We start from the raw sequence: 114,475 nt of genomic DNA on the forward strand, positions 1-114,475 counted from the left end.
ATGTAATTGAGTTCGACCCGGTTGAAATCGTCCTCGGCCTGGGCGTAGATCATGCCGAACACGGCGTCGGCGTCGGTCTTGCCGAACACGTGGGGGATGCCCCACTTGTCGCGCAAGATGGTGACCTGGCGCGCCGCCTTCTTCCAGCGCGCCACCTCGGCGCCGCTCGCGGCGGGGCGGACCGCAGGCTCGCGCGGCGGGGTCTCGGCCTGGGCCGGTAGTCCGGCGCCAAGGAAGGCGCAGCCGAGCACGGCGGGCGCGAGGAAGCGGGGTCTGAGCATGCGGGGGTCTCCTGGTGGGATGGGGTCAGGCGTCCTGGGCGCCGCTCGCGGCCAGGCGCTGCTTCAGCACTTCGTTTTCGGTGAGCAAGCTCGCCACCCGGTCCTTGAGCGCGGCCACCTGGGCCCGCAGGGCCGTGACTTCGTCGACACCCTCCTCCGGCGGCGGCGCTTCCTTGCGCGGGCGGCTGGCCATCTTCTGCTCGCGCACCTGGCGCGCGGCCTGCTGCAATTCCTTGCGCCCGCCCGCCACCGCGGCGATCTGCACGGATTCGGGCAGCTGGGCGACGTTGGCGGCGGCGTTGATCGAGATCGTGCCCTGGCGCACCGCTTCGCGCAGTTGGGGCGTGGCGGTCTTCTGGATGCGTTCGATCTGGCTGATGGTGTTGCTCGACACGCGGGCCGCGCGTGCGACCTCTTCGCGCGTGTTCCAGGGCGGAGAGCCGTCGTCGGCCGGGGCGTTCTTGTCGCCCTCCTCCACCGCCGGCGCGTCGGTCTTGCGGGCGGCCACGATCTCCTTCTTGCGCAGCGCCAGAACGCCGCGCTGGAAATCGGACACGCTGCGGCGCGCCAGGTGGTTGTCGATCATCCACAGCATGACGTCCTCCAGCGACTTGAAGCTCTGGTTCTGGACGGTGCGGAATTCGATGCCGTGCTTGCGGCAGATCTCGTAGCGGTTATGGCCGTCGATCAGGACGTCGCCCCACAGCACCAGGGCGTCACGGCAGCCCTCGGCCAGCAGGCTGCGTTCCAGGGCGGCGTATTCGATGTCGGTCAGGGGGTCGACGAAGGATCGCAGTTCGTCGTTGATCGTGATGTTCAAATGGGGTCCTCGTGCTTCGGTGGTGCTCCCAGGCACCGCCGTGCATGCTACACCATCCTTGCTTCCCTTCCAAAGTTTCGGCAGAGCTTGTCCATACATCCCCGCTTTGCGAAGACCGAAAGCTTGTCAAAACGACCCGACCGAAGATTGCCTGTGCTAGAATGCGGCCCGCCGCCCGGATGGTGAAACTGGTAGACACCGGGGACTTAAAATCCCCTGCCAGAAATGGCGTGCCGGTTCGATTCCGGCTCCGGGCACCACCTCATGCTAATGCTGACAAGTCTCAGCATCATCTGTCTACATTGTTCGCTATATCCCAGTAGTTTGTATTCCTATACAAATTGACTTGGGAACCGGTCACTACCGGCAACACTACCGCAGCTTTGCGCTCCCTAAGGCCTGCCATCAGCGTTTTTTGCCCCGCTCGCCCTATCTGCGCCGCTTGACGCCTTATCTCCTTGAAACAGCGCCTCTGCCCCTTAAGCACGCCGGGCAAAAAAAGGCCGCTGCCAGTCGAAGCCGACAGCGGCTGAATCCTCAGCCATGCTGAGATGGAGACACAAAGAGAACCGACCACTCGCGCCGGTACGTTTCCAACATGGGGCTGGGGAAGCACTGCACAAGGGCAGAATCTGGTAATCCATGCCCCGTCAGCATGTAAGTCTCGTCGGACATTGCATGGGAAATTCTCGCGACTTTTCCCCTCCATCTCAGCAAATATCCGCATGCTCTTTGATCTAAATCAAACGGTCTCCTGACACAGATCAGACAAAGGAATAAATTAAGAGTAAGGGCGATCCAAGCAAGATCGGGTCCCCGCCGGCTTCCTCGACCGGCCCCGCCGGTCCGCTCACTGACACGAAAGGGAACGACCATGTACAAGACCATCGTGGTGCACGTCGACGGCAGCGAAGAGCAGGAGGCCCGGCTGCGCGCCGCCGCGCGCCTGGCGGCGGACTTCGGAGCCCACCTCGTCGGCAGCGCCTCCACCGGCATTTCCTGGATCGACTACGCGCTGCTGACCGGCTCGATGGGAGCGCCGATGATGCCGGAATCCGATTTCAACGGCGTGCGCGAAACCGTGCAGGAGCGCCTGCGCCAGTTCGAGGCCGCGCTCGAACGCCTGGGGGTGGAGTCGCGCGAGACCCGCATGATCGAGGACGACGTGCGCTACGCCCTGCTGCTCGAAAGCCGCTACGCCGACCTGGTCGTGGTCAGCCGCGACGCCGAATCGGTGCCCGTGCCCGGCCTGCCGGCCCGGGTGCGCGGCCTGCCCGAATACGTCGCCCTGCACGGCGCCCGTCCGGTGCTGGTGATCCCGCCCGCCTGGCCCGACCAGCCCTTCACCCGCAACGCCGTGGTCGGCTGGGACGGCAGCGTGCAGGCGATCCGCGCGCTGACCGGCGCCCTGCCCCTGCTGGCCCAGGCCGCCTCGGTCAAGCTGGTGCTGGTCAATCCCGACACCATGGCCGACCTGCATGGCGAAGAACCGGGCGCCGACATGGCCCTGCACCTGGCCCGCCACGGCCTGAAGGTCGAGGTGGTGCTGGAGCGCACCCGCGAGAGCACCGGCGACGCCCTGCTGCGCCTGGCCCGCGAGCACGACGCCTGCCTCATGGTCACCGGGGCTTTCGGCCACAGCCGCTACCGCGAGCTGGTGCTGGGCGGCGTCACCCGCGCCCTGCTGGCGCGCTGTCCCGTCCCGCTCCTGACCGCGCACTGACATGGCGCCCGACACCCGTCTCGACACGGCCGCCGCGCCCAAGCTGGAAGGCAGTTCCTGGCAGGGCGTGCGGCCGCGCTACCCCGAGGCCGAGGTCGGGCACGCCTGGGCCGACCTGGCGCTGTCAGCCTGGCTCGGTCGCCTCACCGGCAATATCTCGCCGGCGGCGCTGGGCGCCGCCTGGTTCGACTGGGCTTGCCACCTGATGCTCTCGCCCGACAAGCAGGCCGAACTGCTGACCCAGGGGCTGTCGAACGTCCAGCGCTGGCTGGTCTATGCGAGCGGCTCGAACCCCGACCTGGTGCGGCCGCTGGCCCAGGACAAGCGCTTTTCCGAGCCGCCCTGGCAGCAATGGCCCTGGCACCAGCTGAGCCAGGGCTTCCTGCTCAACCAGCAGTGGTGGCACCGGGCCACCGCCGGGGTGCGCGGGATGTCGCCCCACCACGCCGACGTGGTCACCTTCGTCGCCCGCCAGTTGCTCGACTGCGTGGCGCCTTCGAATTTCGTCAGCACCAATCCCGTGGTCCTGCACGCCTGCTTCGAGAGCGGCGGCATGAACCTGCTCAACGGCTTCCTGCGCGCAGCGCGCGACACGCGCGAGGCCCTGTCCGGCCAGCGCCGTCCTCCCACCTACCGGCCCGGGCGCGAAGTCGCGGTCACGCCGGGCAAGGTGGTCATGTCGAACGGCCTGATCGAACTGCTGCGCTACGACCCCGTCACGCCCACCGTGCACGCGGTCCCGCTCCTGATCGTGCCGGCCTGGATCATGAAGTACTACATCCTCGACCTCTCGCCCCACAATTCGCTGGTGCGCTACCTGGTCGAGCACGGGCATACCGTCTACATGGTGTCCTGGAAGAATCCCCAGGCCGGCGACCGGGAACTTTCCATGGAGGACTACCGGCGCCTGGGCGTGATGGCCGCCATCGACGCCGTGAGCGAGCAGACCGGGGCCGAGCACATCAATGCAGCCGGCTATTGCCTCGGCGGCACCCTGCTCGCGATCGCCGCCGCGGCGATGGCGCGCGACCACGACCGGCGCCTGTCCAGCATGACCCTGCTGGCGGCCCAGGTCGACTTCACCGAACCGGGCGAGCTCTCGCTCTTCATCGACGACAGCCAGGTCGCCTTCCTCGAGGCCAGCATGTGGCAGCAGGGCTACCTCGACACCCGCCAGATGGCCGGCGCCTTCCAGTTGCTGCGCTCGAACGACCTGATCTGGTCGCGCCGCCTGCGCCACTACCTGCTCGACCTGCCGGACCGCGAGAACGACCTGATGTCCTGGAACGCCGACGCCACCCGCATGCCCTACCGCATGCATTCCGAGTACCTGCACAAGCTATTCCTGCGCAACAGCCTGGCCAGCGCGCGCTACCTGGTCGGCGGCCGGCCGGTGGCCCTGACCGACATCTCGGCCCCCATCTTCGCGGTGGGCACCCTGACCGACCACGTGGCGCCCTGGCGCTCGGTCTACAAGATCATTCCGTTGAGCGACACCGAGGTCACCTTCGCCCTCACCTCCGGCGGCCACAATGCGGGCGTGGTCTCGCCGCCCGGCACCGAACACCGCAGCTACCAGATGAGCGTGCACGCCCACGCCGACCCCTATATCGATCCGGGGCGCTGGCAGGCGGACACCGAGCAGGTCGAAGGCAGCTGGTGGCCGGCCTGGGAAGCCTGGCTGGCGCGCCATGCCGGCGGGCAGGTGGACCCGCCGCCGCCCATGCCGGACGCGCCGCCCGCGCCCGGCCGCTACGTCCTCCAGCCCTAGCGCACCCGCGCCCCGAAGGCGCCGCCGGCCGCCTCCACCAGGGCGGGCCGCTCTTCCTTATTCCATAGAAAAGTTGCCGTATCCAACCGTGCATACCTCACGGGCACGGCTGACTTAGAATCATTTTGATAAGGTTTTCCAGCCTCTCGCCCTCGCGGCGCCTCCCTGCCGACCGTCGCGAGATTCCACCACCTTTGCCAAGGATTCGGGAGCATGCACCACTTACACTATGTAAAACTCAGCCGCCGCAAGCTGCTGCTGGCCGGCGCGGCATCGGCCTCCAGCGCGGCCCTGCCGGCCGCCGCCGCCCAGGCCGCCCTCCCCTCGGAACGCACACCGGTCAGCGCCGCCGTCAGCATGAAGGTCAACGGCAAGCCGGTCACCCTCCAGCTCGACACCCGCACCTCGCTGCTGGACGCGCTACGCGAGCACCTGCGCCTGACCGGCACCAAGAAGGGCTGCGACCAGGGCCAGTGCGGCGCCTGCACCGTCATCGTCGACGGACGGCGCATCAATTCCTGCCTGAGCCTGGCCGTGATGCACGAAGGCGCCGAGATCACCACCATCGAAGGCCTGGGCAGCGCCGAGCGCATGCACCCGATGCAGGCCGCATTCGTCAAGCACGACGGCTACCAGTGCGGCTACTGTACCCCCGGGCAGATCTGTTCGGCGGTCGCGGTGCTGGACGAGATCCGCCAGGGCCTGCCCAGCCACGTCAGCGCCGACCTCAACGCCCGGCCCCTGCTGTCGGCCGAGGAGATCCGCGAACGCATGAGCGGCAACATCTGCCGCTGCGGCGCCTATTCGAACATCCTGGATGCGATCGGCGAAGTCGCGGGGGTGAAAGCATGAAGGCCTTCACCTACCAGCGCGCGGCCAGCGCCGGCGAAGCCGCCGCCGCGGCCGCCAAGACCCCGAACGCCCGCTTCATCGCCGGCGGCACCAACCTGCTCGACCTGATGAAGCTCGAGATCGAGACCCCGGCCCACCTGATCGACGTCAACGGCCTGGGCCTGGACAAGATCGAAGCCACGCCCGACGGCGGCCTGCGCGTGGGCGCCCTGGTGCGCAACACCGACCTGGCGGCCGACGCCCGCGTGCGGCGCGACTATGCGGTGCTCTCGCGCGCCCTGCTGGCGGGCGCTTCCGGCCAGCTGCGCAACAAGGCGACCACCGCCGGCAACCTGCTGCAGCGCACCCGCTGCTACTACTTCTACGACACCAACATGCCCTGCAACAAGCGCCAGCCCGGCAGCGGCTGCGGCGCCCTGCAGGGCTTCAGCCGCCACCACGCTATCGTCGGCGCCAGCGAGGCCTGCATCGCCACCCACCCGAGCGACATGGCGGTGGCCATGCGGGTGCTCGACGCCGAGGTCGAGACCGTGCGCGCCGACGGCAAGACCCGCGTCATCCCGATCGCCGACTTCCACCGCCTGCCCGGGACCACGCCCCACATCGAGCACGTGCTCGAGCCGGGCGAGCTGATCACCTCGGTCAAGCTGCCCAAGCCGCTGGGCGGCGTGCAGGTCTACCGCAAGGTGCGCGACCGCTCCTCCTACGCCTTCGCCCTGGTGGCGGTGGCCGCCGTGATCCAGCCGGACGGTAGCGGCCGCGTGGCCCTGGGCGGCGTCGCCCACAAGCCCTGGCGCGTCGAAGCCGCCGAAGCGCGCATGTCCGCCGGCGCCGCCGCCGTCTCCGACCTGCTGCTGGCCGGCGCCCGCACCACCGAGCACAACGCGTTCAAGGTGCCGCTGGTCCAGCGCACCCTCGCCTCCGTGCTGCTCGAAACGAAGAAAGCCTGAGCCATGAAATTCACGACTCCTGCCACCACCAATCCGATCGACCAGGGCAAGGTCGTCGGCCGCCCGCTGGACCGCATCGACGGTCCGCTCAAGTGCACCGGCGCCGCGCCCTACGCCTACGAACGCCACGACGTCGTGGCCAATCCCGCGGTCGGCTACATCGTCGCCTCCAGCATTCCCAAGGGCCGCATCCAGTCCATCGACACCGCGGCCGCGCGCCGCGCCCCGGGCGTGATCGCGGTCGTCACCGCGGCCAGCGCCGGCAAGCTCGCCAAGGGCAAGTTCAACACCGCCCACCTGCTGGGCGGGCCCGAGATCGAGCACTACCACCAGGCCGTCGCGGTGGTGGTCGCCGAGACCTTCGAGCAGGCGCGGGCCGCCGCCTCGCTGGTCAAGGTGCGCTACCAGAGCCAGCCCGGCCGCTACAGCCTGGCCAAGGCCAAGGACGGCGCCGCACATCCCAAGAAGGAGGAGAAGCCCGAGACCAAGGTGGGCGACTTCGCGCGCGCCTTCGAGCAGGCCCCGGTGCGCCTGGACGCCACCTACACCACGCCCGACCAGTCGCACTGCATGATGGAGCCGCATGCGACCCTGGCCATGTGGGAAGGCAAAAAGCTGACTGTCTACACCTCCAACCAGATGATCGACTGGGGCCGCAAGGACCTGGCGCGCACCCTGGGCATCCCGCCCGCGGACGTGCGCCTGGTCTCGCCCTTCATCGGCGGCGGCTTCGGCGGCAAGCTGTTCGTGCGCGCCGAGGCGCTGTGCGCGGCCCTGGGCGCGCGCGCGGCCAAGCGTCCGGTCAAGGTGGCGCTGCCGCGCGCCCTGATCCCCAACAACACCACCCACCGCCCGGCCACCATCCAGCGCATCCGCATCGGCGCCGGGCGCGACGGCAAGATCACCGCCATCGCCCACGAGAGCTGGTCGGGCGACCTGCCCGACGGCCAGCCCGAGACCGCCGTCCAGCAGACCCGCCTGCTGTACGCCGGCGCCAACCGCTACACCGCGCTGCGCCTGGCCACCCTCGACCTGCCCGAAGGGAACGCGATGCGCGCCCCGGGCGAGGCGCCGGGCATGATGGCGCTCGAGATCGCGATCGACGAGATGGCCGAAAAGCTGGGCATGGACCCGGTCGCCTTTCGCATCCTGAACGACACCAAGGTCGACCCGGAAAAGCCGAGCCGGCCATTTTCCGAGCGGCGCCTGGTCGAATGCCTGCGCCAGGGGGCCGAGCGCTTCGGCTGGAGCAAGCGCAACCCCAAGCCGGGCCAGGTGCGCGACGGCCGCTGGCTGGTCGGCATGGGCGTGGCCGCGGCCTTCCGCAACAACCTGGTGATGAAGTCGGGGGCGCGCGTGCGCCTCGAGCCTTCCGGCAATGTCGTCGTCGAGACCGACATGACCGACATCGGCACCGGCACCTATACCATCATCGCCCAGACCGCGGCCGAGATGATGGGCGTGCCGATCGAGCGCGTCACGGTGCGCCTGGGCGACTCGCGCTTTCCGGTCTCGGCCGGATCGGGCGGCCAGTGGGGCGGCAACAGCTCCACCGCCGGCGTCTACGCCGCCTGCGTCAAGCTGCGCGAAGCCGTGGCGGCGCGCCTGGGCGTGGCGGCCGACGGCATCGAATTCGCCGACGGCGCGGTGCGCGCGGGCGGACGCACGGTGCCGCTGGCCCAGGTCGGCGGCGGCCAGGAGCTGGTGGGCGAAGACACCATCGAATACGGCGACCTCGACAAGAAGTACCAGCAGTCGACCTTCGGCGGCCATTTCGTCGAGGTCGGCGTGGACGCGGCCACCGGCGAAACCCGGGTGCGGCGCATGCTGGCGGTGTGCTCGGCCGGCCGCATCCTGAACCCGAAGTCGGCGCGCAGCCAGGTGATCGGGGCCATGACTATGGGGGTGGGGGCGGCGCTGATGGAGGAACTGGTGGTGGACGAGCGCCACGGCTTCTTCGTCAACCACGACCTGGCCAGCTACGAAGTGCCGGTGCACGCCGACATTCCGCACCAGGACGTGGTCTTCCTCGAAGAGACCGACCCGATGTCCTCGCCCATGAAGGCCAAGGGCGTGGGCGAACTGGGCATCTGCGGGGTGGCCGCGGCGGTGGCCAACGCCATCTACAACGCCACGGGGGTGCGGGTGCGTGAGTACCCGATCACGCTCGACAAGCTGATCGCGAAGATGCCGATCAGCGTCTGAGCGGGAGCGGGCGTTTCACACCGGGTCGCCGTCCGCCACCACCCGGTTGCGCCCGCCGCGCTTGGCCGCGTACAAGGCCTTGTCGGCGGCCTCGATCAGGGCCGCCGGCTGGTTCAGGCGCTCGCGGTCGATGCTGGCCACCCCGATGCTGAGCGTGACGCGCGGATGCGCGGCGCCTGGCGCATGCGCCAGTTCCAGCCCCGCCACGTGCTCGCGGATCGCATCGGCATGGGCGCGCGCCTGCTCGAGCGAGGTGTCGGGCAGGATGGCCGCGAATTCCTCGCCACCGTAACGCGCCGCCACGTCCGCCGGGCGCTTGAGCATGGACGCCAGCGCCTGGGCCACCGTGGTCAGGCAGGCGTCGCCCTGCTGGTGGCCGAAGTGGTCGTTGTACGCCTTGAAGGAATCGATGTCGACCAGCAGCAGCGACAGCTCGCCGCCGGCGCGCAGCGCGCGCCGCAGTTCGCGGTCCAGGGCCACGTCGAAGTGGCGGCGGTTGGCGATGCCGGTCAGGCCGTCCACATAGGAGCGGGCGCGCAGCGATTCCGCATGGTCCAGCAGGCGCCGCTCGCGCACCGCCGAGCCGCTCACGTCGCGGATCTGGATCATGCAATAGCGCTCGCCGTCTTCGCTGAAGGGCGTCACCGTCACCGCCTGTTCGATCAGGGCGCCATCGAAGCTGCCCGCCTCGCGCAGGGGAAAGGGCGTGCGTTCCTGGGTCTGGGACAGGCTGGCGGCCTGGCCCTCGCCCAGCGCCGCCAGCACGGCGCCTTCCACCCGGGTGCCGGACAGGCCTGGGAAGACGTCGAGCAGCAGCTGGCCCTGGACCCGCGCGGCCGAGCGGCCCGAGCGCGGCACCATCCAGCCGTTCCAGAAGGTGATGGCCAGGCTGGCGTCGACCACGATCAGGCCGCAGTCGACCAGGTTGAGGACCCGCAGCAGCAGTCCGGCATCGGTATCAGGCTTGGTATTGAGCACGAATAGTTAACGAACAGGAATTAATCCGAGGGATGATACCGGAAATTCCCGCCGCTGCGCAGGCCGCCATGCGGCGCACGGTGGGCACATGGCGCCTGTGGTATGGTTGGCACAAGTACAAGTCATCCAGGACTCCATGAGCCCAGACAATATCGTTCCTTTCGAACGGCGCGCCCCGCCCTCCCCGCCGCCGGACTTCGATCCGGTCCACGCCTTGCGCACCTGCCGCTCACTGATGCAGGCGCTCGGGCAGTACGAGCTGACCGAGGTCGCCTACGAAGCCTGCATCACCATGTTGATGATCAACCTGCACGACCTGCTCCAGGCCGCGCGCACGCTCGGCAAGCCGCTGGTGTTCGACGAGCACATCGACGCCGGCGAGGACGCGGCCAACATCACGGAACTGGTGGCCCGCTGCCGCAACGCGGCCTGCCACGTGTGGGTGCGGCCGGCGACCTTGCCGGCCAGCGCCTACCGCTTCCGGCGCGTGCGCGGGGGCGCCCCGGCGACGCCGCAGGCGGGCGACGGATACCCGGCATGCGCGTTCGAGGACGACGTGGCGCTCTATTACGGCCGCTACCGGCTGTACCTGAAGCGCCACGTGCGGCGCGCGATCGAGGAACTGGCGCCGCTGTTCGCCCCGGCCTCGCCGGCCTGAGCGGCGGCGCCCTCAGGGGGCGCTGTGGAACATCTGCCAGGCCAGGGCCAGGCACACGACGCCGACGAAGAACAGCAGGCCGTAGACGAACCAGCGCATGGAATTGGCCAGTCCGCCGACGGCGCGGTTGGCTTGCTCGTTGAGCTTGCCGCGCCGGCGCGCCCCGTTCATCAGGAGGTAGATGAAGACGAAGCTGCTGGCGAGAATCAGGAAAACCTTCATGCGGGTGAATCAGGTGCGCGCCGCCACCAGGGCCAGCGCCACCAGGGCCAGCAGGCCGGACACGCCGCTCGCCACGCTCAGCCACAACATGCGCGAGCGCACCGCGTCGAGCTTGGCGATCAGCTGGGCGTTCTGGTCGGCCAGGTTGGCGATGAGCTCGGAGGCCGCGAGCATCTGCCCGCGCAGTTCGCCGACCGTGGCCTCGTTCTTGTCGATGCGGGTCATGATGACGTCGAACACGTCGTCCTCGGGCGGCAGGTCGTGCACGCTCGGCCCCATGTCCGGCCCCGGGGCGGCGCCGGACCGGCGCGCCACCGTGTCCCACAGGCGGCGTGCGCCCGTCGCCACCTGGGGCGCCGCATGCAGCACCTCGCTCCAGGGAACCGTCTTCAATACTTTCCACCATCCTGCCGCCATGCCTGCTCCTCGTTATGGTTCTCCCCCTGAGCATACCATCGCCGGCCGGGGCGGCCAAACGGCGCGCGCGGGCGTGCGCGGCGGCCCGGGGGCGTGGGGTACCATGGGGCCATGTGTGGACGATTTGACCAGAGCCAGACGGCGCGCAACTACGCCAACGCCTTCGGCTGGACGGACGCCGTGTTCGACAGCGAATCCGAGCCGGCCTATAACGTCGCGCCCGGCACCTACCGGCCGGTGATGCACGTCCAGGACGGCGAACGCCGGGTCGACGACGTGTTCTGGAGCTACCAGGCGCGGTGGGCCCAGGGCAAGGTGCCGGTGTGCATCAATGCGCGCATGGAAAAGCTCACCAACCGGTATTGGCGCGCCCTGCTCAAGAAGGGGCGCGGCGTGGTGGCGGCCGAGGGCTGGTACGAATGGACCGGAGAAAAAGGCCACAAGCAGCCCTGGCACATCCACCGCAAGGACGGCAAACCCATCTACATGCTGGCCCTGGCCAACTTCGGCGGCTTCGAGCAGAACCGCGCCGAGGCCGGGTTCGTCCTGATCACCGACGACGCGTCCGGCGGCATGCTCGACATCCACGACCGCCGTCCGGTGGTGCTGGACGCCGCCGACGCCGCGCTCTGGCTCGATCCGGCGCTCTCGCCCGAGGAGGCGGCCGAACTGGCGCGCCGCGCGGCCCTGCCGCCCGAGGCCTTCGCATGGCACATGGTCAGCACGGCGGTGAACCGGGCCAGTGCGGACGGACCGCAGATCGTCGCCCCGGTGCCGGAACCGGACCGCCAATGAAAAATGCCGGGACAGGTCAGTACGACCGGTCCCGGCATGGGGGGAAAGCGCGGAGCGGGTCGGCTGCGAAGCCCTCCCGTCCGCGCCGTGCTGGGGGTGCTTAACGCTGGTAGGCGCCCAGGTCCAGGCCAGCGCTCGCGTTGCGCGCCTTGCCGTCGATGTCGGTCGCCGGCGCATAGGTGGCGATGCCGCGGCCGATCGCCGGCGAGCTTGCGCTCAGGCGATAGTCCGGGGTCGCCGCCGTGCGCGAGTAAGCGGCGAACAGCGGGTTCGAGCTGATCGTGTTGGTATGGCTCAGGCCATTACGCAGCTGGAAGTTGTAGGTCTTGTTCTGGAACACCAGGTTGTTGCGGTAGGTGTTCGACGCGCCGGTCTTGCCCTGCTCCGAAATGCCGTAGGTGTTGTCGTACACGATGTTGTTGTGGACGTGAACATTGTTCGCGCCGGCGGAGGTGAAGTAGTAATCGCCACCGCCCACGATGATGCCGAACACCGAGGAAGTCACCGTGTTGTTGATGATCTTCACGTCGTTCGCGTCATGCCACAGGTGGATCGCGGCCGAGCCCACGCGGTAGACGATGTTGTTCACGATCGTGCCCGAGGTGCTGACATAGATGCCCTGCACATAGGTGCAGCCGGCCGGGCCGATGTCGTGCACCACGTTGCCGATCACGTCGCCCTTGACGCCCTTGTAATAGCTGTCCACGCCGATCGCCGAACCACCCGCGCTGTTGCACGGGATGGTGGTGGCCAGGTGGTGCACGCGGTTGGCCTGGATCACGTTGTAGGAGCCGCGGGTATAGATGCCGTGGACCCACTTGGTGCCGCTGCCCAGCTTGCTGCCATCGACGTCGAAGCCGATGATGCTCACGTAGTGGCCACGGTTATCCCAGGCGCTGTTGTTGCTCGAGCTGGCCGGCGGCACGATCCTGGCGCCCCACTTGGTGGTCGAGACCCAGTAGATGCGGGCCGCGGCGGTGCCGTTGGCGGTGGTCTTGAAACCGCCCGCATAGGTGCCCGGAGCGACCCAGACCGTGGTGCCTGCCTTGGTCGCGGCCTTGGCGGCGCGCGCCAGGGTCTTGAACGGGGCGGCCTTGGTGCCGGCGGCGGTGTCCGAGCCGGTCGGCGAAACGTAGAAATTGTTCGGCGTGGCCGGAATCGCCGGCAAGCCGCCGGCGCCGGGCGTCGGCGTCACGCCACCCTGGCGCTGCTGGTATTCGGCGCTGGACTTGATCTGGCTTTCCAATTGGCCGGCGCTGACGCCGCTGGCCAGGGCCTGCGACCAGAATTGCAGGCCGGCGGCGTCCGGTTCGCGGCCCAGCATGCCCAGGTAGAGCTGGCGAACCTGTTCCTGGGCGGCCGTCAGCGCGGAAGCGGCTGGAGCGACGGTGGCGACGGTGGCCGCATGGGCCGGGGTGGCGACCTGGAAGGCGCCCGCCAGCATCATTGCGGCGCATGCCGACAGCTTCAGCGTGGTCTTGACATTATTCGTAAAAACGGCGGTTTGTTTCATCTGTGTTTTCCTGTATTCCGGCGAACCGGGTGCCCTCGGTAATCGGGCGCTGGAGAGACGGCAAGCGGCCGGCGCGCCGCCAGGCGGCGCGCCTTCCCCACGCGTGGCGTGGCCTCTCCCGTTCTACGGGTGGGCGCGCGCGACATGCGCGGCCCGCTGGATGGCGCATGCGGGGCCGGCCCGCATGCGCGTGCTCGTCATCAGTGCTGGTAGGCGCCGATGTCGTAGCCGGTGGTGGCGTTGCGCGGCTTGCCCTCGATGTCCATCGCGCTGGCGTAGGTCGCGACGCCGCGGCCGATGGCCGGCGAGCTGGTGGTCAGCTTGTAGTTCGGCGTGGCGGCGGTGCGCGAGTAGCCGACGAACAGCGGATTCGAGGCGACGGTGTTGACCGCCTTCAGGCCATTGCGCAAGGAGATGTTGTAGGTCTTGTTTTGGAAGATCAGGTTGTTGCGGTAGGTGTTGCTGCTACCGGTCTTGCCCTGCTCCGAAATGCCATAGGTGTTGTCGTACACGATGTTGTTGTGGACGTGAACATTGTTCGCGCCGGCGGAGGTGAAGTAGTAATCGCCGCCGCCCACGATGATGCCGAACACCGAGGAAGTCACCGTGTTGTTGATGATCTTCACGTCGGTGGCGTCGTGCCACAGGTGGATCGCGGCCGAACCCACGCGGTAAACCACGTTGTCCATGATCGTGCCCGAGGTGCTGACATAGATGCCCTGCACGTAGGTGCAGCCGGCCGGGCCGATGTCGTGCACGGTGTTGCCGATCACGTCGCCCTTGACGCCCTTGTAGTAGCTGTCCACGCCGATCGCCGAGCCGCCCGCGCTGTTGCACGGGATGGTGGTGGCCAGGTGGTGCACGTGGTTGGCCTTGATCTGGTTGTAGGAGCCGCCGGTGTAGATGCCGTGCACCCACTTGGTGCCGCTGCCCAGCTTGCTGCCATCGACGTCGAAGCCGATGATGCTCACGTAGTGGCCACGGTTATCCCAGGCGCTGTTGTTGCTCGAGCTGGCCGGCGGCACGATCCTGGCGCCCCACTTGGTGGTCGAGACCCAGTAGATGCGGGCCGCGGCGGTGCCGCTGGCGGTGGTCTTGATGCCGCCGGCGTAGGTGCCCGGCGCGACCCAGACGGTGGTGCCTGCCTTGGTCGCGGCCTTGGCGGCGCGCGCCAGGGTCTTGAACGGGGCGGCCTTGGTGCCGGCGGCGGTGTCCGAGCCGGTCGGCGACACATAATAGTTCGTGGTGGTCGCCGGAGTCGCGATCACGCTCGCCAGCAGGCGGGTGGAGCCGTCGGCCGGGGCGGTGGCGCCCTCGGCGCCGGCGCCTGGTGCGCGCGTCGATTCCAGGGGGTGGCTGGCGTAGCCGCTCAGTTCGAAGCTGTGCGCGGCCTGGGCAGCGCCCTGGTCCGCCGCAGCTGGCGTGGCGGTGGCGTCAAGGGCCTGGGCCGGTGTCGCTTGCGCCGTCGCGTCAGCTGCCTCGACCGTTGCGGCGGAAGCTGCGGTCGATGCGAGCTGGGCGGCGGTCTGGGATTGCTGGCCCATGTCGGTGTCGCCACCGCATGCGGTCAACAATACGGCAGCGCTGCAGCACAGCAGGGCATGGACGCGAAACTCCGAGGCAAAAGTGACGAGCTGTTTCATGTATGGGGTTTCCTCTAAAAAAGAATGTACCCCTTTGAGCGGCGGAAACTTCCCAAGTTCAACGTTTTTAAAGAAAAATTTTCTACGAGTATCAAAGAATCAAAAACGATTTCCTGATGGAAATCAAACCTTCACATGATCCAGATCGTAAGTACTACGCAACTAAGTGGCGGGGCCGACGGTCATACCGGACTGCTATCTATCACGAGGGATCTTCCATGGGCGAGTACATGCAAATCCGGGGATTGTTGCGGGAAGGCGAGCACTATGCGGGCCTGATCCTGGGCAAGGAGGACCCCGACTACCATCTGGTGCTGCTGCCGGGCGAGGCGGTGGACGTGAGCTGGCCCTCGGCCAGCGACTGGGCCGGCGAGCATGGCGGCGCGCTGCCCACGCGGCGCGAACTGGCTTTGCTGTTCGCTAACCTGCGCGAAGACTTCGACCGCAACTGGTACTGGTCCAGCGAGCCGCACGAAACGCGGGCCCAGCTGGTCTGGGGACAAAACTTCGCCAGCGGCATCCAGACCATCTATGGACGGCCCTACCGCGGGCATGCGCGCGCGGTCAGGCGGATACCGATAGGCTGAGAGGCGCCGGCGCCGCGCGCTCAGCGCTCCGGCACCACGGCGCGGCCGATCGGCTGCTCCAGATTGGCCAGGAACCAGGCGGTCGCGGTCATCACCGCCACGTGGCGGCGCAAGTGGTCCGGGTCCACCTTGTCCAGGGTGTCGGCTGGGGTGTGGTGATAGTCGAAATAGCTCGAGGTATCGATCAGCGGAGCGAAGCTCGGCACGCCGGCGCGTTCCAGGCCCGACAGGTCGCCCGTCTGCAGGGCGTCCTGGCGCTGGATCACGCCCGCGCCGAGCGGTTGCAGCGCGGCCTGCAGCGGCGTGAACAGCTTCATGGCCTGCGGCCCCACGCTGGTGCGCATCCCGAAGGGGCGGCCGGCGCCGTTGTCGCTTTCGATCGCCCCGAAGTGCTTCTCGACATTGCCCTGCTCGGCCGCGAGGTAGCCGCGCGCGCCACGGGTGCCGTTCTCTTCGTTCATCCAGGCGATCATGCGGATGGTGCGGCGCGGACGGTAGTCGAGGCGCTTGAGGGTTTCCAGCACCGCCATCGCGCTCGCCACGCCGACCGCGTCGTCATGGGCGCCGGTGGCCAGGTCCCAGGAGTCCAGGTGGCCCGAGACGATCACGATCTCGTCCGCCTTGTCGGTGCCCGGCAGGTCGGCGATGACGTTGTAGCTGTCGGCGTCCGGCAAGGTGCGCGGAGTCAGCACCAGGCGCATGCTCAGCGGGCCGCGCCTGGCCAGGCGCGCCATCAGCATCGCGTCCTCGGCGCTCACCGCCGCGGCCGGGATGCGTGCGCCATCGGCCAGGCCCGAGGAGCCGGTGTGCGGCAGCCGGTAGGCGGCGCCGCCGACCGAGCGCACCAGCGCCGCCACCGCGCCCAGCTCGGCCGCCAGGCGCGGACCGTCGCGGCGGTAGGCCGAACCCTGGCCGTAGGCCGAGCCGGCCAGGCCGCGTTCGGCCATGTGCTGGTCGAAGGGCACGTCGAACAGGACGATCTTGCCCTTGACCTCGCTCGCGCGGGCCTTCAGCTCGTCGAAGTGCTTGAGCACCAGCACGGGCGCAACGAGGCCGGTGTCGGGCGTGGCGCCGGAGCCGCCCAGGGCGGTCAGCACCACCCGCTGGGTGATGCCTTCGGGGCGGCCGGCGTAGTCCACCAGTTCGCCGGTCTCGACACCCCGCACCCAGTGCGGCACCTTGACCGGCTGCAGGCTCACTTTCGCGCCCAGCTTGCGCATCGCTTCCGCCACCTGGGTCACCGCGGCGGCCGCGCCGCGCGAGCCCGACAGGCGCGGGCCGATCAGGTCGGTCATGTCGGCCGTGCGTTCCCAGGCGTAGTCGCTCTGCATCGCCGCATCGCGGATCCGCGCCAGCGCGGCCGGGTCGTTGCCGGGGCTGGCGGCCAGCACGCCGGCACTGGTCAAGCTGGCGGCGAGGAAGCTCAGGACAGGGAGAGGCGCGAAGCGGCGATCCGGGGTGCGGCGGTCCATGCGTGGTTCCTGGGTAAGTTCAAGGGATTCCCACGATAGCGCATCCGGCAAGTTTTTGCTGTATTGACAATCCCTCAGGCCGGGACCAGGCGCAGCAGGGTGATTTCGGAGGGCGCGCCGAAGCGCTTCGGCGGTCCCCAATAGCCGGTGCCGCGGCTGGTATACACCCACATTTCGCGCACCCGCTTGAGGCCGGCGACGAAAGGCTGCTGCAGTGGCACGAACAGGTTCCAGGGGAAGAACTGGCCGCCGTGGGTGTGGCCCGACAATTGCAGGTGGTAGCCGGCCTCGGCGGCGGCCTGGGCGCTGCGCGGCTGGTGGGCCAGCAGCACGCGCACGGCGACGTCGGGCGGCGCGCCGGCGGCGGCCGCGCGCGGATCGCTCCGGTGCGCCGGGTTGAACAGATGGGCGGTGTAATCGGCCACGCCGGCGATCATCAGCTGCGCCTGGCCGCGCCGGCGCAACACGTGCTGGTTCAGCAGCACGGTCAGGCCCAGGCGCTTGAGCTCGGCGATCCATTCCTCGGCGCCGGAATAGTATTCATGGTTGCCGGTGACGAAGAACACCCCGTCGCGCGCCGCCAGCCGCGCCAGCGGCTGGGTATGCGGCGCCAGCCGGTGCACGCTGCCGTCGACCAGGTCGCCGGTGATCGCGATCGCGTCCGCGCCCAGGGTATTGACCTTGTTGACGATGGCGTTGAGGAAAGGCCGCTTGATGGTCGGCCCCACGTGGATGTCCGAGATCTGGGCGATCGCATAGCCGTGCAGCTCGGCGGGCAGGTTGGCGATCGGCACCTCGACCTTGACCACCCGCGCGACCCGGCGCGCATTGACCAGGCCGATCAGGCTCACCGCCAGCGCCACCAGGGGCACGGCCGCCGCGCTGGCGCGCAGCGCCGCCGGGCCCACCACCCCGAAGGGCATCAGGACCAGCAGGACCAGGTCGCGCAGCAGGGTCGTGACCAGCAGCGAGGAAAAAAATCCCATCGCCAACAGGCCGGCCCAGGACAGGAGTTCGGACCAGCGGCGCCGGCGCAGCGAGGCCGACATCAGGCCGACCGGCACCAGCACGGTCAGGAGGGCCAGGCCCAAGATGGCCAGGGTGGTGCCCGGCGTCCCCAGCGCCAGGTCCGGCAGCACGCGCATGCCGATATATACCTGAAGCAAGACCAGGAGGGAGAGCAGGATCAGGAAGCTGGGGCTGGGTCGCATGGGAGTGGCAATGGCAATCTGTTACGGCGAAGAGTCTCCTAGATGGGGCGGCTGCGCCGATCCGCAAGACGGCCGCCCGGCTGTTACAAAGGAGCCGGGTTTGTAAAAATCTGTATTAACGGATGGCACGTTTGCAGCGCGGGCCTATAGTGTGTCCATGCCCGGCGTTGCAGCGATCATCCGATCTCCGCTGGGGCAAGAGGACAATGCCATGTTGACATCGAAAACCTTTGGTGCGGTACTGCTGGCGGCGGCTGCCGCCTCGCCTGCGGCAATGGCCGGTGACCGCGGAGTGAACACCGCCGTCGGCGCCGTGCTCGGCGCCGCAATCGGCCACAGCGCCGGCGGCACCGAGGGCGCGGTGGTGGGCGGCGTGCTCGGCGCCGCCGTGGGCAATGCCATCAGCACCCGCGACGACCGTCGCTACCATGACAACCGCGCCTATTACGACAACCGCGGCTACTACTACCAGCAGCCGCGCCCGGTGTACGTGCAGCCGCGCCCGGTCTACGTCCAGCCGCGACCGGTGTACGTGGAGCCGCGTCCGGTCTACGTCCAGCCGCGCCCGGTCTATGTCGAATCGCGTCCGGTCTACGTGCACCCGGGCCGCGGCCATGGTCACGGACATGGCCATGGCCGCTGGGACCGCGATGATCGCCGCGACCACGGCGACCGCTGGGACCGCGGCGATCGCTGGGACCGCGGCGACCGGGGCGACCGCTACTACGGCCGCTGATCCGCCAGGAACTGCCGCGCGAGGGCCGGTACCGGGATCGGGACACGCATGACGCGGTCCCGGTCCCGGTACCGGCCCTCGCCGCTTTCCGCTTCCCCCCGCTTCGCTCCCGCAAGGGCGCAGGGCGCCATCGGGGGACAGCATGGTCGAAGCAGGGAACATCCTTACGCTCGCGGGCGGCCGCTACCGGCTGAGCGGGAGCGCGCCGCTGGCGGGTTCCGCCTACGGCCTGGTATGGCGCGCCGAGGCCCTGGAGCGCGGCGAGGCGGTCGCGATCAAGCTGGTCAACCATGAACAGATGGCGCGCGCCCCGCAGGCCTTGCGCGCGCGCTGGATCGAAAGCGCACGCACCGAGATCGCCTTCCTGCGCACGCTCGCCCCCTGGGACGGCCGCCACATCGTGCGCCTGCTCGACAGCGGCGAACACGAGGACCTGCCCGCGATGGCGCTCGAACTGCTGGACGGCGACCTGGCCGCCTACCTGAAGGCGGAGCAGGCGGCCGGGCGCCAGATCGCGCCCGCCCAGGCCCTGGACTGGATCGCCCAGGTCAACCAGGCCCTGGCCAAGGTCCACGCGGCCGGCTGGCGCTACCTCGACCTCAAGCCCGCCAATCTGCTGATCGACCGGCGCACCCTGCAACTGCGGCTGGCCGACTTCGGCACCAACCGGCGTCTCGACGACCTCGCCGCCCACTCCTACGCCGGCACCGCCAACTGGCAGGCCCCGGAACAGTTCTTCCCCGACGCGTCCGGATACCGGACCGGCGCCAGCGCCGATTATTTCGCCCTCGGCGCCCTGCTCTACTACCTGGTCAGCGGCCGCCTGCTGCGCTACGGCGCCGCCTGCGGGGAAGCCTACCGCCTGCACGGCCGCGACGCCGCCGGCCTGCTGGACGCGGCCGGCGCGCGCCCCGCCATCCTGGAGCAGGATGAGGCCGCGCTGTTCGCGCGCCAGGCCGGGGCCGCCGCCGCGCCCGCGCTGCGCCTGCTGCGCGCCCTGCTGGCCCCGCAGCCGGCGGCGCGCCCGCGCCACGCGCTCGACATCAGCCGCCTTCTCATGGAGGCCGGCGCGGCGCTGCGCGCCCAAGCGCCCCATCCGGCGCTGCGGAGCGCGGCATGAGCGCCCTGCTGCTGCGCATCGGCCCCGCCTGGGCCATGTTCGCCCTGCTGTGCGGGCTCCAGCTGTTCACCCTGCTGCGCGCGCCCCAGGCCTGGCTGCCCGAAGAGATCACGCTGCGCCTGCGCCCCGGCCAGGCGCTCGAACTGGGCGCGGCGACGCTGGGCGCGCCGCGCGCCGCCGAGAGGCAGCTGGCGCTGGCGCGCGACGCCGAGGGGCGCTGGTGGCTGCGCAACCTGGCGCCGGCCCAGCCGCTGGTGCTGCTGGACGGCGAAGTGCGCCGGCGCAGCGGCGAACTGCCCTTGAGCGCCGGCCAGCGCCTGCATCTCGGCGCCGCGCTGCTGCATGTCGCGGCCAGCAGCCCGGGGCGGGTGCAGCTCGGCGACGGCCGCCACACCTGGCGCTACGACGGCGCGACCCTGCTGCGCGACGGCGCGCCCCAGCCGGCCTGCCCGGAGACGCCGCTGGCGGCGCGCCTGGGCGCCTGGTGGAACCGGCTCGCGCCGCACGCCCTGACCCTGGCCCGCCCGCTGGTCCTGGGCGGCAATCTCCACTGCGGCAACCGCATCGCGATCCCCGCGCTCGAGTCCGGCAATGCCCTGGTCACGCGCGCCGCCGACGGGGTCCTGAGCCTGGCGGTGCGCGGCGTGCAGCCGGTCCTGGCGGCGCGCGCGTCCGGATGGGAAGACCTGGCCCTGCGCGCGCTGCCGCTGGCCGGCGCCGACGCCTTCGCGCTCGGCCGCACCCGTTTCGACCTGCGCGCCGAGGGCGACACGCTGCGCCTGGCGCCGCGCGGCCAGGTGAGCCTCTATGCGGCGCCCACGAACCACCTGCCGCCGGAACTCGCCTGGCGCTGGCGCCAGCGCGCGCACTGGAGCTTGCCCCCGGCGCCGACGCTGGCCTGGGCCGGCGCGCTCGCGGTCCTGCTGGCCGGCCTGCTGGCCGCCAGGGCGGACCGGCAGCGGCGCTGGCGCGTGGCGGCCGCCGGCCTGCTGGCCGCCGCCGCGCTGCTGGTGCTGCTCACCCAGCGCACGGTGGGCGCGCCGGGTGCAGGCATCTCCCTGCTGCTGGCCTGGGGCGCGCTCGCCCTGCTGCTGGCCTGGGCCCGCCGTCCCCGGCTGCTGGCCACCAGCGCGGTGGCCCTGCTCGGGGCCGGCCTGCTGGTGCAGCTCGACATGGGCCTGGGCGCGCAGGACAGCGCCTGGCTGCGCCACTTCCAGAACAGCGCCGCCCTGCTGGCCCTGGGCCTGCCGGCCAGCCTGCTGGCCTTGTCCGGCGTGGCGCGCGGCGCGCTCGCGCGCCAGCTCGCCGAGCGGGTGCTGCTGGCGCTGGCCGGCCTGGCCCTCTTCCTGCTGCTGCTCCAGGTCTGGTTCGGCGGCGAGACCGGCGTGTTCGAGATCCAGCCGGTGGAGTTCGCCAAGCTGGCGCTTGCGGCGCTCAGCGCCCACTGCCTGGCGCTGGCCGCCGCCCGCCTCGATGCGCCGCCCGGAACCGTCGCGCGCGACTGGCGCTTCTGGCTGCGCATGGCGGCACCGGCGCTGCTGTTCACGGGCCTGCTGGCGGCGGCCCTGGTGCGGGTGGACGATTATTCCCCGCTGGTACTGCTGCTGGTCTGGGCCGGCACCATGAGCCTGGCCTGGTGCTGGGCCACCGGCCGGCGTGCCGCCGCCGGCCTGCTGGCGGGCGCGGCCTGCGTCCTGCTGGCCGGCAGCGCGGCCTTGCAGGGCTCGGGCAATGCGCTGGGCGGCATGGAGTTCTACGCCGAGCGCTTCCAGGTGTGGCAGGATCCCGGCCGCCACCCGCACACCGGCCAGCAGGTGCTCCTGGGCGCGCGCGCGCTCGGCCAGGGCGGCTGGCTGGGCGCCGACGGCCTGCTCGGGCTCGCGGCCCTGGGCCGGTCCGCCGGCGAGGCGCTCGCCATTCCGGCGGTGCAGGACGATTTCGCCCCGTCCTGGCTGCTGCACCGCCACGGCCTGGCCGGCGGCCTGGCGCTGTGGAGCGTGCAGGCCCTGTTCCTGGCCGCCCTGCTGGGCGCGGCGGCGCAAGCCTGGCGCGCCGCGCTGGCGGCCGGCGACTACCGGCGCGCCTGGCTCGGGCGCTTCCAGTGCTTCGCCCTGTGCGGCGGCGCCGCCTTCGTCATGGGCCACCTGCTGCTGTCCTGGGGCACCAACCTCGCCATGTTCCCGGTGATGGGGCAGCCGATGAGCTTCCTGTCCTCGGGCGGCTCGCACCTGCTGTTTTTCATCTGCCCCCTGCTAGGTTTCGCCATGGCGACCCTTCACCAACACGAGGAGATGTGATCATGCCGGTCTATGTCCAACACGAGGTCCTGGCCAAGGTCAGCGACGTCTTCAATGCCGAAGCCCTGTGGCAGGCGCCCGGGCTGTCCCTGTTCGCGCGCCGTCCGCTGCTGCGCGACCTGCTGGAACGCAGCCCGCGCGAGCAGCGCGGCCGCGCCGCCACCCGATGTTTCTCGCACGTGACCCTGATGCTGCCCCAGGACGAGGTCGACGACGACCGCCACCTGACCCGCGGCGCGCGCGTGCGCGACCTGGCCCAGTCCCTGGCCGCCCTGCACCAGAAGGACTTCGCCGACCTGCTGGGCGGCGACGAGGTGCGCTACCACGTGGTCGGCAACGAGGCGGTTGCGCCGGGCGAGGTCAAGGTCAAGTTCGGCCACGCGGTCTACCTGCCGGCGCCGGGCGAACAGGTGCTGTACACCGTGACGGCCTCGCTCGATTCCGCGATCTGGAAGCCGGTGTGCGCGGTCTATCCCAACCAGCGCCTGACCCTGGTCGGCCACGACGCCGCCGGCGCCACCTTCGCGGCGCCCGGCTGGCCCTTCGGCGTCGACGCCGCCCTGCTGCTGGTGAACGACGGGCCGGACGCCCCGGTCGAGCTCCAGGTGCGCCCCAAGGACGCCTTCGAATGCCGCTACGACGCCGCCGCCGGCTATTACGTCCTGCGCGGCAAGGGCCAGGCGCCGGCGCGCCTGCTGCTGAAGATCGCGCGCGCGGCGTCGTCCCAGGCAGCGCCCCGGCCGCGCGTGGACCCGGCCACGCCGGCATCCCCCAGCGCGCCGCCCCAGCGCCCGCCGGCGGTCTGGAAGACGCGCGGCGCGGCGCCGGAACTCGAGATGACGGTGATGCCGCTGGCCGCGCCACGGCCCGCCCCTGCCGCCGCTGCGGCTGCGGCCCCGGCCGAGATGGACGCCACCTACGCCCCGGTCGCGCGCCACCGCATCACCCTGGCCGCGCTGGCCCTGCCGCGCCTGAGCCGCTTCCGCGAGACCGGCGCCCAGGCGCTGGAAGTGGGCCTCGACGCCCGCCTGCTGCCCGGCGCGCCCGCCAGCGACAACCTGATCCGCTTCGCGGTCGACGAAGCCGACGGGCTGCACGCGATCACCAGGGCCGGCCGCCAGCGCGTGGCCGTGCCCTCCAGCTTCGCGCCGCTCGACGAGGCCAGCCTGCGCCTGCTGCCCGCGCCCGGTCCGCTGGCCGAACGCTACGCGGCCCTGCTGGTGCTGCCCCAGGGTCCGAGCCAGCCGGCCCTGCCCGGCGCGCGCCAGCAGTTCGGGCGCGGCATGCCGGCGCTGGCCGCGCTGCGCGTGCTCGACACGCCCCAATGCCTGCGCCTGGCCGAGGGCGCGGCGACGGGCAGCGCCGACCGCCTGGGCCTGTCGCGCGAGGCCTTCAGCTGGGAAGCCAGTGCCGACGGCCTGCGCGTGGCCCGCCTGTCCGCCACCCAGGCCTTGTTCCACCTCGATGAAGAACTGCGCCCGGTGGCCCAGATCGCCGAAGCCACGCCGGACCAGCCCTACCTGCTGCCGCCCGGCCACCACCTGGTCGCCGGCCACTACGTGCTGCGCTTCGAGGCCTGAGGACTGCGATGCCCTCCGCCACCGAATTCGCCGCCTTCGGCGCCGGCCTGCTGCTGAGCCTGATCGCCTGCGCCTACCTGACCCCGCGCAGCTGGTGGCGGCGCCCCAACCTGCGCGCGCTCGGCCTGCTCGCGGGCGGCGCCGTGGTGCTGGGCTGGTCGCTGGCGACGCTGCTCGAACAGCCCGACCAGGCGCCGGCCGGCGGACCGGCGCTGGCGCTGGCGCCGGCCGCCGCCGTCGCGCCGCCTTCGGCCGGCGCGCGCTACCGCACCCACGATGCGGTCAACCTGCGCTCGGGAACCGGGACCGGGTCGACGCGCCTGGCGGTGCTGCCGGCCGGGAGCCCGGTGACCGTCACCGGCCGCCGCGAAGGCGACTGGTGGCAGGTGCGCGCCGAGATCGGAGGGCGGGAGTGGGAGGGATGGGCGAGCAGCCTCTGGCTGCGCCGCGCCGACGAAGGCCGGCATTGAATAGAGCCTAGGCGGCCGCCAGTGCCGCCGCCACCTGCCTGTTGAGGCGCGCCGTTCGCAGGATGTGCAGGACCGCCGCACCGGTGACCAGCGCCAGCACCGCCAGCGCCAGCACCGGACCGCCGAACAGCAGGGCGGCCACGATGAAGGCGATGCCGATCATGTAGATATCGTCGAAGGCCTCGAAACAGGCGGACCAGGTCGGATAGCGCAGCATCACGCCCGGCGTGCCGAGCTCGCGCCAGCCCAGCACCGTGGACCAGTCGCCGGCGCGTCCGAAGGCGATCGCATAGGTCGAGCCCTGCCGGGGAATCAGGCCCTTGCGCAGCCTGACGCCGTAGTGGCTGCGCTGCCTGCCGCGAAAACTGAAGTTGCCGCCAAAGGTGTCGACGTCGAATACCTCCTCGAAGTGCACCCGCTCGATCTGCATACGCTCGCTCCCGGCCTGCTGTTCATGGAGCGTCAGCTTAGCAAGAAACGCGCGCGCGAAATCCGCGCATTGTCACATCATCAAGGAGAAGGAATTGACAATCGGCCGCCGGCCGCCTCAGTCCCCGTCCGGGGCCGGATAGCGCATGGGATTGAAGTAGAGGCCCTTCACGCACTGCATCGGGGCCACCCGCACGAAGCCGAAGGCCTCGTAGACCGGCACCGCGTAGTTCGAGGAGTTGACGGTGAAGCTGCCCTCGCCGCCCTCCGCCACGGCGGCGTCGCGCGCCGCTTCCCACAGGCGGCGGGCGATCCCGCGCCGGTGCCAGCGCTTGTCGACGAAGAGATGGAACACATGGCTGCGGTCGCGCACCGCGACGAAACCGGCCAGCTCGCCATCCACCAGCGCCACATGGTAGACGTGGCCGCGCGCGAGGAAACCGCGTACGCCCATTTCGTCGTTCTCGGCGAGGAAGCTGGCTGCCCCGTCGGGGGACGATTCGTGGACGATGTATTCCTTCGCCAGGCCGCGCAACAGCGCGGACACGGCCGGGATGTCGGCGTTGACGAGCGGTCGGATTTCCATGATCGAGTGTCGGTCAGCAATGTGCTGGAACCGCCAACATACCACAGTTTTGAGTTGCCGCATGGCAATTTCGTTGACCGTTGCTGGCAAGCACATTTACACTGGATCGACCATGTCCCACGCCAGCCTGAGCCCTCCCGCAAGCAGCGCCGCGCCCCGCCGCAAAGTGCCCCTGACCAGGCCGCTGCGCCACGCGCGCTACCGCAGCATCTGGCTGGCCAACCTGGTGTCCAACCTCGGCACCTGGACCCAGACCTTCGCCTCGGCCTGGCTGGTGGCCTCGCTGTCGCAATCGGCGGCCATCACCTCGCTGGTCCAGACCGCAACCTACGTCCCGATCTTCCTGTTCGCCCTCCTCGCGGGCGTGGTCGCCGATGGCGTGCATCGCCCCAAGTTCCTGTTCTTCTGCAACCTGTTCATGGCCTGCTGCGCGGGCGCGATGGCCCTGCTGGTATGGTCGGGCCAGGTCAGCAGCGGGCCCGTGCTGGCGATTACCTGTTGCCTGGGCATCGGCACCGCCTTCATCTGGCCGGCCTGGCAGGCCGCGCTGTCCGGGCTGGTCGAGCCGGACGAGGTCGAGGCGGCGGCCACCCTCAACAATCTCTCCTACAACCTGTCGGCCGTGATCGGCCCGGCCCTGGGCGGGGCGCTGTTCGGCTGGATCGGTCCGGGCGCGCTGTTCCTGGCCAATGCCCTGTCCTTCACCGGCCTGCTGGCCGTGTACTGGCTGTGGTGGCGCGAGCGTGCGCCCCAGCGTGCGCCGCGCCAGGACTTCCGCGCCCGCTTCAGCGAAGGCCTGCGCTGCGCGGTCGGCTGCGCGCGCTACCGCCGCATCCTGCGCAACGTGTGCTCGGTGTTCTTCGCCACCATCGCCTTCGCCAGCCTGCTGCCGGTGTTCGTGCGCGACGTGCTGCATATGCGCTCCGGCGTCTACGGCACCCTGATGGGCTGCCTGGGCGCGGGCGCGGTGGCGGCCGCCTTCTTCCTGCCCCAGGTGCGCGCCCGCGTCGACAAGACCGGGGTGCTGGCCGGGGCCCTGCTGGTGTATGGCGCGATGCTGCTGGCCATGTCCTTCACCCGCTCGCTGGCGCTGCTGGTGCCGCTGATCCTGTGCGGCGGCATGGCCTGGTCGGCCACGGTCTCGACCCTGAACGCGGCGGCCCAGCTGTCCTTTCCGGCCGAGGTGCGGGCCCGCACCCTGTCGATCTACCTGTTCGTGATGTCCGGCGGCTACGTGGCCGGCAGCCTGTTCTGGGGCCGGGTGGCCGACGCCTGGGGCGTGCGCGCGGCCCTGGCCTGCGCCGGCGCCTGCGTGCTGGTCAACGCCGTGGTGCTGTTTACTGGAAGCCGCAAAAACCCCATCTGATCGCGGCTTCGCCCGGCGCCGTTTGCTAGTACAGTAGCAAGCTTGATACTACGACCATGCCCATGCAGCCGATCGCCGACTTCCGCTTCGCCCCCGTCTACGACCTCGCCGTGGCCAGCCTCACCGGCTGCGGGCCCGTCACCCGCGCCGAAAACCAGGACAACTTCGTGGTCATCGACTTCGAGGGCCAGGCTTGCCGCCTGGAGGGCGGCGCGCCGCGCCGCAGCCGGGTGGCCGGCTGGCCGCGCGGGCACGGCCGGGTCGCCGTGCTGGACGGGATGGGCGGCCATGGCCACGGACGCGAGGCGGCCGAGGCCGTCGCCGCCGGCCTGCTGGCGATCCCGCCCTGTACCGGCGTCGACGAGCTGGCGCGCCGCCTGGACGCGCTGCACGCCGAGCTGCAGGAACGCTTCGCCCAAGCCGCCGAGGGCGCCAGCGGCTCCGCGGCGGTGCGGCCCGGCACCACCCTCACCCTGCTCGAACTGCCGGCCGGCGGCGCGCCCCTGCTCTACCACGTGGGCGATTCCCGACTCTACGAACTGCGTCCCGACCAGGCCGTGCCGCTGACGGTCGACCATGTGCCGGCCACCGGGGCCGCCCTCGCCGGTCGCCTGGACGAGGCCGGCTGGTGGCGCCAGGTGCACGGCCAGCACACGCCCCAGATTGCCCAGGCTTTCATTCTTGGCAACACCTTCGCCGACCCGGCCGGGCTGGCCGACTCCCTGTATCCGCTCGGCGCCGCCAAGCTGCCGCCCTGGCTCGCGCAATGGCCGGACCGCCGGGTGCTGGCCCTGCGCGCCGACTGCGCCTACCTGCTCGCGACCGACGGCTTCTGGTCCTGCGTGCGGCCGGACGCCTTCGTCTGCCACTGGCCGCTCCTGTTCGCCGGGGCCGCCGACGCGGCCGCCATCCTGGACCGCCTGTTCGGCGCCCTCGAGCACGATCCGCCGCCCGGCCTGCACCCGGACAACCTGACCGCCCTGGTGCTGCGCCCCCTCCCTCAGCAGAGCGATGAAACGGCCCTGCCGACCGATACGCCGAAATAGTTACTGTGAGAAAATAATGTTGCTTATCAACGAAACCGGCGCGCCCAACACGGCAAAAACAGCGTAAGCTAACAATGTTGCCGTTCCGCCCGGCTTACCTTTTCGCGCGACCCCGAACCCGTCGATGAACCGCTGCCGCAACCCCGAGCATCCACACTGCACCGTCTGGGTCATGCCAGGCGAGCGCGTGTGCGCGCACGGGCATCCGCAGCCCGAGGACCAGCCCGTCGCGGCTGCGCCGGCGGCCGGCCTGCCGTCCAGTTTCGACGCCATCAGCGCGCTGCGCAGCCGGCGCCAGGCCGGACAGGCCATCGCGCCGGCCGCCGCGGCCGCGCCCGCGCCGCTCCAGCGCGCCCAATTGCACATCAGTGGCTTCGATCCGCGCGCGGCGGGCGGCCGCCAGGCGATCCGCCTGGAGCTGCGCGGCATGCCCATGGATTGCGCGGCCGAGGTGCGCATGCTGGTGCGCTCCGCCCTGCGCCTGTCGGGCGGGGAAAGCTATTCCTTCCTGCGCACCTCGCGCGGCGACTGGCGCCCGCTCTTCCTCGAGTTTTCCTCGCGCGGCCTGGAGCACGGCCAGTACCGCATCGAGATCGAACTGCACAGCCGCCACCCGCATGCGCCCGAGAGCGCCCGCACCTGGATCTGCTCGCCGGTGATCCTGGTGCCGCGCCAGGACGCCAGCCTGGGCGAGATCCACCAGACCTTCCTCGCCACCCACAAGAACGTGCGCGTCAGCGCCGACGATGCCGGCATCGCGCGCGTGCACGCGCCGGGCGGCGGCCGGGTCGACATCGACGTCACCGCGCGCAATGCCTCGATCGCCCAGGTCAACCTGGACCACCAGGGCGGCAAGGTCGACCTGGGCTTTTCCACCATCGCCTGGGACGAGGACCTGATCGAGATCGACCTGCCCGAGGAACACGCGCCCCATCCCTGCCCGGCCAGCAGCGCCTGCCTGGTGCATGCGGAGGCCGATTCGGCCACCCAGCGCCACGTCCGCCTGTTCGCCCTCGACGAATGCGTGCTCGGCCGCTTCGAGGCCACCGATCCCGAGGCCAAGGCCGAGGCCGACCTGCTGCTCGCCCACCACGGCGAGCACGGCCTGGACGAGGGCGGCCTGACCCGGCGCATCTCGGGGCGCCACGCCCTGATCCGGCGCGGCCGCGCGGGCTTCGAGATCGAGGACGTGTCGCGCTACGGCCTGCTGGTCGACGGCGTCTGGCCCGGCAAGCACACGCCGGTCCTGCTGCGTCCCGGCATGCGCCTCGAGCTGACGGCCAGCATCAAGGGCATCGTCACGCTGGAGGTGACGGCCCTGCTGCCGCACGCCGTGGTGCTGCACCGGCTGGACGCCGGCGCCGCCGCTGAATGCTTTTACCTGATGGCGCCTGATTGCGCGCCGGGCACGGCGGCGCCCGCGGTCTGCCTGCCGCGCGCTGCCGCGCTGCCGCTGCTGTTCCACCGCGACGGCGGCTTCTGGCAGCTCGACCGCGCCAGTGGCCGCGAGACGCCGCTCGCGCCGGGCGCCGCCACGGAGCGCCTGGGCGGCCCCGGCCAGCGCGTCCGCTTCACGGCCGATGCCTATCCCGAAACGCGCGCACGCCACCGCGGCCCGGGAGAGCGCCCGGGCCGGGCGGCTATTCCCCTCTACAACGCCTGACGACTCAGGCGGAAGCGGGTCGCAGCACCAGGAAGACCAGCGAGGTGCCGATCAGCAGCGCCATTTGCAGCGCAAAGACGATGGCCGGAGCCCGAAGGTGTTCTGGAATTTTCATGGCGCATCCTTTATGTTGAGCGTGACAGGAAAACCCGTTCAGGGATAACCAGCATACTCCTGCCAGCGCCGGATGTGCGCGCGCCATGCGCGCTTTTGCGCCCGCTCTGCTTTACTTCCCCTGCACTTGACGGTAGGATTTTCGCCAAGATTTGGCAACGTTTCCAGTTCCAGTCCCATGCAGCTTCTTCGCCCGGCGTTTTGCGGCCCCAGGGTTAGCAAAACGTTTTCGCTCGCCCTTGCCATTCAGACCTCAAAAGGACCAGCCATCCCGATCACCTCCCTCTGATAAACCCGATGAAACCCTTGCGCAACGCTTAGTTAAGCGTTTTCCTAAATTTGTTGACAGCCCCTGACCTTGTAGTTAGGATCTGATCAACAAGAAAAATATTGGAGACTCACCACCATGCCGATTCTTTCGCACGCCCTGCCGGTCCGCACTGCGAAAACGTTTATCCGCGACCTGAGCCTGGGCTTGGGCCTTGGCCTCGCCCTAGCCGGCGGCGCCGCGCAGGCCGCGCCCGCCGACGAGCCGCTGGCCGACATGATCGACCGTGACCTGAAGGTGGCCGCCGCCCAGTACGGCGCGATGCTGGCCAAGGTCCAGGACAAACCCGGCTTCCCGCGCACCCTCGAGAACGGCCAGGTCAAGCTGGTGCCGTGGCGCGACTGGACTTCCGGCTTCTTCCCCGGCTCGCTGTGGTACCTGTACGAGGCGACCAACGACGCCAAGTGGCGCGCCGCCGCGGTCGACTACACCGCGCGCATGGCGCCCGTGAAGTTCGACAAGACCCAGCACGACCTCGGCTTCATGCTCGGCGCCAGCTACGGCCACGGCTACCGGCTGACCAGGGACCCGTCCTACCGCGACGCCCTGCTGGCCGGCGCCACTACCCTGGTCACCCGCTTCAACCCCAAGGTCGCCAGCATCCAGTCCTGGGACCTGTGGCCCAACTCCACCTGGCAGTTCCCTGTCATCGTCGACAACATGATGAACCTGGAGCTGCTGACCTGGGCCGCGCGCACGGCCGGCGAACCCTATTACCGCGAAGTCGCCCTGACCCACGCCGACACCACGCTCAAGAACCACTTCCGTCCGGACGGCTCGAGCTACCACCTGGTCGACTACGATCCCAAAACCGGCGCCATCCGCGGCCGCGTCACCGTGCAGGGCAATGCCGACGCCTCGGCCTGGGCGCGCGGCCAGTCCTGGGGCCTGTACGGCTTCACCATGATGTACCGCGAGACGAAGAAGCCGGAATACCTGGCGCAGGCGCAGCGCATCGCCGCTTTCTACATGCAGCATCCGCGCCTGCCGGCCGACAAGATCCCCTACTGGGACTTCGACGACCCGGCCATCCCGAACGCCCCGCGCGACAGTTCCTCGGCCGCCATCACCGCCTCGGCCCTGCTCGAACTGGCCAATTTCTCGGACCCGGAGCGCGCCAGGGCCTACCGCGATTTCGCGACCGCCCAGCTGCGCAGCCTGTCCTCGCCGGCCTACCTTGCCGCCCCCGGCGAGAACGGCAACTTCCTGCTCAAGCACGCGACCGGCCACAAGCCGGCCAAGTCGGAGATCGACGTGCCGATCAACTATGCGGATTACTACTTTCTCGAGGCGCTGCTGCGCCTGAAGGCCACGCTGCCGGGAAGGTAGAACGGATTCGGCCGGAGCGTGGGATCGGCCGCGCGGCGTGTACTTCCGCCGCGCGCCGCTACCCGGGCCTGGCCATTTTCAGTGAAACCGGAGGAGACAGAGTTGGACAAGAACAGAATCGAAGGCTTCGACATCGCCGTGAAACCCGTGGCGGCGGTGGTGGCGCTGGCCGTCGCGCAATGGGCCCTGCCCGTGCACGCCCAGGAGGGACAGGAGACCGCCCAGGATCCGAACCGGCTGCAGACCGTGCTGGTCACGGCCAACAAGCGCGTCGAGAAGCTGGAGAACGTGCCGATGGCCATCTCGGTGCTTTCCGAAGCCGAAATCCAGCGCAACAACGTGCGCGAGATCGAGGACCTGGTCGCCCTCACGCCTTCGCTCACCCAGGCATCCGGCACCACGGCCGCCAACAACGCCCTGTTCATGCGCGGCATCGGCACCGTCTCGGTGGGCATCGGCGTCGAGTCGGACGTGGCGGTGATCATCGACGACATCCCGATCGCGGTCCAGTTCCAGGCCTTCCGCGACCTGGCCGACGTGGCCCGCATCGAGGTGCTGAAGGGTCCGCAATCGACCCTGTTCGGCAAGTCGGCCGTGGCCGGCGCCATCAACATCGTCACCAAGCCGATCACCGGCCCGGTGATCTACCGCGGCAGCGCCTACTACAGCGACGACAAGGAATGGCGCGTGGCGGCCTCGGTCGGCGGCCGTTTCACCGAGACCTTCGGCATGCGCCTGGCCGTGAACAAGAGCGACATGCCGGGCAACTTCACCAACCTCACCACCGGCGAGAAGGTCAACGGCTCCTCGGGCAAGACCATGATGGCCAAGTTCTCGTGGACGCCGATCCGCAACCTGGACATCGACTTCATGCCGCAGTATAACGAGCAGACCAACAGCCGGGGCGTGACGGCGGTGAACGGCTTCTACCGCACCACGGGCTCGGCGGCCGCGGGCAACCTGGTCCAGACCCCGGCCGACCTGTCGACCGCCTACATGAACGGCAACCCGCAGCTGCCCGCCTCGCTCACCCTGGCCGGGATCGATCCCTACAACCCGCGCAACCGCAACGTGCGGCGCGACTTTCCGACCGGGATCAACTCGCGCACCTCGGGCGCTGGCCTGAAGTTCTCGTACACGCTGCCGAACGATGCGATCCTGATGTCGATCACCTCCTACGGCCGCTACAAGGCCAACGACTACCGCGACCAGGACTTCGTCGACGTGCCGACCCTGGCGCGGCCGGGAGAGACCCGGCTCACGGTCGGCAACAACCAGTTCGGCACCTACGACATCCGCACCAAGACCCAGGAGTTCCGCCTGATCTCGCCGGACAACCGCAGCCTGCGCTACGTGGCCGGCCTGTGGTGGGCGCGCAATGAGATCGAGCGCCACTTCATCCGCGGCTTCTGCGTCAAGCCGGCCAACTGCACCGCCAGCTCGCCCTCCAGCCCGACCAACTACTACACCGACATCTACAACGTGAACAAGGCCGTGTTCGGCCAGGCCACCTGGGACTTCGCGCCCACCTGGACCCTGGTGGCCGGCATCCGCCGCAACCTCGAGGAATCGGGCTTCAATTACGAGCGCAACTTCTACACCGACCAGCTGGACCGCTCGACCTTCGTGCCGGGACCGGTGGGCGTGGACGTGTTTTCCAGCAGCGGCAACGAGGACTGGGCCACCACGGGCAAGCTGAGCATCCAGAAGCAGCTGAGCAGCGAATGGATGGTGTACGCCATGACCGCCACCGGCCACAAGGGCAAGGCCTATGACGTGACCAGCGGCCTGCGCGCCTCGGCCGCCTTCCCGGTGGACCCGGAAACCTCCCGCACCTACGAGCTGGGCACCAAGGGCAACCTCTTCAACAACCGCATGTCGGTCGCGGCCACGGTCTACAAGACCGACTTCAAGCACTACCAGCAGAACACCTCCTTCGTGCTGCCGAACGACCCGACCATCTATACCCAGCTCAACTCGATTCCGAAGATCCGCACCAAGGGTTTCGAGATCGACGCCAACATGCTGCTCACCACGAACTGGTCGATGAACGCCTCGCTGGCCTATACCCGGCCGACCATCGAGGACTGGAAAAACGGCCCCTGCTACCAGGACAACACCAACCCGCCGATCGCGGGCGGCCTGGGCGAAGGCGGCTCGCTGGGCGGCTGGAACCGCGCCTGCTTCCCGATCCGCCAGGGCGCGACCACCGGCGTGCAGGACCTGTCGGGCGGCATCTTCCCGGGCACGCCCAAGGTGAAGGTCAACATCGGCAGCAACTACGACTTCCGGGTCGGCTCCATGCCCTTCTGGGGCTTCATCAACGGCAACGTGCGCTACCAGAGCGACTACCAGACCAACATCAACAACGACCCGCGCTCGGTGAACGAGTCCTACACGATCGCCGACCTGGGCTTCGGGATCCGCGACGAGAAGGACCGCTATCGCCTGAGCTTCCGCGTGAACAACCTGTTCGACCGCTTCTACATCGGCAATGCGAACGCGAGCGGGCCCTCCTACCGCGCAGGACCGACCCCGACTTCGCCGGCGATCACGGTCAACAGCTGGGTGCCGCCGCGCGACGTGTTCCGCTACTTCAGCGTCAAGCTCGATGTGAAGTTCTAAGCCGCTCCAGCAGTATCGCTAACGCCACCCCGTCGTCCCCGCGAAGGCGGGGACCCAAGTTTCACGCGTGACCACGACGCATGACATGTATCGCTAACGCCACCCCGTCGTCCCCGCGAAGGCGGGTACCCAAGTTTTACGCGTGACCACGACGGATGACATGTATCGCTAACCCCACCCCGTCGTCCCCGCGAAGGCGGGGACCCAAGTTTCACGCGTGACCACGACGCAGGACATGTATCGCTAACGCGACCCCGTCGTCCCCGCGAAGGCGGGGACCCAAGTTTTACATGTGACCACGGCGCATGACATGTATCGCTAACGCCACCCCGTCGTCCCCGCGAAGGCGGGGTCCCAAGTTTCAAGGGTGACCACGACGCATGACATGAATCCCCGCCTCCGCAGGACGTCCTTTCCGGAATTGCCGGGAACGACCTTGTATGTCGACGAGCCTTGCGACAGTTGGGGCGCACTCACGACAAACAAAAACGGCGTCCCGCAGGACGCCGCCCCCTCAGCGAAAAATGCTCCGCTCAATCCTCGTACATCGGCCCCGCCGTCACGAAGGGCCCGCCCTGGAAGGTCGCCGTCGCATCTTCCGGCGCCGGCCACGCCCCGGTCTGCGGGAAGCGCTCCGCGAACTCGCGCGAACTGTGCTTGGGCACATAGCCCAGGTGCGCCGCCTCGCGGTTGTCCCACCAGCGCACCGCGTTGTCGGAGGTGCCGAAAGTGATCGTATGCCCCACGCGCGGCGCGAACAGCGCGCAGCGGATCAGCTCCACCAGGTCGTCGTAGGCCAGGTAGGTCACCATCATGCGCGCCGTGCGCGGCTCGGCGAAGGAAGAGCCGATGCGCAGGCACACGGTCTCGATCCCGAAGCGGTCGTAGTAGTAGCGCGAGAGCGCCTCGCCGAAGCACTTCGACACGCCATACAGCCCGTCCGGACGCAGCGGCGCCCTGGCGTCGATCACCTCGGTCGTGCGGTAATAGCCGACCACGTGGCTGGAGCTGGCGTAGATCACCCGCTTGACGCCCTGCTTGTACACCGCCTCGTACAAGTGGTGCAGCCCGAGGATATTGGCCTGCATGATGGGCTCGAACTTGTCCTCGACCGAGACGCCGCCGAAATGCAGCACGGCGTCCACACCCTCGAGCAGCGCCAGCACGGCGTCGCGGTCCGCCAGATCGCACTGGACGACCTCCTCGCCCGGCCCCGCCGCCGGAATGGCGCGCACATCGCTCAGGCGCAGCACCTCGGCCCAGGGCTTGATGCGCTCGCGCAGCATGGTGCCGAGGCCGCCGCCGGCGCCGGTCAGGAGCAATCGTTGGAAGGGCTTGCGCGCGGTCGCGTCGTTCATGGGCTGTCTCCAGATGGGGTTAAACGTTTAACCAGCATATATCCGAACCTGTTGCCGCGTCAACCACGCATGTTAAGATGTTCATTCGAGTAACGATTAACCGACCATGAAGAACCCTGCCCCGACCATCCGCGATGTCGCCGCCGCCGCCCAGGTGTCCACCGCCACGGTGTCCAAGTACATCAACGGGGCCCAGCGTTTCTCGCCCAAGGTCGAAGCGGCCCTGGACGCGGCCATCGCCAGCCTGGGCTACAGGTCGAATCCGCTGGCCAAGTCCATGATCACCGGCCGCACCAACACCATCGGCCTGTCGGTGCTGGACATCACCAACCCGCACTTCTCCAGCATCCTCAAGGGCGCCAACCGGGTCGCGCACGACCAGGGCTATTCGGTGCTGCTGGTCGACACCGAGGAGACGCCCAGCCGCGAGCGGCGCGTGCTGGAAGAACTGAGCCGCCGGGTGGATGGCATGATCGTGTTCTCGCGCATGCGCGAACACGAGATGGGCTGGATGGCGGAGATCGACAAGCCGCTGGTGTTCTTCGGCTCCCTGGCCGAACTGCCCTTGCCGACCGTGGCCAGCGACGACCATGGCGGCGCCTTCATGCTGGCCCAGCATCTGCGCATGCTGGGGCACCGGCGCATCGCCTACCTGGGCTTCTCGAAATCGCGCCGCGACGAGGAGCGCCTGGGCGGGATCCGCGAATGCCTGGACGCGGCCGGGCTGGAATTGCGCATCTTCGATGGCGAAAGCCCCTCGCTGGGAGAGGGCGAACGCCTGTGCTCCAGCATCGTGCTGGGGGCGGACCGCCCGGACGCGGTCATCTGCTACAACGACCTGATGGCGCTCGGCTTCATGAAGGAGGCGGCCAACCTGGGCGTCTCGATTCCGCGCGACCTCTCCGTGGTCGGCTTCGACAATATCGCCTACGGCAAGTACGTCACGCCCGGCCTGACCACCGTCGACCTGCAGAGCGAACGCATGGGCGCCAGCGCGATGGAAAAGCTGCTGGCGGTGATCCGCGGCGAGCCGGTGGAAAAACTCACCAAGATCGCTCCCCAGCTGATCCTGCGCGCCTCGACCCTGGCGCGCTCCAGCTAGACAGCCTCCGCCCCGGCGCCCCGCGCGGCGCCACAGCTGCGCTTTACATTCCGGAATACTTCCCCTATGCTTTAGGAAAACGTTTAACAAAACCGGAGACTTCATGCGTCACGCCCTTCCCTACCTGGCGGCGAGCGCGCTGCTGGCCGCGCCGGCCCACGCCACGCCCCCATTGCAGCGCAGCGTCGAGCAAGCCTATCCGCAGCTCGACTACTTTTTCCAGAAGCTGGTCAAGGAAAGGGAGAACCTGACGATCGACGGCCGCCAGGCCTTCAAGAGCAAGGACAAGTTCCTGCCCGGGAAAATCGCCACCGGCCTGGCCGACCTGCTGCTGCACCTGCCGCCCGAGGATCCGCGCCTGCCGGGCATGCTGCGCGACTATGCGGACCTCGCCGAGCTCACCATCGGCATGGACAACGACACCTGGGGCATCTACTACTACATCGGCGCCCTGCACCGCCTCAAGCAGGCCGGCCTGCTGGAGCGCGCGGTGCGCCCGGCGACCCTGGAGACCTTGCGCAAGCGCCTCGACTGGCGCAGCTTCGTGCGCCTGCCCAGCTACGAGCTGATCGACCTGCCGACCAACTACTACGGCGTCGCCTTCAGCATCGCGCGCCTGCGCATGCTGATGGGCTGGGAGGACGGCAGCGGCAGCGAGGTCCTGCTCGACAAGATGCTCAAGCACTACGCAAAGTACTCGGGCGAGTACGGCTTCAGCGACGAGACCGACGGCGAAGGCCGCTTCGACCGGTACAGCATCCTGCTGGCGGCCGAGATCTGCGAGCGCTTCATCGAAACCGGCTTGAGCGTGACGCCCGAACTCAAGGCCCTGCTGCGCAAGTCGGCGGAAGTCGCCCTCAACAGCGCCACCGCCGAGGGCACCGGCTTCACCATGGGCCGCAGCCTCGGCCCCTATGGCGAAACCGCGATGCTCGAAATCCTCTCGACCGCCGCCTACCTCGGAGTGCTGTCGCCGGAGGAGAAGGAATACGCCTATGCCTACTCGGCCCGCATCGCCGAGCGCTACATGCGCTTCTGGTACAACCCGGAGCTGCGTTCGGTCGACATGTGGAACGGGGGCCGCCGCACCGACGCCTATCGCGGCAAGCACCGCATCCTGGGCGAGAACTTCTCTTTGCTGCACCAGCTCATCGCCACCAACGAGATGTGGAACAAGGCCGGCATGAAGGACGCCGCGCCGCGCCAGGATCTGGCGGCCTGGCTGGAGCGCAGCCGGCCGAAGTTCTCGCTGACCCGCTTCGCGCGCGGCGAGCACGATCGCGCGCTGGCGATCTGGCGCGACAAGGGACACGTGTTCAGCCTCTCGATCATCAACGGCGGCCAGGGCCAGCATGCCAACAGCCCCTACTATCCGCTGCCCTTTGCCCACGGCGTGGTGGCGGGCGTGGCCGACAGCGGCCCCGCCCATCCCCAGTTGCTGCCGAAGTTCACGCTGGCCGATGGCAGCGAACTGATCGCCACCGCCTTCATGAAGGACATCCAGTCCCAGGCGCGCGGGGCCGGCCAGGTGCTGAGCTACCGCCAGGACGCGCTGACGAAACTCGGCGGCCGGACGCCGGCGCCCGACGCACGCATCCGCGTCGAGACCGAATACCTGCTGCAGCCCGGCGCGATCACGCGCACCGACCGCTACCTGGCCAGCGCGCCGCTCGAGGTCGCGAAACTCAGCCTCGAATTCGGTTCCTTCTCGCAGGGCGCCACGGTCGAGGGAAATACCGTGCGCTTCAAGCAAGGCGCGGTCCAGTCCTTCCGGGTGCATGGCATGGCCTCGTGCAAGGCCGAGCCGGCGGCCGGCAGCGAGGCGTGGCGCGCGCCCTACGGCCAGATGAACACGGTGGTGAGCTGCACCAGCGGCCCCTTCGCCATGCGCCAGCCGCTCACGATCAGCTGGACCATGCGCTACCAGTAGACCGGACGGCGACAGTTCGTCTCTTCGCGCCCGCTCCTCCCTTCATGCGCCGGACCGGGCGCGTTTTTTCGTCCAGCCGTCAGCCGGCGCGCGGGTGCTCGAGGGGATTCGGGAGATTGCGATCGCCGCCCATGCGCGCGTCCCAGTTGTTCGGTGGCGGAGGCGCGGCGGACAGCGGCTTGTCCGCGTGACGCTCGTAGATGGCGATCCAGCCCGGCGCCCGCGCCGGCCGTTCCTGGGCCACGCCGCTCATGCGCTCGAAGGGCGTGGGGTCGGCCACGCCGTCCACCGCGAAACGCACCAGGCGATCCAGCGCCGGATCGCGCCGGTCCAGGATCGAGGCCATCATCACCAGCGGGGCCGCCGCGTACAGGTGGTAATGCAGGGCCTTGGACGCGCGCGCCATCTCGTGGGGCAGCGAGCCGTCCGGCTGGATCTGTCCCATCGCATGCTCGAACACCTTGCGTCCCCAGTCGGTATAGCGCGCATCGCGCGTGACCGCGCCGACCGCCGTCACCGCCAGGCCTTCCCAGTAGTAGTGGTTGTTGCGGATACCCTTGCCGGCGTCGGCATGCGCCATGGTCGCATCGGCCAGGCGCTTGAACCAGGCCTCGATCGCCGCGCGCTGCGCAGCCGGGGCCGCGGCCTGCACGCGCGCGTAGTTCAGCGCCAGTCCGCCCAGGGTCCATTTGCGGGTGTAGTAGGACTGGTTGCTGCTCATCCTGCCGAGCAGCGCATCCTGGCGCGCCCAGGCTTGGAGCCAGGCCAGCGCGCAGCGGGCGTCCTCCTGCCCGCCTCCGACCTGGAAGCGGTTGGCCGCGCGCGCCACCACGTCGAGATAGTCGTTGACCGGCTTGACGGCCGCCTCGTTGCGCGCCTTGAGCACGGGGTCGACGATCGAGCTCCGATCGTCCGTGTAGTAGCGGTTGGCGTCGATGTCGCGCACCGCCGGCGGCGGCGTGGGGCAGGCCCAGGCTGCGCCCTGTCCAGCCAGCGCGAATGCGAATGCGAACGCGAATGCGAACGCGGACGCCACCGTGTGGGCAATCAGTCTCGACGCCATGGGCAAGCCTCCTAGTAATCGTTTACCCGATTCTAGTGCGGCTTGCCCATGCTGGCAAACAGCGCGGCGTTGTTAACCGCTTACACCGCTCAATCCCTGCGCCAAGCCGGCGGCCATTGCGGCAGCGGAATGCGTTCGCTGTCGTTGGGCACCGCCACGAAGCGCTCGGCCTCCCAATCACGCGCCGCCTGCTCGATGCGCTCGCGGCTGGTCGACACGAAATTCCAGAAGATGAAGCGGCGGCCGTCGAGCGGCTCGCCACCGATCACCACGAAGCGCGCGCCTTCGGCCGAGCTGACCCGGACCGCTGCGCCGGGCTCCACCATGGCCATGGTGTTGTGTCCCACCGGCTCGCCGTCGATCTCGATGCTGCCGAAGGGCGCGTAGAACGCGGCCTCTTCCGGCAGGCGGTCGAGTTCGATCGATGCGCCGGGGGCGAGGTGCACGTCGAGGTAGAGGGTCTGGCTGAAGGTCGGCACCGGCGAGGTATGGCCGAAGGCGCTCCCCACCAGCACCCTGACCTTGCCGCCTTCGAATCCGATCTCGGGGATCTGGTCGGCCGGGGTATGGCTGAACGAGGGCGGCACTTCCTCGTGCTCGCGCGGCAGCGCGGCCCATAGCTGCAGGCCGTGGGTGCGGCGCGGCTTGTCCAGCAGGTCCTCGGGGGTGCGCTCGGAGTGGGCGATGCCGCTGCCCGCGGTCATCCAGTTGATCGCGCCCGGCTCGATGCGCTGCTCGGTGCCCAGGCTGTCGCGGTGCATGATCGCGCCCTCGAACAGGTAGGTCACGGTGGCCAGGCCGATATGCGGATGCGGGCGCACGTCGTGGCGCGAGCCCGGCTGGGCCTCCACCGGCCCCATGTGGTCGAAGAACAGGAAGGGACCAACCGACTGGCGCGCGGCCGCGGGCAGGATGCGCCGCACGGTGAAGCCGCCGCCGAGGTCTTTGTCGTGCGATTTGAACAGGTGTGCGATGGCCATCTCGGATCCCATGGAGAAAAAGTCGATGCCTTACTCTACCCCAGAACGGCGTCGTGGTCTCCCTGCCATTGGGAAGCCTCGAATTCGGTCACATCAGCTCGCGCACGACCCGCAAGCCCACGATGTCGTTCGACAGCGCCGCCGAGAATCCGTTGCGCAGCGCCGAGCGCAGGTAGCGCGGGTTGTACAGCCAGGAGCCGCCGCGCAGGATGCGCCTTGCCTGGTCGCCGCCCAGTTCCCAGGCGCTGCCGTCCAGCGGCGCGCCTTCGTAGTTCTCGTGCACCACGTCCTGAACCCATTCCCACACGTTGCCGTGCATGTCGTACAGGCCCCAGGGGTTGGGCGGGAACATGCCGGCCGGCGTGGTGCCGCGCCGGTATTCGCCGCGCGGACCGCCGTTGTAGGTGAAGGTGCCGTCGTAGTTGGCCTGCTCGGTCGAGATCGTGTCGCCGAAGCTGAAGGCGGTGTGGGTCCCGGCGCGGCAGGCGTATTCCCATTCCGCCTCGCTGGGCAGCCGATAGCGCTTGCCGGTGGCCTCGCTCAGCCATTGCACGTACCTGAGGGCGTCGAACCAGGTCACGCCCACCACCGGATGCTCGTCGGTTTGCGGGAAGCCCGGGGCCGCCCAGTCGACTTCCCCGCCCGGCTGCCAGCCGGTGGCCAGCACGAAGGCGCGCCACTCGCCCACCGTGACCGGGTAGCGGCCCATGGCGAAGGGGCGCTCGATGCCGACCCAGTGCTGGGGCGTCTCGCGCGCCAGCCAGTTCTTTTGCGCGCCGGCCGCCATCGCGATGCGGCGCTCGTGCTCCGGGGAGCCCATCTGGAAACGCCCGGTCGGAATCAGGACCAGGGCCGGGCCCTGGCCGGCGCCGTCCAGGAAGGCGTCGCGCAGCACGCCGTTCTGGTCGGCCACCGGGCTCGATGGCGTCGGCAGCATCACCTCGAGTTCTGCGGCGGCGCGCGCGGCCTGCTCCTCGCGCACGCGCTTCTGCTCGGCCAGGTAGGCGGCGGCCGCCTTGGCCTGGGCCGCCTTGCGCTGGGCTTCCTCCTGCGCCGCCCTGGCCTTGGCCGCCTCCTCGTCGCGCCGGGCCAGCAGCTGCTGGCGCAGGGTCTCCTTGCGCGCGGCGCGGGCCTCCTCGGCGGCGGCGCGCTCGCGCCGCTGCTGCTCGCGCAGCTGTTCGCGGCGCTGGCGTTCGATCAGGGCCTGGGCCGCGGCCGCCGCCTGGGCTTGCGCCTCGCGCCGTGCGGCCAGCTCGCGCGCGGCCTGTTCCTCGGCCGCGCGGCGCACCGCCTCGCGCGCCGCTTCTTCCTCGGGCGTCGGTCCCGCGCCCTGCTCGATCAGCTCCAGCAGCGCGCGCACCGTGGCCGGGCGGGCGGCCGGATCGCGCGCCAGGCCGGCCTGCAGCGCGGCCCACTGGCGCGGGCGCAGCGCGCCGGGTGCGGGCGCGGCGCCGGCCGGCGGCAGCTCACCCTCCAGCAACTGGTAGACCATGGCCGACACCGCGTAGACGTCGAGCGCGGGGCCGGGCTGGCGCTCGGCGTCGGCCACTTCGGGCGCGCGGTAGCCGGCGGTGCCCGACATCCGGGGCGCGTCGAGCGGCGCCATGCCGCCGGTGGCGCGGGCGCGCGCGGCGATGCCGAAGTCGAGCAGCTTGACCTCGCCCTTGGCGGTCACGAAGACGTTGCCGGGCTTGATGTCGCGGTGCACCAGGCGGTGCCGCTCCCAGGCGTAGTCCAGGGCGTCGGCCACCGGCCGCAGCAGGGCCAGCACGCGCTCCAGCGCCAGTCGCCCTTCGCGCGCCAGCATGCTGTCGAGGTCTTCGCCCTCGAGGTATTCCATGATGATGAAGTAGCTGGCCGTGGCCGGATCCTGGGCCCACTCGTAGACGCGCACGATGTGCTCGTGCGCCAGCCTGCGCGCGCGCGTGGCTTCCTGCACCAGGAGTTTGGCGTGGCTGGCGGCCTGGGTCGCCTGCGGCGGCAGGATCTTGAGCGCCACCTGGGCGCTGTGTCCCAGCTCGGCGTGGGTGGCGAGGTCGGTGGCCTGCCACACCTGGCCCATGCCGCCATGGGCGATCAGGCGCTCGAGCCGGTAGCGGCGGTTGGGTGGGCCGACTTCCTGTCCCGCCATCAGGCCGATCTCGGTGCCCGGGCGCGCCGGTGCGGGCGCCTGCGGCGCCGGGTCGTCCGCCAGATTATCGGGGGGATAAGCGGCGTCCAGGATCGCGTTCTTGCGCAGGTCGAACTCGTGACGGCTCAGCAGGCCGTCCTCGTGGAGGGCGCGCAGTTCGCGGATCTTGTCGATGGCGGTTTGCATCGTCCTGCAGGCGCCTCCGTCAGCCCGGCAAGGCCGCGCCGCAGGCGGCGCAGAAGCGGTCTTCAGGCCGCGCCGGATGGCCGTGCACGCACTGGCGCGCCGCCGCGCTGGCGGCGAGGCCGGCGCCCAGGGTGGCCTGCGAAGCCAGGGCTGTCTTGTTCACGTCGTTCTGCATGGCCAGCAGGTCGAGCTGGTGGCGGCGGTCCTTGTCGACCTCGTGCTCGCGCCGCGCCTGCTCGGCGCGCACGGCGTCCTGGGCGGCGCGCGCCGCCTCGTCGGCCGTCATGCGGCCCGCGCCGGCCACGGCGGCCAGCGCTGTGAGCTGGCCCGCGTCCATGCCCGCGTGCACCCGCGTCTTCATGAAGTCGCCCAGCACCTGGGCGTTGGGCGCGGCGGCCAGCGCCAGCTTGGCGGTGTCGTCCATCGCGCCCAGCGATTCGGCGCGCGCGATCTCCAGGCGCGCCAGCTCCAGCGCGTGGGCGCGTTCGGCCGCGCGCCGCGCTTCCTCGATGTCGGCGCGGCGCGCCTCGGCGTCCAGGCCGACTTCCTGCATGCTGCGCGCGTGCCGGGCGTCGGCCTCGATGGTGCGCAGCAGTTTTTCGTGCTGGGCCAGGGCCTCGGCCTGGCCGTTGCCGCGCCGCGCCGCCTCGATGCGCAGGCGCGCCTGTTCGTCGTCCCACTCGATCTGGCGCTCGGCTTCGCGCCGGCGCGCCAGGTGCTGGGCCTCGTCGATCTCGCGCACGCGGCGCGCGGCGTCGGCCTCGGCCTCGCGCAGGCGCACCAGCTCGGCGCGCTGGCGCACGGCGTCCTCGATCTGGGCCGCCTGCTCGATCTTGTTGCGGATCTGCTGCTGCAGCAGTTGCTGGGAAAAGCGCTGCTGGGCCAGGCGCGCCGCCTGGGTGGCGTCCTGGCGCGCCGCTTCGAGCTCGGCGCGCATGCGCACCTGGGCCAGCGCGCGCAGGTGGGCCCACTCGGCCGCTTCGTCGGCGCGGGCCGCGCCCTTCTTGGCCATCTCGTGTTCCAGTTCCGCCAGCACCTCGCCGGCGCCGCGCTCGATCGCCTGCTTGCGCGACTGCGCTTCGAGGATGCGGCCGTACAGCTCGATCTGGCGGGAGCGCACGCCGTGGGCGCGGTCCGCGCCCTGCAGCGAGAGCTCGGCGCGCGCGATCGCATCGTCCTGGCGCAGCTCGGCGCGGCGCTGGCGCAGTTTCAGCTCCGCTTCCTCGCGCGCGATGCGTTGCCATTCCTCGGCGGTGTACAGCTCGTCCAGCTGGCGCGCGTGCTCGATCTGCACGTGCTTCTCGTCCGCCGCCAGCCACAGGCTGCCGACCCGGGCGCGGTTGGCGTCGAATTTGTCATGGCGCAGCTCCAGCGTGTCGACCTGGGTGGCGGCCAGCCCGTACTCGGCGAGCAGCAGCCTGAGACCGCCGTGCAGACGCTCGGCGAACTGCTCGCGCAGCTCGCGGTTGCCGGCCATCTCGCGGATCGAACGGGCGCCGATGAAATCCGCCGCGAGCTGGCGCAGCGGGTGGGCCAGCAGCTCGCGCAGCTGGGCGCCGCCGATGGTGCCGGGCATGGTCATGAAGTGGCGCGCGAACGCGGGCACGTTCTCGATCCTGATGCTGACGGTGAGGCGCGCGCTGACCGGAAGATGCTCGCAGGTGTGGACGTCCTCGAAGCTGAAGTCGACCGCGAGGGCGGCGCTGCGGGTGACCAGGATTTCGGCGTGCTGGTCGCGCAGCAGGTGGTTCAGGCGCGTGAAGAAGCCTTCGATCTCGTACTCGCCCTGGGGCACCTCGGTCGCCTTGTCGCCCTGCAGGATGTAGGCGCGCGCCGTGGCCGGCACGCGCAGGGTTTTCACGAACACGCCGGACAGCTCGCGCACGCCGAAGAACACGGCCAGTTCGTCCGGGCCGGCCACCCAGCGGTTCTCGCGCAGCACCGGCGCGTTGCGCGGCGCGCCAGGAATGAGGCCGCAGGCGGCGCAATAGCGGTCCTCGCTGCCGACCTTGCGCTCGCAACGCGGGCAGCTGGCGCTTTTCACACCGAACATCTGGAACATATGCGACTCCGTTTATCTCTTTACAACAAGCGCTTCAGGGATTCTAGCAGGGCAAGCGGATCAGCGCCGTGACGCCACGCATCAGATGATGCCGATCCGCTCGACGCAGGCCAGGCTGGCGCCGCGCGCACGCAGTTCTTCGCGCAGCCCGGCCGGCAGGCCGGCTTCCCACTCTTTCGGCAGCAGCACCCGGTCGCCGGCCTGGGCCTCGCGCAGGATCAGCGCGCACTTCGGCCCCAGCGCCTCGACCGATTCGACCTTGCCCGCATGCCAGCTCGACGAGCGGCCGGTGGCGATCACCCGTCCGCGCGCCAAGAATTCGCGGCCGCGCGCCATGCGGTCGGCCATGACCAGGGCCAGCTCGTAGGAGTCGCCCTGGAAGCGCGCTTCGCCGAAACGCACCGTGGTGCGCCAGCCGCCCTGGCCGCGCCCGTCGAAGTGGCGGCTCCCGGCCAGCACCGCGCGCACCTGCGCCTGGCCGGCCGCGTCGAGCTCGGGCACGGCGATGGGGTCCTCGCCGGCGGCCTCGCCCTCCCCGCCTTGCGCCAGCGGCCGCACGCTGACCTCGACCCAGCCCAGGCTGTCGTGGGCGCCCCCGCTGTGCAGCGGGAACCAGGCGCGCGCGCTCGCCACACCGGCGCCCGGATCGGGCTGGCCCGTCAAGAGGCCGAGGTGGGTCAGGTCCTGTGCGCCGCCGTCGATCCGCCCCAGGTGCCAGGCGTCCGACCAGCCGTTGGCGACCTCGGTGCGCGCCGGCAGCACGCCGCGCACCATGCGGTCGGCCAGCACCGCCGCCAGCTCCCAGTCGCGGTCGCCCTCGGCCGGGGCCCGGTCCAGGCTCAGCACCACCTGGTCGCGGCTGTCGTGACGCGCCTCGGTATGGCGCGCCAGGCGCACCACCTGCTGCATGCGTTCGGCCACCTCGGGCGCGCCGGGCACGCTGCATTTCACGTCGGCGCGGCCGGCGCGCGGGCGGCGCGTGGCGGTCACCGTCAGGTAGCCGCCGCGCGGGTCGCGGCTGCGGCAGCTCGCGCTGTCCGGCGCGGCGTTCATGCGGCCACCTCGTCCAGCTCGGGCGCGCGCAGCGCGCGCCGCGCGCCGGCTTCGAGTTCGAGATTGCTGACGATGCGGTCGGCCTCGTCGAACAGCGCAGCCGGCGTCGCGCCCGTGGCCTGCTTGATGCGCGCCAGCAGGGCCCAGGCTTCGTCCAGCGCCAGTGCGGCGCGGCGGCTGTGGCGCGCGCGGCGCATCTGCTCGCCGGCGGGAAGCGGGGTGTTGGGCGCGCTCAGCTCCAGCGCCGGCATGGTGCCGACCGACAGGCTGACCAGGTCGAGGCGGCGCAGCAGTTCCTGCAACTGGCGGAACTGGGCCTGCCCCTCGGGCGTGACCGCCATGCGCAGCGCGCACATTACGCAGGGCAGTTCCAGGAACAGGCGGCGCAGGGCGCGTGCGTCCTCGCGGGCCGCGCAGAACGCCTCCTGGGTTCCCGGTGCCAGTTCCGATACCGGTTCAGGCGCCAACGCGGCGGCTGGAAGCGCCGCCTGGGCTGCCAGGCGCGCCTCCAGCATGCGGGCGTAGTCGCGGCTGGCGCCCAGGTCGACCGGCACGCAGTCGTCCACGGTGACGCCGAAACGGGTGTACATCAGCTGGTTGATGCCGGCGCGGAAGGCGTTCCACTCCTCCAGCGTGGTGCAGGGCGGCAGGTCGAGGTTGCCCTGCGCCAGCTCGTGCTGCAGGGCCGCCTCCAGCACCTGGGCGAAGGCCTCGACGCCGACCGCGTCCTCGGCTTCGCTGGCCAGGTAGAGGTCGAAGCGCTGCTGGCTGGCGCGCGGGTCGGGATCGATCGCGAAACTCAGGCGCAGGCCGATCTCGGGGCTGGCCGCGAAGGGCGTCAGGTCGCAGCTGTAGGGCCCCGGATGCACGCCCCAGGCGCGCTCGCCGTCCAGCACCGCGATGCGGGCGCCTTCGCCCAGGCGGCGGGTGCGTCCGCCCCGGTCCACCAGCACGGCGGCGCAACCGGGCGGCACGGTGCAGTTGGCCGGCGCCGGCAGAGCGATCGCGCTGCGCCCCAGGCTGGAACAGGAGAATTCGACGGGCCGCAGCGGGCGCTTGAACAAGGATCCGAACATCGTTTACCTTCCCGGGACCGGCTCGACCTTGAAGACCGCCCCATGTCGCTGGAAATGCTCGGCCGGCGGCGCCGCGAAAGGCCATGCGCCCTCGCATTCGCCGTCGCCGTCGAGGCGGCCTTCCAGCACGACCGCCCCCTCGCCATCCGTGACCCGCAGCAGCGGGCGTGCCGCCAGCAGCGCGGGCGCGCGCGCTGCCTGGGCATCGAGTTGCAGGATCACCTGGCCCTGGGTGAAATGCAGGCGCCACATGCCGTCGTCCGTCACCAGCACACTGAGCGCGGCGCCGCTGTCGGCGGCGCGCAGCAGGCCGCGGCTTTCGCGCCAGCCCTCCCCGGCCTCGGCGCGCGCCTGTTCGGCCAGGCGGCGCAGGCGCCTCAGGGTCAGCGGCGAGCCCTCCAGGGCGGCGCGTTCGCCGCCGGTCAGGGGCCGGCTGCCGTCGAGCGCGGCGCGCAGCACGGCGTCGTCCAGCACCAGCCGGTCGCCCTCCACGCGCCGGCCGGCCAGCAGTTGCGCCGCCAGCTTGCGATCCAGTTCCGTCATTCTCATCGATCATCCTCCCTTGGCGTCGCCTCCCGCAGGCGCGCGATCGTGGCGTCGCGGCGCTTGCGCAGGGTCGGCAACGAGATGCCGTCCAGGCCCGCGAGCTGCTGCATGGTGGGCAGCTCGCCGGTGGCCGGGTCGAGCCACTCGGCCGGATACGTGTCGTCGAAGGGGCCCAGCAGTTTCAGATACACCGCCAGGCGCACCGGCAGCGTGTCGCCTTCCATCCGGCGCGCCGCCCAGCCAACGCCAGGTAGCGCGCCCGCCGCCGACTGCAGGTAGCTGGGGGGAAGAGAAACCTCGCTAGCCCGTGCGGCCAGGCGCGCACGCTCCGCTTCGTCCACGGCCTCGTCCTGCGGCGGTGTTTCACCATCGTCGCCGTCCTCGCCGTCGTCGCCGGCGTCCAGCGCGTCCTGGCGCGCTTCCAGGATCTGGTCCGGGCCGGGCGTGCCGCCCTGCTCCGACTCGCCCAGCACGCGCCAGTAATCGTCCAGCCAGGCCTCGGCCGTGCCGAGGTCCTGGGCCCAGTCGCGGTCGGCGTTACTGGACAGCTGTTCATACTCGCCGATCTCGCGCAGCATGGCCGCGATCTTGTCCGGGCTGGTCTTGAGGCTGGCGAAGCGCTTGGAACGGGTGTGCAGCGGGCCCGGCGCGCCGCCGTGCTCTTCCAGGCTTTCGCTCCAGCGCAGCACCCATTCGGCGCGGCAGTCGGCGATCGAGCGCATTTGGCGCACCTCGATCGGCATCGCCTCGACCGGGCGCCCGAGAATGGCGCCGACCTGGCCGGCGTGCTCGCGCCAGCCGTCGAACAGGCGCGCGATCTCGTGGTAGGCGGTGTCCAGCATGCGATAAGCATACATGCGGTTCGGGCTGCACGGGCGTCCGCAAGCGACCTCGTAGTTGTTGCTGTCGACCTTGTCGCGCAGGACGGCGTACATGTCATTGCATTTCTTGCGCAGCAAGGCGTCGCCGCCGGGCTGCTCCCAGAAGCGCCCCAGGCGCGCATGCTCGCCGGCGAGCGCCGCGCACAGCGCGTCCCAGTCGGCCGGCCTGGCCTGGAGTTCATAGACCAGGGCCAGCGCCAGCTCGGCCACGGTGTCGCCATAGCTGTTGCCGCTCGCCTCGCCCCGGCCGCCGCAGGCGCGCAGGGCGCGCGCCACGGCGTCGACGTAGAGGGCGAGCGCGGCGTCCCGGTCCGGCTCCAGCAGCAGGGCTGGGTCGACGCGGGCGAACGCCTGCAGGGAACAGTGTCCCAGCAGTTTGCGGACCTGCTCCCAACCATGCTCCTGATACCGGGTCCCCGGCAAACGCATACCTACCTCGTCCTCGATGGCCTCCGCATATGGCGGATTGAAACAAATAATGCCATACAAACACAAATTCGAGGCGCTCAGGAAGCGGCTATTTCCCCTTCTGTTCCCCGGACTGTTGTTCCATGTGCTGCAGCAGCGCGGCCACCAGCGGGGCCGCGTGCGCACCGCCGGTCGCCGCCGAATGGCTGACGAAGCTAGCGAAGGCCAGGCGCCGGGTCTGGCCGGGCAGGCTGCCGGGCTCCAGCCAGCCCATGAACCAGACCGTGGCCAGGCCGTCCGCGCCGGTGGGCGCGGTGCCGGTCTTGCCGAACAGGCCGGGGCGCAGCCGATCGAAGGCGGGGGCGCGGAACACCCCGGCGGCGGTGCCACGCTCGATCACGCCCTTCATGCCGGCCCGCACCCGGTCCAGGCGCACCCCGAGCGCTTCCCCGCGCCCTTCCCTAGCGGCGCGTCCGTCGAGTTCCAGCAGAAGGCGGGGCGCGACCGCGCGGCCCTGTCCGACCGCGCCCGCCACCATGGCCATCTGCAGGGGCGTGGCCTGCATGCGCAGGCCGATCGCCATCTGGCGCAGCTCGTGGCGGGTGAGCACGGGGTCGAGCTGGGAGGCGCTGGCCTGGAGCGCATCCCACTCGGCCCAGCGGTAGTCGGCGGGCAGCAGCCCACCGTCCAGGCGCAGCGCGCTGCCGAAGCCGAGCCGTCTTGCCATTGCGTCAACGGGACGCAGACTGGCGAAGGCGCCCGCTTCCAGTTCGCGCGCGCCGGGCACGCCGCCTTCCGGCTGGCCCAGCAGGGTGCGGTCGCTCAGCTCCGCGCTCCAGGCGAACCAGGTGTTGACGCTGTAGGCGAGCGCCTGGCCGAGCCCCAGCCGGCCGGCGTCGGCGCGGCTGGCGGCTTGCTGCTCGCGGAAATTCGTGACATGGGCGCCGGCGCCGCCCTCGGGATAGCGCGCGCTGGCGCTGCGGAAGGCATAGCCGCCCGTTTGCGCCAGTCGGTCGATCTCGGCCAGCGGCATGCCGGACAGCAGCGCGTCCAAGCGCGGATCGCGCCGCGCCGCCGCCTCCAGGCCGAGCGCGGTCACCACCTTGAAGGTCGAGCCGGGGGCGCGCCAGGCGCCGCCGTCATGCTGGAAAGCCGGGATGCGCAGCGGGCTGCGGGCCGGGTCGGCGCGGTCGAAGTCGCGCAGCTCCGGCCAGCGCGCCGGATCGGCTTCGCCCTGGGCGCTGGAGGCGGCCGCCAGGATGTCGCCCTGCTCGGCATCCAGCAGCACCAGGCCGGCCTGGCGCCCTGCCGGAGGCGCGCGCCCGCCGGCGCAGGCGCGGCCGTCCCACCTGCCCTCGCGCAGGCCGATGCAGTCCAGCACCGCCTGGGCCTGGCCTTGCAGCGCCAGGTCCAGGCTCAGGCGCGCCTCGTGCGCCGAGCCGCCCAGGCGCGCCAGCATGCCGGCGACGCTGCCGGCGTGGGCCCGATGCACGCCCAGCAGCGGCCCCAGGCCGGCCTCCAGCGCGGCGGACGCCGGCTGGCCGTCGCCCCACAGCGGCTTGCCTTCCCGGTCGAGCAGGCGTACCGGGGCGCGGCCGGGCGCGGCGCCGCCAGCGGCGGCCGGCACCGGATACCAGGCGAGGCGCCCTCCGTCCAGGCGCAGGTGGCGGTAGGCCGCATCGCTGCCGCCGGACAGCGCGGCCAGGTCGAGCGGCGCCACCTCCAGCCCGATCCGGGCGGCGCCCGGCTCGGGCGTGAGGATCAGGTGCTGGACCGCGCCGGCGTCAGGGCAGGCGCGCCCTTCGCAGGCGCCGGCGATGCTGGCGCGCGCTCCCTCGACCGCCAGCACGCGGCCGGCCAGCAGCAGCTCGACCGGCGCGCCGCCGGCCGGGGCGCTCAGGCGCACGCGCTGGCCGCCACGCCCGGCGTCCCAGTCGGCGACCCGGTTCCAGGGCGCCCAGCCTTCCGGCAGGCGCGCGAACAGGCGCATCGCCGCCACCGGCAAGCCTTCCGCGACCCCGGCCGGCGCGCCGGACAGCAGCGCCTGGAAGGGTATCGGGTTGGACGGACGCAGGCGCCAGGCCAGCAAGCGCCGTTCGCTATTGAAGATACGTACCTGTTCGCGCAGGTAGGCGCCGTCGGCGCGGTAATACAGGCGTTCGAGCAGGCGGCGGTCGCCCTGGTCCAGGTGCAGGTGCTCCCAGCCCGGCAGCGGCGCACGGGCGCCGGGGTCGGCCGCATGCCAGGCGACCAGGTCGCGCGGGGCCAGCTCGGCCAGGCCGTCGCGGTTCAGGCGCAGCAGCCCGCGTGCGCGCAACTGCTCGAACAGGGCCTGGTCTTCCATGCCCGGCGCGGGCGTGGCGGGCACCCGGTAGCTGCCGGGCGCGAGGCGCAGCGCCACCGGTTCGGCGCCCGGCGCGAAGGCCTGCAGCAGCGCCGGCGCCAGGCTGGCGGGATCGGGAAGGTAGCGCTGGACCAGCAGCTCGCCCGCCTCGGGGCAGGCGCGGCTGGGACGGCGCAGGAAGCGCAGCGCCTCGCCCTGCCACGCCAGCCAGCCGCTGCGGCCCAGCGGGGCCGCGCCCTCGGCGGCGCGCACCACCCGTCCGCCGGTGGCGTCGCTGACCCAGGCGGTCCCCGCGCTCCCTTTCCACGCGATCGAGAGTCCCGGGTCGGCGCCCGCCGCCGCCTTGCCGCTCAGGGTCACGCGCGGCATGGACGATCCGGGCGCGCCCAGAAGCACGGTGCGCGGCGCGCTGCCGCTTGCGCGGGCCAGCGCGGCCGCCTCCTCCAGCGGGAAGCCGATGCGCAGCGGCAGCAGGGTCGGCTGCTTCGGATCGAGGACCTGGCTGCACAGGTCGACGCGCACCGCCGGCTCGGCCTTCGCGCCGGCGGCGATCAGGAGCGCGGTGTCGCCGAACTGGCGCAGGCCGACGCCGCCCCCGACCGGCACCTCGATGTGCATGCCGCCCAGCCAGGGCTGGAGGGCGGACAGGGCCGGCGTGTGCGAGGCGTCGGCGGCCAGCGCCAGGCGGCGCGCGTGCAGGCTCAGTGCCAGCGCGCCGAGCCCGATGAGCGCGGCCAGGGCGAGCGCCGCCCAGGGCAGGCGCAGGCGCAGCGCGGCGCCCTGCCCGACTTGCCGCGCAAGCCGCGGCGCAGCCAGCCGGGTTCCGGCGCGCAGATTGCGCGCGCGGCGCCGGGCGGTGCGTCGCGCGGCGAGCTGGTCGAGCATGGAGATGAGGATGCCTGTCATGCGCCTGTCCGGTAAGGGCGGCCCGGGCGGCCGCTCATGCGGACTTAGCGGAGGGCGGGCGAAAACACGCGTTCGCGCGGGCTTTTCGACAGGTCATTCCGTGTTTTTCGCGTCTCGTCGCAATCCGATGGAGCTTGCCGCGCGGCTCGCCTACAGTACACACATCGACAACCCGCCAACGCAAGGAGCCACATCATGAACATCCTCAAGAACATGGAAGCCGTCTTCCTCACCGCCGCCGTGCTCGCCGTCTCGGTCAGCCAGTTCGGCGGCCCGATCTCCGAAGCGCATGCCCGCAGCTACACCCCGGACGCTGCCGCCATCGCCACCTCGGGCAAGGTCGCCGTGGTGAACGTCACCGCCAAGCGCCTGAGCGCCGAAGAAAAGGCCGAGCTGCTGGCCGACGCCGCCGGGAGCCGCGGATGATGGCCCAGGGTCGCCGCGACCGCCTCGTGCGGCAAGCGGCGGCCCCTCAGCGCGTGTCCTTCCCCGCTGCCCCGCGCCAGCCCTGCTGAACTGTTTCAGTTGTAAGCATCTGCTTCAAAGCCCCCCGATCCACATCCCTCGGCGATATAGTGAGTCATCCGCTTTTGGATCTGGAGACCGAACATGAAAGCCACCCTCGCCCTTGCCGCCCTGATCGCCGCCGGCGCCGCCTTCGCCCCGCTGCCGTCGATGGCGCAAGCCCGTGTCGACGTCTACATCGGTTCGCCCCCGCCGGCGCCGATCTACGAACGCATCCCCGGCCCGCGCCACGGCTATGTCTGGGCGCCGGGCTACTGGGAATGGCGCGGCCATCGCCATGACTGGGTGCCGGGCCGCTACCTCGCCGCCCGCCCGGGTTACGTCTACGCCCCGCCGGCCTGGCGCCGTGGCCAAGGCGGCTGGTACATGGAGCCGGCGCGCTGGAACCGCCATGACCGCGACCGCGACGGCATTCCGGACCGCTACGAGCGCCACGGCTACGCCTCGCCCTACGCCGGCTCGGGCTACGAGCGCTGGGATCGTCCGCGCTACGACCGCGACCGCGACGGCATCCCCGATCGCTACGAGCGCCGTCACCGCGACACCGACCGCGACGGCGTGCCGAACCGCTATGACCGCGACCTCGACAACGACGGCGTGCGCAACGAATACGACCGCGACCGCGACGGCGACCGCGTGCCCAACCGCTACGACCAGCGTCCGAACAATCCCTACCGCTACTGATCGTCGCGGCGCATGAAACGACACAGGCCGCCCGGGCAACCGGGCGGCCTGTGCGTCTTCAGGAGACGGTGCGGCTCAGTGCTTCAGGTATTTGTCGAGGAAGGCCAGGATCTTCGCGCTGGCCTCGGCCTGGTTCTTCTTCTTCGAGAAACCGTGACCCTCGTCCGGGAACACGATGTACTCCACCGGCACCTGGCGCTTGCGCACCGCCTCCACGATCTCGTCGCTCTCGACCTTGATCACGCGCGGGTCGTTGGCGCCCTGGATCACCAGCAGCGGCTTGCGGATCTTATCGGCGTGGAACAGCGGCGAGGTCGCGGTCAGGAAGTCCTTGTCCTTCACCGGGTCGCCGATCTCGTCGTACAGGGCCTTGCGCTGGGCTTCCCAATACGGAGGGATGCTCTCCAGCGTGCGGATCCAGTTGCTGACCCCGAAGATGTCGATGCCGACCTTGAAGGCCTCGGGCCGGAAGGCCAGCGCCGCCAGCGTCATGTAGCCGCCATAGCTGCCGCCCATGATGCCGATCCGTTCCGGATCGATGTAGCCCTGGCTGGCCAGCCAGGTCTTGGCCTCGACGCAGTCCCACAGCGGTTCCAGGCCGTGCTTGCGGTCGTCGGCGCGGAAGAAGGTCTTGCCATAGCCCGAGCTGCCGCGGTTGTTGATGCCCAGGACCGCGTAGCCGTGGTTGACCAGGTACTGGATCTGGGCGTTATAGCCGCGCATGGTCTGTCCGCCCGGCCCTCCGTGCACGAAGACCACGGCCGGCACCTTGGCCGAGGGCGAGGCGCCCTTCGGCTTGTAGTAGATCGAGGGGATGACCATGCCGTCGAAGGAGCGGAAGCGCACCACTTCGGCCTCGACCAGGTCGTCCGGGTCGATGTCCTTGCTCAGGCTGCGCGTGAGCTGGGTGGTCTTGCCGTTCCTGAAGTCGTGCACGTAGAGATTGTTGGGCGAGCGGTCGCCGTTCAGGTAGAAGGCCATCAGCTTGCCGCTCGCGGAGAAGCTCACCTGGCGCAGCTCGCCGCCCGGCAGCCTGGGCATGGCCACCGGCTTGCCGTCCTCATGGACGCGCACGTCGATGCTGCCGTCGCGGTTCACCACGCTGACCCGGTGCCGGCCGTTGCGGGAATAATCGGTGCCCAGCAGGTCCCAGTCCGCCTTCGCGACTTCCTCCACCTTCCCGCTGGCCAGGTCGTAGGCCAGGATGCGCGCGAACTCGCCCTCGGCGTTGCTGGTGTAGAGCAGGCGCTTCGATTCGGGGTCGAAGCTCGCCGCCGAGTGGCTGGCCGGCCCGGTGTGCGGCGTGACATGGCGCATCTCGCGCGTCTTCAGGTTGACCACGTAGACGTCGCTGTCCGAGGTGGTGTTCGGCTTGTCCAGCGCCAGCCACTGGCCGTCGCGGCTGATGGCGGAGACCTGCATGCCGCTCTCGTTGCGGTAGACCATCTGGCGCGCGTAGGTGCCGGCGTCATAGAGGTAGACGTCGAAGAACTTCGGATCGCGCTCATTGGTGGCGAGGTAGAAGCCGCTGCCGTCCGGGCGCCAGCCGGCGAAGAGCGCACGGTGCTTGTCGCCCGGCGTCAGGTCGCGCTCGGTGCCGTCGAGTTCACGCACGTAGACGTGGTGCAGTTCGTTGCCTCCCTGGTCGCGCCGGAACAGGACCCGGTCGTCGTTGTAGAAATAGCCGATCGCATAGGTGCTGTCGGTGGTGGACCTGGTCAGCGCGCGCGGCGCGCCGCCGCCCACCGGCATCGTGTAGACGTTGAAGATGCCGGTCTCGTTGCTGCTGAACAGGATCTGCTTCTCGTCCTTGCTGAAGGTGGCGCCCGTCACCGAGGTCGTCGCCATGAACTGCTCGATCGTGTAGCGCTTGGGCGCCTTCTTGGCGCTCTTGGCGTTTTTCGCCGCCGGCGCCTTGGCCGGCGCTTCTGCCGCGTGGAGGGGTAGGACAAGGGCGCCGGCGAGGAAGGCGAGCAGGGAAAGACGCAAGGCGGGACGGGACGAGGGCATGAATGCTCCTGAGGGAAAGGGATGGGAACAGCCGTCCGAGTGTTGCAAAGCCCTCAACATGTGTCAATAGCCGGGAAACCGGTTATGCTCTCGCCATGATCGACCTCCCCACCCTGCAGGCCGCCGCGTTCAAGGCCGAACTGGCCGCCAGCCGCCAGCTGGCCGCGCGCGCCAAGATCAGCTTCGCCAGCGCCCTGCAGCACACCTTGCGCCTGCGCGCCGGCGCCGCCGGACTGGAACAGCTGCTGGCCAGCCGCCAGGCCGAACGCGCGCATGCGCAGCAGCGCGCCGAAGTGCGCGCCGCCGCCGCCCAGGCGTCGCGCCAGCGCCGCGCAAGCACGTCGACGGCCGCCTGGCAGGCCTGGTTCGACGGCTCGGCGCGTCCCAATCCGGGCCGCTGCACCATCGGCGCGGTGCTGACCGGCCCTGAAGGACAGCGGATCGCCATCTCGCAGGACGCCGGCCACGGCAACAGCAGCGAAGCGGAGTACCGCGCGCTGATCGCGCTGCTGCGCGCAGCCGTGCTGCACGGCGCCGCCGGGCTCGCGATCCACGGCGACAGCCAGGTCGTGATCGACGACGTGAACGCGCCCGAACCCGCCGCCGCGCCGTCCCTGCGCAGCTACCGCAAAGAAGCGCGCGCCCTGCTCGCGCGCCTGCCCGGCGCCCGCCTGGTCTGGGTGCCGCGCCATAAGAACCTCGACGCCGACGCGCTCTCCCGGCGCGCCGCCCTCTTTCCCAGCCCCGACACCACGGAAACGGAATACCCCGCATGACAGAAGTCCCGCAAGACCTGGCCGGCTGGCGCACCAAGCTGGCCGCCCTGGCCGCCGGCGCCGCCGGCAACGACGGCGCCCACGACGCCAACCACCTCGACCGCGTGTGGCGCAACGCCCAGGCCCTGTTGCCCCACCATCCCGAAGCCGACAAGCTGGTGGTGCTGGCCGCCTGCTACCTGCACGACCTGGTCAACCTGCCCAAGAACCATCCCGAGCGCGCCCAGGCTTCGCGCCGCTCGGCGCAACTCGCGCGCCATCAGCTGGGATGGATGGGCTTCCCCGCCGACAAGCTGGACGCGGTGGCCCATGCGATCGAGGCGCACAGCTTCTCGGCCGCGATTCCCGCCGAGAGCATCGAAGCCAGGATCGTCCAGGACGCCGACCGCCTCGACGCCCTCGGCGCCGTCGGCCTGGCGCGCATGTTCTACATCGCCGGCATGATGGGCAGCAGCCTGGCCCATCCGGACGACCCGCTGGCCGAGCGCCGCGCCGCCGACGACAAGTCCTATTCGCTCGACCATATCGCGGTCAAGCTGGCGACCTTGCCGGGCAAGATGCAGACCGAGGGCGGCCGCAAGCTCGGGCTGGAGCGTCTGGCGTATCTCGAATCCTTCCGCGCGGCCTTCGCCGCCGAATGGCTGGGCAAGCCGACCGGAGAAGCTTGATTCTTGCCTCTTCAGCAATGCTAAGATAGGCGGACCGCAACCCGCCCGAGGTGTCCATGTCCAGTCCGACCACGCTTGAGAAGTCCAGCACCTGGAGCCTGAACTTCGTCCTGGTCTGCATCTTCATCGACATGCTCGGCATTGGCCTGATCGTCCCCGTGATGCCCCTGATGGTGGGCCAGTTCGTCGAAGGCAAGGAGCAACAGGCCCTGTGGTTCGGGGTGCTGGCCACCACCTTCGGCCTGCTGCAGTTCCTGTGCATGCCGGCCCTCGGCGCGCTGAGCGACCGCATCGGCCGCCGGCCGGTGCTGCTGTATTCGATGGGCGGGATGGCCCTCAACTTCCTGATCACCGCCTGGGCGCCCAGCCTGGCCTGGCTGTTCGTCGGCCGCATCATCGGCGGCATGTCCTCGGCCAGCATGTCGGTGGCCTCGGCCTACGCCTCCGACATCTCGACCCACGAGAACCGCGCCAAGAGCTTCGGCAAGATCGGCGCCGCCTTCGGCCTGGGCTTCATCTGCGGCCCGATGCTGGGCGGCCTGCTGGGCGACGCCGGCCTGCACCTGCCCTTCTACGTGGCGGCCGCGCTGTCCTTCGCCAACCTGGTGTACGGCTGGTTCATGGTGCCCGAGTCGCTGCCGCCCGGCCGGCGCGCGCCGCTCAAGCTGGCGCGCCTGAATCCCCTCGCCGCCCTGCTGCGCCTGGTGGGCCGGCGCGACATCCGCGGCCTGGTGGTGGTCTTCACCCTGGTCACCTTCGCCCAGATGATGCTGCAATCGACCTGGGTGCTGTACACCACCTTCCGCTTTGACTGGACGCCGCGCGACAACGGCATCGCCATGTTCTGCGTCGGCCTGGCGTCGGCCGTGGTGCAGGCCGGACTGCTGGCCTTCCTGATCCGGCGTCTTGGCGAGGTGCGCCTGGCCCTGCTGGGCCTGGCCTCGGGCGCGGTGACCTACATGCTGTACGGCCTGGCCACGCGCGGCTGGATGATGTACGTCTTCATCCTGTGCAACCTGCTGGCCTTCGCCGCCGGGCCGGCCCTGCAGGGCATCGTGTCCAAGGCCACGCCGCCCGAGCAGCAGGGCGAACTGATGGGCTCCCTGCAATCGATCAGCAGCCTGGGCGTGATCGTCACCCCGCTGGTCGGCACGGCCATCCTGGGCGCCGCCAGCCACCTGCCGGCGAACGACTGGCGGATCGGCAGCACCTTCTTCCTGTGCGCGGCCATGCAGGTGGTGGCGATCTTCGTCGCGCGGCGTTACTTCCGCGCCCACCGCGCCGCCGCATGAGCGGCGCGGTGCTGGCCGCCGTGCTGTGCGCCGCCCTGCTGCACGCCGCCTGGAACGCGGCGATCAAGACCGAAGCCGACAAGCTGCTCGCCACCCTCGCCGTCACCAGCGGCGCCGCCCTGCTGGGTGCAGCAGCCCTGCCCTTCCTGCCCGCCCCCGCGGCGGCGAGCTGGCCCTTCATCGCCGCGTCCAGCCTGCTCCAGGTGGCCTACTACCTGCTGCTGTCGGCCACTTACCGCGAGACCGACATCAGCCACGCCTATCCCTTGATGCGCGGCGCCGCGCCGGTGCTGGTGGCGCTCGCCAACGCGGGCAACGAAGCCCTGCAGCCGGCGCAGGTGCTGGCGATCGGCCTGGTATGCGCCGGCGGGCTGGTGATCTTCCTCGGCGGCGGCGGCCTGCGCGCGCGCCGTCGCGGCACGGCGCTGGCGCTGGCGACGGCGCTGGTGATCGCCGCCTACACCCTGGTCGACGGCCTCGGCGTGCGCCGTTCGGGCGCCCCGGCGGCCTACACCGCCTGGCTGTTCCTGCTCACCGGGGTGCTCGCCCCGCTCGCCTGCCGGCGCCGGGCCGGCGGGCGCCTCGCGGCCTATCTTGCGGCCAGGCCGCTGGTCGCCCTCGGCGGCGGGGCGGCGACTGCCGCTTCCTACGGCATCGCGCTGTGGGCCATGACCCTGGCGCCGGTTGCGGTGGTGGCCGCGCTGCGCGAGACCTCGATCGTCTTCGCCGTGGCCATCGCCGCCTGGGTGCTGCGTGAGCGCGTCGCGCGCGAACGCATCGCCGGCGCGCTCCTGATCGCCGCCGGCGCGGCCGCCCTGCGCCTGGGCTGAGGCCTCAGAACGTCATTTCCAGGTTGGCGCGCAGCGACACGCTTTTCGGATAATGCCAGCCGCGCTTCTCGACGCCGGAGGCCGGATCGGCATAAGTCAGGTCCCAGGCGTTGGCTTCGGCCAGCAGGTTGGCGGCGCTCAGCCGCAGCAGGAGCTTCGGATTGAAGGTCCAGGCGGCGTAGGCTTCGAGCTCGGTGTGGGCGTAGCGGTAGAAAGTGCGGTTCGCCGTCACCCGGATCCGGCCGCCGCGCCGGTGCGCCAGGCTGGCGCCGGCCGCCAGCGGCCCCGTCTTGTAGTCGAGGCCGAGGTTGGCCGACAAGGGGATCTGCTGCTCCATGCGGTTGTCCGGCCCCGGCACCGAATCGACCTCGGACCAATGGCGGCTGACGCTGGCCCGCAGCTCGATCGCCGGCGCGTCCTCCAGCAGCGCCTTGAGCGGGAACCTAGTCTCGAGCTCGAGGCTGCGCAGGCTCGCGCGGTCCTCGTTGACCGGCGTGAAGATCCAGCGCAGGCCGTCGAAGTAGATGCGGTTGCTGGTGTAGTCCTCGATGCGCCGCAGCGAGCCGCTGAGCGAGACCATGGCGCCTTCGGCCCAGTAGTGCTCCCAGGCGGCGTCGAGGCCCCAGGCCAGTTCCGGCTTGAGGTTCGGATTGCCCTGGTAATCGGCTTCGGTGGCGCTGTTGTTCTCCCAGGCGGAGCGGCGCGGCACGATGCTGTCCAGTTCCGGCGCCTTGTAGGTGCGGCTCAGGGCCAGGCGCAGCTGGTCGGACCTGCCCTCTTCGCCCGGCAGCTTCCACAGGGTCTGCACGATCGGGCTCAGCACGCTGGAGCGCACCGTGGTCGGCACCACGCTGCTGCCGATCACCCGGGTGCGCACGCCCTCCCAGCGCGTGCCCAGGTAGACCGAGAGCCGCGGGTTGAGGGTCCACTCGTCCTGCACGTAGAGCGCGGCGCGGCCGATCCGGGCGCGGAAGTCTTCGTCCAGCAAGAAGCCCGGCGGGAACACCCGCACCCGGTCGCGCTCGGCGCGGATGTCGGAACTGGCGCTGAACCCGAGGTCCCAGCCCAGCGCCAGCAGATGGCCGCCGTCCAGGGTGCGCGTGGCCTTGCCGGTCGACTTCAGGCCGCGCACGTGGCTGTCGGACAGCGTGCTGCCGTCGCTCTCGGGCTCGCCGGCGGCGTCCCTGCCGAGGCGCCACACGAACATCTTGCGCGAAGACCACTCGGCGCTCAGCTTGGCCTCCAACTTGGTGCCGGAAGCCAGGCTGCGGGTCCAGTCCAGGCTGGTCTTGAGCAGGCGGTCATCGAACTCGCCATGGGTGTGCAGGTCCGGCGCCTGCGGCGGCGCGCCCAGGTAGGTCGTGATGCGGGCGTGGCCGTGGTTGCGGAAGCTGCTGCTGTTGAACAGGGTTTCCCAGGCGAGCGTATCACCGTCTTCCAGGGTCCAGTTGATGCGCGGGCTCAGGTTGAGCCGGTTCATGCTGCCATGTTCCGGCGTGTAGGTGGTGCGCAGCAGGTCGGTCACGCCGTCAGGCCGCACATTCTCCTGGTAGCCGCTCCAGTCGCGCGACATGCTGTCGTGGTTGCCGCTGGCCGTGAACGACCAGGATGAGCGCTCGCCGCGCTCGGCCACCTGGGTGCTGAAGCTGGGGCCATGAAAGTCGCTGGCCAGCAGCTGGCCGAGCTTGAATTCGCGCTCGCGCTTGCGCGGGGTCTTGCGCAGCACGATGTTGATGGTGCCGGCCACCGATTCGGTCGAGAACTCGGCGGTCGCCACGCGCAGCACTTCGATGCGTTCGATCAGCTCGGGCGCCAGATTGTCGATCGAGAAGCCGGCCGGGGCGCGTTCGCCGTCCAGCAGGATCTGGGTATAGCCGCCGCCCAGGCCGCGCATACGGATCTCGGTGCTGCGGCCACCCGTGCTGGTGACCGTGACCCCGGGAATGCGCTTGAGGACCTCGGCCAGGCTGCCGTCGCCGTAGCGGGCGATGTCCTCGCGCCCGACCACGATGCGGGCGGCCGTGTCGTCGCGGCGCGGGTCGTAGGCGCCGCCCTTCACCTCCACCTGCTGGACACCAGCCTTGACGCCCTGGTCCTGGGCGGATGCCTGGGCGCAGAGCCCGGCCACGAGTACTGCCAGAAAACGCGGATAAGGCAAGGCCATGCTCTACTCTCCAGAAATAGTTGTTCAAATTGTGAGAACGACTATATTCCACAGAATAGCAATGTGTAAACTACATTCGGAACATCTTATTGCCACAGCATAGCAATGCCAACTTCCATTACGAAGCAGGATGGACGCGGGCCTTGCCTGGCATGGGGCGGTCCATGCACCCGGCATGATGCACGCATGACTGGCGAATCCTGTGACCGGCGCACACTGCGGTACACTGCCCCCAGGCTTTCCGATAAACCTGCGTTGCTGTACGTTATCGCCGCTATAATGCGCCATCGTTTGCAAACCTAGAGGCCTACCAAAGTGTCCCGGATAAAAGTCCTGCCCCAATACGTGCTGCCGAAATCAGCGATCACCAACCTGGCCGGCCGCGTCGCGGGCGCCAAGGGCGGCTCCATGACCACCGGACTGATCCGCTGGTTCGTCGGCAAGTACGGCGTCAACATGGACGAGGCGGAAAATCCGGACATCGCAAGCTACGCCAGCTTCAACGAGTTCTTCACCCGTCCGCTGCGCCCGGGCGCGCGGCCGCTGGCGGTGGCCGACTTCGTCTGCCCGGTGGACGGCGCGATCAGCCAGTTCGGCGACATCGACGACCACCACATCTTCCAGGCCAAGGGCCACAAGTTCACCACGGCCGAACTGGTAGGCGGCGACGAGTCGCTGGCCGCACATTTCCAGCACGGCCACTTCGCCAACCTCTACCTGAGCCCCAAGGATTACCACCGCATCCACATGCCCTGCGACGGGCGGCTGACGCGCATGATCTACGTGCCGGGCAAGCTGTTCTCGGTGAACCCGACCACCGCGCGCGGCGTGCCGGGCCTGTTCGCGCGCAACGAGCGCGTTGTCTGCGTGTTCGAGTCCGAAGAGCACGGGCCTTTCGTGATGACCCTGGTGGGCGCGACCATCGTCGGCAGCATGGCCACCGTCTGGCACGGCGTGGTCAATCCGCCGCGCATGCCGCGCATCTGCGAGTGGCGCTACGACGACCAGCAGATCGTGCTCAGGAAAGGCGAGGAAATGGGCCGCTTCCTGCTCGGCTCCACCGTGGTGATGCTGTTCCGCCGCGGCGCCATCGCCTTCGACCCCGACTGGTCGCCCGAGCGCCCGGTGCGCCTGGGCGAGACCATGGGCGACCGCCCGGTCAACTGAGCGTTTCCGGCGTCGCGCCGGCGCCGGTTTCCGGCTCGTACATGGGATGCAGGTGGTGCCCCTTCTCGCGGCACAGGGCGCCGATCATCTCCAGGAAGGCGCGGGTCTTGGCCGGCATGAGTTTACGGCTCGGGAACACCGCCCAGCCGTTCGAGCCGGGCATCTCCCATTCCGGCAACACGCGCACCAGTTCCCCCGTCTGCACATAGGGCTCGGCGAACAGCACCGAACTGATCGCGATGCCGGAGCCGCGCGCGGCCAGGCGCGCCAGCATGTCCGGCGAATTGGCCAGCATGCGCGCGCTCAGCGAGCGCTCCCACTTCACTTTTCCGCGCGTCAGGGTCCAGGGCGCTGCCCCGCCGTGCCGGCTCAGGATGCACAGCACCTCGTGCTCGAGCAGGTCGTCCGGGTGCTCGGGAAAGCCGTGGCGCGCCAGGTAGCCGGGCGAGGCGTACAGGGCCGGCTGCTCCAGCGTGATCGGGCGCGCGCTCAGGGTCGCGTCGTCCGGCAGGTCGCCCATGCGGATCGCGATGTCGAAGCGCTCCGCTACCAGGTCGACCCGGCGCGGGGTCAGGTCCATCTCGATCGACACCGCCGGATAGGCGGCCAAAAAACGCGCCACCACGTCGTTCAGGCCGGCGTTGGCGAAATCGGCCGGGGCCGAGATGCGCAGCTTGCCGCTCGGCTGCTGCTGGCGGTGCTGGGCCAGGGCGCCGGCCGCCTCGACTTCCTCCAGCACGCGGCGCGCGTGCTCGAGCAGGATGGCGCCGAACTCGGTCACCACCAGCTTGCGCGTGGTCCGTTGCAGCAGGCGCTCGCCGAGGCGCTCCTCGAGCAGCGCCAGGCGGCGCGACACGGTCGACTTGGGCAGGTCCACGCGCTCGGCCGCGCGGCTGAAGCTGCCGGCCTCGACGATCCGGGCGAAGAGCAGCAGGTCATTCGGTTCTACGTCCATGATTGTTCCATTGACGGGAAAATGTTATCCATTCTAACGTCTTCCGCAATGATTTTGGGATTGCTAAAGTGTGCTCCATCGAAACTTTTCTTGGAAACGAAGGGACACACCATGAACATCCTGCACATCACCTCCAGCGTCCGCGGCAATGATTCGGAATCGACCCGCGTCACCAACCACATCGTGAACAAGCTGCTGGCCTCGAACCCGGGCGCCACCGTGGTGCGCCGCGACTTCGGCGCCAACCCGCACCCGCTGCTGGACGGCGCCGCCGTCGGCGCCCTGTTCACCCCGGCCGAACAGCGCAACGCCGAGCAGGCTGCCCGCGTGGCCCTGGACGACGCCCTGATCGCCGAAGCCCAGGCCGCCGACGTGATCGTGATCGGCGCCCCGATGTACAACTTCAGCATGCCGGTGCAGCTCAAGGGCTGGTTCGACGCCATCGCCCGCGCCGGCGTGACCTTCCGCTACACTGAGACCGGCCCGGAAGGCCTGCTGAAGAACAAGAAGGTCTACGTGGCCACCTCGCGCGGCGGTGTCTACCCGACCGACGCCGACCCGCAAGTGCCGCAGCTGCGCATGCTGCTGAACTTCCTGGGCATGACCGACCACACCTTCATCTACTCGTCGGGCATGGCAATGGGTCCGGACGCGGCCGCCAAAGGCCAGCAGGAAGCCAACGCCGCCATCGACGCAGCGCTGGCATAATCCACGCCGCCCCAAGGAACGGGGCGGCAACCAACAGGAGAATGGCATGACCAAGACAGTACAGGCCCAGGCGATTGCGAAGACGCGCGGCGTCGAGCGCATCGTCGCCGGCCAGTCCGTGATGGACGGCGCGGGAGTGAGAATCAACCGCGTGCTGACCGGCCCCCTGCAGCGCCGCCTCGATCCCTTCCTGATGCTCGACGCCTTCGGCAGCGACAAGCCGGGCGACTACATCGCCGGCTTCCCCGAGCATCCGCACCGCGGCTTCGAGACCGTGACCTACATGCTGCACGGGCGCATGCGCCACCGCGACAGCGCCGGCCACGAAGGCTTGGTGACCGACGGCGGCGTGCAGTGGATGACGGCCGGCCGCGGCGTGGCCCACTCCGAGATGCCGGAGCAGAACGAAGGCCTGATGGAAGGCTTCCAGCTGTGGCTCAACCTGCCCGCCAAGGACAAGATGAGCGAACCCTGGTACCGCGACATCCCGACCGAGGAAGTGCCGCGCTTCGCGCTCGAGGGCGGCGTCACCGTGCAGGTGATCGCCGGCAGCACCCACGGCGTCGACGGCGCTGTGCAGCGCGCCCACACCGAGCCGCTCTATCTCGACCTCGAGATCCCGACCGGCGTGACGGTCGACCAGCCGATCCCGGCGGGGCACAACGCCTTCGTCTACGTGTTCCGCGGCGAAGTGGTCGTCGATAGCAAGGGCGTGTCGTCGGGTCGAATGGCGATCCTCGACAACGCGCCGGGCGCCGACGGCGTGCGCATCAAGGCGTCCGCGCCGGCCCGCGTGCTGGTGCTGGCCGGCCGCCCGCTGAACGAGCCGATCGCGCAATACGGTCCCTTCGTCATGAACACCGAACAAGAGCTGTACCAGGCGGTCGAGGATTTCCGCGCCGGCCGCTTCACCTGACGCCGTCGCGGCGGGACGCACGCCCGCGTCCCGCGCGACCGCCTCTTCAAGGCCGCCCCAGATGGGCGGCCGTTCCTTTTTTGGCGCGGCGAACGGGCTTGCGCTACACTGCCCTCTCTTTCCGTACCACCTTCCGTTTCGCCATGCCGCTGCTAGACACGCTTGCCGACCTGCTCTCCCGCGCCAGCCGCGCCCTGGGCCTGGAAACCGTCGACGCCTTCCCGCCCGGTCACGCCTACCCGCGCACGCGCTGGAACAAGGCCTATTTCGACGTCGCCTCGGACCTCTCGGCCGAGGAGATGGAAACCGTGGTGTGCACGGCGATCTCGAACACCCCGTTCGTGTTCGCCCACATCCGCAACCCCACGCCGCGCATGCAGCGCGCCCTGCTGGCGGTGATCGAGTCGCGCCTGCGCCGCGCCGACGCGCCGGCCGACCTGGTGCGCCTGCTGATCGAAGCCTATCGCAGCCCGCACACGCCGAACGTGGTCCCGGGACTGCGCGAGGCCATCGCCGCCAACGCCGGGCTGGACCTCGCGATCCAGTCGCACGCGGTGCTGGCCTGGCTGGCCGACGCGCCGGCCGGCTTCGGCGTGATCGAAGCCCGCCACTAAGCCGCGCCGTGCGCATCGTCTCGACCGCCGTCACCATGGTGCGCGGGATCCGCATGGTGCTCGCCTTTCCCCATCCGAGCTACGTGCGCCCCGGCGTCGGCGACGTGCTGCTGGAAAGGCTGGCGCCGCACTTCCCGGCCCTGCCCATCATGCTGGTCTCGGCCAAGGCGAGCAACGCGCGCGCCTACGCCACCTTCGAGACCGACGCCCTGCTGGCGGAACTCGACCTGGCGGGCCTGGTGCTGACCGAGGTGGACCTCGATCAGGTTCCGGTCCGGGACGCCGAGCCGCCGTTCTGAGGCCTCAGCGCAGCGGCAGCAGGCGCATGGCCGCCAGCAGCCATCCCGCCAGGCAGGCGGCGTCCTGGTCCCCGGTGGGCGCGGCGGCGTCGACGCGCGGCGCCGCCGCGGCTGATCTGCCCAAGATTCTATATAAGTAAAGCATGAGCCCTCCTGAAAAAGTCCATGCTCACAGAGCGCTCGTTCACGAGTTTGTCGGTTATCAAGGCTTTGCTCGGCCGCAAACGGGCGGTCTGCGCTGCCTCAAATTTCGACCGGGCGCGCGGCCGGACGGGCGGTATTGCCCGGCACCCAGCGTTCGCGCAGCGCCATGAAGGGCGTCTCGACCAGGCGGTACAGCAGCCAGCCCGTGAATACGGACAAAGCCAGCAGCAGCCCGATCGCGAGCGGCGATTCCGGCCCCACGCCGCGCTCGGCCAGCCACCCGGCGCCCAGCACGCAGACCTGCTTGTGCAACAGGTAGATGGCGTAAGACCACAGGGCCAGCGCGCCGGCCCCTGGCACCCGCACCCGGTTGAGCAGGGAGCCGGCCGAGACGGCGGCCACGATCAGGAGCGAGAAACCGAGTCCCAGCAGGGGGAAGCCGAACACGGTCGGGGCATGCCCGTAGCGGTCCTGCACGAACCACCAGAAGGCCAGGCCAGTGATCGCCAGGCCGGCCGCGCCCAGCAGGTCGCCATGCCGGGTCAGGCGCGCCCAGGCCTGGGGATGGCCATTGCGCAGCAGGGCGACGGCGACGCCGGCCAGCAGCTCGTCGAAGCGGCAGAAGCTCGAGTAATAGATGTACTTGAAGTAGTGGTGCATCCAGTAGCGCTCCCCCGCGACCACGTCGCGCCACAGCCAGTCGCGGGTGAGCATGCCGGCCGCGAAGGCCAGCAGGATCGCCAGCCAGGCGCCGCGCAGCGAACGGCTGACCGCCGCACCCAGCAGAGCCAGGGCCGGCAGCAGCATGTAGAACTGCTCCTCGATCGCCAGCGACCACGAGTGCGAGAACGCCGTTCCCGGTTCCAGGTGGTGGTTCTGGATGAAGCTCAGGTATTTCCAGAGCGGCAGCAGCGGCCCGTCGCCGCGGAAGGCCGGCCACAGGAAGTACAGGGCCAGCACCACCCAGTAGTTCGGCAGGGTACGCAGCAGGCGGCGCGCGTAGAAGCGCTTCAAGGACAGCCCCTCCCCGCCGGCGATCGCCTTGAAGATCTGGTTGCCGATCAGGTAGCCGGACAGCGCGAAGAACAGGTCCACGCCGGCCCAGCCGATCTCGCCGACCCAGCCGAAGGTGGGCCGGTCGGTCACGAACAGCACGTAGTGATGCAGCACGACGAGGCTGACCGCGATCGCGCGCAGGGTGTCGAGGCCGTGGATGCGGGAACTGCTCATGCTCTCGTCAATTGCGGGGGAGGAAGCGGATCATGCCACGGCCGCCGTGCCGGCGCCAGCATTGTCATTTAAAATAGCCGCCACCCTTTCCACCTCAGCCCACGCACGCAATGACTTCCTCCCGCAAGTTCCAGTTCAAATCCGTCAACTACACCGGCATGGCCCCGGGCCCGCGCCTGATCATCATGGGGGCGACCCATGGCAACGAGGTGGCCGGCACCAAGGCGATCCTGCGCGTGATGGAGGAGATCGACGGCGGCAAGCTGCACATCCAGGCCGGCAGCCTCACCTTCGTGCCGGTCGTGAACCCGCTGGCCTACGCCAAGGGCGAGCGCAACGGCGACCGCAACCTGAACCGCGACCTCTTCCCCAAGAGCGAACCGCAGGACTTCGAGGACCATGTCGCCAACTGGCTCTGCCCCCTGCTGGCCCAGCACGACGTGCTGCTCGACCTGCACACCTTCAACGCCCCCGGCCAGCCCTTCGTGATGGTCGGCCCCGAGAACAACGAAGGCGAGCTGCAGCCCTTCCGCCACGCCGAGAAGGAACGCGCCTGGGCCCTGCGCCTGGGCGTGCGCCGCTTCGTCGACGGCTGGCTGGCGACCTACGGCGCCGGCGTGCAGCGCCGTTCGCGCGACGCCGACGAGCTCAAGACCGTGCTGCGCTACGGCGTCGGCACCACCGAATACATGCGCAGCACCGGCGGCTACGCGCTGACCCTGGAGTGCGGCCAGCACGCCGACCCGCAGGGCCAGGACGTGGCCTATACCGCGATCATGAACACCCTCGCCTTCCACGGCCTGATCGACGCGCCCGCGCCGCAACCGGCGCCGCGCGAAGAGATCGAGGCCCTGTCGATGGTGGTGGTGCACGACAAGCTGCATGCGGACGACCGCTTCACCCGCCCGTGGTCGAGCTTCGATCCGGTCAGCGAGGGCGAGCAGATCGGCGTGCGCGCCGACGGCACCCCGGTGCTGGCCGAGTTCTCGGGCCGCATCCTGTTCCCGGACGCGAAAGCCCTGGCCAACAAGGAATGGTATTACCTGACCCGCCCGAACCCGGGCTTCGGCCAGTAAGCCGGACGCCTCAGGCCGCGTCAAGCCGGCGACAGGAGCTTGAGCAGCACGATGCCGCCGGCGATCATGCCGATCGCCAGCAGGCGCATCGCGCCGGCCGGTTCGTTCAGCAGGACCATCCCGAAGGCCGCGGTCCCGATGGTGCCGATGCCGGTCCACACCGCGTAGGCGGTTCCCAGCGGCAGCTGGCGCAGGGCCAGGCCCAGCATGCCGACGCTGCCCGCCATCGTGACCAGGGTGAACACCGAAGGCCAGAGCCGGGTGAAACCGGCGGTGTATTTGAGGCCGACCGCCCAGGCCACCTCCAGCAAACCCGCGATGAACAGATATAGCCAACTCATCCGCACTCCCCGTCTGTTGCGAAAAGCGGCGAGTATAGCAGCCCCTCCCCACCCGGTTTTTGCCCACTCCCTGCAAACTTTTTCCGTATATCGTAAGATGACGATATTCGGATCGTAAAAATCCGATATAAGGAAGACACCATGGACATCGACGCGATCCACAAGGCCCTGGCCAACCCGGTGCGGCGGAAAATCCTGCAGATGCTGAAGGACCCGCAGCAGCACTTCGCCGAGCAGGAGCACCCGCTCGACTTCGGCGTGTGCTGCAGCCTGATCGACAGGCGCACCGGCCTGTCCCAGTCCACCGTCTCGGCCCACCTGGCGACGCTGCAGCGCGCCGGGTTGGTGAGCACGCGGCGCGTCGCCCAATGGGTCTTCTACCAACGCAACGAGGAGGTCATCCAGGCTTTCCTCGATCAACTGAACGACGGACTGTAGGAGTACCGAATGACGACAATGTTTGACCCCATCAAAGTGGGCGCCCTCGAGCTGCCGAACCGCATCGTGATGGCGCCGCTGACCCGCTCGCGCGCCATCGGCCCCGGCCGCGTGCCGAACGCCCTGATGGCCGAATACTACGTGCAGCGTGCGTCGGCCGGCCTGATCCTGTCCGAAGCGACCGCCGTGACCCCGATGGGCGTGGGCTATGCCGACACCCCGGGCATCTGGTCGGACGAGCAGGTGGCAGGCTGGAAGATCGTCACCGACGCGGTGCACAAGGCGGGCGGCCGCATCATGCTGCAACTGTGGCACGTGGGCCGCATCTCGGATCCGGTGTTCCTGGACGGCGCCGCGCCGGTCGCCCCCTCGGCGATCCGCCCGGCCGGCCACGTGAGCCTGGTGCGTCCGAAGCGTGAGTACGCCACCCCGCGCGCGCTGGAAACCGCGGAGATCGCGGACATCGTCGCGGCCTACCGCAAGGGCGCGGAGAACGCCAAGAAGGCGGGCTTCGACGGCGTCGAGGTCCATGGCGCCAACGGCTACCTGCTCGACCAGTTCCTGCAAGACAAGACCAACCAGCGCACCGACCAGTACGGCGGCTCGGTGGAGAACCGCGCGCGCCTGATGCTGGAAGTGACCGACGCCTGCATCGAGGTGTGGGGCGCGGACCGCGTCGGCATGCACCTGGCGCCGCGCCGCGATTCGCACGACATGGGCGACTCGAACCCGGCGGAGACCTTCGGCTACGTGGCGCGCGAACTGGGCAAGCGCAAGATCGCCTTCATCTGCGCGCGCGAAGCGATCGGCGAGGACAGCCTGCGCCCGCTGCTGAAGAAGGAATTCGGCGGCGTGTACATCGCCAACGAGAAGCTGACCCGCGAGAGCGCGGAACAGCTGATCTCCTCGGGCGAGGCGGATGCCGTGGCCTTCGGCGTGTGGTTCATCGCCAACCCGGACCTGCCCAAGCGCCTGAAAGAAAACGCGCCGCTGAATACGCCGCGTCCGGAGCTGTTCTATCACGCCGGTGCGGAAGGTTATACCGACTATCCGGCGCTGCAGGCTTAACAAACCTCGTTAACGTTTAAATCGTCATCCCCGCGCAGGCGGGGATCCAAGTTTCTCAGCGCAGCGGCGACGCACGCAAACTTGGATCCCCGCCTTCGCGGGGATGACGTTTTTGGGCTGCGGGGATGACGTTTTGGGGCCGCGGGGATGACGTTTTTGGGCTGCGGGGATGACGTTTGTGGGCTGCGGGGATGACGTTTTTGGGCCGCGGGGATAACGTTTTGGGGCCGCGCGGAAGATGTTTTTGGGCGGCGCGGAAGATGTTTTTGGGCGGCGCGGAAAAGGTCTTTGGGCCGCGTGGACGACGTTCTTGGACCGCAAGAATGACGCTTTGGGGGCTCCGGAAACGAGGTTTTTCGGCTTGCGGAGAACCTGCCGCGACCCGTACATACGTTCTAAAACTCGATATGCATGTGGTGTGAACGCCCTCTACCCCATGCTATTCTTGCGCGATTATTATTTTGCGCACCCGATGCGCCCTTCCCCAGAGAGGAGCAACCGTGAACTTTCCCGCACGCCGCGTGATGGCCCTGGCCATCGCTTCCGCCTTCGTCTTCGGCAGCGCCGCCCAGGCCGCGCCGAGCGCCCCGCGCGCCGAGAACGCCTACCTGTCGCAGGAAGACGCCGCGATCCGCGCGACCCGGGTGTCGAACGTGGACTACGTGCTGGACTTCACCCTCACCGGCAAGGAAAGCTTCGCCGGCACCACCACCGCGAGCTTCGACCTGAAGGACCTCGACGCCCCGCTCACCATCGACCTCGACAAGGCCACCGTGAAATCGGTCACCGTTAACGGCAAGAAGGTCGACGCGCGCTACAACAACTGGTTCATCACCATCGCGCCCAAGGACCTGGTCAAGGGCCGCAATACCGTGGTGGTCGACTACGAGCGCCTGCACAGCACCAACGGCGAAGGCCTGCACCGCATGGTCGATCCGGTCGACGGCCGCGTCTACACCTACTCGCACTTCGAGCCGGCCGCCGCGCACCAGATGTTCGCCGTGTTCGACCAGCCCGACCTGAAGGCCACCTATACCGTCACCGTGACGGCGCCGAGCGACTGGCAGGTGATCACCACCACCCGCGAAACCGCCATCGCCGACCAGGGCGCGAACCGCCGCTGGACCTTCAAGACGACCAAGAAGCTGAGCCCCTATAACTTCTCGCTGCACGCCGGTCCCTACAAGGTGTGGGAAGACAACAGCGCGCGCTACCCGATGCGCCTGTTCGCGCGCCAGTCGGTCGCCCCCCAGGTGACGCCGGAAGACTGGTTCCGCTACACGAAGAACGGCCTGGTGTTCTTCGAAGACTACTTCGGCATCCCCTACCAGTTCGAGAAATACGACCAGCTCCTGGTGCCGGACTTCCTGTACGGCGCGATGGAGAACGCCGGCGCCGTGACCTTCGCCGAAGCCGGCTTCCTGTACAAGGCCGCGATGACGGCCGAGCAGAAGCAGCGCCTGGCCGCCGTCATCATGCACGAGATGGCCCACCAGTGGTTCGGCGACCTGGTCACCATGAAGTGGTGGAACGGCCTGTGGCTCAACGAGAGCTTCGCGTCCTTCATGGGCACCCTGGCCACCGCCGAGGCGACCGAGTTCAAGGACGCCTGGCAGTCCTTCTACCAGACCGGCAAGGGCGCCGCCTACGTGCAGGACCAGAAGGTCACCACCCACCCGATCGAGGTGCCGGTGCCCTCGTCGGCCAACGCCTTCGACAACATCGACGCCATCACCTATTCGAAGGGCGCCTCGACCCTGAAGCAACTGCGCCACCTGCTGGGCGAAGAGACCTTCCGCAAGGGCGTGCACAACTACCTGGTCAAGTACCAGTGGCGCAACGCCACCCTGCAGGACTTCGTCAAGAGCCTGGGCGACGCCGCCGGCCGCGACCTGAGCGGCTGGACCAGGGAATGGCTGTACGAGGCGGGCGTGAACACCATCGCCGCCTCCTACACCTGCCAGGGCGGCAAGATCGGCAACTTCGCGCTGGCCCAGAGCGCGCCGAGCAAGGAACTGCCGACCCTGCGCGAGCAGCGCGTCCAGGTCGCCGCCTTCAAGCTCGACGGCGGCAAGCTTTCGCTGATCAAGAACCAGCCGGTCACCTACAAGGGCGCCAGGACCGCCGTCCCGGCCCTGAACGGCAGCGCCTGCCCCGACCTGGTCTACCCGAACTACCAGGACTGGGGCTTCGTGAAAGTCCAGCTCGACCAGCGCTCCTTCGAGACCGCGAAGACCAGCCTGGCCCAGGTCGAGGACCCGCTGCTGCGCGCCATGCTGTGGCAAAGCCTGTGGGACGGCGTGCGCGACGCCAAGCTGCCGCTCGACGAATTCATCAAGGTGGCGCTGAACAACGCGCCCCAGGAGAAGGACTACACCCTGCTCGGCGACGTGGTGGGCAAGATCGTCGCGTCCAAGAACTACCTGGACGCGATGAACCTCGACCAGGCCTACGTCAAGCAGACCACCCGGGCGCTCGAGGACATGGCCTGGAAGGGCGTGCTCGCCTACAAGGGCAACGACAACTTCCAGCGCCGCTGGTTCGGGGCCTACCTGAACCTGGCCAGCAGCGAGGACGCCCTGGCCCGCCTGGCCGGCCTCCTGGATGGCAAGCAGGATGGCGCCGGCCTGCAGATCAACCAGGACCAGCGCTGGGCCATCATCGGCCGCCTGAGCCGCTTCGGCTACCCGAACGCCGCAGCGCTGGTGGAGGCCGAGGCGGCGCGCGACAAATCCGACAGCGGCCAGGGCGCCGCCGTCGCCGCCACCGTGGCGCGTCCGGATCCGAAGGTGAAGGCCGAATGGCTGGCCACCATCGAGGACCACAAGACCAAGCTGCCGTTCTCCAAGGTGCGCACCGCCATGAACCACCTGTACCCGGCCGAGCAGGTCCAGCTCGCCGAGCAGACCGCGGACAAGCGGCTGGCCAGCCTGCCGGCGCTCGACAAGGCCACCGGCCCGGTCTACATGCGCGCCTATTCGAGCGCCATGATCCCGGCCACCTGCACGCCGCAAAGCGTGCAGCGCCTGTCGCGCGCGGCGGACCAGATGAAGGACCTGTCTGCCTTCACCCGCCGCTCGCTGCTCGACGCCCTGCAGGAGGACCAGCGCTGCGTGGCGATCAGGAAGACCATGACGGCGCCGAAGTCCTGAGGCCCGGATGCGCGCGCAACCGGGCCTGATGGGCCGGCGCGCCCCGGCCTGGCCGCTCGCGCTCACGATCGGGGCGCACCTGCTGCTGGCCTGGCTGTGGCGCACGGCCTCCGGGCCGCCGCCGGCGCCGGACGAGCAGCGAGTGCGTGAATTCATGCTGATTCCCGCCCCGCTGTCGGCGCCGGCCGATGCCCGCCGCGAGCGCGCCTTGCCGCCGCTGGCGGCGCGTCCGCTGCGTCCGCGCGAGGCCGGGCGGCGCGCGGCGACGAGGACCGCAACCGAGCCGCAAGCGATCACGGGACCCGCACCGTTCCCGGATGCGCCGGCGGCGCCCGCCGCGCGGCCGATGGACGATCCGCCGGCCCAGGGGGATGCCAGGGCGCCGGGCCTGGCCGAGCGGGCGCGCCTGGCCGCGGGCGACGCCGACCGCGCGCTGCGCGAGAACAAGCCCGCCGAGCTGCGGGCGCCGGAAGGCGGCTGGTCGCGCTTCAGCGAGCGCGTGGCGGTGGCCTACAAGGACCATGCGCGCACCATGACGCGCGAGAGCTACACCGCGCCGGACGGCACCACGATCTACCGCTTCCGCATCGGCAACCGCGTGTTCTGCCGCACCGGCGGCAGCGTCAAGCCGGTGCCGAGCGCCCTCGACTACGTGCGCGACCGCGGCGGCGAGCTCCAGTTCGACAAGCTGGGCGGCGAAGGCACGGCCGGCACGATCCGCTGCCCGGCCCAGGCCAGCTTCAGGCCCGACTAACCGGACTTGCGGTTCGCGCCAGCCGGCGCGCGCGAGGTCTGCGGCGGCTGCGCCGCCTTGGAGGGAGCGCACAGCTCCTGCACCCGGCGCCAGGCCCCGGTGGCCTCGCACACGACCGGCGGCCGGTCCTGCAGCAGGCGCCCCAGGTCCACCGGCTTGCCTTCGTTGACCCTGACGTTGCGGTTGATCGGGATGCAGATCACGTCGTGCCAGGCCGCCGCATAGCCGTCGGGCGTGGGCAGCGGGCCGCGCAGGCGCTGCGCCGCCCTCTCGCACTCCTTCTTGGTGGCGAACTCGCCGCGCAGGCTGCTGCTCTCCAGGCTCACGTCGCGGTACTGTTGGAGGTACAGCAGGAGGATCATCGTAAACATGCTTTTCTCTTGTAAAGCCCGGTCCCGGTCCCGGTCCCGGTCGCGCCGCGTGCCGGATGCCGGGCTCCCACCCGCGCACGCCTGAGCGCCGTCAAGCCGGGCCGCAGGCCGCGCACTAGCATGGGACCTCTTCAGAAAGGACGCCCATGTTCACGCTCATCTCCTGGAATATCCAGTCCGGCCGCAGCCCCGACGGCAAGCCCGATCTTGACCGTATCATCGCATGTCTCGAACGATTCGGCCGGCACGACATACTGTGCCTGCAAGAAGTGTCTGACGGCTATGCCGAGGGCGGCGACCAGTTCGCCGCCCTGCGCGCAGGCATCCCCGGCCACGCGGCGATCGAGGCCCTCGCCCTCGACACCGCCGTCCCCGGCGCCGCCCCGGACGGTCCGCGCCGCCGCCTGGGCAGCATGATCTTTTCGCGCCATCCGGTGCTGCAGGTGTTGCGCCACCTCCTGCCCTGGCCGGCCGATCCGGTGGTGCCCAGTATGCCGCGCCTGGCCCTCGAAGTCACCGTGGCCGCGCCCGGCGGCCTGCTGCGCATCCTCAATGTCCACCTCGAATACTTCTCGCTGCAGCAGCGCCTGGCCCAGGTCGACGCCCTGCGCGGCCTGCAGCAGGAAGCGGCGGTCCATGCGCGCCGGGGCCGGGCCAGCGGGCGCGGGGCTTTCGAGGCGGTGCCGCGCCCCCTGCCGGCGCTGATGGCGGGCGACTTCAACATGCTGCCCGGCTCGCCCGAGCACGCGCGCCTGCTGGCGCCCTTCGACGACGACACGCCGGCCTGGCAGGATGCCTGGCAAGCGCTGCAGCCCGGCCGGCGCCATGCGCCCACGGTCGGCCTGCACGATACCGATCCCCAGGCCGCGCCGCCCTTCACCTTCGACTACGTGTTCGCCAGCGCCGACCTGGAGCCCCGGCTGCGCCGCATGCGCGTCGACGCCAGCGAGCAGGGCTCGGACCACCAGGCCATCTCGGTCGAGCTCGACTGGCACAGGAACGGCAGGCACTGACGCGCCCTCCCTCGCGGCCTTACAATAGCGCCTCATGAGCGACATGGCGGCCGCGAGCGCGGCGCCCCACGAGGAAACGCATTGGACTGGGATTATCCGCAACCCTTCATCCTGCCGGTCACGCCGCGCGCCGGCGACATCGATGGCCTGAACCACACCAATAACGCGGTCTACGTGCGCTGGTGCGAACAAGCGGGCTGGGCCCATTCGGAACGGCTCGGGCTCTCGCTCGAGGATTACCGGCGCCTCGACCGCGCCATGGCGATCCGGCGCGGCGAGTACGACTACCTGCTGCCCACCCTGCTCGACGAGCCCCTGCTGCTCGCCACCTGGCTGGTCGGCGGCGACGGCAAGCTGGCGATGGAACGCCGCTTCCAGCTGGTGCGCGAACGCGACGGCGTAACCGTGCTGCGCGGGCGCTGGGACCTGGTCTGCATCGAGATCAGCAGCGGCCGGCCGCGCCGCATGCCGGCCGAATTCCTGGATGCCTACATGCCGGTGGTGGTCCCGGCGGCCGGGGCCGCCTGAAGCGCCTGCGCCGTGCGCGGCCGAGGCCGCGTATTGCGCATCCTCAAAGCGGAACTTGACCGTTTCGGGAATCGGGCGCCTTGGGCCGGATCAGACTGGAGGTGTCCATCGCCACCCGCACGAGGAAAGGATGCGCCGTCACCCGCACGCCCCCCGCTCTTCCATGCCGCCGCCCTGCGCGGCCCGCCTCTTCCCGGGCAGGCTGCTGCCGGTGCTGTCGCTGGCGATCCTGTTTGCTGCCCTGCTGTCCGGCTGCCGCCTGCGCGACGGCGGCGGCGAGCAACTGGTGGTGCCCGAACTGGTGCGCACCCATCTCTACGTGGCCCCCAACGGCTCCGACAGCAATCCCGGCACGCGCGCCGAGCCCTTCCGCACCCTGGGCCGCGCGGCCCAGGTGGTCTCGCCCGGCACCACCGTGCACGTGGCGCCCGGCAGCTACTCGGGCGGCCTGCGCACCGCCACCAACGGCACGGCCGAGGCGCGCATCGTGTTCCAGTCCACCGAGCGCTGGGGCGCGAAACTGGTCCCGCCGCTCGACGCGCGCCAGAGCGCGGCCTGGGACAACCGGGGCAACTATGTGGACATCATCGGCTTCGAGATCGATGGCAGCCAGTACCAGAGCGGCATGAAATGGCTGAGCGGCATCTACAACGGCGGCTCGCACAACCGCATCGTCGACAACCGCATCCACCACGTGGGCACCGACGTGCCCTGCGAGGCCAAGGGCGGCGCCGGAATCGGCATCGACAGCTACTACAAGGGCAACGACGCCGAGGTGGTCGGCAACCACGTGCACGACATCGGGCCGGCCGGCTGCCGCTACATGCACGGCATCTACGTGAGCACCACGGCCAGCGTGCGCAACAACGTGATCTACCGCATCGCGGGCGCCGGCATCCACATGTGGCACGACGCCAGCCATGTCACCGTGCGCGGCAACACCATCGCGGGCTCGGGCACGGGCATCGTGGTGGGCGCGGGCGACTTCTATCACCGCAAGAAGCCCAACGACGACACCCACGTCAGCAACAACATCGTGGTCGACAACGTCCACGGCATCCTCGAACAGGGCGACACCGGCGAGAACATCAGCTTCCGCAACAACCTCGTGCACGGCAACACCAAGGCCGACTGGAAGCTCGCGCCCGGCCGCCAGCACACGGGCACGGTCAGCGCCGCGCCGCTGTTCGTCGATTACGCGCCGGTCGGCACGCCGGACTTCCGGCTCAGCCCCGGTTCGCCCGCCATCGGCCAGGGGCTGGCCGCCGAGCCTGGAGCCAGGGCGTCGGGCGCCGCGCCTGCCCTGGGCGGCCTGGGCAAGGTCGACATCGGCGCCCTGCCCTACAGCGAACCTTAGCGCTGCAAGCCTAGGTTAGGGGGCCGGCGCGCTCTCGGGTGTAGATGCCGATCGGCTTGCCGTCCATCTCGGTGTCCGCTTCGTACCGTAGGCCAAGCCGCCTCGCAACGCCCAGCGATGACGCATTGGCCGCGGCGATGAGCGCCCGGACCTTGGGTTCGCGCCGGATCTCGAAGGCATGATGCAAGGCCGCCGCCGCCGCTTCGTTCGCATATCCCCGGCCCCAACAGGCACGAAAGGTATTCCAGCCGAGTTCCATCACGGTGGATTGCTCACGAAAGAACGCGCCGACATTGCCGACCAGGCGACCGGTCTCCTTTTCCTCGACCGCCCACCATCCTGCGCCATCGATCAGCCACAGTCCCGCCTGTGAACAGAAGATTCGCCATGCCACATGACGGTCGGCCGCGCCCAGGTGAGCCGAGCTGACGGGGTCGGCGACATGGGCCGCGAAGGCGTCGAAATCTTCCCGTCGATATTCACGAAGGATGAGCCGTTCCGTATGAAGGTAGGGTAAGGAAGTAGTGAACTCGCTGTGCATGCCTTTGATTCCCCCTGGTGGCGCGGATTGGGGCCGTCCATTGTCGGGTGCGCCCACCCGGTGCGATGTGTCGGCGTTCAGCCTTATCACAAACACATCGTCAGTTTGTTGGCGCGTCGGTAGGAAACCCGTACTGGCCGCTAGCGGACGGCCAGTACAGCCAGTACGGCCAGAACGGCTCAGTGTATAGGTGCGTTGCCCTTATGGCAACTAGCGCTGGTCTTGGCGGAGGCTCAGAGGATTTCGCGCACCAGTTCAGGCGGGCGGCACAGGCGCACACCCTTGGGCGTGCGCACGAAAGGACGATTGATCAGGATCGGGTGGGCCAGCATGGCGTCGAGGAGCGCCTCGTCATCGACGCGGGGCGCTCCGAGCCCGAGTTCGGCGTACACGGCTTCCTTGCTGCGGATCGCTTCGCGCACCGAGAGGCCGGCCTCGCGGATCATGGCCTGCAGCTCGTCGCGCGCAGGCGGCTGCGCCAGGTAATCGACCACCCGCGGCTCATGGCCCGCTTCGCGGATCGCCGCCAGCGTATTGCGCGAATTGCTGCAGCGGGGATTGTGATAAATCGTGATCTCCATCTGGATGCATGTTCCTTGTTAGCCTGACAAAGAGCGGCATGATAACCACACCTCATACCATGCACCAGCTTTTTTGCTTGTTCCCACCGCTCCAGACCGCTAGAATTCCTCGCTTAATTTTCTATAGCGTAATGACAGCTGCCGTCTGTTAATGTTTTATTACGCTGCGACGGAGTGACCATGAGCGACAATCTGATGCGGCCCGCTTCCCTGCCGACCTGGGGTCAGCGCACCGCCCTACGGCTGCTGAACCTGCTTGGCTGGAAGATGTACTTCAAGCCCCTGCCGGGGCCGCACGGCATCGCCGTGGTCTACCCGCACACCTCGAACTGGGATTTCCCGATCGGCCTGCTCGGCAAGTGGGCGGTGGGCCTGCAGTTCCGCTGGCTGGCCAAGGATTCGCTGTTCCGCGGCGTGATGGGCAAGGTGATGCGCTACTGGGGCGGCATCGCGGTCGACCGCAGCGCGCCGATGGGCGCCACGCGCCAGCTCGCGCAGGATATGCTGGCCACGAAGTGGTGCTGGGTGGCGATCACCCCGGAGGGCACGCGCGGCTACCGTCCGCACTGGAAGAGCGGCTTCTACCACCTGGCCCTGACCGCCGACGTGCCGCTGCTGCTGGTCAGCCTGGACTACAAGAAGAAGGAACTGCGCGTCACCGACCACCTGCGCCTGAGCGGCGACGTCGAGGCAGACATGGCGGCGATCCGCGCCGTGTATGCCGACACCCATGCCCTGCATCCCGAGGATGCGGCGCCGATCGAACTGGCCAAGCGCGACAACACGGACAGGCGCGCCGACAAGCGCGCGGAACCGGAACGCAGGCGGGCCTGACCGCGCCCGCAATTCCGGCGGCGCGCTCGCGCGGGCGCGCGCCAGCTCCCACGCCGGCGTCCTTGCGCCGGCGCCCTCAGAACTTCACCCCCAGCGCCAACGACGCCGTATCCCGGTCCTTCACCTGGTGATAGTCCCCACCCCAGGTCGGCGCATACCCCGTCTCCATCAGGTAGCGCTGTCGGTACTCGAACTTCAAGCCGACGAGCGCCGACTTGCGCCCTTCGTTGAGCAGGAAGTCTCCCGACCATCCCTTCACGTCGTGCACGAACAGCAGGCTGGCGCTGCCGGCCAGCTGCGGGACGAAGGCCGGCAGACGCGCATCCAGGCGCGCGCGGTAGCCCCAGGCCTTGGCCGTCGCATAACCACGCAGGCTGCACTGGCGCGCCGCGTTCCCGGTGTTCACCGCGCAGTTGCCGTTGATCGCGCCGACCCCGAAAATGTCCGCGCGTCCGTAGCGCAGCACCGCCTGGTCCGGCAGCCCGGCCGCGTGCTTGCCCACCGCCTCCAGCGCCGCCACCAGCGCCAACCCGCCCAGGCTGAACTCCTGGCGCGCGCCCAGCTGCATTTGCCACATCGCGTACAGGTCGTAGCCATGAAACAGCGCGCCCGGCGCCACCGCGTTCGCGCGGGCGCGCAGCAAGGAAGGCGCGTTCGGATTGAGGAAAGGCGGCAGCACGTCGCCCGGCGCCAGCATGAAGGGCGTGCGCGGCCGGTAGGACAGTTCGCCGTGCAGGCTGCGCGCGCCCTGGCGCTGCGCGAGGCTCAGGGCCGTGATGCGCAGGCCTTCCGGGTACTCGGTGAAATACGCCATGTTGCGCCCGTCCGGATCGCCCGGGATCAGCGCCGGCCCGTTCGCGCGCGTGCTGCGGCGCAGCCCCGGCAGCGCGGTGCGCGCGTTGTAGCGCGCGTGGTAGAGGCCGATGTCCAGCCCCTGCGGCGCGTGGCGCCAGGTGAGCGCGGCGCCGAATTCATCCTGCTCCGGCTTGGGCGTGGCCAGGCGTTTCTGGTAGGCCCCGAGCGGAATGCGCGCGCGATCGCTCACCACCGGCTGCCCGGTCATCACGCGGTCGCAACCGTCGACCAGATAGTCGTTGAGCGACCACAGGGTGCCGCAGACATCGAGCGCCGTGGGCCGGAACCGGGTCTGGTAGTAGGCTTCGAGCGCCAGCCCCGGCGCCGCTTCGATGCGCCCGAACAGCATCGGACGCGGCACCAGGGTCTCCGGCGGAATCGCGCCGGCGCGGCGCAGGCCAGGCAGGTCGCGCGGGTTGAGCGCTTCCAGGCCGCCGGGCGTCAGCGAGCGCGCGCCCCAGTCGAGCAACTGCTGGCCGACCCGCACCATGACCGGCATCTCGCCCAGCCGCGTGGCGCCCTGCACCCAGGCGTCGAGCAGCGCGATGCCGGAAAAGCGCGACAGGCGCGGCGCGCCGGCGTCGCTCAGCGGCGCATTGGGCGCGTAGGAGTTGGCGACATTGCCCCAAGGCCGGGCATCCTCACGCAGCCCGAAGTCGCGCCAGGCCTTGAACCGCAGCATGCCGGACAGCGGCCCTTCGCTCGCGCTCAGCTCGAACATGCCCTTGATGGCGCGCGAAGCCGCATCCCACTTGCCGTAGTTGGTGTTGGCGTCGTCCGCATTGCCGCCGCTGCCTGTGCCCACCAGGCCGATGGCGGCGGCGTTGACGCCGGTGAGCAGATCGGGGTCGCGTTCCTGGGTGCGCAGCACCTCGCCGTAGGTAATGCGGCCGCTGAACTTGAGCTCGGCGCCCTGCGCGCAGGCGCCGCCCGACAGCAAGGCGACGGCAAGGGCGAGGCGGGTGGGCCAGGCGGGCCGAACGGCAAGCCGGAGGCCAAGCCGGACGGCAAGCCGAAAGGTGAGCCGGACGGCGCGCCGGGCCGATCCGACTGGGAAACGGCATGCGGACGTGAACGGTCTCGTCATTGTCTGTCGATTCGGCCTTGGAAACGGCACGGAAAAATCTCATGCCGCGCGGAATCATCCTAGACCCGCGAGAATTGCCGGTCAACAAAAATATGCCGTAGAGATAGATTCACGCCACAGGGCGCGGGATCAGGCGAGCCGCTCCCAGGCCTTGGCCGCACTGAGGAAAAGCTCACCATTCAGGCTATCCAGCAGATCGCTGTCGCGCAGCCGGTCCATCACCGGCCCCTTGACCTCGGCCAGGTGCAGCAGCACGCCGCGCTGGCGCAGCGAGGCGTTCAGCTCGGACAGCGCGAACAGGGCCGTGGTGTCGATCGCGTTCACGGCCGACAGTACCAGCACCAGGTGGCGCGTGCCCGGGTTGGCCGCCAGTTCGTCTTCGATGCGCTCGTTGACCGCCTCGACATTGCCGAAGAATAGCCCGGCATCGATGCGCAGCATCAGGAGGCCGGGCGCGGTAGCGGCCTCGTAGCGCTCGACGTTGCGGAAGTGCTCGGTGCCCGGGATGCGCCCCAGCACCGCGATGTGGGGACGGCTGGCGCGCCAGATCAGGGCCCCGATCGAGAGCGCGACGCCGATCACCACCCCGGCCTCCACGCCCATGACCAGCACCCCGCCGGCGGTGGCCAGCAGCGCCGCGGCGTCGGCCCGGTCGTAGCGCCAGGCGGTGCGCAGGGTCGACAGGTCGAGCATGCCCAGCACCGCGACGATGATGGTCGCGGCCAGGGTCGGCAGCGGCAGCAGCGCCAGCCAGTCGGTGGGCGCCACCAGGGCCAGGGCTAGCAGCCCCGCGGTGATGATGCCGGCGAGCTGGCTATTGGCGCCGGCCGCGAAGTTCACCGCCGAGCGCGAAATGCTGCCCGTCACCGGGAAGCCGCCCGACAGCGCGCTGCCCAGGTTGGCCGCACCCAGGCCGATCAGCTCGCGGTTGCTGGACAGCTTTTCTCCGCGCTTGAGCGCCAGCGCCTGGGCGCCCGACATGCTGATCAGGAAGACCATGAAGCCGATCAGGAGCGCGGGCTTGAGCAAGGTCTCCCAGTGCGCATGCGAGAGCGCCAGGTTCAGGCGCGGCAGCCCGGACGGCACCGCGCCGGTGGTCGCCACCCCGGCATGCTGCAATCCGCCCAGCGCCACCAGCAGGGTCGCGCCCAGCACCACCAGCATGGGCGCCAGCTTGGCGCCGATGTCGGCCGCCGTGGCGGGAACGCGCAAGCGCCGCAACAGGGGCGCCAGGTGGCTGCGCGCCGCCGCCAGCAGGACGAGCGAGCCCAGGCCCAGGGCCGCGCTGGTCCAGTGCGGGGCGTCGAGCGGCCCGCCCAGCAGGGTCTTGAGCTGGCCCCAGGCGATCAGGATGGCCGAGCCGATGGTGAAGCCGCTCATCACCGGGCGCGAGAAGAAATTGGCGAGAAAGCCGATGCGCAGCAGGCCGCATACCAGCAGCACGGCGCCCGACAGCAGGGCCAGCTGGGCCGCCAGCACGCCATACAGCCCGCTGCCCGGAGCGGCCAGCGGCGCCAGGATCGAGGCCGTCATGAGGGAGATGATCGCCATCGGCCCCACCGATTGCGTGGTGCTGGTGCCGAACAGGGCGTACAGCAGGGGCGGCACGATGCTGGCGTAGATGCCCACCACCGGCGGCAAGCCGGCGACCAGGGCATAGGCCATGCCCTGCGGGATCATCATCATCGCCACCACCACGCCGGCGCTGACGTCTCCGGGCAGCATGGCGCGCCGGTACTGCCTCAACCACTGGAGCATCAGATACTTGCCTGAACGAAAAGCCGTTAGCCTAGCACGTCGCTTACTGCATCGCCAGTTCGACGCAGTTGCGCCCGGCCCGCTTGGCGCGCGCCAGCGCCGCGTTCACCCGCAGCGCGAGCGAGTCGCCGCTCTCGGTCTCGCCCAGCTGGGCCACGCCCAGGCTGATGGTGAGATGGTCACAGCCGGGAATCTCGGCCTGCTCGATGGCGGCGCGCAGCTTCTCGGCCATCTTGAGGCCGTCGATGGCGCTGGTGTGGGGCGCGATGACCAGGAACTCCTCGCCGCCCGCGCGCACCAGTACGTCGCTCGAGCGCAGCAGGCCGCGCGCCAGCTCGGCCACGGCGCGCAGCGCCAGGTCGCCCACCGGGTGGCCGTAGGCGTCGTTGATGTTGCTGAAGCGGTCGATGTCGAAGCCGATCAGGGCCAGCGGCAGCCGATAGCGGCGCGCCCGCCGGATCTCGTTCTCGAGCAGGGTTTCGCCGTGGCGGCGGTTGGCCGCGCCGGTCAGGGCGTCCAGGGTGGCGAGCTGGGTCACGCGCGCCAGCAAGGCTTCGTTCTCGCGCGTCAGCTCGGCCATGCGCAGGCCGAAGGCGGCGAGCGCGGCCAGCTCGTCGAAGGCGGCCAACTGGGCCCGCGACAGGCTGGCGGCCTCGCGGAACAGCAGGCACAGCGAGCCGCGCGGAGCGCCCGGCCCGTCGGCGGGGATCGGCAGCCCGACCGCCATCCGCAGTCCATGTGCGCCCAGGCTGGCGGCCAGTTCCGGCTCACCGGCTTTTTCGAGGTCGTCGAGCAGCGCGAATTCGCCGGTGGCCGCGGCGAGCAGACCGGGAAAGGCGTGGCGCAGCGGCGAGTGCAGTAGGCGCTCGCCCCCGCGCATCAGGAGCGGCCCCAGGTGCAGGCCGTCCACGCCCCGCTCCGCTTCCACGTGCACGTCGCCATCGCGCAGGTAGAACAAAGCGGCATGGGCCACCCCCGGCCAGGCGGCCAGCGCCTCGACCAGGCGTTCGGCGAAGCGCGCGCTGTCGTCGGCTTCGCTCAGGGCGCGCTGGGCGGCGGCGCCGGCGGCCAGCAAAGCCTGCATCTGGGTTTCGCGCGCGGACGGCTGCGCGGGCGGCGTGAAACCACGCGCGAGGCGCGCGGCCAGCAGTTCGCGGGTCTGCGCCGGGGCGAGCGGACCGATGGCGTAGTCGAGCGGTCCGAAGGCCATCAGGGCCGGCAGCCAGCGCGCATTGCGGAAGGGGCACAGCACCAGCACCGGGGCGCCGGCGCGCGCCGCCACCAGGGCGCCCAGGGCCGCCAGGTCGAGCCCCAGCTCGAAGCGTTCGAGGTCGAGCACCAGCAGGTCGACCGGCGCCGTGTCCAGCAGGGCCTGGGCCTGGGCCGCGCCCTCCGCCAGGGCGAGCTGGCCGAACAGCTCGGCGCAGGCCTCGCGGAATTCGGCGCGGCGCTGGCCGACCGCGTTGACATAGAGGCCGGAGTACTGGGCGCCGGCGCGGGCGCCGTCCTGCTGGGACATCTGCTCTCCTTCATACCGAACGATTGGCAATCCAGACAAGTTTGCCATAAAGCTTACTCCTGGGATATCGGAAATGTGTCACTGTGTGTGGAAGCGCACCGTCCGCCTGTCCCGCGCATTGAATACTGGCCGCAGTCGACACAGCATATTCAGGGAGAAGCGCGATGGCAAAGCAGGACGACGTGGCGAACCAGCAGAAGGCAATCCAGAGCCGCCAGGACCAGCTCGACGGCAGCATGCAGAAGGCCGAGAACAAGGACGCGGTCCAGACCGGCATCGAGCAGCCGGCCCCGCCCATGCCCCAGCAGCACCTGGCCAAGCCGGGCCTGGAGGCGCAGATGGACCTCAAGCCGAAGTTCCTGGCCGAACAGTACAAGGGCAGCGGCAAGCTGCATGGCCAGGTGGCGATCGTCACCGGCGGCGACTCCGGCATCGGCCGCGCGGTCGCGGTGCTGTACGCGCGCGAAGGCGCCGACGTCGCCATCCTCTACCTCAACGAGCACGAGGACGCCGCCGAGACCCAGCGCTACGTCGAGGCCGAGGGCCGACGCTGCGTGACCATCTCGGGCGACGTCAAGGACTGGGAGTTCTGCCAGGACGCGGTCGAGAAAGTAGTGGCCGAATTCGGCCGCCTGGACGTCCTGGTCAACAACGCGGCCTTCCAGGAGCACGCCAGCTCGCTGCTCGACATCACCGAGGAGCGCCTGGACGAGACCTTCCGCACCAACATCTACGGTTACTTCCACATGGCCAAGGCCGCCCTGCCCTACCTCAAGCGCGGCGCCGCCATCGTCAACACCGGCTCGGTGACCGGCCTGAAGGGCTCCAAGAAGCTGCTCGACTATTCGGCTACCAAGGGCGCGATCCACGCCTTCACCATGTCGCTGGCGGCCAACCTGATCGACCAGGGCATCCGCGTCAACGCCGTGGCCCCCGGCCCGGTGTGGACCCCGCTCAACCCGGCCGACCAGTCCCCCGAGCAGATCAAGGAGTTCGGCGCCAGCACTACCTTCAAGCGTGCGGCCCAGCCGGAGGAACTGTCGCCGGCCTACGTGTTCCTGGCCTCGAGCGTGTGCTCGGGCTACATCACCGGCGTGGTCCTGCCGATCACGGGCGTCGTCGGCGAATAAGGAGGGCGGCTCATGGCGCGCAGCATGTGGAAGGGTGCGATCAGCTTCGGGCTGGTGCACATCCCGGTCGAGATGTACGCGGCGGTGGACAACAAGGGCCTGGACCTCAACATGCTGGACCGGCGCGACTTCTCGCCGGTCGGCTTCAAGCGCTACAACAAGAGCAACAACAAGGAAGTCACCTGGGACGACATCGTCAAGGGCTACGAGTACGCGCCCGGCGAATACGTGGTCCTGTCCGACGAGGACCTGCGCCGCGCCAACCCGGAAGCCACGCAGACGATCGACATCCTGGCCTTCGTCGACGCCGGCGACGTGCCCCTGCTCTACTACGAGCAGCCCTATTACCTGGCGCCCGGCAAGGGCGGCGACAAGGTCTACGCCCTGCTGCGCGAGACCCTCAAGAAGGCCGGCAAGATCGGCATCGCCAACGTTGTCATCCGCGTCAAGCAGCACCTCGCGGCCCTGGTGTGCGTGGGCGACACCATCGTCCTGAACACCCTGCGCTACAGCGACGAGATCCGCGACGCGGGCGACCTCAAGATCCCGGCCAAGAGCGACAAGAAGGCCGCCCTTAACGACAAAGAGTTGAAGATGGCGATGGCGCTGGTGCAGGGCATGAGCGAAGACTGGGACCCGAGCCAGTACCACGACACCTACCGCGAGGACGTGCTGGCCCTGGTCGAAAAGAAGATCAAGGCCAAGCAGACCAAGACCATCACCATGCCCGAGCCGGAAAAGGAGAAGCGCGAGTCCGGCAAGGTCATCGACCTGGTCGCCCTGCTCCAGGCCAGCCTGGGCAAGAAGCCCGCCAAGGCCACCACCGCCGACGAGGACGAGGACGACGACGACGAACCGCCGCCGCGCAAGTCGCGCAAGCCTGCGGCCGAGGATGCGGACGAGGACGAGGCGCCGCCGCCGCGCGCCCGCAAGGCCCCGGCGCAGGGCGCGGAGCGGATCGCCGCTTCCGCCAAGCGCACTTCCTCGAAGGCGCCAGCCAAGCCGGCGGCGAAGAAAGCGGCAGCCAAGGCCGCCCCCGCCAAAGCGCCCGCCCGACGCAGGAAGGCGGCCTGAAGGATGGACGAATTCCTCGACTTCCTCCAGTGGCCGGCCATGCTGGTCACGCTCTACGCGGCCTACCTGATCGGCTCCAAGCGCCCTGAGCGGCGGGTGTTCGGCTTCTGCATGTTCATCCTCAGCAATGTGCTCTGGATCGTCTGGGGCTGGCATGACGAAGCCTGGGCGCTGATCACCCTGCAGGCGGCCCTGATGGCGATGAACATCCGCGGCATCTTCAAGAACGAGGACGCAGCCACTCAGGAGTCCTAAATCATTAAAAGCTATCGAAAGAATAAAATCAATTAGCTTTTCCTTTCATACTTGAAAAACTAGAATCTCTTCCATTGCAACGCATTCAATGAAGGAGAGATTCATGACCCAAGAACGCCTGACCACCGCCTCCGGCATCCCCGTCGCCGACAACCAGAACTCGCTGAGCGCCGGCCCACGCGGCCCGGTGCTGCTGCAGGACTTCCACCTGATCGAGAAGCTCCAGCACTTCAACCGCGAGCGCATTCCGGAGCGCGTGGTGCATGCGAAGGGTTCGGGCGCCTACGGCACCTTCACCGTGACCCACGACCTGCGTCCTTACACCGAGGCCGCGCTGTTCTCGGAAGTCGGCAAGCAGACCCCGGTGTTCCTGCGCTTCTCGACCGTGGGCGGCGAAAAGGGCAGCGCCGACACCGAACGCGATCCGCGCGGCTTCGCGCTGCGCTTCTACACCGAGGAAGGCAACTGGGACCTGGTCGGCAACAACACCCCGGTGTTCTTCATCAAGGATGCCATCAACTTCCCCGACTTCATCCACACCCAGAAGCGCGACCCGCAGACCAACCTGAAGTCGCCCAACATGATGTTCGACTTCTGGAGCCGGGCGCCGGAAAGCCTGCACCAGGTGACGATCCTGTTTTCGAGCCGCGGCACCCCGGACGGCTACCGCCACATGGACGGTTTCGGCAGCCACACCTTCAGCATGATCAATGCGGCCGGCGAGCGCCGCTACGTGAAGTGGCATTTCAAGACCCGCCAGGGGATCAAGAACCTGAGCGCGGCCGAGGCGGCGCGCCTGGCCGGTGTCGATCCGGACTACGCCCAGCGCGACCTGTTCAACGCCATCGCCCGGGGCGACTTCCCGCAGTGGGACGTCAAGTTCCAGGTGGCGACCGAGCAGCAGCTGGCCGACTGGAGCGCCCGCACCGGCTGGAATCCCTTCGACGTGACCAAGGTGTGGCCGCACGGCGACTTCCCGCTGCTGACGGCCGGCGTGCTGGAGCTGAACCGCAATCCGGACAACTACCACGCCGAGGTCGAACAGGCCGCGCTGTCGCCGGCCAACGTGGTGCCGGGCCTGGGCTTCTCGCCCGACAAGATGCTGCAGGGCCGCCTGTTCGCCTACCATGACGCCCAGCTCTACCGCGTCGGCGCCAACCACCAGCACCTGCCGGTGAACGCCCCGCGCTGCCCGGTCCACAACCACCAGCGCGACGGCGCGATGGCGATCGCCAACGGCGGCGCGGCGCGCAACTACTATACGCTCAATGCGCGTGGCGCCGGGGCCACCGGCATGGGCTACGGCGAACCGGAACTGGCGCTCGAGGGCAATGCCGGCCGCTTCGACTTCCGTGGGCAGGAGGACGATTACTCCCAGGCCGGGGCGCTGTTCCGCCTGATGACGCCGGACGAACGCCTCGCGCTGTGCGACAACCTGGCCGCGCCGCTCAGCCAGGTGGATACCGACATCCTGGAGCGCCAGTTGGGGCACTTCGACAAGGCGGATCCGGAGTATGGTCGCGGGGTGCGCGCTTCGCTCAAGGCGCTGGGTCGCAACGTCGACTGAGTTTCCGAGCCTGCTGCCCTAACACGTCGTAGGCGCCAATATCACCTACGTCGTACGCGCCAATAGCACCTCCGTCGTACGCGCCGCTGGCACCTACGTCGTTCCCGCGAAGGCGGGAACCCAAGTTTGCAAGCGTCTCGACAGCGCATGGAGAACTTGGGTTCCCGCCTTCGCGGGAACGACGTGGTGGGGGCGCGTGTGATCGCGATGTCTGCGAGTTTCTAGGGCTGGTATCCCAATGCCTTCATTGCCTTGGTCAAGGTCTTCGCCGCCTTGGCATAGCCTTCCCAGGGCGCATTGCCCACGTCGAGCCGCGTGTGCACGTTGGTGATGTCCCACTGCGTGCTCGACTTCAGCCCCTCCAGCTCCTCCCACGCCAGCGGCACCGAAATGCCCAGGCCCGGCCGCACCCGCGCCGACCAGGCGCTCACCGTGGTCGCGCCCTGTCCGTTGCGCAGATAATCGATGAAGATCTTCCCGACCCGGTTCTTGGGCCCGCTCTTGAAAGCGAAGCGGTCCGGCAGGGTCGCCGCCATGTGGTGCACGATGGCCTGGGAGAAGCCCTTCACCGTATCCCAGTCATGCCCCCCTTTGAGCGGCACCACCACGTGCAAGCCCTTGCCGCCACTGGTCTTGAGGAAGGACGGCAGCCCCAGCTCCTCCAGGAAGGCGTGCATCAGCTGGGCTGCCTCCTGGATCGCGGGCCACTCCACGCCCTCGCCCGGGTCGAGGTCGAAGATCATCCGGTTCGGGCTCGCGTACGACTTGCCGGTCGCGTTCTGGGTGTGGATCTCCACGACGTTCCATTGCGCCACCGAGAGGATGCCCTGCACGCTGGCGATTTCGAGGAAAGGCGGATGGCCAGGGTCGAGCTCCTCGGGCAGGTGCTTCACACCCGGCAACTTGGCGATGTCGGCGTGTTTCTGGAAGAACAGCTCGCCGCCCACGCCCTCAGGCGCGCGCACCAGCGACACCGGCCGGTTCTTCAGGTGCTCCATCATCAATTCGCCCACCAGGGCGTAGTAGCGGATCAGGTCGAGCTTGGTCGAGCCGGTCTGGGCATCGATCACCCGATCGCCGTTGGTCACCTTCATGGTGGCAGGCAGTATGCTCGTCACGCTGGCGTCCTCCTTGTCCTTGGCCTTGGTCACAGGCTTGGCTTTCGCTTTGACTTCGGCCTTGGCTTCCGGCTTGGCTTTAGCCTTGGCTTCCGCCTTGGCGTCCGGCCTGGCTTTAGCGTTGCCTTCCTTGCCGTCCACGTGCTTCGCCTGCTCCCGCGTGATGCTCTTGGCCGGCTTGTCCTTGCGCAGCCCCTGGAACACGGGGTGGCGCACCGAGCCGGTATTGGTCCACTCCGAGAAACTCACCTCGGCCACCAGCACCGGCTTGACCCAGTGGTGCTGGCGGCCCGGCACCGTGCGTGGCGGGAAGGGGCTCTCGTCGGTGCGCAGCTTCTCCAGTTCGGCCGCGACCGACTTGAGGGACGAATGGTTGAAGCCCGAGCCCACGTTGCCGGCGTAGCGCAGCACCCCGTCCTGGTCGTGGTAGCCCAGCAGCAGTGAACCGACGCCGGTGCGCGACCCCTTGGGATCGGTGAAGCCGGCGATGACGAACTCCTGGCGCAGGCCGCACTTGAGCTTGATCCATTCGGGCGAACGGCGCGACACGTAGCGCGAGTCGCGCCGCTTGCCGATCACGCCCTCCAGGCCGATACGGCAGGCGGCTTCCACCAGTTGTCCGGGATCGGTGCCGAATTCATCCGAGAAGCGCACCCGGCCCGATGTGGACTTGGCGAACGCTTGCTGGAGCACGGCGCGGCGCTCCACCAGCGGGACCTCGCGCAAGTCATGGCCATCGAAGTAAGGGGCGTCGAACAGGAAATAGAGGATGTCGGCGCGATTGCTGCCGTCGAAAGCCAGTTGCAGCAGCCCGAAGTTGGGCTTGCCGTTCTCGTCGTGGACCACGATCTCGCCGTCGTACCAGCCATCCGGCAAGCCCATGCGCTCCAGCTCGTCCTTGAGCGGCTGTAGCCGATCGGTCCAGTCATTGGCATTGCGTGTGATCAGGCGCACCTCGCCCTGCTCGATGCGCGCCAGCATGCGGTAACCGTCGAACTTGACCTCGAATACCCATTCCTCGGGGCGCGCCGGCGGCGCGTCCACCAGGGTCGCCAGCTCCGGCTGGAAGGCTTCGGGCAGCGCGGCCTTCACCGCGCCCTCGGGCAGCGCCGCCCCGCTCCCCTTCGCGCTCTTGCGCGCCGCCGCCTTCTTCGCGGGCGCCTTGGCCGCCGCCGCTTTTTTCGCGGGCGCCTTGGCCGCCACCGCCTTTTTCGATGCCGGCTTCGGCGGCGTGTCCTCCGCTTGCTCCTCGGCATCTTCTTTCAGCGCTTCCAGCTTGCGTTCGGCCGGCGCCGGCATCGGCAGGTGCTTGACGCTGTCGGGCATCTCGTCGACCACCGAGAATTCCTCGCTCGAGCGCATGTACTCATCCTTCTCCTTGATCAGCAGCCAGGGCTCCTGGCGCTCGTCCTCGTGGCCCTTGAGCCGCACCAGGGTCCAGCGCCCGTGCATCTTGTGCCCGTGCATCTCGAACTTGATGCTGCCCTTGGCGAAGCCCTTGTGCGGATCCTCGAGTGGGGTCCAGGTGCCCTTGTCCCAGATGATGACCTTGCCTGCTCCGTACTGCTTCTCGGGAATCGTGCCCTCGAAGTCCGAGTAGGAGATCGGGTGGTCTTCGACGTGCACCGCCATGCGCTTGTCGCGCGAGTCGTAGCTCGGCCCCTTGGGCACGGCCCAACTCTTCATGGTGCCGTCGAGCTCGAGCCGGAAATCGTAGTGCAGGCGCGAGGCCCAGTGTTTCTGGATCACGAAGGTCAGCGCATCCGGATGCGCTTCGCCGCCTTCGGCGGGCTCCGACGTGATCGCGAAATTGCGCTTGGCCTTGTAGAGTTTGAGCGCGTCAGGCATGGAACACCTCGTCTTCAGTCCGATGCGCCGAGTCTAGTCCCGGCACGCAGGCGCGACTGTTCGCCAGCGTACCCTGCCGCTGGCGAACAATCGCGCCTTGCTGATGAGCATTAGACGGGCATTGGATGAGCAAGTGTAAGCGGATGTAAATCAATCGAAAAACGCGTCAACCGCGCACGCGGCGCCGGCGTTGAAGGGACCAGCAGCACAGCAAGCGTTTCACCTTTTCACCCACAGAAGGAAGACACTATGAGCAAACTCATCGCTACCATGATCGCCGGGCTGTTCGCCACCTCCGTGTACGCCCAGGCCACCGCGCCCGCTGCAGAGGTGAAGGCCGAGGCCAAGGCCGAAGCCAAGGCCGCGGAAACGGAAGCCAAGGCCGACGCGAAGCACGACAAGAAGGTCGCCAAGGCCGACGCCAAGGTAGAGAAGGCCAGCGCCGAAGCCAAGAAGGACGTCGCCGAAGCGAAAGCAGACGCCGCCAAGACCAAGGCCAAGGCCGACAAGCAGGCTGCTGAGAAGAAAGCCGAAGCCAAGGCCGACAAGGCCGAAGCGAAGGCCGAGCACGTGGCCGCCAAGGCCGAACACAAATAAAACACTATCCCCGATAGCTCAAGCCCCCACGCTCGAGCCCCACCATATGGCGAAGGCGGGTCCCCCGGCCCGTCTTCGCGCTTCATCTTCGGCGGCCCCCACGCCGGCATGCGCGCTGTTCTACAATGGGTGCTTTGCCCGCCCGGAGACGCCATGCACCGTATCGTATTCCTCGACCGCGACAGCCTGATCGCCGATGTGCGCCCGCCCGCCTTCGCGCATGCGTGGCAGGACCATGCCGCCAGCGCGGAGCACGAAGTCGTCGAGCGCCTGCGCGGCGCGACCATCGCGATCACCAACAAGGTGCCGCTGCGCGCCGCCGCCCTTGCCCAGCTGCCCGAGCTGAAAATGGTCGCCATCGCCGCCACCGGCACCGACAACGTCGATCTCGCCGCCTGCCGCGAGCGCGGCATCGTTGTCAGCAATATCCGCAATTATTCGCTGGTCTCGGTGCCAGAGCACTGCATGGCCCTGTTGCTGGCCTTGCGCCGCAACCTGCGCGCCTACATCGCCGACGTCGAGGCCGGACGCTGGGAGCGTTCGACCCGCTTCTGCCTACTCGATCACCCGATCGGCGACCTGGCCGGCAGCCGCCTCGGCATCGTCGGCTACGGCGCCCTCGGCAAGCAGGTTGCGGCGCTGGCGCGCGCCTTCGGCATGGAGATCTGCGCCACTTCGCGCTCGCCCATCGCCGACTCCGGCGTGCGCCAGCTCGAGCTCGACGAGCTGCTGGCCACCAGCGACGTGGTCAGCCTGCACCTGCCGCTCACCGAGCAGACCCGCCACCTGATCGGCGCGCGCGAGCTGGGCCTGATGAAACGCAGCGCCCTCCTGATCAACACCGCGCGCGGCGGCCTGGTCGACGAGGCCGCGCTGGCCACGGCCCTGAGCGAGGGCAGGATCGGCGGCGCCGGCTTCGACGTCCTGAGCAAGGAACCGCCCCTGCCAGACAACCCGCTGCTGCGCCTGCGCCTGCCGAACTTCATCCTGACCCCGCACGTGGCCTGGGCCAGCGGCGGGGCCATGCAGCGCCTGGCCGACATGCTGGTCGATAATCTCGAAGCCTGGGCCGCCGGCCGGCCGCAGAACCTGGTCTAGGCCGGCAGCCTGGCCGGCGCCGCCAGCTCCTCGCTGGCGGGGCGCGGATCGGGCGCGCGCAGCGGCAGTTCGAGGATGAAGCAGGCGCCCGCGCCCGGCGCGCTCTCCACGCGGATCGCGCCGCCCCACAGCGTGGTGACGATGTTGTAGGCGATGTTCAGCCCCAGGCCGGTGCCGCCCTGCCCCATGCGCGTGGTGAAGAAGGGATCGAAGATGCGCGCCAGGTGTTCCTGGGGGATGCCGCGCCCGTCGTCGCGGAACTGCAGGCGCACCTGTCCTTCGCCCGAGCTGGCCGTGAGCCGCATGGTCCCGCCGGGCTCCGTGAAGGCGTGCAGCAGCGCGTTGTTGACGAAGTTGATCAGGACCTGGCCCAGCGGCCCCGGGAAGCCGTCCATCACGATCCCGGCCGGGACCTCCAGCACCAGCCGGTGGCCGGCCAGGCGCACCGTGTTCGACAGCGTGGCGGCGATCTCCTGGCAGGCCTGGCCCAGGTCGAAGCGGCGGCGCTGGGCGCTGGCCTGGTCGACCGAGACCTGGCGGAAGCTGCTCACCAGCTCGGCCGCGTTGTGCAGGCTGCGCACGATCACGTCCGTGGCCTCGGTCGACGCGGCCATGTACTCGGCCAGGTCGGAGCGCTTGAGCTGGGCTGCGTCGAAACAAGACGCCACCTCGTGGGTGCGTTCCTGCAGGGTGCTGGCCATCAGCAGGCTGTTGCCGATCGGCGTGTTCAGTTCGTGGGCCACGCCCGCCACCAGCGAGCCGAGCGAAGCCAGCTTCTCGTGCGAGGCCAGTTGGGCCTGGGTTTCCTTGAGCTGCTGGTAGGCGCGCGCATTATCGATCGCCACCCCGACGTAGGCCGCCAGGGTCGCCAGCATGTCCAGGTGCACCTGGCCGTAGGCGCCGGCGTAGGGGCTCTGCACCGTGAGCGCGCCCACCACCCGCCCGCCGACCTCGATCGGCACGTAAAGGAAGGAACCGGGCGCGCGCCGCGCCGGCCGGATCGCCACCGCGGAGGCCTCGTCGCCGGCCTGCGGCAGGTGGGCGGCCAGCAGCGCCGGTAATTCACGCACCGCCTCGCTCACCAGGATCTCGCGCGCCTGGGCCACGCAGCAGGCGGCCAGGAAGCGCTGCGGCGCGTCGTCCTGCTCGTAGGCGGCCACGCGTCCGCCCTCAACCACCGCGAAGGGGAAGACCAGCACCCCGCGCTCCGGCTGGCGCAGGGCGACCGCGAAATTGGGGGCCTCCATCAGCGCCTGCACGTGCTCGTACAGGGTGCGCATGATGGCTTCGTTGTCCAGGTTGGCAGTCAGCAGACGCCCGATGTCCGACAGCAGGGCGATGTCGCGGTGGGCCCGTTCGACCGTCTCCTTCTGGCGCTCGGCCGCCTCCTTCTGCAGCAGCAGTTCGGCGGTGCGCGCGCCGACTTCGCGCTCGAGCACGCCCTTCTGGCGCACCAGCACGCCCACGCGCCAGCGGTAGGCCAGCCAGGACAGGGCCAGCGCGAGCAGCGCCGCCAGGGTGCGGAACCACCAGGTTTTCCAGAACGGCGGCAGGATCGTGATCGCCAGGGTGGCAGCCCCGGTGCTCCACAGGCCGTCCTTGTTGCTGGCGCGGACCCGGAACACGTAGCGCCCCGGATCGAGGTTGGTATAGGTCGCGAAGCGGCGCCGCGCGTCGGTGTCGACCCAGCCCTGGTCGAAGCCCTCGAGCTGGTAGGCGTAGCGGTTGCCCTGGGGGTCGGCGTAGTGCAGGCCCGCGAACTCCAGCGCGAACACCGAGTCGCGGTGCGACAGGGTGATCTCCCGATTGGCGCCCAGGCTGTCGGCGCGCGAACGGTTCAGCACCAGCAGGTCGGTGATCACCGGCACCGGCGGATAGGGATTGTCGCGCACGCGCTCGGGCTGGAAGGAGGTCATGCCGTTGATGCCGCCGAAATACAGCTGCCCGTCCGGCGCGCGCCAGCCCGAGCCGACGAAATAGGAACCGTCGATCAGCCCGTCCTTCGAGGTGTAGTTCTTGACCTGGCCGCTGGCCGGATCGAAACGCGTGATGCCGGCGGTGGTGCTGACCCATAGGACGCCACCCGCGTCTTCCAGGATCGCGCCGACCGGCAAGGCCTGCTGGCCGGCGGCGAAGGGAATGTAGCGAAAGCGCGGCTGGCCGCCCACGGTGTCCATGCGGTGCAGGCCGCCGGCGGTGCCGACCCACAGGTCGCCGCGCGAGGATTCGGCCAGGTAGTACACCCGGCTGTGGCGCAAGCTGTGGCTGTCGTGCGGATCGTGACGGTAGCGGGTGAACACGCCGCTGCGGCGGTCGAAGCGCTGCAGGCCGTTCTCGGTGCCGACCCAGACGATGCCTTGGCGGTCTTCCAGCACGGTGAATCCATAGTTGTCGCCCAGGCTGGTGGGATCGTCCGGATCGTGGCGCCAGCTATGCGCCAGCTCCGAGCCCGGGTCGAGGGCCGACAGGCCGCCGCGGGTGACAACCCACAGTGTGCCGTCGCGCCCCTCGCGGATCGCATGCACGTAATTGGCGGCCGGACCGGCGCCCAGCCCGACCCGGCCCAGGCGCCCCTGGGCGTCGCGCCACAGCAGGCCGGTGGGGGTGCCGATCCACAGCCGCCCGCGCGCGCGCGTCACGGAAGTGACCACGTCGCCGACCTCCTGCGCGCCCGGCGCCGGCTGGGCGCGCCCGAGGGCCGGGTCGAGCAGCAGCAGGCCGTCGCCGGTGGTGCCGACCCAGAGCTTGCCGTGGCCGTCGCCCACCACGCCGCGTACCTTGGCCCGTCCCAGGCGCTCGCTCTCGCCATAGCGGGTGAAGCCGCCGCTGGCCAGGTCGGTGCGGTTGACGCCGCCGAAGTAGGTGCCGACCCAGAGGGTGCCGGTGCGGTCGACCAGCACCGCGGGCACCTGGTTGTCGGACAGGCTGTGCTGGTCGTTGGCGGCGTGGCGCCAGGTGTCGAAGCGGCCGCTGACCGGATCGCGCCACTTCAGGCCGTCGGAGTCGGTGCCGACCCAGAGCTGGGCCCCGCTGTCGTGGTAGAGGCTCTGGATGCGCACGTCCTGCATGCCCTGCTCCGGCCCCAGGTGCTGGCGCTGCGGGCTGCCCTCGCCCAGGCGCCAGGCTTCCAGGCCCGAGGCGGTGCCGATCCAGAGCGTGTCGCGCGGGCCCATCGAGAGCGACAGCACGGTGTTGCGCTGGGGGTCGATGGCGGGCTCGATCGCGAAATGGGTGAAGCGTCCTCTGGCCGGATCGAAGCGGTCCAGGCCGCCCTCGGTGCCGACCCAGAGCTGCTTCTGTCCGTCCATCGCCAGCGAAGTGATGCGGTTGTCGCGCAAACTGGCCGGATCTTCCGGCAAATGACGCCAGGCGCGGAAGGCGCCGCTGTCCGGGTCGAAGTGCAGCAGGCCGTCGCTGGTACCCAGCCACAGGCCGCCGCCGGCGGCGGGCACGATGGCGTAGACGGCGCGGTTGCCGCCCCGCTGGGCGTCCGGATCGGGCGGCAGGTGCCGCTGGAAGCGGCCGCTGGCCGGGTCGAAGCGCGCCAGCCCACCCTTGGTGCCGAACCACAGCCGGCCTTCGGCGTCCTCGTAGGAGGCGGCGACGTAGTTGTCCGGCAGGCTGCCCGGATCGTTGGGGTCGTTCCGGTAGACCGTGATGCGGTAGCCGTCGTAGCGGTTCAGGCCGGCCTGGGTGCCGAACCACATGAAGCCCTGGCGGTCCTGAAGGATGCTCAGGGCCGACTGCTGGGACAGGCCCTGCTCGATCGAGAGACGCTCGAAGCGCAGGCTGCGCTGGGCCGCCTGCGCCGCGCCCTGCATGCCCGTCGCCAACAGCAGTGCCACCGCCAGCGTCCAGGTCATGCGGATCAGGGCGCGTCCGCCCCCGGTAAGTCCCAGCATATTTATTCCATTTGAGAAACGTTCTGCCTAATCTACCAGAGGAATCCGGGCTGAGAAAGAAAATGAGTCTTCCGGAAACAACATGCTGCTGCTATAATGCGCGCATCGGGCGGCTGTAGCTCAGCTGGATAGAGTACTTGGCTACGAACCAAGGGGTCGTGGGTTCGATTCCTGCCAGCCGCGCCAGAATATGAGGGACCAGATTGAGAAATCTGGTCCCTTTTTTCGTTGCGCCTTCGCGCCGGAGCGCGCCGCGCTCACCTGGCGATACCGGATTGGCGCAGAAAATCGGCGATGAGCCTTTGCCAAGATGCGCAGGCGCCGCTATAATGCGTGCATCGGGCGGCTGTAGCTCAGCTGGATAGAGTACTTGGCTACGAACCAAGGGGTCGTGGGTTCGATTCCTGCCAGCCGCGCCAGAATATGAGGGACCAGATTGAAAGATCTGGTCCCTTTTTTCGTTGCGCGCTCCCGCTTGCCGTTTCTTCCGGCCTGCCGTTTCTTTGCGCTTTCCGCTTCTTCCCGCTTGCCGCTTCTTCCCGCTTGCCGTTTCTTCGGGCTTGCCGTTTCTTCGAGCTTGCCGCTTCTTCCCGCTTTCCGCTATTTTCCGCCTGCCGTTTCTTCGGGCTTGCCGTTTCTTCCGGCTAGCCGCTTCGGTGCTGGCCGCCTCTTCCCGCGTGCGCCTCTACCCCCCCTTGCTGTGGCTTGCGCGCGCCGGCTACCGCCTCGCCACCGGCAGCCTGCGAGCCGTCAGCAATACGGAAATGGCATACACCTTTGCCAAGAGTCCACCCAGCGGTTATAATGCGTGCATCGGGCGGCTGTAGCTCAGCTGGATAGAGTACTTGGCTACGAACCAAGGGGTCGTGGGTTCGATTCCTGCCAGCCGCGCCAGAATATGAGGGACCAGATTGAAAGATCTGGTCCCTTTTTTCGTTATGTGCGTCGATCCTGGCGTTTCGGAATGCCGGCGCGCGGGCCGGAGTGCGGGAGTCGCCCGGAGATGTGGCGTCCAGGCCGCCTGGCCGGGGCCGGGACTTTGCCAATCCGGTTCATGCTGCTATAATGCGTGCCTCGGGCGGCTGTAGCTCAGCTGGATAGAGTACTTGGCTACGAACCAAGGGGTCGTGGGTTCGATTCCTGCCAGCCGCGCCAGTTTTTCCTAAATGGCTCAGAAGAAATTCTGAGCCATTTTTCTTTTCTGCCGAGAATATTCGTTTTCTCGCCATCTTCTCTCCCCAATTCTCCCCCGGGTTTTGCGCCAGCTCAGCAATATCGCTCAACGCGCACGCATTTCTTAGCCTTTGCTTAATAAATGCGCTCATCTGCCGTTCGCTCTGCGCCGGACTCGCGCTTCTCTTTGCGTAGGAATCGCCTGACATATGACGTGCAACTCGACGATTTTTTTCTACTCATCAACGGAAAAAAGGGCTTCTCTCCTATGAAGAACGCATTTTTGGGATGTCCTGGCGGAAATTTATTGGTTTTTGGAATGTGGCGCACGAGATGCGATCTGAACCGTGCGCACCCGTGCGCATTCATGACTTTTTGATAGCATGGAGTTCCCCGATTCTTGAAACCCAAGCTGCAGGACGCGGCTGATTCTATGCGAGGAAAGAAATGAAAAAATCTCTGATTGCTGCACTGGTGCTGGCTTCCGCTTCGTTCGGTTCGTCGGCCGTGATGGCCCAAACCGTCATCGGCGATTCGCCGCAGGAACTGAACCTGATCGATAACACCGCCTTCTTTGGCGATACCTTCGCAGCTGACAACGAAGGCAACACCTTCGCCGACCGCTTTACCTTCACCGTGGAAAGCGACCTGGGTTGGAACCTGGATGCGATCATCTCGTCGATCAGCCGCAGCGCAGACACCGGCCTGGACATCACCGGCCTCGCCCTGTACGGCGAAGGTGACACCCTGATCGCCTCGGGTTCGTCGCTGATGAGCGGCGAAATGGACGTGTGGAGCATCTCGGCCGACAACCTGGCCGCTGGTGACTACTACCTGCAAGTGAACGGCACCCTGGTGTCCGACACCGGCGCGTCGTTCGGTGGCGCCGTGATGCTGGCTCCGGTTCCGGAACCTGAAACCTACGGCATGATGCTGGGCGGCCTGGGTATCCTCGGCTTCCTGGCACGTCGTCGCAAGGCAAAGCAAGCTTAAGCAGCGTCTGGTTTGAGTTGGGACGGAAGCGCGTCATGCGCTTCCGTTTTTTTTTGCCCTGACGGCCTGGGAAATGGATGAGTGCCGAACCGCTGGGCTGTTCCACGGTCCGCTTCCTGTCATTGCCGACAGAAGCAGACATGCTTTTTTGCCCTGACGGCCTTGGAGGGACGAGTTCCGAACCGCCGGGCTGATCCGCGGTCCGAGTCCTGTCATCGCCGACAGGAGCGCTCATGCAGGCGCCAGGCTTGCCGAAATCATTCTTAGCACTGCCCACGTGGAATCAAGCGCAAGCTCTCGCCTGCGCTCCACGATGCGGCGCAAGGCGGACCGCTTGCCCCGCCCTGCCCCAAGTCGCATTCTCAGGTGCGCAGCTTCTTGATGATGCTGCGGTTCCCCAGGATTTCCTCGATCTGCTCGAAACGCACCGGTTTGACCATGTGATGGTCGAAGCCGGCCTCGAAGGCCAGCTGGCGGTCCTTCTCCTGGCCCCAGCCGGTGACCGCGATCAGCACCGTCATCGCCCCGCAGGACAGCTTGCGGATGCCGCGCGCCAGGTCGTAGCCCGACATGTGCGGCAGGCCGATGTCGAGGAAGGCGTAGTCCGGGCAGAAACGCGCCGCCGCGGCCAGCGCATCCGGCCCGTTGTGCGTGATCACCACACTGTGTCCCATGGCGGTCAGCAGCGCGCCGATGCTGTTGACGAAGTCGACGTTGTCGTCGGCCAGCAGGATGCGATAGGTCTCGGTGCTGATGAAGGCGGCCGGCGTCGGCTTGGTCAGCGGTTCCGGCTCGACCACGATCGGCAGGCGCACCACGAAGCGGCTGCCGTGGCCCATGCCTTCGCTGTGGGCGGTGATGGTGCCGCCGTGCAGCTCGACCAGCTTGCGCGCCAGGGACAGGCCGACGCCCAGGCCCGCATTGCTGCGCTCCAGGGTCGAATCGACCTGCACGAACATCTCGAACACGCTGTCGAGCATGTCGGCGGCGATGCCGATGCCGGTGTCGATCACTTCCAGCACCAGGGTCGTGCTGTCTTCCACATAGCCCTTGAGCTCGACCCGGCCGCCGCGGTTGGTGTACTTGGCGGCGTTGTTGAGCAGGTTGGACAGGATCTGCGCCAGTCGCGTGGCGTCGCCGTGCAGGAAGACCGGACGGTCCGGCAAGTCCAGCACCAGCTCGTGGCCGTGCAGCTCGATATAGGAGCGCACCACCTCGAGCGCGTCGTTGACGACCGCCTTCAGCTCCACCCGGCCCATCTTGATGGTGAACTTGCCGGTATTGATGCGCGAGACGTCGAGCAGGTCGTCCACCAGGCGCACCATCTGGCGCAGCTGGCGCTCCATGATGTCGGTGGCGCGCTGGGTGGCCTGGGCGTCGCCGCTGCGGATGCGCAGGATGTCCAGGCCGGTGCGGATCGGCGCCAGCGGGTTGCGCAGCTCGTGCGCCAGGGTGGCGAGGAATTCGTCCTTGCGGCGATCGGCCACGATCAGGGCCTGCTCGGCGCGCTGGCGCACTTCCATCTCGTGCTCCAGGGTGCGGTTGGCGGCCTGCAGGGCGTCGGAGCGGCGGCCGATCTCGGCCAGCATGTCGTTGAAGGCCTCGACCAGCACGCCGATCTCGCCCTTGTCATGGCCGGGAACGCGCAGGCTGAAGTCGCGCCGCAGCATCACCTGGCGCGCCACGTTGGTCACCGCTTCGAGCGGGCGGGTGATCGAGGACTGCAGGCGCGAGGCCACCAGGGCCGCGATCACCAGGGCCGCCAGCAGCACGCCGCCGAGCACGGCCCCGTAGTCGATCACGCGGTCCAGCAGGCCGTAGCGCGAACGCAGGTAGACGCTGCCGATGATCTCGCCGTTCTCGACGATGTTGCGGTACAGGACCAGTTCGTCCTGCTCGACGCGGTAGCCGGGCGCTTCGGGACGCGCCGGGAAGTCCGGCGCCACGCCCGGCTGGGCGTAGGTGGCGAAGCGCTGTCCATTGGCGCCGTAGATGGCGGCGGCCTCGATCTGGGGACGCAGGCGCAGCAGGCGCAGGTTCTGGGTGGCCCCGCTGACGTCGTTGAAGGAGAGCGCCGGCGCCGTCACGCTGGCGACGATGTCGGCCTGGGTGGTGAGGTCGTCGACCCAGTAGCGCTGGAAGGTGCGCAGGTCGAGCAGCAGCATGGCGGCGCCGGCCGCCAGCAGGGCGACCACGGTGGTGGACACCGCCATCATGATCAGTTTGCTTCGCACGGAGCCGGTATCGTGCATCGCCATCATGGGGCTCCTTTCTGCACGCGGTTCGCGACCGTGAGCAGGCGCGAACTGAGCTTGACGTTGTTCTTTTCGGCGGCGTCGAGGGAGACGTCGAAACGGACGCGCTCGTCGACGACGCGGAAGTTGATGACGCTGCCGCAGTGCCGCTGGTCGCCGCACTCGGTCACGGTCAGGTAGGCGGGCGGGGACGCGCGCAATACCTTGCCGACCCGCGCCGGGTCGCTGCCGGCCACGAACAGCAGGTGCAGCGGCGCCTGGTCTTCGCCTTCGCGCAACTGGCGCACTGCGATGCTGCGTCCGTTCACCATGCGGCCGGCCGCGATGCGCGCCAGTTCCGCGCTCATCTCGTCCGAGCCGGCCACGCCGATGGTGAGCGGGGTGGTGGCGTCGGCGAAGGCCTGGGGCGGGAATTCGGCGTAGGCCAGGAATTTATACAGGAAGGCCGCCTTGACGCGCCGTTCCAGCAGCGCCGCGCCGGCGTTGTCGGCCAGGGCCGGGCCGGCGGCCAGCAGGAGCGGCAGCAGCGGCAGGCCCAGCAGACTGAGGGCGAGCCGACGCCGCGCCGCGCCGCGTCGGCCGGGCTGGTCCTTTTCGGCAGCCTGAAATTGCAAAAAGGTCATGAGAGATTGGCCAGTCAAGGACGCGGCGTTGCCGGGTCGGGGCTGCATGGGGTGGAAGCGAGACTGCCGCCCGCTCGGCGCATGAGGTGCATGATAGCCGGACGCAGGCGCGCGCGGCGCGGCGCATCAGTACGGCCATCCGGCGCGGACGCGGCCCGGAAAGGCGTCGCGCGCCCGCCCGCCGTGGCGCAGCGGGGCGACGGCGCGCGGGGCGGCAGCGCGATCGTGGCGCGGGCGGGGAGCGGCATCGTTAACATAGTTGCCATCGTAGAACATTTTCCCTCGCACACCAAGCGTGCACCCTATCGTGCAGGCGCGGCGCGCCACTTCCGCCACAGATTAGTTATTGATGGAAACAATGACTGTCATTATAAAGATAAATTGGACGAATTTGCCGCGTTGCAGCATCATGCTTCCTGTCTCCTCTATTCTCCTCCAAGGAAATAGATTCAGCCCGCTTCCCACGAAGCGGGCTTTTTTTTGCCCGGTTTCCGGCCGGCGGGCGCACGCTAGACGCGGCGGTACGTTCAGGATTGGTGGTAGGATGCGGCTGTTTTTGTTCCTACAACACTGCGCCCATGTTTGACACCGACAAGTCCGCCCGGAGCACCGCGTCCTACGACTGGTCCGCTAGTGCGCTGGGCGAGGCCGCGCGCTGGCCCCTGCCCTTGCGCCTGGCGGCCGATCTGCTGCTCAACGCGCCGCTGCCGTCCCTGCTGGTCTGGGGGCGCGAGATGGTCCTGGTCTTCAACGAAGCCTACGGCGCCCTCGCCGGCCCCGGCTACGGCCGGACGCCGGGCGGATCGGTGCCGCCGGTGATGCCGCCGCCCCTGGCCGCCGCCGGCGAGGCCCTGCAGCAGGCCTGGCGCGGCGAGCCGCTGGTGTTGTCCGGCGTGCAACTGGCCTTCCGCCACCCCGAGGGCCTGCGCGAGGAGCGCTGGGACCTGCGCCTGACCCCGGTGCGCGACGAGGCCGGCCAGGTTGCCGGCGTGCTGCTGACCCTGGCTCCCGCCAGCCCGGCGGCCAGCGAGGATCCGGCGCCCGGCGCCAGCCTGCGCATCCTGGTGGTCGAGGACAATCTCGATTCCCAATACCTGGTGTGCGAGATGCTCAAGGCCTTCGGCCACGAGGCCGAGGGCACCGCCCACCCGGACGACGCCCTGGCCATGATGGCGCGCCAGCGCTACGACGTGCTGTTCTCGGACGTCAGCCTGCCCGGCATGTCCGGCGTGGACCTGGCGCGCCGCGCCCTCCAGGACCAGCCCGCCCTGCGCGTGATCTTCGCCTCCGGCTATGGCGACACCCTGCTGCGCCATGTCGAGTTTCCGCACCTGTCGCTCCAGAAGCCCTACGAACTGGATCAGCTGCAGGACGCGCTGGCGAAGATCGCGGCCATGCCGGCGGCCAGGGCGTGACAAGCGTGTGTGCCGGCCCGGTCCGGCTGGACTACAATGACAGACGCACCCGCCCCGGCCGCGCCGGCCCCGTACCAGGCCTTCGATGATGATTCCCACTGAGCCCATCGGTAGCATCCCCCGCCCGCCCGCGCTGGTCGCGGCCTGGCGCGAGGGACGCGACCCTGCCGAGCTGGCCCTGCTGGCCGGCGAGGCCGTGCGCGCCACGATCGCGGAGCTGGAGGCCCTCGGCTGCCCGGTGGTCAGCGACGGCGAGCAGGCCAAGTTCGGGAATTTCTGGTGCTATCCGGTCGACGGCGCCCCCAACATGGCGCCCGACGGCTTCCACATCCCGCTCGCGGGCGGGCACGGCCAGCGCATGCCGCGCCTGGTGCGCGGTCCGCTGCGCTACCAGCGCTACGCCGACGAGTACCTGAGCGCCGCGCGCCGCCACGCCACTCAGCCGGTCAAGCAGGCCGTGATCTCGCCCTCGGCGCTATCCCTGATCTATCCGGCCGAGGGCATCGCCGACTACCCGCGCGAGCACTTCCTCGACGACCTGGTGCGCGAACACGAGACCGAAGTGCGGCGCTGCCTCGAAGCCGGCGCGCACAAGGTGCAGATCGACTTCGCCCATGCGCGCCTGGCGATGCAGCTCGACCCGGGCGGCGCCCTGCTGTCCAGCTTCATCGACCTCGACAACCTGGCGCTCGGGCGCTTCTCGCCCGAGCAGCGCGCCCTGATCGGGGTCCACGTGTCGGCCGCCCCGTGGTCGGACGGCGCCAGCGCGCTCGACGCCGAATACGCCGAGCTGCTGCCGGCCCTGTTCGAGCTGCGCACCGGGAACGTCTACCTGTCGCTGGCCGGCAGCAGCGATCCGGCCCGCACCCTGCGCATCGTGCGCGACTATGCCCGCCCCGAGCAGCGCATCTTCGTCGGCGTGACCGACCCGTCGAATCCGCAGGTGGAGACGCCGGAACAGGTGCGCGACCGGGTGCTGTTCGCCGCCGATTTCATTGCGCCGGAACGCCTCGGCACCACCGACGACAGCGGCTTCGCGCCCTTCTTCGACGACGCCGGCCTGGGGCGCGCCACCGCCTTCGCCAAGATCCGCGCCCGGGTCGAGGGCACGCGCCTGGCGAGCGCCATCCTGGGAGGCGCGCCATGAACGGCGAGCGCGACGAACTGGAAGCGATGCGCGCGGTGGCCCTGGCCAACGCCAGCAGCGTGCTGGCCGCGCGCCAGCGCGCCGAGGAAGAGCTGATCGCCGCCAAGGAGGCGCTGCGCCAGGCCAACGAGCGCATGGAGAACATGCTCGAAAGCCTGACCGACGGCTTCTGCGCGGTCGACCGCGACTGGCGCATCACCTACATCAACGGCCGCGCCCTGGAGATGGTCGCGCCCCTGAACAAGAGCCGCGGCGGGCTGCTCGGGCGCAGCCTGTGGGACGAGTTCGAGGACCTGCACGGCACCTCGGTGGCGGCCGACTGCCGGCGCGCGATGGAGCGGCGCGAGACCGTCACCCGCGAGTTCTACTACCGCCGCCTGCGCTGCTGGCTCGACATGCGCATCTACCCCTCGCCCGACGGCCTGACGCTCTACTTCCAGGACATCACCCAGCGCAAGCTGGACCAGCAGGCCCTGGTCGAGAACAACAACCGGCTGCAGGTGGCCATGGCCGCCGGCCGCCTGGGCGACTGGCGCTGGGACGCCGCCCAGGACCGCATCCTGTTCGGCGCGCGCGCCGCCGAGATCCTTGGCCTGCCGGCCGAGGTGCCGCTCGACTGGCCCGCCCTGCGCACCCGGCTCGAGCGCGACGACCGCATTCACCTGCGCCACGGCGTGCTGGAAGCCTTCGCCGCGCGCACCGACCTCGACATCGAATGCCGGATGCTGACCGACGATGGCGCGGTGCGCTGGATCGCCCTGGTCGGCCGCCCGGACTTCGGCCCCGACCCCGCCGGCGGCGCCGGCGCCGCCAGCCCCGAACTGCCGGGCGAGGTGCGCGGCATGAGCGGCGTGGTCCAGGACATCACCGTGCGCAAGCAGGCCGAGGACACCCTGCGCCAGAGCGAAGAACTGCTGCGCGTGCTGGCCAACACGATTCCCCAGCTGGCCTGGATGGCCGACCCGAGCGGCGCCATCGTCTGGTTCAACGAGCGCTGGTACGAATACACCGGCACCACGCCGGAACAGGCGACCGGCTGGGGCTGGGAGGCGGTGCACGACCCGGCGGTGCTGCCGGCGGTGCTGGAACACTGGCAGGAGTCGGTGCGCACCGGCGCGCCCTTCGAGATGGAATTCCCGATCCGCGGCGCGGACGGCCACTTCCGCTGGTTCCTGACCCGGGTCGAGGCGGTGCGCGACCGCGACGGCCGGGTGGTGCGCTGGTTCGGCACGAATACCGACGTCGACCAGGTCAAGCGCGCCGAGCACGCCCTGCGCGAGGAATCCCACGTGCTGGAACTGCTCAACAGCACCGGCAGCATCCTGGCCTCGACCCGCGACCTGCGCTCGCTGCTGCAGGCCGCCACCGACGCCGCCAGCGGGGTCTGCGGCGCGCGCTTCGGCGCCTTCTTCTATTACGGCGACGGCGCGTACGGCGACGGCGAGGATGGCGACGGCACCCTGTTCTCGCTGGCCACCCTGTCCGGCGCCACGACCGCCGAATACCAGACCCTGGGCGAGCCGCGCGCCACCGCCCTGTTCGGCCCCGGGCTGCGCAAGCGCGGCCTGGTGCGGGTGGCGGACATCGCCAGCGATCCGGAACTGGCCGGCAGCGCGCCCCAGTTCGGCCTGCCCGCCGGCCACCCGGCGGTGCGCAGCTACATGTCGGTGCCGGTGGTGGCCCGTTCCGGCGAGCTGCTGGGCACCATGTTCTTCGGCCACCCCGAGCCCGACATCTTCAGCGAGCGCAGCGAACGGATCGTGGCCGGCATCGCCGCCCAGGCCGCGATCGCGCTCGACAACACCCGCCTGTACGAGGCCGCGCGCCGCGCCGCCGAGGAGCGCAAGGTGCTGCTCGAGAACGAACGCGAGGCGCGCGAGGAAGCAGAGCGCACCAGCCAGATGAAGGACGAATTCCTGGCCACTCTCTCGCACGAGCTGCGCACGCCGCTGTCGGCGATCCTGGGCTGGTCCCAGGTGCTGCGCCGCGGCAGCAAGGACGGCGCCGACCTGCAGCGCGGGCTCTCGACCATCGAACGCAACGCGCGCGCCCAGGCCCAGCTGATCGAAGACCTGCTCGACATGAGCCGCATCACCTCGGGCAAGGTGCTGCTCGACATGCAGACCCTGGCGCCGGCCTCCTTCGTCGACGCCGCCATCGAGACCGTGCGCCCTGCCCTCGACGCCAAGCAGATCCGCCTCGAGCGCCGCTACGATCCGCAAGCCGGCATGGTCGCGGGCGACCCCGGGCGCCTGCAGCAGGTGGTGTGGAACCTGCTGTCCAACGCCATCAAGTTCACCCCGCGCGACGGCTTGGTCACGGTGGAAATCGGCCAGCGCCAGGACCATGTGACGGTGACGGTGCGCGACAACGGCGCCGGCATCCGTCCCGAATTCATCACCCACGTGTTCGAGCGCTTTCGCCAGGCCGACGCCTCGATGACGCGCCGCCACGGCGGCCTGGGGCTGGGCCTGTCGATCGTCAAGCACCTGGTGGAGCAGCACGGCGGCACCGTGCGCGCCGAGAGCGCCGGCGAAGGCCTGGGCGCCAGCTTCACGATCGAGCTGCCGTTGGCCCAGGCGCCGGCGCGCCCGCGCGGCCAGCGCCTGCCCGCGCCGCCGGCCCTGCCCGAGGCCGCACCGCCGGACGCCGGCCTGCGCGAGCTGCCGGGGCTGAACGTGCTGGTGGTCGACGACGACCGCGACTCGCGCGAGCTGATCGCCCGCATCCTGGGCGACTGCCAGGCGCGGGTGCGCATCGCCGCCAGCGCGCGCGAAGCCTTCGGCATGCTTCGCGAGCAGCCGCCCGACCTCCTGGTCAGCGACCTCGGGATGCCGGAGGTCGACGGCCTGGAACTGCTAAACTGGGTACGTCAGCTTCCACGCGACGCCGGCGGCCTCACCCCGGCCATCGCGCTGACCGCCTTCGCCCGTTCGGAAGACCGTTTAAAGGCCCTGGAAGCGGGATTCAATGCGCATATTTCTAAACCTGTGGAACCTTCGGAACTGATCGCCGCGGTGGGCATGGCGGTCGGTCCGACGGCTCCGATGCTGGCCGCGAGCGCCCGCGGCCAAGGTCGCTGACCTTCCTACCAGAGGACGCGGCGCTGTCCTACAAGAAAGTTTGTAGGGTTTGCTAGACTATGGAGAGTTGGGGTTAGCCCGATTCCAGCAAGAAAGGAACGGCTCTCCAGTACCGCAGAAGAGAAGACAGCATGCCGAGCAGACAAGACATTTTGAACGCGAAGATCCTCGTGGTCGACGACTCGCCAGACAATATCGAATTGATGGAAGAGATATTGCGCGAGGAAGGCTACACCTGTGTCAGTTCAACCATGCTGCCGGAACAGGTCTGTCCCCTTCACCGCGAACACAACTACGACCTGATCCTGCTCGACCTGCAAATGCCGGGCCTGAACGGTTTCCAGGTCATGAAGGGTCTGAAGGAAATTGAACAGGGCGGCTACCTGCCGGTGCTGGCCCTGACCGCCCAGCCCAGCTTCAAGATCGCCGCCCTGGAAGCGGGCGCGCGCGATTTCATCAGCAAGCCTTTCGACCTGCTGGAAGTGCACAAGCGCATCCACAACATGCTCGAGGTGCGCCTGCTGTACAAGGAACTCGCCCAGTACAGCCGCGCCCAGCAGGAACTGGCCCTGCACGACGCCCTCACCGGCCTGCCCAACCGCCGCCTGCTGGAAGACCGCATCGAGACCGCGCTGCAGCACGCCAACCGCAGCCATACCAAGGCCGCGATCATGTATCTCGACCTGGACGGCTTCAAGGCGATCAACGACACCTACGGCCACGCCTATGGCGACGAGATCCTCAAGATGGTCTCGCAGCGCCTGCTGGCCAATTCGCGCAAGGAAGACACGGTGGCGCGCCTGGGCGGCGACGAATTCATGGTGGTGCTGGGCGACGTCCACAGCCTGGCCGACGCCCAGGGGCCGGCGGCCAAGCTGGTCGAGGCCTTGTCCGAACCCTTCTTCGTCAACGACCTGACCTTGCGCCTGTCGACCTCGATCGGGATCAGCATCTACCCGGACGATGCGGAATCGGTGGATGCATTGATCAGCATCGCCGACTATGCGCTGTACGAAGCCAAGCGGGCCGGCAAGAACCGCTTCTGCTCGCCGGCCGCCAACCGCCAGTCGGCTTCGCTCAAGCCGCCCGTCAGCGCGCCCGTGGTCACCCCGAGCGCGCCGGCGGCGACCGAAAAAGTCCACCACTGATCGTTCCACAAATGAAACAAGGGCCGCATCAGCGGCCCTTGTTGTTTCGCCAACGATACGATCGCTGGCTCAGCCGGCGGGCCGGATTCGCCGGCCCACCGTTCTGCCCGCTGCCTTCAGCGATTGCCGTCCTTGCCCTGCTGCAGATAGCCGGTGTGGAAGGCGCTGTTGCTCAGCGAGTCCTGGTTGTGCGCCTCGATCGCCTGGGCATGCTGATGGTCCTTGCTGGCGTCGACCTTCTCCGGCGCCACCTCGATGCGGGTGATGCTCGACTGCACGGCGACAGGATCGCTGGCCGGGAAGGTCATCTCGACGCCCTCGTCGAGCAGGGTTTCCTCGGCCTCCTCCTTGCTGGAGAGCCCCTCGCAGCCGGCCAGGGCCTTGATCGCGATGGCGTAGTTGACGACCTTCAGACCCGCCAGCTCGCCGATGGTATTCACGCCCAGCGCCTTCAGCGCTGCGGCTTCCTTGTCGCCGATGCCGTTCAGGGCGGTCAAGGGTGCATTCACGAGTTCGCTGAACGATTTGCCGTGGAATGCTTGGTTCACGATGGTGTCGATATTCATAATCTGTCCTCTCAAGTAGGCGCCCCCGTCCTCCATCGATGCGGTTGAACTGGACACGCCCCGACTATCGCACAGCCCCTCTGCAACGTATGTGCGACAGCGTACACCGACACCCGCGCACGATTGATATATTTGCTTATTTGCACGTAAATGCGCGTGCTATCATGGCTCATTTCGTCACGGATTTTTCCGACATGAAACATTCCGTGTCTGCTATCCTGTAGTCAGGGCAAAAGAATTCTAATTAAGACGCAAAGCTTCAGGAACCATCGTGTCAACCACTGTGTCTACCGCCGTGTCCACTACCGTGCCCACCGATGTGACGTCCACCGACAAACCGAAGATTTTGGTTGTCAACGACGATGCCGCGAGCCTGCTTGCGCTGACGAGCCTGCTCGAACAGTGGGCGGATTCAAGTAATTACACGGTGCTGTCCGCGCGCTCCGGCCAGGAAGCGCTGCGCCAGGTGCTGCTGCACGATTTCGCCGTCATCCTGCTCGACGTGAACATGCCCGGCATGGACGGCTTCGAGACCGCCGAGGCGATCCATCAGCGCCCGCGCTCGGCCGACATCCCGATCATTTTCGTCACCGCCTTCCTGGCCGACGAGATCGACCGTCTCAAGGCCTACCAGCGCGGCGCCGCCGATTTCCTGTTCACGCCGGTGATTCCCCAGATCCTGCACGCCAAGGTCTCGGTCTTCGTGACCCTGGCGATGAAGAACGAACAGCTCAAGCGCCAGGCAGAAAAACTGTCCCAGCGCACGACCGAACTGACCGCGACCAATCGCCGCCTGGTGCGCGAGATGGAGGAGCGGCGCGCCGCCGAACGCAAGAGCCACGCCAAGGACGAATTCCTGGCCATGCTCGGCCACGAGCTGCGCAACCCGCTGTCGGCGATCAGCAGCGCCTCGGCCCTGATCAGCCTGCCAGCGGCAAGCCCGGACACGGTCGGCCGCGCCAAGCAGATCATCCAGCGCCAGAGCCAGCACCTGTCGCGCATTGTCGACGACCTTCTCGATTTGTCCCGCGCTATGTCCGGCAAGATTTTGCTGGCGCGCCAGGCAACCGACCTGGCGGGGCTGGTGTCCTCCTGCCTGGAAACCTTCCGCGCCACCGGCCGCACCACCGGCTACAGCATCAACGTCGAACTGGCGCCCGGCTGGGTCGACGGCGACCCGACCCGGCTCGAGCAGATCGTCTCCAACCTGCTCGACAATGCGCTCAAGTACACGCCCAGCGGCGGCAGCATCGACATCGCCCTGTCGGGCGAAGCCGACGAAGTCGTGCTCCAGGTGCGCGACTCGGGCGTGGGCATTCCGCCCGAGCTGCTCCCCCACGTGTTCGACGTGTTCGTGCAGGGGGCGATCTCGATCGACCGCTCCCAGGGCGGGCTGGGCATCGGCCTGTCGCTGGTGCGCCGCCTGGTGGAACTGCATGGCGGCAGCGTCAGCGCCGACAGCGCCGGCGCCGGCAGCGGCAGCGTGTTCGTGATACGCCTGCCGCGCACCGAGCAGGTGGAGGCGGCCAAGCCCGCCGAGGCCGCCGCCGGCGAAGGCGGCAAGCGTCCGGTGCTGCTAATCGAAGACAATGACGACGGCCGCGAGATGATGGCCACCATGCTGGCCGTGCACGGCTACCCGGTGCACCAGGCGGCCGACGGCCTGGCCGGGGTGGCGGCCGCCGTCGCTCACCTGCCCTACGCGGCCCTGGTCGACATCGGCCTGCCGGGCATCGACGGCTACGAGGTCGCGCGCCGCCTGCGCGCCGATCCGGCCACGCAGGGCATCCGCCTGATCGCCCTCACCGGCTATGGGCTGGCCGAAGACCAGCGCCGGGTGTTCGAGGCCGGTTTCGACCTGCACCTGGTCAAGCCGGTCAACCTCGACCGCCTGCTCGAAGCGCTGAGCGAGCCGAACGGGGCGCCCCACGTGCACTCGGCCGCGGCCTGAGGCCGCCTATCCCTGCGCAAGACCCGCGATGGGTCTTGCCGGGCCTTAGCTGGACGCCATGATCTCGTCGGCGCGCGCGGCCATTTCCTGGCCGATGCTCTTCAGGTCCAGGTCCATCTTGCGCACTTTCGGGAACATTTCCTTCTCTTCTTCCTCGACGTGGTGCTCGACCTGTTCGCCCAGCACCTTGACCTTGGCGTCGAACAGGTCTTCATCAGGATCCATTTCCTGGATTTGGGCGATGAGCTCCTTGGCCGACGCGTGCTCGACCACGGCCTCGTCGACCATCTCCTCGGCTTCCTTGCCGTGGCCGCGCACGGCCGGATAAAAGATTTCTTCCTCGATCATGGTGTGCATGACCAGGTTCTCGCAGATCTTGTCGGCCAGCTTCTTTTTGCTGGCCTTGGCGCGGTCGCCCAGGTTCTCGAACTGATCGAACAGTTCGGTCACTTCCCGGTGCTGCTTGGTCAGCAGCTCGATCGCATCTTTCGCTTCATTGGTCGCCATGTGGTGCCCCCGTTTTCAAATTGGTTGGTTGGTGTGGCAGCGCTGTGGCCACAGGTCCAGCTTCGCCTACAACAGCTCGACAGACCGTGCGGCACCGCACGCTGTTCCCACCGGCGCTTGCGCGCCGCCGCCGCACCAACTGTTGTATGATTTGGGAAACATTGAACCGAGCCCACGATGACCGATCCGGCCCATCCGCACCACGACCCGGCAGTCGAACGCCTGGTCGCGGAGCGCACCGCTGAACTGACCGAAATGCTGGCCCACCTCGCCTCCTGCTGGGACGAGGAAAAGCGCCTGCTGGCGCGCCAGCTGCACGACAGCCTGGGCTCTTCGATGACCGCCCTCACCATGCACCTGGCCCTGCTCACCCAGCACATCCCGGCCGAGAACAAGGCGATGCGCGACCGCAGCGCCCAGATGAAGGGCTTGCTCACCACCATCATCGAGACCAACCGCAAGATGCAGCTCGCGCTGTGGAACGACAAGCTCGAGTTCCTGGGGCTGAGGGCGGCCCTGGCCGAGCTGGTGCCGGCCTTCGGCGCCGAGCGCGGCGTGCAGGCGCGCGCCAGCCTGCCGGACGACGACGGCAACTACTCGCGCACCCAGGGCGTGGTGCTGCTGCGCTGCGCCGAGGAAGGCCTGCGCAACGCGGTCGCGCACGGCCGCGCCAGCGAGATCGAGGTCATCCTCGACGACGACGGTGAGCAGGCGATGCTGACGGTGCGCGACAACGGCGCCGGTCCGCAGGATCCGCAGCGGGCCATGTCGTCCAGGGGTTGCCACGGCCTGCGCCTGCTGCGCGAACGGGCGCGCTTCCTGGGCGGCGAACTGGTGCTGGCGCGGGGAGAAACGGGCGGCGCGGTGTTGCGCATGACCTTGCCGAAGCAGCCGATCGTCAGCTGATCTGAAGCTGATCCAACGCTGATCCGACGCTGAACGGCCGCACGCGCGGCCGCAAGCACCTTCTTTAGTGTAGCTTGACCAGGGGCGTGCTGCGCCGTATCAGGAAGCGCGCCACCGCCAGCAAGGCCGTGCGCACGGATCCCAGCACCGCCCGGTGGTGCATCAGGTGCAGGCTGGCGTACATGGTGCGCGCCACCGTTCCCTGCACGAACCAGCTCGCGCCGCGCAGCGATCCCATCAGGCTGCCCACGCTGGTGCTGCGCCCCACCGACACCAGCGAACCGTAGTCCCGGTACTCGTAGGGCGTGTCCTGGGGCGGGCGCCCCTTGTCCAGGCGCAGGAAAGTGGCGACCAGGTAGTCCGCCTGCTGGTGCGCGGCCTGGGCGCGCGGCGGCACCGCCTGACCGTTCCCGTCCACGCAGGCCGCGCAGTCGCCGAGCGCGTACACGCCCTGCACTCCTTTTACCCGCAGGTGGGCGTCGACCTCGATCTGCCCGCCCTTGGCGGTAGGCAGGCCCAAGCCGGCCAGCAGCTCCGGGGCGCGGATGCCCGCCGCCCACACGCACAGGTCGGACGGATATACATTGCCATTCTTGTCGGTCACGCGGTCGCGCTCGATCGCCGTGACCCGGCAGTCGGTGATGACCTTGATGCCGCGCTTTTGCAGCAGGTCCAGCGCCGCGTTCGAGACCTTCTCCGGCAGCGGCGCCAGGATGCGCGGCGCGCCTTCGAGGATGGTGATGCGCACGTCGCGCCTGCCGTCGAGTGCGTTGAAACCGTAGTTCGCATACGCGCCCGAAGCTTCGCGCAGCTCGGCCGCGAGCTCCACGCCGGTGGCGCCGCCGCCGATGATGACCACGTCCAGGCCGGCGTCCTTGCCCTCTTCGCGCTGCTGCTCGACGGCCAGCATCAGGCGCAGCATGCGCAGGCGGAAGTGCTCCGCGTCCTCGGTGGCATTGAGCGAAATGGTGTGTTCGCGCGCGCCCGGCACGCCGAAATAGTTGGAGGTGCTGCCCACCGCGATCACCAGCGAAGCGTAGTGCAGGCGCCGCTCGGGCAGCACTTCGTCGTTGTCGCTGGCGGCGCGCACCGCGCCGATGGTGAGGGTTTTGGCGTCCGCATCCAGGCCGGTCATGGGGCCGAACACGAAGTTGAAGCCGTTGTCGTGCGCCAGCATCGGGTACGACAGGCCTTCCTGGTGGATGTCGAGGGTGCCCGCCGCGACCTCGTGCAGCGAGGGTTTCCAGATATGGTAGAGACGGCTGTCGACCAGCGTCACTTTGGATGGCCCGAGTTTACGGCCCAGTTTGCACGCCAGCTCGAGCCCGCCGGCGCCGCCTCCCACGATCACGATCTCGCTTCGCAAGCTTGCCTCCGTCATGGCGCCCGCCCGGCAGTGCGCCGGGCCTTGGGCGATGTGGCAATCTTACTACGCCGGGCGAAAGGGGGCGGTTCGCCAGCCCCCCTGCTCGTTAGTAACCCTGCTCGTGAGCTTAGTCGTGGCCCTTGCCGTGGCCCTTGCCATGACCGTGGCCCTTGCCATGCCCCTTGCCATGGTCGCCGTGGTCGCGGCCGTGACCGCCATGACCGCCATGACCGCCGCCGTGCTCCTCGTAGCGCACCGGCGCGGCATAGGCGTGGTGCTCGCGGTAACGCGGCACCACCACGTTGTTGTACCACTGGTCACGCACGAAATACACCGGCTGGCCGCAGGCGCCGTATTTCGCGCAGTGCTTGCGCCAGTTCTTGCGGTGGCCCGGCGGCACGCGCAGGTAGACCGGTTCGGCGCGGTAGTGGCGCTGCTCGATGATCACCGGCTGGGTGTACACCACCTGCGGGCGGGCGAAGTCGCCGATGTCGATGCGGCCGTAGAAGCCGGGCTGGCCGACGCTGATGCTGACGCCCGTCTGGGCCATCGCAGGGAGAGCGGCGGCCAGGAAGGCCGCGCCGATGATCAGTTTTTTCATGTTGCGTCTCGCAAAAAAATATTGTGGGACGAACTTTACCATTTGCAACGTCATTTACTGTGTGCGCCAGACCACATTATTACA

At 69.1% G+C, this 114,475-nt stretch carries 92 protein-coding genes, 5 tRNA genes and 1 pseudogene (1 of these 98 only partly in view); 58 read left to right on the forward strand and 40 right to left on the reverse strand.

Going from position 1 to position 114,475, the window contains the following annotated elements; genetic code table 11:
• Together B0920_RS07815 and B0920_RS07820 are read right to left on the reverse strand one after the other, a co-directional pair.
• Positions 1-281: the beginning of a penicillin acylase family protein gene (locus tag B0920_RS07815; RefSeq protein ID WP_143745675.1), read on the reverse strand. Its footprint begins 1,954 nt before the window's first position; 281 of the gene's 2,235 nt are visible here — the first part of the coding sequence; the start codon lies at positions 279-281; the stop codon falls past the left edge of the window.
• A 25-nt stretch (positions 282-306) separates the two neighbouring features.
• Positions 307-1,101 carry a hypothetical protein gene (locus B0920_RS07820; protein ID WP_078031968.1) on the reverse strand — a complete coding sequence of 265 codons (795 nt, stop codon included), beginning with the start codon at positions 1,099-1,101 and terminating at the stop codon, positions 307-309.
• 173 nt (positions 1,102-1,274) lie between these two features.
• On the opposite strand from B0920_RS07820, the gene B0920_RS07825 reads away from it, so the two are divergent.
• From B0920_RS07825 to paoC, 6 genes are all read left to right on the forward strand, one after another.
• Positions 1,275-1,361 (forward strand) — tRNA-Leu (locus B0920_RS07825).
• 614 nt (positions 1,362-1,975) lie between these two features.
• Positions 1,976-2,824, forward strand: a complete 849-nt coding sequence (locus B0920_RS07830; protein WP_078031969.1) for a universal stress protein — start codon at positions 1,976-1,978, stop codon at positions 2,822-2,824.
• 1 nt (position 2,825) lies between these two features.
• A complete protein-coding gene (locus tag B0920_RS07835) occupies positions 2,826-4,595 on the forward strand; it encodes an alpha/beta hydrolase (protein ID WP_078031970.1) in 1,770 nt (589 codons plus the stop codon).
• 213 nt (positions 4,596-4,808) lie between these two features.
• On the forward strand, positions 4,809-5,447 hold the full coding sequence (gene paoA / locus B0920_RS07840) for an aldehyde dehydrogenase iron-sulfur subunit PaoA (protein WP_078031971.1): 639 nt from the start codon (positions 4,809-4,811) through the stop codon (positions 5,445-5,447).
• Positions 5,444-6,397: a xanthine dehydrogenase family protein subunit M gene (locus tag B0920_RS07845; protein WP_078031972.1), complete on the forward strand. Its 954-nt coding sequence runs from the start codon at positions 5,444-5,446 to the stop codon at positions 6,395-6,397. Before paoA ends, B0920_RS07845 begins: the two co-directional genes overlap by 4 nt.
• Before the next feature lie 3 nt (positions 6,398-6,400).
• Positions 6,401-8,602, forward strand: a complete 2,202-nt coding sequence (paoC, locus tag B0920_RS07850) for an aldehyde oxidoreductase molybdenum-binding subunit PaoC (RefSeq protein ID WP_078031973.1) — start codon at positions 6,401-6,403, stop codon at positions 8,600-8,602.
• Between the two features lie 15 nt (positions 8,603-8,617).
• Here paoC and B0920_RS07855 read toward each other — a convergent pair whose 3' ends face one another.
• Positions 8,618-9,580, reverse strand: coding sequence for a GGDEF domain-containing protein (locus B0920_RS07855; RefSeq protein WP_078031974.1), 963 nt, complete (start codon positions 9,578-9,580; stop codon positions 8,618-8,620).
• Positions 9,581-9,716: 136 nt separating this feature from the next.
• Here B0920_RS07855 and B0920_RS07860 point away from each other — a divergent pair, with 136 nt between their 5' ends.
• On the forward strand, positions 9,717-10,238 hold the full coding sequence (locus B0920_RS07860; RefSeq protein WP_078031975.1) for a hypothetical protein: 522 nt from the start codon (positions 9,717-9,719) through the stop codon (positions 10,236-10,238).
• A gap of 12 nt (positions 10,239-10,250) precedes the next feature.
• Here the strand turns inward: B0920_RS07860 and B0920_RS07865 are convergent, their stop codons facing one another.
• On the reverse strand, positions 10,251-10,460 hold the full coding sequence (locus B0920_RS07865; protein WP_078031976.1) for a hypothetical protein: 210 nt from the start codon (positions 10,458-10,460) through the stop codon (positions 10,251-10,253).
• A 9-nt stretch (positions 10,461-10,469) separates the two neighbouring features.
• A complete protein-coding gene (locus B0920_RS07870; RefSeq protein WP_078031977.1) occupies positions 10,470-10,853 on the reverse strand; it encodes a hypothetical protein in 384 nt (127 codons plus the stop codon).
• A 135-nt stretch (positions 10,854-10,988) separates the two neighbouring features.
• Here B0920_RS07870 and B0920_RS07875 point away from each other — a divergent pair, with 135 nt between their 5' ends.
• Entirely contained in the window at positions 10,989-11,672 is a 684-nt protein-coding gene (locus tag B0920_RS07875) for an SOS response-associated peptidase (protein WP_078031978.1), read from the forward strand.
• Positions 11,673-11,772: 100 nt separating this feature from the next.
• Here the strand turns inward: B0920_RS07875 and B0920_RS07880 are convergent, their stop codons facing one another.
• Positions 11,773-13,185, reverse strand: coding sequence for a choice-of-anchor Q domain-containing protein (locus B0920_RS07880; protein ID WP_143745676.1), 1,413 nt, complete (start codon positions 13,183-13,185; stop codon positions 11,773-11,775).
• Positions 13,186-13,385: 200 nt separating this feature from the next.
• Complete coding sequence (locus B0920_RS07885; RefSeq protein WP_078031979.1) at positions 13,386-14,828, reverse strand: choice-of-anchor Q domain-containing protein; 1,443 nt, start codon at positions 14,826-14,828, stop codon at positions 13,386-13,388.
• A 218-nt stretch (positions 14,829-15,046) separates the two neighbouring features.
• Here B0920_RS07885 and B0920_RS07890 point away from each other — a divergent pair, with 218 nt between their 5' ends.
• Positions 15,047-15,415, forward strand: coding sequence for a DUF1566 domain-containing protein (locus tag B0920_RS07890; RefSeq protein ID WP_078031980.1), 369 nt, complete (start codon positions 15,047-15,049; stop codon positions 15,413-15,415).
• Between the two features lie 20 nt (positions 15,416-15,435).
• Here the strand turns inward: B0920_RS07890 and B0920_RS07895 are convergent, their stop codons facing one another.
• Positions 15,436-16,887 (reverse strand): M20/M25/M40 family metallo-hydrolase, encoded by a 1,452-nt coding sequence (locus B0920_RS07895; RefSeq protein WP_078031981.1) that lies wholly within the window; start codon positions 16,885-16,887, stop codon positions 15,436-15,438.
• A 74-nt stretch (positions 16,888-16,961) separates the two neighbouring features.
• On the reverse strand, positions 16,962-18,098 hold the full coding sequence (locus B0920_RS07900; protein ID WP_078031982.1) for a metallophosphoesterase: 1,137 nt from the start codon (positions 18,096-18,098) through the stop codon (positions 16,962-16,964).
• A gap of 211 nt (positions 18,099-18,309) precedes the next feature.
• Between B0920_RS07900 and B0920_RS07905 the strand changes: the two genes are divergently transcribed.
• The 5 genes from B0920_RS07905 to B0920_RS07925 all read left to right on the forward strand — a co-directional run bounded on the left by B0920_RS07905 (position 18,310) and on the right by B0920_RS07925 (position 24,301).
• Positions 18,310-18,834 (forward strand): glycine zipper domain-containing protein, encoded by a 525-nt coding sequence (locus B0920_RS07905; RefSeq protein ID WP_078031983.1) that lies wholly within the window; start codon positions 18,310-18,312, stop codon positions 18,832-18,834.
• A gap of 142 nt (positions 18,835-18,976) precedes the next feature.
• Complete coding sequence (locus tag B0920_RS07910) at positions 18,977-19,954, forward strand: protein kinase (RefSeq protein WP_078031984.1); 978 nt, start codon at positions 18,977-18,979, stop codon at positions 19,952-19,954.
• Positions 19,951-22,251, forward strand: coding sequence for an FtsW/RodA/SpoVE family cell cycle protein (locus tag B0920_RS07915; RefSeq protein ID WP_078031985.1), 2,301 nt, complete (start codon positions 19,951-19,953; stop codon positions 22,249-22,251). The genes B0920_RS07910 and B0920_RS07915 overlap by 4 nt, the downstream gene beginning before the upstream one ends.
• Positions 22,252-22,253: 2 nt before the next feature.
• Entirely contained in the window at positions 22,254-23,831 is a 1,578-nt protein-coding gene (locus tag B0920_RS07920; RefSeq protein WP_078031986.1) for a hypothetical protein, read from the forward strand.
• Positions 23,832-23,839: 8 nt separating this feature from the next.
• Positions 23,840-24,301: an SH3 domain-containing protein gene (locus B0920_RS07925; RefSeq protein WP_078031987.1), complete on the forward strand. Its 462-nt coding sequence runs from the start codon at positions 23,840-23,842 to the stop codon at positions 24,299-24,301.
• A 7-nt stretch (positions 24,302-24,308) separates the two neighbouring features.
• Here the strand turns inward: B0920_RS07925 and B0920_RS07930 are convergent, their stop codons facing one another.
• Both B0920_RS07930 and B0920_RS07935 read right to left on the reverse strand, forming a co-directional pair.
• On the reverse strand, positions 24,309-24,731 hold the full coding sequence (locus B0920_RS07930) for a hypothetical protein (protein ID WP_078031988.1): 423 nt from the start codon (positions 24,729-24,731) through the stop codon (positions 24,309-24,311).
• A gap of 117 nt (positions 24,732-24,848) precedes the next feature.
• Positions 24,849-25,316 carry a GNAT family N-acetyltransferase gene (locus tag B0920_RS07935; RefSeq protein ID WP_078031989.1) on the reverse strand — a complete coding sequence of 156 codons (468 nt, stop codon included), beginning with the start codon at positions 25,314-25,316 and terminating at the stop codon, positions 24,849-24,851.
• Positions 25,317-25,428: 112 nt separating this feature from the next.
• Here B0920_RS07935 and B0920_RS07940 point away from each other — a divergent pair, with 112 nt between their 5' ends.
• The 5 genes from B0920_RS07940 to B0920_RS07960 all read left to right on the forward strand — a co-directional run bounded on the left by B0920_RS07940 (position 25,429) and on the right by B0920_RS07960 (position 33,787).
• Positions 25,429-26,682 carry an MFS transporter gene (locus B0920_RS07940; protein WP_078031990.1) on the forward strand — a complete coding sequence of 418 codons (1,254 nt, stop codon included), beginning with the start codon at positions 25,429-25,431 and terminating at the stop codon, positions 26,680-26,682.
• A 62-nt stretch (positions 26,683-26,744) separates the two neighbouring features.
• Positions 26,745-27,728 (forward strand): PP2C family serine/threonine-protein phosphatase, encoded by a 984-nt coding sequence (locus tag B0920_RS07945; protein WP_229455275.1) that lies wholly within the window; start codon positions 26,745-26,747, stop codon positions 27,726-27,728.
• A 124-nt stretch (positions 27,729-27,852) separates the two neighbouring features.
• A complete protein-coding gene (locus B0920_RS07950; protein ID WP_078031992.1) occupies positions 27,853-29,391 on the forward strand; it encodes an FHA domain-containing protein in 1,539 nt (512 codons plus the stop codon).
• A 520-nt stretch (positions 29,392-29,911) separates the two neighbouring features.
• On the forward strand, positions 29,912-31,162 hold the full coding sequence (locus B0920_RS07955; protein WP_078031993.1) for a glycoside hydrolase family 88 protein: 1,251 nt from the start codon (positions 29,912-29,914) through the stop codon (positions 31,160-31,162).
• 102 nt (positions 31,163-31,264) lie between these two features.
• Complete coding sequence (locus tag B0920_RS07960; protein ID WP_078031994.1) at positions 31,265-33,787, forward strand: TonB-dependent receptor; 2,523 nt, start codon at positions 31,265-31,267, stop codon at positions 33,785-33,787.
• A gap of 533 nt (positions 33,788-34,320) precedes the next feature.
• Here B0920_RS07960 and B0920_RS07965 read toward each other — a convergent pair.
• Complete coding sequence (locus tag B0920_RS07965; RefSeq protein ID WP_078031995.1) at positions 34,321-35,145, reverse strand: NAD(P)-dependent oxidoreductase; 825 nt, start codon at positions 35,143-35,145, stop codon at positions 34,321-34,323.
• A gap of 106 nt (positions 35,146-35,251) precedes the next feature.
• Between B0920_RS07965 and B0920_RS07970 the strand changes: the two genes are divergently transcribed.
• Positions 35,252-36,247, forward strand: coding sequence for a LacI family DNA-binding transcriptional regulator (locus B0920_RS07970; protein WP_078031996.1), 996 nt, complete (start codon positions 35,252-35,254; stop codon positions 36,245-36,247).
• Positions 36,248-36,350: 103 nt separating this feature from the next.
• Complete coding sequence (locus B0920_RS07975; protein ID WP_078031997.1) at positions 36,351-38,177, forward strand: hypothetical protein; 1,827 nt, start codon at positions 36,351-36,353, stop codon at positions 38,175-38,177.
• Between the two features lie 79 nt (positions 38,178-38,256).
• Here B0920_RS07975 and B0920_RS07980 read toward each other — a convergent pair whose 3' ends face one another.
• The 9 genes from B0920_RS07980 to B0920_RS08020 all read right to left on the reverse strand — a co-directional run bounded on the left by B0920_RS07980 (position 38,257) and on the right by B0920_RS08020 (position 51,813).
• Positions 38,257-39,240: an alginate lyase family protein gene (locus tag B0920_RS07980; RefSeq protein ID WP_078031998.1), complete on the reverse strand. Its 984-nt coding sequence runs from the start codon at positions 39,238-39,240 to the stop codon at positions 38,257-38,259.
• Between the two features lie 89 nt (positions 39,241-39,329).
• Positions 39,330-40,220 (reverse strand): pirin family protein, encoded by an 891-nt coding sequence (locus B0920_RS07985; protein WP_078031999.1) that lies wholly within the window; start codon positions 40,218-40,220, stop codon positions 39,330-39,332.
• Positions 40,221-40,308: 88 nt separating this feature from the next.
• Positions 40,309-42,537: a bifunctional serine/threonine-protein kinase/formylglycine-generating enzyme family protein gene (locus B0920_RS07990; protein ID WP_078032000.1), complete on the reverse strand. Its 2,229-nt coding sequence runs from the start codon at positions 42,535-42,537 to the stop codon at positions 40,309-40,311.
• Between the two features lie 19 nt (positions 42,538-42,556).
• A complete protein-coding gene (locus B0920_RS07995; RefSeq protein ID WP_078032001.1) occupies positions 42,557-44,599 on the reverse strand; it encodes a hypothetical protein in 2,043 nt (680 codons plus the stop codon).
• A gap of 81 nt (positions 44,600-44,680) precedes the next feature.
• Entirely contained in the window at positions 44,681-45,652 is a 972-nt protein-coding gene (locus B0920_RS08000) for a hypothetical protein (RefSeq protein WP_078032002.1), read from the reverse strand.
• Complete coding sequence (locus B0920_RS08005; protein WP_078032003.1) at positions 45,649-46,728, reverse strand: hypothetical protein; 1,080 nt, start codon at positions 46,726-46,728, stop codon at positions 45,649-45,651. Before B0920_RS08005 ends, B0920_RS08000 begins: the two co-directional genes overlap by 4 nt.
• A gap of 3 nt (positions 46,729-46,731) precedes the next feature.
• Positions 46,732-47,271, reverse strand: a complete 540-nt coding sequence (locus B0920_RS08010) for a hypothetical protein (protein ID WP_229455277.1) — start codon at positions 47,269-47,271, stop codon at positions 46,732-46,734.
• A 2-nt stretch (positions 47,272-47,273) separates the two neighbouring features.
• Complete coding sequence (locus tag B0920_RS08015) at positions 47,274-48,584, reverse strand: hypothetical protein (protein ID WP_078032005.1); 1,311 nt, start codon at positions 48,582-48,584, stop codon at positions 47,274-47,276.
• Positions 48,585-48,672: 88 nt separating this feature from the next.
• Positions 48,673-51,813: a penicillin-binding transpeptidase domain-containing protein gene (locus tag B0920_RS08020; RefSeq protein ID WP_179119114.1), complete on the reverse strand. Its 3,141-nt coding sequence runs from the start codon at positions 51,811-51,813 to the stop codon at positions 48,673-48,675.
• A 195-nt stretch (positions 51,814-52,008) separates the two neighbouring features.
• Between B0920_RS08020 and B0920_RS08025 the strand changes: the two genes are divergently transcribed.
• Both B0920_RS08025 and B0920_RS08030 read left to right on the forward strand, forming a co-directional pair.
• Complete coding sequence (locus B0920_RS08025) at positions 52,009-52,239, forward strand: hypothetical protein (RefSeq protein WP_078032006.1); 231 nt, start codon at positions 52,009-52,011, stop codon at positions 52,237-52,239.
• Between the two features lie 183 nt (positions 52,240-52,422).
• Complete coding sequence (locus B0920_RS08030; protein ID WP_078032007.1) at positions 52,423-53,022, forward strand: YXWGXW repeat-containing protein; 600 nt, start codon at positions 52,423-52,425, stop codon at positions 53,020-53,022.
• 75 nt (positions 53,023-53,097) lie between these two features.
• Here B0920_RS08030 and B0920_RS08035 read toward each other — a convergent pair whose 3' ends face one another.
• Complete coding sequence (locus B0920_RS08035) at positions 53,098-55,032, reverse strand: S9 family peptidase (RefSeq protein ID WP_078032008.1); 1,935 nt, start codon at positions 55,030-55,032, stop codon at positions 53,098-53,100.
• Positions 55,033-55,127: 95 nt separating this feature from the next.
• Between B0920_RS08035 and B0920_RS08040 the strand changes: the two genes are divergently transcribed.
• From B0920_RS08040 to B0920_RS08055, 4 genes are read left to right on the forward strand one after another with little or no spacing between them, the layout of a single operon-like run.
• A complete protein-coding gene (locus B0920_RS08040) occupies positions 55,128-55,808 on the forward strand; it encodes a ribonuclease HI family protein (RefSeq protein ID WP_078032009.1) in 681 nt (226 codons plus the stop codon).
• Complete coding sequence (locus tag B0920_RS08045) at positions 55,805-56,476, forward strand: HD domain-containing protein (protein ID WP_078032010.1); 672 nt, start codon at positions 55,805-55,807, stop codon at positions 56,474-56,476. Before B0920_RS08040 ends, B0920_RS08045 begins: the two co-directional genes overlap by 4 nt.
• A gap of 56 nt (positions 56,477-56,532) precedes the next feature.
• On the forward strand, positions 56,533-57,768 hold the full coding sequence (locus tag B0920_RS08050; RefSeq protein WP_078032011.1) for an MFS transporter: 1,236 nt from the start codon (positions 56,533-56,535) through the stop codon (positions 57,766-57,768).
• On the forward strand, positions 57,765-58,598 hold the full coding sequence (locus B0920_RS08055; protein WP_078032012.1) for an EamA family transporter: 834 nt from the start codon (positions 57,765-57,767) through the stop codon (positions 58,596-58,598). Before B0920_RS08050 ends, B0920_RS08055 begins: the two co-directional genes overlap by 4 nt.
• A gap of 4 nt (positions 58,599-58,602) precedes the next feature.
• Here the strand turns inward: B0920_RS08055 and B0920_RS08060 are convergent, their stop codons facing one another.
• Positions 58,603-60,762 carry a TonB-dependent siderophore receptor gene (locus B0920_RS08060; protein ID WP_078032013.1) on the reverse strand — a complete coding sequence of 720 codons (2,160 nt, stop codon included), beginning with the start codon at positions 60,760-60,762 and terminating at the stop codon, positions 58,603-58,605.
• 333 nt (positions 60,763-61,095) lie between these two features.
• Between B0920_RS08060 and asd the strand changes: the two genes are divergently transcribed.
• Positions 61,096-61,929: an archaetidylserine decarboxylase gene (gene asd / locus B0920_RS08065; protein WP_078033340.1), complete on the forward strand. Its 834-nt coding sequence runs from the start codon at positions 61,096-61,098 to the stop codon at positions 61,927-61,929.
• Here asd and B0920_RS08070 read toward each other — a convergent pair.
• Positions 61,922-62,884: a LysR family transcriptional regulator gene (locus tag B0920_RS08070; protein ID WP_078032014.1), complete on the reverse strand. Its 963-nt coding sequence runs from the start codon at positions 62,882-62,884 to the stop codon at positions 61,922-61,924. The genes asd and B0920_RS08070 overlap by 8 nt on opposite strands.
• Before the next feature lie 111 nt (positions 62,885-62,995).
• Here B0920_RS08070 and B0920_RS08075 point away from each other — a divergent pair, with 111 nt between their 5' ends.
• The 4 genes from B0920_RS08075 to B0920_RS08090 all read left to right on the forward strand — a co-directional run bounded on the left by B0920_RS08075 (position 62,996) and on the right by B0920_RS08090 (position 65,421).
• Complete coding sequence (locus B0920_RS08075; RefSeq protein WP_078032015.1) at positions 62,996-63,592, forward strand: FMN-dependent NADH-azoreductase; 597 nt, start codon at positions 62,996-62,998, stop codon at positions 63,590-63,592.
• Positions 63,593-63,638: 46 nt separating this feature from the next.
• Positions 63,639-64,508: a pirin family protein gene (locus tag B0920_RS08080; protein ID WP_078032016.1), complete on the forward strand. Its 870-nt coding sequence runs from the start codon at positions 63,639-63,641 to the stop codon at positions 64,506-64,508.
• Positions 64,509-64,606: 98 nt separating this feature from the next.
• A complete protein-coding gene (locus tag B0920_RS08085) occupies positions 64,607-65,122 on the forward strand; it encodes a hypothetical protein (protein WP_307188901.1) in 516 nt (171 codons plus the stop codon).
• A gap of 8 nt (positions 65,123-65,130) precedes the next feature.
• A complete protein-coding gene (locus B0920_RS08090; protein ID WP_078032017.1) occupies positions 65,131-65,421 on the forward strand; it encodes a hypothetical protein in 291 nt (96 codons plus the stop codon).
• Between the two features lie 243 nt (positions 65,422-65,664).
• Here the strand turns inward: B0920_RS08090 and B0920_RS08095 are convergent, their stop codons facing one another.
• The gene (locus B0920_RS08095) at positions 65,665-66,795 is read right to left on the reverse strand and encodes an acyltransferase (protein ID WP_078032018.1); all 1,131 of its coding nucleotides are present in this window, start codon (positions 66,793-66,795) and stop codon (positions 65,665-65,667) included.
• Between the two features lie 110 nt (positions 66,796-66,905).
• On the opposite strand from B0920_RS08095, the gene B0920_RS08100 reads away from it, so the two are divergent.
• Positions 66,906-67,871, forward strand: coding sequence for a succinylglutamate desuccinylase/aspartoacylase family protein (locus tag B0920_RS08100; RefSeq protein ID WP_078032019.1), 966 nt, complete (start codon positions 66,906-66,908; stop codon positions 67,869-67,871).
• Between the two features lie 20 nt (positions 67,872-67,891).
• Here B0920_RS08100 and sugE read toward each other — a convergent pair whose 3' ends face one another.
• The gene (gene sugE / locus B0920_RS08105; RefSeq protein ID WP_078032020.1) at positions 67,892-68,212 is read right to left on the reverse strand and encodes a quaternary ammonium compound efflux SMR transporter SugE; all 321 of its coding nucleotides are present in this window, start codon (positions 68,210-68,212) and stop codon (positions 67,892-67,894) included.
• Positions 68,213-68,353: 141 nt separating this feature from the next.
• Here sugE and B0920_RS08110 point away from each other — a divergent pair, with 141 nt between their 5' ends.
• From B0920_RS08110 to B0920_RS08125, 4 genes are all read left to right on the forward strand, one after another.
• The gene (locus B0920_RS08110; protein ID WP_078032021.1) at positions 68,354-68,650 is read left to right on the forward strand and encodes a helix-turn-helix transcriptional regulator; all 297 of its coding nucleotides are present in this window, start codon (positions 68,354-68,356) and stop codon (positions 68,648-68,650) included.
• Between the two features lie 9 nt (positions 68,651-68,659).
• Entirely contained in the window at positions 68,660-69,718 is a 1,059-nt protein-coding gene (locus B0920_RS08115) for an alkene reductase (RefSeq protein WP_078032022.1), read from the forward strand.
• 500 nt (positions 69,719-70,218) lie between these two features.
• Positions 70,219-72,870: an aminopeptidase N gene (gene pepN, locus B0920_RS08120; RefSeq protein WP_229455280.1), complete on the forward strand. Its 2,652-nt coding sequence runs from the start codon at positions 70,219-70,221 to the stop codon at positions 72,868-72,870.
• Between the two features lie 7 nt (positions 72,871-72,877).
• On the forward strand, positions 72,878-73,624 hold the full coding sequence (locus B0920_RS08125) for a hypothetical protein (RefSeq protein WP_078032024.1): 747 nt from the start codon (positions 72,878-72,880) through the stop codon (positions 73,622-73,624).
• On the opposite strand, the gene B0920_RS08130 is transcribed toward B0920_RS08125, so the two are convergent.
• Positions 73,621-73,995, reverse strand: a complete 375-nt coding sequence (locus tag B0920_RS08130; protein ID WP_078032025.1) for a hypothetical protein — start codon at positions 73,993-73,995, stop codon at positions 73,621-73,623. The two genes, B0920_RS08125 and B0920_RS08130, sit on opposite strands and share 4 nt — an antisense overlap.
• A 146-nt stretch (positions 73,996-74,141) precedes the next feature.
• Between B0920_RS08130 and B0920_RS08135 the strand changes: the two genes are divergently transcribed.
• The 3 genes from B0920_RS08135 (at position 74,142) to B0920_RS08145 (ending at position 76,893) form a co-directional block, all read left to right on the forward strand.
• A complete protein-coding gene (locus tag B0920_RS08135; RefSeq protein WP_078032026.1) occupies positions 74,142-75,008 on the forward strand; it encodes an endonuclease/exonuclease/phosphatase family protein in 867 nt (288 codons plus the stop codon).
• An 81-nt stretch (positions 75,009-75,089) separates the two neighbouring features.
• Positions 75,090-75,536, forward strand: coding sequence for a thioesterase family protein (locus B0920_RS08140; RefSeq protein ID WP_078032027.1), 447 nt, complete (start codon positions 75,090-75,092; stop codon positions 75,534-75,536).
• Between the two features lie 130 nt (positions 75,537-75,666).
• On the forward strand, positions 75,667-76,893 hold the full coding sequence (locus B0920_RS08145; protein WP_078032028.1) for a right-handed parallel beta-helix repeat-containing protein: 1,227 nt from the start codon (positions 75,667-75,669) through the stop codon (positions 76,891-76,893).
• A gap of 10 nt (positions 76,894-76,903) precedes the next feature.
• On the opposite strand, the gene B0920_RS08150 is transcribed toward B0920_RS08145, so the two are convergent.
• Positions 76,904-77,434 carry a GNAT family N-acetyltransferase gene (locus B0920_RS08150; RefSeq protein ID WP_078032029.1) on the reverse strand — a complete coding sequence of 177 codons (531 nt, stop codon included), beginning with the start codon at positions 77,432-77,434 and terminating at the stop codon, positions 76,904-76,906.
• A 236-nt stretch (positions 77,435-77,670) separates the two neighbouring features.
• Positions 77,671-78,015, reverse strand: a pseudogene (gene arsC / locus B0920_RS08155) (arsenate reductase (glutaredoxin)); the annotation flags it as partial.
• Between the two features lie 180 nt (positions 78,016-78,195).
• On the opposite strand from arsC, the gene B0920_RS08160 reads away from it, so the two are divergent.
• Positions 78,196-78,849: a 1-acyl-sn-glycerol-3-phosphate acyltransferase gene (locus B0920_RS08160; protein ID WP_078032031.1), complete on the forward strand. Its 654-nt coding sequence runs from the start codon at positions 78,196-78,198 to the stop codon at positions 78,847-78,849.
• A 76-nt stretch (positions 78,850-78,925) separates the two neighbouring features.
• Here B0920_RS08160 and B0920_RS08165 read toward each other — a convergent pair whose 3' ends face one another.
• From B0920_RS08165 to B0920_RS08175, 3 genes are all read right to left on the reverse strand, one after another.
• Positions 78,926-80,791: a DUF1302 family protein gene (locus tag B0920_RS08165; protein ID WP_078032032.1), complete on the reverse strand. Its 1,866-nt coding sequence runs from the start codon at positions 80,789-80,791 to the stop codon at positions 78,926-78,928.
• Between the two features lie 129 nt (positions 80,792-80,920).
• Complete coding sequence (locus B0920_RS08170; RefSeq protein WP_078032033.1) at positions 80,921-82,549, reverse strand: SulP family inorganic anion transporter; 1,629 nt, start codon at positions 82,547-82,549, stop codon at positions 80,921-80,923.
• Positions 82,550-82,592: 43 nt separating this feature from the next.
• A complete protein-coding gene (locus tag B0920_RS08175) occupies positions 82,593-84,068 on the reverse strand; it encodes a diguanylate cyclase (protein WP_078032034.1) in 1,476 nt (491 codons plus the stop codon).
• Positions 84,069-84,232: 164 nt separating this feature from the next.
• Here B0920_RS08175 and B0920_RS08180 point away from each other — a divergent pair, with 164 nt between their 5' ends.
• The 4 genes from B0920_RS08180 (at position 84,233) to B0920_RS08195 (ending at position 88,094) form a co-directional block, all read left to right on the forward strand.
• On the forward strand, positions 84,233-85,198 hold the full coding sequence (locus B0920_RS08180) for an SDR family oxidoreductase (protein WP_078032035.1): 966 nt from the start codon (positions 84,233-84,235) through the stop codon (positions 85,196-85,198).
• Between the two features lie 12 nt (positions 85,199-85,210).
• Positions 85,211-86,272 carry a Ku protein gene (locus tag B0920_RS08185; RefSeq protein ID WP_078032036.1) on the forward strand — a complete coding sequence of 354 codons (1,062 nt, stop codon included), beginning with the start codon at positions 85,211-85,213 and terminating at the stop codon, positions 86,270-86,272.
• A gap of 3 nt (positions 86,273-86,275) precedes the next feature.
• The gene (locus B0920_RS08190) at positions 86,276-86,527 is read left to right on the forward strand and encodes a hypothetical protein (RefSeq protein WP_078032037.1); all 252 of its coding nucleotides are present in this window, start codon (positions 86,276-86,278) and stop codon (positions 86,525-86,527) included.
• Between the two features lie 103 nt (positions 86,528-86,630).
• Positions 86,631-88,094: a catalase gene (locus B0920_RS08195; RefSeq protein ID WP_078032038.1), complete on the forward strand. Its 1,464-nt coding sequence runs from the start codon at positions 86,631-86,633 to the stop codon at positions 88,092-88,094.
• 221 nt (positions 88,095-88,315) lie between these two features.
• Here B0920_RS08195 and ligD read toward each other — a convergent pair whose 3' ends face one another.
• Complete coding sequence (gene ligD, locus B0920_RS08200; protein ID WP_078032039.1) at positions 88,316-91,060, reverse strand: DNA ligase D; 2,745 nt, start codon at positions 91,058-91,060, stop codon at positions 88,316-88,318.
• Positions 91,061-91,309: 249 nt separating this feature from the next.
• On the opposite strand from ligD, the gene B0920_RS08205 reads away from it, so the two are divergent.
• Positions 91,310-91,657 carry a hypothetical protein gene (locus B0920_RS08205; RefSeq protein ID WP_078032040.1) on the forward strand — a complete coding sequence of 116 codons (348 nt, stop codon included), beginning with the start codon at positions 91,310-91,312 and terminating at the stop codon, positions 91,655-91,657.
• A gap of 153 nt (positions 91,658-91,810) precedes the next feature.
• The gene (locus B0920_RS08210; protein ID WP_078032041.1) at positions 91,811-92,755 is read left to right on the forward strand and encodes a D-2-hydroxyacid dehydrogenase; all 945 of its coding nucleotides are present in this window, start codon (positions 91,811-91,813) and stop codon (positions 92,753-92,755) included.
• Here the strand turns inward: B0920_RS08210 and B0920_RS08215 are convergent.
• Positions 92,752-96,657, reverse strand: coding sequence for a two-component regulator propeller domain-containing protein (locus tag B0920_RS08215; RefSeq protein ID WP_078032042.1), 3,906 nt, complete (start codon positions 96,655-96,657; stop codon positions 92,752-92,754). The two genes, B0920_RS08210 and B0920_RS08215, sit on opposite strands and share 4 nt — an antisense overlap.
• Positions 96,658-96,766: 109 nt before the next feature.
• On the opposite strand from B0920_RS08215, the gene B0920_RS08220 reads away from it, so the two are divergent.
• The 5 genes from B0920_RS08220 (at position 96,767) to B0920_RS08240 (ending at position 98,823) form a co-directional block, all read left to right on the forward strand.
• A tRNA-Arg gene (locus B0920_RS08220) sits at positions 96,767-96,843 on the forward strand.
• A gap of 156 nt (positions 96,844-96,999) precedes the next feature.
• Positions 97,000-97,076 (forward strand) — tRNA-Arg (locus B0920_RS08225).
• Between the two features lie 398 nt (positions 97,077-97,474).
• Positions 97,475-97,551 (forward strand) — tRNA-Arg (locus tag B0920_RS08230).
• Between the two features lie 184 nt (positions 97,552-97,735).
• A tRNA-Arg gene (locus B0920_RS08235) sits at positions 97,736-97,812 on the forward strand.
• Between the two features lie 465 nt (positions 97,813-98,277).
• Complete coding sequence (locus B0920_RS08240; RefSeq protein WP_179119116.1) at positions 98,278-98,823, forward strand: FxDxF family PEP-CTERM protein; 546 nt, start codon at positions 98,278-98,280, stop codon at positions 98,821-98,823.
• Between the two features lie 362 nt (positions 98,824-99,185).
• On the opposite strand, the gene B0920_RS08245 is transcribed toward B0920_RS08240, so the two are convergent.
• A complete protein-coding gene (locus tag B0920_RS08245; RefSeq protein ID WP_179119117.1) occupies positions 99,186-101,057 on the reverse strand; it encodes an ATP-binding protein in 1,872 nt (623 codons plus the stop codon).
• Between the two features lie 23 nt (positions 101,058-101,080).
• Complete coding sequence (locus tag B0920_RS08250; RefSeq protein ID WP_179119118.1) at positions 101,081-101,701, reverse strand: YfiR family protein; 621 nt, start codon at positions 101,699-101,701, stop codon at positions 101,081-101,083.
• Positions 101,702-102,279: 578 nt separating this feature from the next.
• Between B0920_RS08250 and B0920_RS08255 the strand changes: the two genes are divergently transcribed.
• The 4 genes from B0920_RS08255 (at position 102,280) to B0920_RS08270 (ending at position 108,494) form a co-directional block, all read left to right on the forward strand.
• Positions 102,280-103,116 (forward strand): response regulator, encoded by an 837-nt coding sequence (locus B0920_RS08255; RefSeq protein ID WP_078032045.1) that lies wholly within the window; start codon positions 102,280-102,282, stop codon positions 103,114-103,116.
• A gap of 85 nt (positions 103,117-103,201) precedes the next feature.
• Positions 103,202-104,263: a 5-methyltetrahydropteroyltriglutamate--homocysteine methyltransferase gene (locus B0920_RS08260; protein WP_078032046.1), complete on the forward strand. Its 1,062-nt coding sequence runs from the start codon at positions 103,202-103,204 to the stop codon at positions 104,261-104,263.
• Positions 104,260-107,346, forward strand: a complete 3,087-nt coding sequence (locus tag B0920_RS08265) for an ATP-binding protein (RefSeq protein WP_078032047.1) — start codon at positions 104,260-104,262, stop codon at positions 107,344-107,346. The genes B0920_RS08260 and B0920_RS08265 overlap by 4 nt, the downstream gene beginning before the upstream one ends.
• A gap of 131 nt (positions 107,347-107,477) precedes the next feature.
• The gene (locus B0920_RS08270; protein WP_078032048.1) at positions 107,478-108,494 is read left to right on the forward strand and encodes a diguanylate cyclase domain-containing protein; all 1,017 of its coding nucleotides are present in this window, start codon (positions 107,478-107,480) and stop codon (positions 108,492-108,494) included.
• 116 nt (positions 108,495-108,610) lie between these two features.
• Here B0920_RS08270 and B0920_RS08275 read toward each other — a convergent pair whose 3' ends face one another.
• On the reverse strand, positions 108,611-109,060 hold the full coding sequence (locus tag B0920_RS08275) for a hypothetical protein (RefSeq protein ID WP_229455283.1): 450 nt from the start codon (positions 109,058-109,060) through the stop codon (positions 108,611-108,613).
• A gap of 271 nt (positions 109,061-109,331) precedes the next feature.
• On the opposite strand from B0920_RS08275, the gene B0920_RS08280 reads away from it, so the two are divergent.
• Positions 109,332-111,011, forward strand: coding sequence for a response regulator (locus tag B0920_RS08280; protein WP_229455286.1), 1,680 nt, complete (start codon positions 109,332-109,334; stop codon positions 111,009-111,011).
• A 45-nt stretch (positions 111,012-111,056) separates the two neighbouring features.
• Here B0920_RS08280 and B0920_RS08285 read toward each other — a convergent pair whose 3' ends face one another.
• The gene (locus B0920_RS08285) at positions 111,057-111,518 is read right to left on the reverse strand and encodes a hemerythrin domain-containing protein (RefSeq protein ID WP_078032049.1); all 462 of its coding nucleotides are present in this window, start codon (positions 111,516-111,518) and stop codon (positions 111,057-111,059) included.
• 177 nt (positions 111,519-111,695) lie between these two features.
• Between B0920_RS08285 and B0920_RS08290 the strand changes: the two genes are divergently transcribed.
• Positions 111,696-112,424: a sensor histidine kinase gene (locus B0920_RS08290; protein WP_078032050.1), complete on the forward strand. Its 729-nt coding sequence runs from the start codon at positions 111,696-111,698 to the stop codon at positions 112,422-112,424.
• 64 nt (positions 112,425-112,488) lie between these two features.
• On the opposite strand, the gene B0920_RS08295 is transcribed toward B0920_RS08290, so the two are convergent.
• Both B0920_RS08295 and B0920_RS08300 read right to left on the reverse strand, forming a co-directional pair.
• Positions 112,489-113,790 (reverse strand): NAD(P)/FAD-dependent oxidoreductase, encoded by a 1,302-nt coding sequence (locus B0920_RS08295; RefSeq protein WP_229455287.1) that lies wholly within the window; start codon positions 113,788-113,790, stop codon positions 112,489-112,491.
• 127 nt (positions 113,791-113,917) lie between these two features.
• On the reverse strand, positions 113,918-114,391 hold the full coding sequence (locus B0920_RS08300) for a hypothetical protein (RefSeq protein WP_078032052.1): 474 nt from the start codon (positions 114,389-114,391) through the stop codon (positions 113,918-113,920).
• Positions 114,392-114,475 lie beyond the last annotated feature (84 nt).

Origin of the sequence: Massilia sp. KIM, assembly GCF_002007115.1 — a bacterium.
Lineage (GTDB): Bacteria > Pseudomonadota > Gammaproteobacteria > Burkholderiales > Burkholderiaceae_D > Telluria.

Coding starts and splice junctions, on each gene's coding strand:
- B0920_RS08195 (WP_078032038.1), top strand. CDS start 86,631: ATGACCCAAGAACGCCTGACCACCGCCTCCGGCATCCCCGTCGCCGAC.
- B0920_RS07965 (WP_078031995.1), bottom strand. CDS start 35,145: ATGAACGACGCGACCGCGCGCAAGCCCTTCCAACGATTGCTCCTGACC.
- B0920_RS07920 (WP_078031986.1), top strand. CDS start 22,254: ATGCCGGTCTATGTCCAACACGAGGTCCTGGCCAAGGTCAGCGACGTC.
- B0920_RS08185 (WP_078032036.1), top strand. CDS start 85,211: ATGGCGCGCAGCATGTGGAAGGGTGCGATCAGCTTCGGGCTGGTGCAC.
- B0920_RS07955 (WP_078031993.1), top strand. CDS start 29,912: ATGCCGATTCTTTCGCACGCCCTGCCGGTCCGCACTGCGAAAACGTTT.
- B0920_RS08080 (WP_078032016.1), top strand. CDS start 63,639: ATGACCAAGACAGTACAGGCCCAGGCGATTGCGAAGACGCGCGGCGTC.
- B0920_RS07890 (WP_078031980.1), top strand. CDS start 15,047: ATGGGCGAGTACATGCAAATCCGGGGATTGTTGCGGGAAGGCGAGCAC.
- B0920_RS08005 (WP_078032003.1), bottom strand. CDS start 46,728: ATGTTCGGATCCTTGTTCAAGCGCCCGCTGCGGCCCGTCGAATTCTCC.
- B0920_RS07950 (WP_078031992.1), top strand. CDS start 27,853: ATGAACCGCTGCCGCAACCCCGAGCATCCACACTGCACCGTCTGGGTC.
- B0920_RS07910 (WP_078031984.1), top strand. CDS start 18,977: ATGGTCGAAGCAGGGAACATCCTTACGCTCGCGGGCGGCCGCTACCGG.
- B0920_RS08170 (WP_078032033.1), bottom strand. CDS start 82,549: ATGCTCCAGTGGTTGAGGCAGTACCGGCGCGCCATGCTGCCCGGAGAC.
- B0920_RS07865 (WP_078031976.1), bottom strand. CDS start 10,460: ATGAAGGTTTTCCTGATTCTCGCCAGCAGCTTCGTCTTCATCTACCTC.
- B0920_RS08030 (WP_078032007.1), top strand. CDS start 52,423: ATGAAAGCCACCCTCGCCCTTGCCGCCCTGATCGCCGCCGGCGCCGCC.
- B0920_RS07925 (WP_078031987.1), top strand. CDS start 23,840: ATGCCCTCCGCCACCGAATTCGCCGCCTTCGGCGCCGGCCTGCTGCTG.
- B0920_RS08275 (WP_229455283.1), bottom strand. CDS start 109,060: ATGAATATCGACACCATCGTGAACCAAGCATTCCACGGCAAATCGTTC.
- B0920_RS08290 (WP_078032050.1), top strand. CDS start 111,696: ATGACCGATCCGGCCCATCCGCACCACGACCCGGCAGTCGAACGCCTG.
- B0920_RS07875 (WP_078031978.1), top strand. CDS start 10,989: ATGTGTGGACGATTTGACCAGAGCCAGACGGCGCGCAACTACGCCAAC.
- B0920_RS08050 (WP_078032011.1), top strand. CDS start 56,533: ATGTCCAGTCCGACCACGCTTGAGAAGTCCAGCACCTGGAGCCTGAAC.
- B0920_RS08250 (WP_179119118.1), bottom strand. CDS start 101,701: ATGACCTTTTTGCAATTTCAGGCTGCCGAAAAGGACCAGCCCGGCCGA.
- paoC (WP_078031973.1), top strand. CDS start 6,401: ATGAAATTCACGACTCCTGCCACCACCAATCCGATCGACCAGGGCAAG.
- B0920_RS08025 (WP_078032006.1), top strand. CDS start 52,009: ATGAACATCCTCAAGAACATGGAAGCCGTCTTCCTCACCGCCGCCGTG.
- B0920_RS08285 (WP_078032049.1), bottom strand. CDS start 111,518: ATGGCGACCAATGAAGCGAAAGATGCGATCGAGCTGCTGACCAAGCAG.
- B0920_RS08165 (WP_078032032.1), bottom strand. CDS start 80,791: ATGACGAGACCGTTCACGTCCGCATGCCGTTTCCCAGTCGGATCGGCC.
- B0920_RS08000 (WP_078032002.1), bottom strand. CDS start 45,652: ATGAACGCCGCGCCGGACAGCGCGAGCTGCCGCAGCCGCGACCCGCGC.
- B0920_RS07945 (WP_229455275.1), top strand. CDS start 26,745: ATGCAGCCGATCGCCGACTTCCGCTTCGCCCCCGTCTACGACCTCGCC.
- B0920_RS08055 (WP_078032012.1), top strand. CDS start 57,765: ATGAGCGGCGCGGTGCTGGCCGCCGTGCTGTGCGCCGCCCTGCTGCAC.
- B0920_RS08070 (WP_078032014.1), bottom strand. CDS start 62,884: ATGGACGTAGAACCGAATGACCTGCTGCTCTTCGCCCGGATCGTCGAG.
- B0920_RS08115 (WP_078032022.1), top strand. CDS start 68,660: ATGACGACAATGTTTGACCCCATCAAAGTGGGCGCCCTCGAGCTGCCG.
- B0920_RS07995 (WP_078032001.1), bottom strand. CDS start 44,599: ATGTTCCAGATGTTCGGTGTGAAAAGCGCCAGCTGCCCGCGTTGCGAG.
- B0920_RS08175 (WP_078032034.1), bottom strand. CDS start 84,068: ATGTCCCAGCAGGACGGCGCCCGCGCCGGCGCCCAGTACTCCGGCCTC.
- B0920_RS07835 (WP_078031970.1), top strand. CDS start 2,826: ATGGCGCCCGACACCCGTCTCGACACGGCCGCCGCGCCCAAGCTGGAA.
- B0920_RS07980 (WP_078031998.1), bottom strand. CDS start 39,240: ATGGCGTCGAGACTGATTGCCCACACGGTGGCGTCCGCGTTCGCATTC.
- B0920_RS08270 (WP_078032048.1), top strand. CDS start 107,478: ATGCCGAGCAGACAAGACATTTTGAACGCGAAGATCCTCGTGGTCGAC.
- B0920_RS08145 (WP_078032028.1), top strand. CDS start 75,667: ATGCGCCGTCACCCGCACGCCCCCCGCTCTTCCATGCCGCCGCCCTGC.
- B0920_RS07895 (WP_078031981.1), bottom strand. CDS start 16,887: ATGGACCGCCGCACCCCGGATCGCCGCTTCGCGCCTCTCCCTGTCCTG.
- B0920_RS07905 (WP_078031983.1), top strand. CDS start 18,310: ATGTTGACATCGAAAACCTTTGGTGCGGTACTGCTGGCGGCGGCTGCC.
- B0920_RS08075 (WP_078032015.1), top strand. CDS start 62,996: ATGAACATCCTGCACATCACCTCCAGCGTCCGCGGCAATGATTCGGAA.
- B0920_RS08260 (WP_078032046.1), top strand. CDS start 103,202: ATGATGATTCCCACTGAGCCCATCGGTAGCATCCCCCGCCCGCCCGCG.
- B0920_RS07845 (WP_078031972.1), top strand. CDS start 5,444: ATGAAGGCCTTCACCTACCAGCGCGCGGCCAGCGCCGGCGAAGCCGCC.
- B0920_RS07860 (WP_078031975.1), top strand. CDS start 9,717: ATGAGCCCAGACAATATCGTTCCTTTCGAACGGCGCGCCCCGCCCTCC.
- B0920_RS07935 (WP_078031989.1), bottom strand. CDS start 25,316: ATGGAAATCCGACCGCTCGTCAACGCCGACATCCCGGCCGTGTCCGCG.
- B0920_RS07930 (WP_078031988.1), bottom strand. CDS start 24,731: ATGCAGATCGAGCGGGTGCACTTCGAGGAGGTATTCGACGTCGACACC.
- B0920_RS08125 (WP_078032024.1), top strand. CDS start 72,878: ATGCGCGCGCAACCGGGCCTGATGGGCCGGCGCGCCCCGGCCTGGCCG.
- B0920_RS08130 (WP_078032025.1), bottom strand. CDS start 73,995: ATGTTTACGATGATCCTCCTGCTGTACCTCCAACAGTACCGCGACGTG.
- B0920_RS08040 (WP_078032009.1), top strand. CDS start 55,128: ATGATCGACCTCCCCACCCTGCAGGCCGCCGCGTTCAAGGCCGAACTG.
- B0920_RS07915 (WP_078031985.1), top strand. CDS start 19,951: ATGAGCGCCCTGCTGCTGCGCATCGGCCCCGCCTGGGCCATGTTCGCC.
- B0920_RS08160 (WP_078032031.1), top strand. CDS start 78,196: ATGAGCGACAATCTGATGCGGCCCGCTTCCCTGCCGACCTGGGGTCAG.
- B0920_RS08210 (WP_078032041.1), top strand. CDS start 91,811: ATGCACCGTATCGTATTCCTCGACCGCGACAGCCTGATCGCCGATGTG.
- B0920_RS08190 (WP_078032037.1), top strand. CDS start 86,276: ATGGACGAATTCCTCGACTTCCTCCAGTGGCCGGCCATGCTGGTCACG.
- B0920_RS08110 (WP_078032021.1), top strand. CDS start 68,354: ATGGACATCGACGCGATCCACAAGGCCCTGGCCAACCCGGTGCGGCGG.
- B0920_RS08205 (WP_078032040.1), top strand. CDS start 91,310: ATGAGCAAACTCATCGCTACCATGATCGCCGGGCTGTTCGCCACCTCC.
- B0920_RS08015 (WP_078032005.1), bottom strand. CDS start 48,584: ATGCGTTTGCCGGGGACCCGGTATCAGGAGCATGGTTGGGAGCAGGTC.
- B0920_RS08180 (WP_078032035.1), top strand. CDS start 84,233: ATGGCAAAGCAGGACGACGTGGCGAACCAGCAGAAGGCAATCCAGAGC.
- B0920_RS08265 (WP_078032047.1), top strand. CDS start 104,260: ATGAACGGCGAGCGCGACGAACTGGAAGCGATGCGCGCGGTGGCCCTG.
- B0920_RS08100 (WP_078032019.1), top strand. CDS start 66,906: ATGACTTCCTCCCGCAAGTTCCAGTTCAAATCCGTCAACTACACCGGC.
- B0920_RS08215 (WP_078032042.1), bottom strand. CDS start 96,657: ATGCTGGGACTTACCGGGGGCGGACGCGCCCTGATCCGCATGACCTGG.
- B0920_RS07900 (WP_078031982.1), bottom strand. CDS start 18,098: ATGCGACCCAGCCCCAGCTTCCTGATCCTGCTCTCCCTCCTGGTCTTG.
- B0920_RS08035 (WP_078032008.1), bottom strand. CDS start 55,032: ATGCCCTCGTCCCGTCCCGCCTTGCGTCTTTCCCTGCTCGCCTTCCTC.
- B0920_RS08020 (WP_179119114.1), bottom strand. CDS start 51,813: ATGACAGGCATCCTCATCTCCATGCTCGACCAGCTCGCCGCGCGACGC.
- ligD (WP_078032039.1), bottom strand. CDS start 91,060: ATGCCTGACGCGCTCAAACTCTACAAGGCCAAGCGCAATTTCGCGATC.
- B0920_RS08150 (WP_078032029.1), bottom strand. CDS start 77,434: ATGCACAGCGAGTTCACTACTTCCTTACCCTACCTTCATACGGAACGG.
- B0920_RS08010 (WP_229455277.1), bottom strand. CDS start 47,271: ATGACGGAACTGGATCGCAAGCTGGCGGCGCAACTGCTGGCCGGCCGG.
- B0920_RS07990 (WP_078032000.1), bottom strand. CDS start 42,537: ATGCAAACCGCCATCGACAAGATCCGCGAACTGCGCGCCCTCCACGAG.
- B0920_RS08255 (WP_078032045.1), top strand. CDS start 102,280: ATGTTTGACACCGACAAGTCCGCCCGGAGCACCGCGTCCTACGACTGG.
- B0920_RS08095 (WP_078032018.1), bottom strand. CDS start 66,795: ATGAGCAGTTCCCGCATCCACGGCCTCGACACCCTGCGCGCGATCGCG.
- B0920_RS08135 (WP_078032026.1), top strand. CDS start 74,142: ATGTTCACGCTCATCTCCTGGAATATCCAGTCCGGCCGCAGCCCCGAC.
- B0920_RS07985 (WP_078031999.1), bottom strand. CDS start 40,220: ATGGCCATCGCACACCTGTTCAAATCGCACGACAAAGACCTCGGCGGC.
- B0920_RS07940 (WP_078031990.1), top strand. CDS start 25,429: ATGTCCCACGCCAGCCTGAGCCCTCCCGCAAGCAGCGCCGCGCCCCGC.
- B0920_RS08300 (WP_078032052.1), bottom strand. CDS start 114,391: ATGAAAAAACTGATCATCGGCGCGGCCTTCCTGGCCGCCGCTCTCCCT.
- B0920_RS07885 (WP_078031979.1), bottom strand. CDS start 14,828: ATGAAACAGCTCGTCACTTTTGCCTCGGAGTTTCGCGTCCATGCCCTG.
- B0920_RS07880 (WP_143745676.1), bottom strand. CDS start 13,185: ATGAAACAAACCGCCGTTTTTACGAATAATGTCAAGACCACGCTGAAG.
- B0920_RS08240 (WP_179119116.1), top strand. CDS start 98,278: ATGAAAAAATCTCTGATTGCTGCACTGGTGCTGGCTTCCGCTTCGTTC.
- B0920_RS08060 (WP_078032013.1), bottom strand. CDS start 60,762: ATGGCCTTGCCTTATCCGCGTTTTCTGGCAGTACTCGTGGCCGGGCTC.
- B0920_RS07830 (WP_078031969.1), top strand. CDS start 1,976: ATGTACAAGACCATCGTGGTGCACGTCGACGGCAGCGAAGAGCAGGAG.
- paoA (WP_078031971.1), top strand. CDS start 4,809: ATGCACCACTTACACTATGTAAAACTCAGCCGCCGCAAGCTGCTGCTG.
- B0920_RS07970 (WP_078031996.1), top strand. CDS start 35,252: ATGAAGAACCCTGCCCCGACCATCCGCGATGTCGCCGCCGCCGCCCAG.
- B0920_RS07975 (WP_078031997.1), top strand. CDS start 36,351: ATGCGTCACGCCCTTCCCTACCTGGCGGCGAGCGCGCTGCTGGCCGCG.
- B0920_RS08045 (WP_078032010.1), top strand. CDS start 55,805: ATGACAGAAGTCCCGCAAGACCTGGCCGGCTGGCGCACCAAGCTGGCC.
- sugE (WP_078032020.1), bottom strand. CDS start 68,212: ATGAGTTGGCTATATCTGTTCATCGCGGGTTTGCTGGAGGTGGCCTGG.